The sequence below is a fragment of the Caballeronia sp. DA-9 genome, assembly GCF_051615025.1.
Taxonomy (GTDB): domain Bacteria; phylum Pseudomonadota; class Gammaproteobacteria; order Burkholderiales; family Burkholderiaceae; genus Caballeronia; species Caballeronia sordidicola.
Map to the genome: position 1 here is coordinate 1200068 of NZ_CP195131.1, position 115343 is coordinate 1315410.

General features: G+C 60.5%; 107 protein-coding genes and 5 pseudogenes (2 of these 112 running past the window's edge). 35 read left to right on the forward strand and 77 right to left on the reverse strand.

Annotation, left to right across the window (positions count from 1 at the left end; genetic code table 11):
- The 4 genes in view from ACRWA7_RS05300 to ACRWA7_RS05315 are tightly spaced (at most 40 nt apart) and all read right to left on the reverse strand, a layout consistent with a single transcriptional unit that may run on beyond the window.
- Window positions 1-273 carry the beginning of an SDR family NAD(P)-dependent oxidoreductase gene (locus ACRWA7_RS05300; RefSeq protein ID WP_438390360.1) on the reverse strand. 540 nt of this gene lie to the left of the window's left edge, so only the first 273 of its 813 coding nucleotides appear in the window; its start codon is at window positions 271-273; its stop codon lies beyond the left edge, outside the window.
- Window positions 257-1066: an HpcH/HpaI aldolase/citrate lyase family protein gene (locus tag ACRWA7_RS05305; protein WP_438390361.1), complete on the reverse strand. Its 810-nt coding sequence runs from the start codon at window positions 1064-1066 to the stop codon at window positions 257-259. Before ACRWA7_RS05305 ends, ACRWA7_RS05300 begins: the two co-directional genes overlap by 17 nt.
- 40 nt (window positions 1067-1106) lie before the next feature.
- Window positions 1107-2366, reverse strand: coding sequence for a CoA transferase (locus ACRWA7_RS05310; protein ID WP_438390362.1), 1260 nt, complete (start codon window positions 2364-2366; stop codon window positions 1107-1109).
- Window positions 2363-3226: an FAS1-like dehydratase domain-containing protein gene (locus ACRWA7_RS05315; protein ID WP_438390363.1), complete on the reverse strand. Its 864-nt coding sequence runs from the start codon at window positions 3224-3226 to the stop codon at window positions 2363-2365. Before ACRWA7_RS05315 ends, ACRWA7_RS05310 begins: the two co-directional genes overlap by 4 nt.
- Window positions 3227-3252: 26 nt before the next feature.
- On the opposite strand from ACRWA7_RS05315, the gene ACRWA7_RS05320 reads away from it, so the two are divergent.
- The 3 genes from ACRWA7_RS05320 to ACRWA7_RS05330 are packed head-to-tail and all read left to right on the forward strand — an operon-like array spanning window position 3253 to window position 5080.
- Window positions 3253-3693, forward strand: a complete 441-nt coding sequence (locus ACRWA7_RS05320) for a hypothetical protein (protein ID WP_438390364.1) — start codon at window positions 3253-3255, stop codon at window positions 3691-3693.
- 60 nt (window positions 3694-3753) lie between these two features.
- Window positions 3754-4497 (forward strand): glutamate ABC transporter substrate-binding protein, encoded by a 744-nt coding sequence (locus tag ACRWA7_RS05325; RefSeq protein WP_060819432.1) that lies wholly within the window; start codon window positions 3754-3756, stop codon window positions 4495-4497.
- Window positions 4498-4531: 34 nt separating this feature from the next.
- On the forward strand, window positions 4532-5080 hold the full coding sequence (locus tag ACRWA7_RS05330; RefSeq protein WP_438390365.1) for an amino acid ABC transporter permease: 549 nt from the start codon (window positions 4532-4534) through the stop codon (window positions 5078-5080).
- 385 nt (window positions 5081-5465) lie between these two features.
- Here ACRWA7_RS05330 and ACRWA7_RS05335 read toward each other — a convergent pair whose 3' ends face one another.
- The 16 genes from ACRWA7_RS05335 to ACRWA7_RS05410 form a co-directional block, all read right to left on the reverse strand.
- The gene (locus ACRWA7_RS05335) at window positions 5466-6629 is read right to left on the reverse strand and encodes a porin (RefSeq protein WP_438390366.1); all 1164 of its coding nucleotides are present in this window, start codon (window positions 6627-6629) and stop codon (window positions 5466-5468) included.
- Window positions 6630-6871: 242 nt separating this feature from the next.
- Window positions 6872-7657: an SDR family oxidoreductase gene (locus ACRWA7_RS05340; RefSeq protein ID WP_438390367.1), complete on the reverse strand. Its 786-nt coding sequence runs from the start codon at window positions 7655-7657 to the stop codon at window positions 6872-6874.
- An 89-nt stretch (window positions 7658-7746) separates the two neighbouring features.
- On the reverse strand, window positions 7747-8736 hold the full coding sequence (locus tag ACRWA7_RS05345) for a LysR family transcriptional regulator (protein WP_438390368.1): 990 nt from the start codon (window positions 8734-8736) through the stop codon (window positions 7747-7749).
- 34 nt (window positions 8737-8770) lie between these two features.
- On the reverse strand, window positions 8771-9544 hold the full coding sequence (locus ACRWA7_RS05350; RefSeq protein ID WP_060819423.1) for an SDR family NAD(P)-dependent oxidoreductase: 774 nt from the start codon (window positions 9542-9544) through the stop codon (window positions 8771-8773).
- Window positions 9531-10868 carry a dihydroorotase gene (locus ACRWA7_RS05355; RefSeq protein ID WP_060819421.1) on the reverse strand — a complete coding sequence of 446 codons (1338 nt, stop codon included), beginning with the start codon at window positions 10866-10868 and terminating at the stop codon, window positions 9531-9533. The genes ACRWA7_RS05350 and ACRWA7_RS05355 overlap by 14 nt, the downstream gene beginning before the upstream one ends.
- A 36-nt stretch (window positions 10869-10904) precedes the next feature.
- On the reverse strand, window positions 10905-12551 hold the full coding sequence (locus ACRWA7_RS05360; RefSeq protein ID WP_438390369.1) for a thiamine pyrophosphate-requiring protein: 1647 nt from the start codon (window positions 12549-12551) through the stop codon (window positions 10905-10907).
- A 43-nt stretch (window positions 12552-12594) separates the two neighbouring features.
- Window positions 12595-13527, reverse strand: a complete 933-nt coding sequence (locus tag ACRWA7_RS05365; protein ID WP_060819417.1) for a polysaccharide deacetylase family protein — start codon at window positions 13525-13527, stop codon at window positions 12595-12597.
- A gap of 17 nt (window positions 13528-13544) precedes the next feature.
- A complete protein-coding gene (locus tag ACRWA7_RS05370; RefSeq protein WP_060819416.1) occupies window positions 13545-14570 on the reverse strand; it encodes an NAD-dependent epimerase/dehydratase family protein in 1026 nt (341 codons plus the stop codon).
- 50 nt (window positions 14571-14620) lie between these two features.
- Entirely contained in the window at window positions 14621-15373 is a 753-nt protein-coding gene (locus tag ACRWA7_RS05375; RefSeq protein WP_060819414.1) for an SDR family NAD(P)-dependent oxidoreductase, read from the reverse strand.
- A 20-nt stretch (window positions 15374-15393) separates the two neighbouring features.
- Window positions 15394-16830, reverse strand: a complete 1437-nt coding sequence (gene hydA / locus ACRWA7_RS05380) for a dihydropyrimidinase (protein WP_060819412.1) — start codon at window positions 16828-16830, stop codon at window positions 15394-15396.
- Complete coding sequence (locus ACRWA7_RS05385; protein ID WP_438390370.1) at window positions 16827-18941, reverse strand: dipeptide ABC transporter ATP-binding protein; 2115 nt, start codon at window positions 18939-18941, stop codon at window positions 16827-16829. The genes hydA (ACRWA7_RS05380) and ACRWA7_RS05385 overlap by 4 nt, the downstream gene beginning before the upstream one ends.
- A complete protein-coding gene (locus ACRWA7_RS05390; protein ID WP_060819410.1) occupies window positions 18929-19804 on the reverse strand; it encodes an ABC transporter permease in 876 nt (291 codons plus the stop codon). Before ACRWA7_RS05390 ends, ACRWA7_RS05385 begins: the two co-directional genes overlap by 13 nt.
- Before the next feature lie 4 nt (window positions 19805-19808).
- Window positions 19809-20828 carry an ABC transporter permease gene (locus ACRWA7_RS05395; protein ID WP_438390371.1) on the reverse strand — a complete coding sequence of 340 codons (1020 nt, stop codon included), beginning with the start codon at window positions 20826-20828 and terminating at the stop codon, window positions 19809-19811.
- A gap of 85 nt (window positions 20829-20913) precedes the next feature.
- Window positions 20914-22602: an ABC transporter substrate-binding protein gene (locus tag ACRWA7_RS05400; protein WP_438390372.1), complete on the reverse strand. Its 1689-nt coding sequence runs from the start codon at window positions 22600-22602 to the stop codon at window positions 20914-20916.
- Between the two features lie 160 nt (window positions 22603-22762).
- Complete coding sequence (locus ACRWA7_RS05405; protein WP_060819405.1) at window positions 22763-23776, reverse strand: GlxA family transcriptional regulator; 1014 nt, start codon at window positions 23774-23776, stop codon at window positions 22763-22765.
- 251 nt (window positions 23777-24027) lie between these two features.
- A complete protein-coding gene (locus ACRWA7_RS05410; RefSeq protein WP_438390373.1) occupies window positions 24028-25002 on the reverse strand; it encodes a LysR family transcriptional regulator in 975 nt (324 codons plus the stop codon).
- Between the two features lie 179 nt (window positions 25003-25181).
- Here ACRWA7_RS05410 and ACRWA7_RS05415 point away from each other — a divergent pair, with 179 nt between their 5' ends.
- Both ACRWA7_RS05415 and ACRWA7_RS05420 read left to right on the forward strand, forming a co-directional pair.
- A complete protein-coding gene (locus ACRWA7_RS05415) occupies window positions 25182-26558 on the forward strand; it encodes an MFS transporter (protein WP_438390374.1) in 1377 nt (458 codons plus the stop codon).
- Window positions 26559-26586: 28 nt separating this feature from the next.
- Window positions 26587-27984: a lyase family protein gene (locus ACRWA7_RS05420; RefSeq protein WP_438390375.1), complete on the forward strand. Its 1398-nt coding sequence runs from the start codon at window positions 26587-26589 to the stop codon at window positions 27982-27984.
- 26 nt (window positions 27985-28010) lie between these two features.
- On the opposite strand, the gene ACRWA7_RS05425 is transcribed toward ACRWA7_RS05420, so the two are convergent.
- From ACRWA7_RS05425 to ACRWA7_RS05540, 24 genes and pseudogenes are all read right to left on the reverse strand, one after another.
- The gene (locus ACRWA7_RS05425; RefSeq protein WP_438390376.1) at window positions 28011-29081 is read right to left on the reverse strand and encodes a CobW family GTP-binding protein; all 1071 of its coding nucleotides are present in this window, start codon (window positions 29079-29081) and stop codon (window positions 28011-28013) included.
- The gene (locus tag ACRWA7_RS05430; RefSeq protein WP_438390377.1) at window positions 29078-29377 is read right to left on the reverse strand and encodes a hypothetical protein; all 300 of its coding nucleotides are present in this window, start codon (window positions 29375-29377) and stop codon (window positions 29078-29080) included. Before ACRWA7_RS05430 ends, ACRWA7_RS05425 begins: the two co-directional genes overlap by 4 nt.
- Before the next feature lie 136 nt (window positions 29378-29513).
- Entirely contained in the window at window positions 29514-30398 is an 885-nt protein-coding gene (locus ACRWA7_RS05435) for a polysaccharide deacetylase family protein (RefSeq protein ID WP_438390378.1), read from the reverse strand.
- A 40-nt stretch (window positions 30399-30438) separates the two neighbouring features.
- Window positions 30439-31803, reverse strand: coding sequence for an amidase (locus tag ACRWA7_RS05440; protein WP_438390379.1), 1365 nt, complete (start codon window positions 31801-31803; stop codon window positions 30439-30441).
- Between the two features lie 48 nt (window positions 31804-31851).
- A complete protein-coding gene (locus ACRWA7_RS05445) occupies window positions 31852-32571 on the reverse strand; it encodes a GntR family transcriptional regulator (RefSeq protein ID WP_438390380.1) in 720 nt (239 codons plus the stop codon).
- A 79-nt stretch (window positions 32572-32650) separates the two neighbouring features.
- Window positions 32651-33553, reverse strand: coding sequence for an allantoinase PuuE (locus ACRWA7_RS05450; protein WP_438390381.1), 903 nt, complete (start codon window positions 33551-33553; stop codon window positions 32651-32653).
- A 35-nt stretch (window positions 33554-33588) separates the two neighbouring features.
- The gene (locus ACRWA7_RS05455) at window positions 33589-34347 is read right to left on the reverse strand and encodes an SDR family NAD(P)-dependent oxidoreductase (protein ID WP_438390382.1); all 759 of its coding nucleotides are present in this window, start codon (window positions 34345-34347) and stop codon (window positions 33589-33591) included.
- 23 nt (window positions 34348-34370) lie between these two features.
- Window positions 34371-35285 (reverse strand): NAD-dependent epimerase/dehydratase family protein, encoded by a 915-nt coding sequence (locus ACRWA7_RS05460; RefSeq protein ID WP_438390383.1) that lies wholly within the window; start codon window positions 35283-35285, stop codon window positions 34371-34373.
- The gene (locus ACRWA7_RS05465; RefSeq protein ID WP_438390384.1) at window positions 35282-36958 is read right to left on the reverse strand and encodes an ATP-binding cassette domain-containing protein; all 1677 of its coding nucleotides are present in this window, start codon (window positions 36956-36958) and stop codon (window positions 35282-35284) included. Before ACRWA7_RS05465 ends, ACRWA7_RS05460 begins: the two co-directional genes overlap by 4 nt.
- The gene (locus ACRWA7_RS05470; RefSeq protein WP_438390385.1) at window positions 36955-37800 is read right to left on the reverse strand and encodes an ABC transporter permease; all 846 of its coding nucleotides are present in this window, start codon (window positions 37798-37800) and stop codon (window positions 36955-36957) included. The genes ACRWA7_RS05465 and ACRWA7_RS05470 overlap by 4 nt, the downstream gene beginning before the upstream one ends.
- Window positions 37797-38837: an ABC transporter permease gene (locus ACRWA7_RS05475; RefSeq protein ID WP_438390386.1), complete on the reverse strand. Its 1041-nt coding sequence runs from the start codon at window positions 38835-38837 to the stop codon at window positions 37797-37799. Before ACRWA7_RS05475 ends, ACRWA7_RS05470 begins: the two co-directional genes overlap by 4 nt.
- Before the next feature lie 64 nt (window positions 38838-38901).
- Window positions 38902-40494, reverse strand: a complete 1593-nt coding sequence (locus ACRWA7_RS05480) for an ABC transporter substrate-binding protein (RefSeq protein WP_438390387.1) — start codon at window positions 40492-40494, stop codon at window positions 38902-38904.
- Between the two features lie 112 nt (window positions 40495-40606).
- Window positions 40607-42046, reverse strand: coding sequence for a dihydropyrimidinase (gene hydA / locus ACRWA7_RS05485; RefSeq protein WP_438390388.1), 1440 nt, complete (start codon window positions 42044-42046; stop codon window positions 40607-40609).
- An 890-nt stretch (window positions 42047-42936) separates the two neighbouring features.
- Window positions 42937-43305 (reverse strand): annotated as a pseudogene (locus tag ACRWA7_RS05490) (FCD domain-containing protein); the annotation flags it as partial.
- Window positions 43306-43434: 129 nt separating this feature from the next.
- Window positions 43435-43725, reverse strand: coding sequence for a group II intron maturase-specific domain-containing protein (locus ACRWA7_RS05495; protein ID WP_438390389.1), 291 nt, complete (start codon window positions 43723-43725; stop codon window positions 43435-43437).
- Window positions 43703-44002: a putative quinol monooxygenase gene (locus tag ACRWA7_RS05500; RefSeq protein WP_438390390.1), complete on the reverse strand. Its 300-nt coding sequence runs from the start codon at window positions 44000-44002 to the stop codon at window positions 43703-43705. The genes ACRWA7_RS05495 and ACRWA7_RS05500 overlap by 23 nt, the downstream gene beginning before the upstream one ends.
- Before the next feature lie 107 nt (window positions 44003-44109).
- A complete protein-coding gene (locus ACRWA7_RS05505) occupies window positions 44110-44907 on the reverse strand; it encodes an amino acid ABC transporter permease (RefSeq protein WP_438390391.1) in 798 nt (265 codons plus the stop codon).
- The gene (locus ACRWA7_RS05510; protein WP_438390392.1) at window positions 44904-45551 is read right to left on the reverse strand and encodes an amino acid ABC transporter permease; all 648 of its coding nucleotides are present in this window, start codon (window positions 45549-45551) and stop codon (window positions 44904-44906) included. The genes ACRWA7_RS05505 and ACRWA7_RS05510 overlap by 4 nt, the downstream gene beginning before the upstream one ends.
- 34 nt (window positions 45552-45585) lie before the next feature.
- Window positions 45586-46437, reverse strand: a complete 852-nt coding sequence (locus ACRWA7_RS05515; RefSeq protein WP_438390393.1) for a glutamate ABC transporter substrate-binding protein — start codon at window positions 46435-46437, stop codon at window positions 45586-45588.
- Window positions 46438-46472: 35 nt separating this feature from the next.
- A complete protein-coding gene (locus tag ACRWA7_RS05520) occupies window positions 46473-47192 on the reverse strand; it encodes an amino acid ABC transporter ATP-binding protein (protein ID WP_438391055.1) in 720 nt (239 codons plus the stop codon).
- Between the two features lie 147 nt (window positions 47193-47339).
- The gene (nanR, locus tag ACRWA7_RS05525; protein ID WP_438390394.1) at window positions 47340-48083 is read right to left on the reverse strand and encodes a transcriptional regulator NanR; all 744 of its coding nucleotides are present in this window, start codon (window positions 48081-48083) and stop codon (window positions 47340-47342) included.
- Between the two features lie 17 nt (window positions 48084-48100).
- Window positions 48101-49168: an Ldh family oxidoreductase gene (locus ACRWA7_RS05530; protein ID WP_438390395.1), complete on the reverse strand. Its 1068-nt coding sequence runs from the start codon at window positions 49166-49168 to the stop codon at window positions 48101-48103.
- A gap of 1 nt (window position 49169) precedes the next feature.
- A complete protein-coding gene (locus ACRWA7_RS05535; protein ID WP_438390396.1) occupies window positions 49170-50042 on the reverse strand; it encodes a 3-keto-5-aminohexanoate cleavage protein in 873 nt (290 codons plus the stop codon).
- A gap of 417 nt (window positions 50043-50459) precedes the next feature.
- Window positions 50460-51167: a GntR family transcriptional regulator gene (locus ACRWA7_RS05540; RefSeq protein ID WP_438390397.1), complete on the reverse strand. Its 708-nt coding sequence runs from the start codon at window positions 51165-51167 to the stop codon at window positions 50460-50462.
- Between the two features lie 104 nt (window positions 51168-51271).
- On the opposite strand from ACRWA7_RS05540, the gene ACRWA7_RS05545 reads away from it, so the two are divergent.
- The 5 genes and pseudogenes from ACRWA7_RS05545 to ACRWA7_RS05565 all read left to right on the forward strand — a co-directional run bounded on the left by ACRWA7_RS05545 (window position 51272) and on the right by ACRWA7_RS05565 (window position 56173).
- Window positions 51272-52111 (forward strand): fumarylacetoacetate hydrolase family protein, encoded by an 840-nt coding sequence (locus tag ACRWA7_RS05545; protein ID WP_438390398.1) that lies wholly within the window; start codon window positions 51272-51274, stop codon window positions 52109-52111.
- An 8-nt stretch (window positions 52112-52119) separates the two neighbouring features.
- Window positions 52120-52770 carry a polysaccharide deacetylase family protein gene (locus ACRWA7_RS05550; protein ID WP_438390399.1) on the forward strand — a complete coding sequence of 217 codons (651 nt, stop codon included), beginning with the start codon at window positions 52120-52122 and terminating at the stop codon, window positions 52768-52770.
- Between the two features lie 47 nt (window positions 52771-52817).
- Window positions 52818-54140, forward strand: coding sequence for an MFS transporter (locus ACRWA7_RS05555; protein ID WP_438390400.1), 1323 nt, complete (start codon window positions 52818-52820; stop codon window positions 54138-54140).
- A 226-nt stretch (window positions 54141-54366) separates the two neighbouring features.
- Window positions 54367-54693: pseudogene (locus ACRWA7_RS05560) on the forward strand (integrase); the annotation flags it as partial.
- Window positions 54694-55129: 436 nt separating this feature from the next.
- Window positions 55130-56173 carry an IS630 family transposase gene (locus tag ACRWA7_RS05565; RefSeq protein ID WP_438390401.1) on the forward strand — a complete coding sequence of 348 codons (1044 nt, stop codon included), beginning with the start codon at window positions 55130-55132 and terminating at the stop codon, window positions 56171-56173.
- 226 nt (window positions 56174-56399) lie between these two features.
- On the opposite strand, the gene ACRWA7_RS05570 is transcribed toward ACRWA7_RS05565, so the two are convergent.
- The 6 genes and pseudogenes from ACRWA7_RS05570 to ACRWA7_RS05595 form a co-directional block, all read right to left on the reverse strand.
- A complete protein-coding gene (locus tag ACRWA7_RS05570; RefSeq protein WP_438390402.1) occupies window positions 56400-56522 on the reverse strand; it encodes a hypothetical protein in 123 nt (40 codons plus the stop codon).
- Between the two features lie 962 nt (window positions 56523-57484).
- The gene (locus ACRWA7_RS05575; protein ID WP_438390403.1) at window positions 57485-58444 is read right to left on the reverse strand and encodes a TenA family transcriptional regulator; all 960 of its coding nucleotides are present in this window, start codon (window positions 58442-58444) and stop codon (window positions 57485-57487) included.
- A gap of 47 nt (window positions 58445-58491) precedes the next feature.
- Window positions 58492-60972, reverse strand: coding sequence for a putative bifunctional diguanylate cyclase/phosphodiesterase (locus tag ACRWA7_RS05580; RefSeq protein ID WP_438390404.1), 2481 nt, complete (start codon window positions 60970-60972; stop codon window positions 58492-58494).
- Between the two features lie 217 nt (window positions 60973-61189).
- Window positions 61190-61792 (reverse strand): hypothetical protein, encoded by a 603-nt coding sequence (locus ACRWA7_RS05585; protein WP_438391063.1) that lies wholly within the window; start codon window positions 61790-61792, stop codon window positions 61190-61192.
- Between the two features lie 324 nt (window positions 61793-62116).
- Window positions 62117-62311 (reverse strand): annotated as a pseudogene (locus ACRWA7_RS05590) (cyclic nucleotide-binding domain-containing protein); the annotation flags it as partial.
- A 261-nt stretch (window positions 62312-62572) separates the two neighbouring features.
- Window positions 62573-63253: a FadR/GntR family transcriptional regulator gene (locus tag ACRWA7_RS05595; RefSeq protein WP_438390405.1), complete on the reverse strand. Its 681-nt coding sequence runs from the start codon at window positions 63251-63253 to the stop codon at window positions 62573-62575.
- A 198-nt stretch (window positions 63254-63451) separates the two neighbouring features.
- Between ACRWA7_RS05595 and ACRWA7_RS05600 the strand changes: the two genes are divergently transcribed.
- From ACRWA7_RS05600 to istB, 7 genes and pseudogenes are all read left to right on the forward strand, one after another.
- The gene (locus ACRWA7_RS05600; protein ID WP_438390406.1) at window positions 63452-65236 is read left to right on the forward strand and encodes a gamma-glutamyltransferase family protein; all 1785 of its coding nucleotides are present in this window, start codon (window positions 63452-63454) and stop codon (window positions 65234-65236) included.
- A 35-nt stretch (window positions 65237-65271) separates the two neighbouring features.
- Window positions 65272-66681 carry an MFS transporter gene (locus tag ACRWA7_RS05605; RefSeq protein WP_438390407.1) on the forward strand — a complete coding sequence of 470 codons (1410 nt, stop codon included), beginning with the start codon at window positions 65272-65274 and terminating at the stop codon, window positions 66679-66681.
- Between the two features lie 33 nt (window positions 66682-66714).
- Window positions 66715-67269, forward strand: a complete 555-nt coding sequence (locus ACRWA7_RS05610; RefSeq protein ID WP_438390408.1) for a GAF domain-containing protein — start codon at window positions 66715-66717, stop codon at window positions 67267-67269.
- Window positions 67270-67310: 41 nt separating this feature from the next.
- Window positions 67311-67592 carry a hypothetical protein gene (locus ACRWA7_RS05615; RefSeq protein WP_438390409.1) on the forward strand — a complete coding sequence of 94 codons (282 nt, stop codon included), beginning with the start codon at window positions 67311-67313 and terminating at the stop codon, window positions 67590-67592.
- Window positions 67580-67804: a hypothetical protein gene (locus ACRWA7_RS05620; protein WP_438390410.1), complete on the forward strand. Its 225-nt coding sequence runs from the start codon at window positions 67580-67582 to the stop codon at window positions 67802-67804. Before ACRWA7_RS05615 ends, ACRWA7_RS05620 begins: the two co-directional genes overlap by 13 nt.
- 342 nt (window positions 67805-68146) lie before the next feature.
- Window positions 68147-68989: a Mu transposase domain-containing protein gene (locus ACRWA7_RS05625; protein WP_438390411.1), complete on the forward strand. Its 843-nt coding sequence runs from the start codon at window positions 68147-68149 to the stop codon at window positions 68987-68989.
- Between the two features lie 9 nt (window positions 68990-68998).
- Window positions 68999-69757 (forward strand): annotated as a pseudogene (gene istB / locus ACRWA7_RS05630) (IS21-like element helper ATPase IstB).
- A 151-nt stretch (window positions 69758-69908) separates the two neighbouring features.
- Here istB and ACRWA7_RS05635 read toward each other — a convergent pair.
- On the reverse strand, window positions 69909-70823 hold the full coding sequence (locus tag ACRWA7_RS05635) for a LysR family transcriptional regulator (RefSeq protein WP_438390412.1): 915 nt from the start codon (window positions 70821-70823) through the stop codon (window positions 69909-69911).
- 97 nt (window positions 70824-70920) lie between these two features.
- Between ACRWA7_RS05635 and ACRWA7_RS05640 the strand changes: the two genes are divergently transcribed.
- The 8 genes from ACRWA7_RS05640 to ACRWA7_RS05675 all read left to right on the forward strand — a co-directional run bounded on the left by ACRWA7_RS05640 (window position 70921) and on the right by ACRWA7_RS05675 (window position 78265).
- Window positions 70921-71988 carry an SDR family oxidoreductase gene (locus tag ACRWA7_RS05640; RefSeq protein ID WP_438390413.1) on the forward strand — a complete coding sequence of 356 codons (1068 nt, stop codon included), beginning with the start codon at window positions 70921-70923 and terminating at the stop codon, window positions 71986-71988.
- 989 nt (window positions 71989-72977) lie between these two features.
- Complete coding sequence (locus ACRWA7_RS05645; protein WP_438390414.1) at window positions 72978-73421, forward strand: hypothetical protein; 444 nt, start codon at window positions 72978-72980, stop codon at window positions 73419-73421.
- Window positions 73422-73797: 376 nt separating this feature from the next.
- The gene (locus ACRWA7_RS05650) at window positions 73798-74382 is read left to right on the forward strand and encodes an amidohydrolase family protein (protein WP_438390415.1); all 585 of its coding nucleotides are present in this window, start codon (window positions 73798-73800) and stop codon (window positions 74380-74382) included.
- Window positions 74383-74635: 253 nt separating this feature from the next.
- Window positions 74636-74950, forward strand: coding sequence for an aminotransferase class III-fold pyridoxal phosphate-dependent enzyme (locus tag ACRWA7_RS05655; RefSeq protein ID WP_438390416.1), 315 nt, complete (start codon window positions 74636-74638; stop codon window positions 74948-74950).
- A gap of 12 nt (window positions 74951-74962) precedes the next feature.
- Window positions 74963-76006, forward strand: a complete 1044-nt coding sequence (locus ACRWA7_RS05660) for an IS630 family transposase (protein ID WP_438390401.1) — start codon at window positions 74963-74965, stop codon at window positions 76004-76006.
- A gap of 87 nt (window positions 76007-76093) precedes the next feature.
- Window positions 76094-76822 carry an aminotransferase class III-fold pyridoxal phosphate-dependent enzyme gene (locus tag ACRWA7_RS05665; protein ID WP_438390417.1) on the forward strand — a complete coding sequence of 243 codons (729 nt, stop codon included), beginning with the start codon at window positions 76094-76096 and terminating at the stop codon, window positions 76820-76822.
- A gap of 327 nt (window positions 76823-77149) precedes the next feature.
- Window positions 77150-77518 carry a porin gene (locus ACRWA7_RS05670; protein ID WP_438390418.1) on the forward strand — a complete coding sequence of 123 codons (369 nt, stop codon included), beginning with the start codon at window positions 77150-77152 and terminating at the stop codon, window positions 77516-77518.
- A gap of 231 nt (window positions 77519-77749) precedes the next feature.
- Window positions 77750-78265 (forward strand): porin, encoded by a 516-nt coding sequence (locus tag ACRWA7_RS05675; protein WP_438390419.1) that lies wholly within the window; start codon window positions 77750-77752, stop codon window positions 78263-78265.
- A 753-nt stretch (window positions 78266-79018) separates the two neighbouring features.
- On the opposite strand, the gene ACRWA7_RS05680 is transcribed toward ACRWA7_RS05675, so the two are convergent.
- The 11 genes from ACRWA7_RS05680 to ACRWA7_RS05730 form a co-directional block, all read right to left on the reverse strand.
- Complete coding sequence (locus tag ACRWA7_RS05680; protein ID WP_438390420.1) at window positions 79019-79789, reverse strand: SDR family NAD(P)-dependent oxidoreductase; 771 nt, start codon at window positions 79787-79789, stop codon at window positions 79019-79021.
- A complete protein-coding gene (locus ACRWA7_RS05685; RefSeq protein WP_438390421.1) occupies window positions 79786-80796 on the reverse strand; it encodes an ABC transporter permease in 1011 nt (336 codons plus the stop codon). Before ACRWA7_RS05685 ends, ACRWA7_RS05680 begins: the two co-directional genes overlap by 4 nt.
- Window positions 80793-81761 (reverse strand): ABC transporter permease, encoded by a 969-nt coding sequence (locus ACRWA7_RS05690; RefSeq protein ID WP_438390422.1) that lies wholly within the window; start codon window positions 81759-81761, stop codon window positions 80793-80795. Before ACRWA7_RS05690 ends, ACRWA7_RS05685 begins: the two co-directional genes overlap by 4 nt.
- Window positions 81758-83320 (reverse strand): sugar ABC transporter ATP-binding protein, encoded by a 1563-nt coding sequence (locus ACRWA7_RS05695; RefSeq protein WP_438390424.1) that lies wholly within the window; start codon window positions 83318-83320, stop codon window positions 81758-81760. Before ACRWA7_RS05695 ends, ACRWA7_RS05690 begins: the two co-directional genes overlap by 4 nt.
- 8 nt (window positions 83321-83328) lie before the next feature.
- Window positions 83329-84333, reverse strand: a complete 1005-nt coding sequence (locus ACRWA7_RS05700; RefSeq protein WP_438390425.1) for a substrate-binding domain-containing protein — start codon at window positions 84331-84333, stop codon at window positions 83329-83331.
- 111 nt (window positions 84334-84444) lie between these two features.
- Complete coding sequence (locus ACRWA7_RS05705; protein ID WP_438390426.1) at window positions 84445-85326, reverse strand: N-acyl homoserine lactonase family protein; 882 nt, start codon at window positions 85324-85326, stop codon at window positions 84445-84447.
- 3 nt (window positions 85327-85329) lie between these two features.
- Window positions 85330-85884, reverse strand: a complete 555-nt coding sequence (locus ACRWA7_RS05710; protein WP_438390427.1) for a hypothetical protein — start codon at window positions 85882-85884, stop codon at window positions 85330-85332.
- Window positions 85885-86142: 258 nt separating this feature from the next.
- Window positions 86143-87360: a CaiB/BaiF CoA transferase family protein gene (locus ACRWA7_RS05715; protein ID WP_438390428.1), complete on the reverse strand. Its 1218-nt coding sequence runs from the start codon at window positions 87358-87360 to the stop codon at window positions 86143-86145.
- Window positions 87361-87374: 14 nt separating this feature from the next.
- Window positions 87375-88187 carry a CoA-transferase subunit beta gene (locus tag ACRWA7_RS05720; protein WP_438390429.1) on the reverse strand — a complete coding sequence of 271 codons (813 nt, stop codon included), beginning with the start codon at window positions 88185-88187 and terminating at the stop codon, window positions 87375-87377.
- A gap of 8 nt (window positions 88188-88195) precedes the next feature.
- On the reverse strand, window positions 88196-89083 hold the full coding sequence (locus ACRWA7_RS05725) for a CoA transferase subunit A (protein ID WP_438390430.1): 888 nt from the start codon (window positions 89081-89083) through the stop codon (window positions 88196-88198).
- A complete protein-coding gene (locus ACRWA7_RS05730) occupies window positions 89080-90228 on the reverse strand; it encodes a LacI family DNA-binding transcriptional regulator (protein ID WP_438390431.1) in 1149 nt (382 codons plus the stop codon). Before ACRWA7_RS05730 ends, ACRWA7_RS05725 begins: the two co-directional genes overlap by 4 nt.
- Window positions 90229-90607: 379 nt before the next feature.
- On the opposite strand from ACRWA7_RS05730, the gene ACRWA7_RS05735 reads away from it, so the two are divergent.
- From ACRWA7_RS05735 to ACRWA7_RS05745, 3 genes are read left to right on the forward strand one after another with little or no spacing between them, the layout of a single operon-like run.
- A complete protein-coding gene (locus ACRWA7_RS05735; RefSeq protein WP_438390432.1) occupies window positions 90608-91624 on the forward strand; it encodes a sugar ABC transporter substrate-binding protein in 1017 nt (338 codons plus the stop codon).
- A 15-nt stretch (window positions 91625-91639) separates the two neighbouring features.
- Complete coding sequence (locus ACRWA7_RS05740; RefSeq protein ID WP_438390433.1) at window positions 91640-92542, forward strand: CoA transferase subunit A; 903 nt, start codon at window positions 91640-91642, stop codon at window positions 92540-92542.
- The gene (locus ACRWA7_RS05745) at window positions 92539-93357 is read left to right on the forward strand and encodes a CoA-transferase (protein ID WP_438390434.1); all 819 of its coding nucleotides are present in this window, start codon (window positions 92539-92541) and stop codon (window positions 93355-93357) included. The genes ACRWA7_RS05740 and ACRWA7_RS05745 overlap by 4 nt, the downstream gene beginning before the upstream one ends.
- Window positions 93358-93378: 21 nt before the next feature.
- Here the strand turns inward: ACRWA7_RS05745 and ACRWA7_RS05750 are convergent, their stop codons facing one another.
- From ACRWA7_RS05750 to ACRWA7_RS05810, 13 genes are all read right to left on the reverse strand, one after another.
- Window positions 93379-94065 (reverse strand): HAD family hydrolase, encoded by a 687-nt coding sequence (locus ACRWA7_RS05750; protein WP_438390435.1) that lies wholly within the window; start codon window positions 94063-94065, stop codon window positions 93379-93381.
- Window positions 94062-95111 (reverse strand): LacI family DNA-binding transcriptional regulator, encoded by a 1050-nt coding sequence (locus tag ACRWA7_RS05755; RefSeq protein ID WP_438390436.1) that lies wholly within the window; start codon window positions 95109-95111, stop codon window positions 94062-94064. The genes ACRWA7_RS05750 and ACRWA7_RS05755 overlap by 4 nt, the downstream gene beginning before the upstream one ends.
- A gap of 133 nt (window positions 95112-95244) precedes the next feature.
- Window positions 95245-96003 (reverse strand): CoA transferase subunit A, encoded by a 759-nt coding sequence (locus ACRWA7_RS05760; RefSeq protein WP_438390437.1) that lies wholly within the window; start codon window positions 96001-96003, stop codon window positions 95245-95247.
- Window positions 96004-96011: 8 nt separating this feature from the next.
- Window positions 96012-96776 (reverse strand): CoA-transferase subunit beta, encoded by a 765-nt coding sequence (locus ACRWA7_RS05765; protein ID WP_438390438.1) that lies wholly within the window; start codon window positions 96774-96776, stop codon window positions 96012-96014.
- Window positions 96769-97698: a CoA transferase subunit A gene (locus ACRWA7_RS05770; RefSeq protein ID WP_438390439.1), complete on the reverse strand. Its 930-nt coding sequence runs from the start codon at window positions 97696-97698 to the stop codon at window positions 96769-96771. The genes ACRWA7_RS05765 and ACRWA7_RS05770 overlap by 8 nt, the downstream gene beginning before the upstream one ends.
- Window positions 97695-98501 (reverse strand): ATP-binding cassette domain-containing protein, encoded by an 807-nt coding sequence (locus tag ACRWA7_RS05775; protein WP_438390440.1) that lies wholly within the window; start codon window positions 98499-98501, stop codon window positions 97695-97697. Before ACRWA7_RS05775 ends, ACRWA7_RS05770 begins: the two co-directional genes overlap by 4 nt.
- A 5-nt stretch (window positions 98502-98506) precedes the next feature.
- A complete protein-coding gene (locus ACRWA7_RS05780) occupies window positions 98507-99517 on the reverse strand; it encodes an ABC transporter permease (protein ID WP_438390441.1) in 1011 nt (336 codons plus the stop codon).
- 112 nt (window positions 99518-99629) lie between these two features.
- Window positions 99630-100778 carry a CaiB/BaiF CoA transferase family protein gene (locus ACRWA7_RS05785; RefSeq protein ID WP_438390442.1) on the reverse strand — a complete coding sequence of 383 codons (1149 nt, stop codon included), beginning with the start codon at window positions 100776-100778 and terminating at the stop codon, window positions 99630-99632.
- Window positions 100762-101421: a DAK2 domain-containing protein gene (locus tag ACRWA7_RS05790; protein ID WP_438390443.1), complete on the reverse strand. Its 660-nt coding sequence runs from the start codon at window positions 101419-101421 to the stop codon at window positions 100762-100764. The genes ACRWA7_RS05785 and ACRWA7_RS05790 overlap by 17 nt, the downstream gene beginning before the upstream one ends.
- Window position 101422: 1 nt before the next feature.
- A complete protein-coding gene (locus ACRWA7_RS05795) occupies window positions 101423-102427 on the reverse strand; it encodes a dihydroxyacetone kinase subunit DhaK (RefSeq protein WP_438390444.1) in 1005 nt (334 codons plus the stop codon).
- Between the two features lie 29 nt (window positions 102428-102456).
- Window positions 102457-104196 carry an acetolactate synthase catalytic subunit gene (locus ACRWA7_RS05800; RefSeq protein ID WP_438390445.1) on the reverse strand — a complete coding sequence of 580 codons (1740 nt, stop codon included), beginning with the start codon at window positions 104194-104196 and terminating at the stop codon, window positions 102457-102459.
- Window positions 104197-104311: 115 nt separating this feature from the next.
- Window positions 104312-105331 carry a hypothetical protein gene (locus ACRWA7_RS05805; RefSeq protein ID WP_438390446.1) on the reverse strand — a complete coding sequence of 340 codons (1020 nt, stop codon included), beginning with the start codon at window positions 105329-105331 and terminating at the stop codon, window positions 104312-104314.
- 63 nt (window positions 105332-105394) lie between these two features.
- The gene (locus ACRWA7_RS05810) at window positions 105395-106825 is read right to left on the reverse strand and encodes an MFS transporter (protein WP_438390447.1); all 1431 of its coding nucleotides are present in this window, start codon (window positions 106823-106825) and stop codon (window positions 105395-105397) included.
- A 294-nt stretch (window positions 106826-107119) separates the two neighbouring features.
- On the opposite strand from ACRWA7_RS05810, the gene ACRWA7_RS05815 reads away from it, so the two are divergent.
- From ACRWA7_RS05815 to ACRWA7_RS05845, 7 genes are read left to right on the forward strand one after another with little or no spacing between them, the layout of a single operon-like run.
- Window positions 107120-108145 (forward strand): MurR/RpiR family transcriptional regulator, encoded by a 1026-nt coding sequence (locus ACRWA7_RS05815; RefSeq protein ID WP_438390448.1) that lies wholly within the window; start codon window positions 107120-107122, stop codon window positions 108143-108145.
- Window positions 108102-109235 (forward strand): ABC transporter substrate-binding protein, encoded by a 1134-nt coding sequence (locus ACRWA7_RS05820; protein ID WP_438390449.1) that lies wholly within the window; start codon window positions 108102-108104, stop codon window positions 109233-109235. The genes ACRWA7_RS05815 and ACRWA7_RS05820 overlap by 44 nt, the downstream gene beginning before the upstream one ends.
- Entirely contained in the window at window positions 109232-110353 is a 1122-nt protein-coding gene (locus ACRWA7_RS05825) for an ABC transporter ATP-binding protein (protein WP_438390450.1), read from the forward strand. Before ACRWA7_RS05820 ends, ACRWA7_RS05825 begins: the two co-directional genes overlap by 4 nt.
- Entirely contained in the window at window positions 110350-111234 is an 885-nt protein-coding gene (locus tag ACRWA7_RS05830; protein WP_438390451.1) for an ABC transporter permease, read from the forward strand. The genes ACRWA7_RS05825 and ACRWA7_RS05830 overlap by 4 nt, the downstream gene beginning before the upstream one ends.
- Window positions 111231-112010, forward strand: a complete 780-nt coding sequence (locus ACRWA7_RS05835) for an ABC transporter permease (RefSeq protein ID WP_438390452.1) — start codon at window positions 111231-111233, stop codon at window positions 112008-112010. The genes ACRWA7_RS05830 and ACRWA7_RS05835 overlap by 4 nt, the downstream gene beginning before the upstream one ends.
- Window positions 112011-112038: 28 nt before the next feature.
- Window positions 112039-113172 carry a M24 family metallopeptidase gene (locus tag ACRWA7_RS05840; protein WP_438390453.1) on the forward strand — a complete coding sequence of 378 codons (1134 nt, stop codon included), beginning with the start codon at window positions 112039-112041 and terminating at the stop codon, window positions 113170-113172.
- Window positions 113173-113194: 22 nt separating this feature from the next.
- On the forward strand, window positions 113195-114661 hold the full coding sequence (locus ACRWA7_RS05845; protein WP_438390454.1) for a M81 family metallopeptidase: 1467 nt from the start codon (window positions 113195-113197) through the stop codon (window positions 114659-114661).
- Between the two features lie 201 nt (window positions 114662-114862).
- Here ACRWA7_RS05845 and ACRWA7_RS05850 read toward each other — a convergent pair.
- Both ACRWA7_RS05850 and ACRWA7_RS05855 read right to left on the reverse strand, forming a co-directional pair.
- Window positions 114863-115111, reverse strand: a pseudogene (locus tag ACRWA7_RS05850) (IS6 family transposase); the annotation flags it as partial.
- A 101-nt stretch (window positions 115112-115212) separates the two neighbouring features.
- Window positions 115213-115343: the 3' portion of a hypothetical protein gene (locus tag ACRWA7_RS05855; RefSeq protein WP_438391056.1), read on the reverse strand. 28 nt of this gene lie beyond the right edge of the window; only the last 131 of its 159 coding nucleotides appear in the window; its start codon lies beyond the right edge, outside the window; it ends in the stop codon at window positions 115213-115215.

Below are 115343 nucleotides of genomic sequence, written 5' to 3' on the forward strand. Positions count from 1 at the left end.
CGCGCGCATCGCGTCGTTGTGGGTGACGTCGCACGGCGCGACCATCACGCGCCCGGGTCCGGCCTTGCGTGCCTGAGCCGCTACCTCTTCGAGCTTCGACACGGTTCGCGCGACGAGTATCACGTCGGCTCCCGCTTCTGCGAAAGCCAATGCAATCGCGGCGCCAATCCCTTCGCCTGCGCCGGTCACGAGCGCCACCTTTCCATCCAGCCTGAATTGCCGCATGGGGTCCTTGCAATGGTCCAGACATTCTTCTTTATGCGGTGCGTGCACGGCTAAGTATCCTCGCGGCTCGTTCTATGACTGGCGCATCCACCATCTTTCCATCGAGCGAAAACGCACCAGCGCCGCTGCCCGCCCGATCCACTACACGCGCGGCCCACTCCAGCTCAGCGTCCGATGGAGAGAAGCATCGGTTCACATCGGCCACTTGCGCGGGATGAATACAGAGTTTGCCGCCAAACCCAATGCGCCTTGCATGTTCGCAAGCGCGCTGCAATGCCTCAGGCTCGTGAATGGATAGGGCGGGGCCATCGACAGGCATGTCTATGCCGCCAAGCCGCGAGGCAAGCACAAGCTGTGATCGATAGAACAACAGTTCTTCGCCGTCTCCTTGCACGTTCAGGTCGAGACAAAAATCGACCGTGCCGAAGAGCAGCCGCACCGTCTGCGGGTCTGCGGCGATGCTTCCTGCATTCGCAATCCCCGCAGCGGTCTCGATGATCGGCAGGACAGGTTTGGCTTCGTGCAACGCGTTTCGAACGGCGTCGAGTTCACGCGCGCCCTCGGCTTTCGGCAATACAATGCCCGTCACGCCCGCCGATGCGCATAACGCCATGTCCTGCGCAAACCACGCGGTGTCCGCAGCGTTCACGCGCAGCAGCGCATGACCGCCGGCATCGAAGAACGCACAGGCGGCATTGCGGGCATCGTCTTTCGCGTCGGGGGACACGGCATCTTCCAGATCGATGATGACGGCGTCCGCCCCCGAGGCCGCTGCCTTGGCGAAACGCGCGGGATGCGTCGCGGGAACAAAGAGATAGGAGCGAATGAGCATGGCGTCCATGGTCCCACGGCTTGGAGATGGAAATGAGGACATCGTGGGATTATCGATGGAGAACGGTTGGATCCGACTTGGGACCGGCGACAATACCGGCATCGTGAAGCTTGCCCACGGCTGCGCTATCCAAGCCGAGCACGCTACTCAGCACCTCGTCCGTATGCTGCCCGAGCAGCGCCGCAGGACGCACTTCGCTACGAGCCACTCCTTCGGCGCGCACGGGCGTGCCAGCGGCCCAGTGTTCACCAACGCCCTCCGTGCTGACGCGCTGATACAGCGGATTGTTGGCACCGACGCGATTGTCGTCACGCAACAGTTCGCAGACGCTGCGGTACGGTCCCCAGCACACACGCGATGCATTGAAACGTTGTTCGATCTCGTTGTAGGAGCGCGCAGCGAACCACCGCTCGATAAGCACCGCGATGGCTTCACGCGCTTCGTATCGATGCGATTCCTTATTCAGGTCCTTGTCCAGCCGCGCGGATAGTTCCGCAATCGGACCGGCGAGTTCGCAAGCCTCGACCAGTGCTTTCCATTGCCCCGCCGATATGCCCGCAATCATCAGCCGCTTGCCGTCGCGCGTCACAAAGTCCCGGCCAAAGGCGCCATAAATGAAGTTGCCAATGGGTTCGCGCTCGCGTCCGAGCACTTCGGCTTCGGTCATGATGCCGAGATGAGAAAGCATCGAGAACGCGACGTCGGAGAGCGCAATTTTCAGCTCAGAACCTGCACCTGTCGCGCGGCGCGCCATCACGGCGCATGTCACCGCCAGCGCGGCCTGGTATGCGCAGCATGCGTCCCATGCGGGGAACGTGCTGTTCACTGGCGTCGGATGCGCGTGGCTCGCTGGATGTTCGCGGTGACCTTGGACGAATGGATATCCCGTTGCGCAATTGACCGTGTAATCCACCGCCGTTGAGCCGTCGAAGTTACCTTGTATCGTACAACTGATTAAATCATCGCGCTGCGCCGCGAGCGTCGCATGACTGAGCCATGGAACGCCCACGTTGGTCAGCAAGATTCCTCCGTCATTGCCGGGTGCCGTAACCAGTTGCTGGACGAGCTCACGACCGCGAGGCTGGCGAATATCGATCGCAATGGATCTCTTCTCCTTGTTCAGGCCGGTCCAGTAGAGGCTGCGTCCCGACGGTGCCAAGGGCATGCGCGCATAGTCGATACCCCCGCCGATCATATCGATCCGGATCACGTCCGCGCCAAACTGAGACAATGTCAACCCCGCCAGCGGCGCCGCAATGAACGCCGAGCTTTCGATGACCCGGACCTCGTTAAGAAATGGATAACTCATGATTGGGAGTTCAAATGTCCGACCGTCGCGGTCGCTTCCATCGTGACGAATCCGTGCGCGTCGCGCGTCCATAGATGCGCGCCGGATCCATCAACCGCTGGCTTTCCGCACAACATCACGGGAGCCCCGTCCATGAGCGGCCGGATACCCCTGAACGCAAAGCTCGATAGCGGCATTTGCAGGTGTCGTTGCGCGAAGCCGGCGAGCAGGGTCGCAACAAGTGGTCCCTGCACGACAAGGCCGGCATAACCTTCCTCACAGATCGCATAATCGCGATCGTAGTGAATGCGATGTCCGTTGAATGTCAGCGCGCTATAGCGGAAAAGAAGTGTCGTGTCGGGCGTGAAGCTGCTGCTCCATGCATGGTCGCTCGGCGCCTCTTTTGGTTGAGACGCCGCGGACGCCATTCCTTGCCGACCGCGATACACAATATCCTGATACTCTTCGATAAGAAGCACGTCGTCACGCGTGTATTGATGCCTGACCGTGACAAACACCAGCGGCCCGGACCTGCCGGTGGCTTCTCGAATAGCGGTCACGGTCGAAGTCCGCGTCAGCGTATCGCCGATAACGGGCGTGCCCCTGAAAACCAGCTTGCCGCCGGCCCACATGCGGCGCGGCAATTTCACTGGCGGCAAGAAGCCGCCCTTCTTCGGATGGCCATCGTCACCCAGCGCATCGTGCGCCGCGGGCGACCAGAAATACATCCAATGCCATAGCGGTGGCAAGTTACTGGCATCCAGCGGGTTGGAAGCATCGGTCAAGAGCGTTGCTGCAGCCGCGTTGAAACGAACGGAGTCCAGCGAATCGGTCAGCACCTCCGAGGTTCCAATCCAGCCGCTCAACGAATCTTCGTCCATGTCCCTATGCCCTATTCGTCGTTGCCATGCGAGCAAGATTAAGGGGGCGGCTTGAACCTGACAAACACAATTATCTTGCGGATTATGCTGTTTTTGCTCATGCACCCGCCATCCACTTCGCCTTCATCGTCTTCTTGAAGCCCTGGATTCTCAGCATTCCCATCGCGGTTCCTACGTTGAGCAGCAGCGGAAACGGGCGGAACGCGGCTGCGCGAAAACTTCACGCACTTGCAAGCACCTGCAGCTTCCTCAACAATTTGTCCTTCCTCCAGACTGATATAACAATCGGCGGCGGTGAAATAGCGATCATTGCCGACGAGCGCAGCCAATATCCCGAGGGCAAGGTCCTGGGGTATACGAGACCCGGCAGTACTATGCTGCACGATTATCCGCAAGCAGATCTAACGCTTCTTGGCTTCATTGGGACATCAACGGATCATCGGACACACGCCTGGACCGGCAAATGAGACGCTAAGACTAGCAATGGGAACCCTTATGCACAACAGGCCTATCCGCCTGGCTCGGCGATGGAGAACATCGTCAAATCGGGAAAGATCCGCATTGGAACCAAGTTTGATCAGCCTCTATTCGGACTGCGCAATCTGAGCGGGCGGCCGGTCAGTTTCGACGTGGACATCGGCATGATCATAGCCGCGAAGCTCGGACTCAAGCCCGCTCAGATCGAATGGGTGGAAACGGTATCCGCTAATCGTGTCCCATTCATCCAGCAAGGCAAGGCGGACATGGTGATCACGACGCTGGCCATCACGGATGAACGCCGCAAAGCAATCAGCTTTGCCGGGCCGTACTTGATCCACGGGCAGGACATCATGATCAAGAAGGGTAAACCAGCCGGGATCCACCAGCCTGAAGACATGGACGGCAAGAAAATCTGTGTCCTGAACGGCAGCGAGGGCCGTACGACCCTGGACACCCGCTTCCCGAAGGCACGCGTGATCGCCTTCGACGATTTCTCCAAATGCGGCGAGGCCATAAAAAAGGGTTCCGTCGACGGCGCGGTTATCGGTGCGGCAGTTGAACTGGGCTACGTTGCGAAAGAGCCGGACCAGTTCGAACTGGTCGGCAAGCACCTGACAGTGGAACGTTCGGGCATCGGCATCAAAAAGGGCGACGTCGAATTTTGCAAATTTATCGACGGTGCGCTTAGGGATGCGGGAACGGCTGGCACTTATAAGGCCGCCTATGACGGATCGGTCGGTAAATACCTGAACACGCCGTGGAAATTGCCTGAATTCGACCCTTGCACCTGAGCAACCTTTCCCATCCTGCTAAAAAGCTCTGCACATGCCGACAGTCTTTGCGCATTTGAATGTCTTCTTTGGAGGCGTTGCCGTCACGCTCTCGATGACGGCGATCGCAGGCGTGCTGTCGATTGCCGGCGGCCTGCTCGTAGCAGTGATGCATATTTATCCGGTGCCAACGTTACGGACGCTTGGCATCGTTTATGTGGAGATTATTCGGAATACACCGCTCACCATTCAGTTTTTTTTCGTGGTGTTTATGTTGCCCTCGCTTGGCGTGTCGCTGTCCTATTTCATTTTTGCCGTGATCGCCCTGTCGGTGTACTACACGGCCTTCTTCGCCGAAGCCATTCGAGCCGGTTGCAACCGCGTCGCAATTGGGCAAGCGGAAGCAGCGCGCTCCATTGGCCTGACATTCTTTGGTGCGTTGCGTCTGGTTGTGCTGCCGCAGGCATTGCGCACCGTGATCCCGCCGCTGATCAACGTTTTCATCGCGCTTGTGAAGAGCACGGCTATCGCGTCCGCGTTCGGTGTAGCGGAACTTCTGACAGTCACTGAGCAGTTCGCCAACGACCATTTCCATCAGATGTAATTGGAATCAGATCGACGAAGCCAGTAGTGCATGGAAGACAACCGGGAAACACCCGAATTGACCATCCGGACCCGAACCAACGTGCTCAGCAAGCCATTACCCACGATTAAACCCGCGTAGCTCGCCAGCAAACCGATGAGTGTGGTGTATTCATACGTTGGCGGCACGGGCCCGTTGTCATCGGACGCACCGCTTTTTGCCGGGCCGACCGGGGCGGCCTCGGAGAGCGAACCGGGCCGGAACCTATCAGAGGCGGGCCTGCTGAAGCGTCGTCAAAAGCGGAGTTCCCCATCGGATGGTCTTTTAGTTTTGCGTAACGGAGTCAATGGAGAGGACTGCGATCCTGTCGCTCTCTCTAGCACCAGGATCGCTGCACGGATTCCTGTTAGAAGAGATGCCGGAACGACACCAGCACCGCAGTTTGATTGAGACCCGACGAAGGCGTATCCGTGCCGACCAGCACTGCCTGCCCTAGAGGCGCGGCAACACCGTCCGTATGCGACGCACGCTGGTACGCAACCTGCATGTACACGTCCGTGCGCTTGGTCAGGTTGTAGTCGATCATCCCGCCGACATTACCCCAGTGCGGCCGGGCCTGACCAGCGTTGCTGTCATAGTGGGCCAATGTGTAGGTGTACATCAGGCCTGCATAAAACACCGGCGTAAACTGATACCTGGCATTGACCTCGAAGTTGTTGAATCTCAGCGAGTTGGCCGCGTTCGCGAGATTGCCGAAGTACTCGCTCCCGGTCACGTTAGTCAGATTCGTGTGCGTGTAAATGAATCCGACCGTGGCCGCCGACGTCAGTGCATAGTTGATGCCGCCGCCGAAGATCTGATTGCGCGTGGCGCTGAAGTCGGTGTCGGCGGAAGAAACCGCGCCACCGGCATTCGTCGTTGCGTTTCCGTTGACTTGGAGATAAGCGCCCGCAATCGTGACGGGACCGTTCGCATACTGCCCGGCCAGCCCATAAAGACGGTTATCCGCAAAACTGCCGGCCGCGTTGCTGAACGCATACATGCCTTCGAACGTGAAGCCCGCGTATTTGTTGCTAACGAATTTCACCGAGTTGCTCACCCGGATCGAGTTGTCGGTATTGTCGTTGTCGTAGACGTGCGAAAGCAAGCTGCCGGCCCAGTTGCCATTGGCGGTGAGCGGACCGAGAAGGTCGACCAGCGGATCGTACTGGCGGCCCAACGTGACCGTGCCAATCCTGTCCGACTGAACGCCCACATATGCCTGGCGGCCAAAAACCCGGCCACCGTTGCCGAGAGCGCCGGTATTCAGGTTGAAGCCGTTTTCGATCTGGAACAGGGCCTTCAGCCCGCCGCCCAGATCCTCGGTTCCCTTGAGGCCCCACCGGTCGCCGGAATCCTGGCCAGACGTGGTTTCAACATTGCTTTTCCCCTTGACGTTACTCGTGTATTGCAACCCTTCGTCGATAGCACCATAGAGCGTCACGCTGCTTTGCGCCGACGCGTGCATGGGCACGGCGACAACACCTGTGACCGCCAGCGCGAGAAGCATGTTCTGTGTCTTTTGTTTCATTGTTTGACTGCCCCTGTAAAAAGATTGACTTGGCTTTCCGGCCTCCTCTTGTGCTCCGAAAAATTCGAAGACAACGCAAGACTAAGTTGGAGGAAATAATGTCCCCGTGAAATACAGTATTGACGGAAATTCGTTGCCCATGATCCACAGTCCTGCTGTTAAACAACGTTCCAGATTTTTTCAACCAATCTGTAATGCTAACTAAACTCGACGCACCGCGAATCTCTCCGCGGTGTCAGGCCTTACACGCTTGCAATAAGCCCGCCATCCACCCGCATGATCGAACCGGTCACGTAAGACGCTGCCTCGCTGGCAAGAAATGCAACTGCCTGCGCGTACTCTTCAGGACGACCATAGCGTCCGAGCGGAATCGAATCCGTGCTTTCCGCTGAGACTTCTTCGGCGGTACGTCCTTCACGCTTCGCTTTCGCCTCGTCGAGAAAACGGATGCGGTCGGTGCCAATGCGGCCCGGCACCACGAGATTCGCCGTGATGCCGTCACGGCCGACTTCGCGGGCAAGCGTCTTCGACCAGCCGACCAGCGACATGCGCAATGCGTTTGAAACGGCCAGGCCGGCAATCGGCGCCACAACGCCCGACGACGCACTCGTCACCACGCGCCCCCATTGTTTCGCCTTCATGCCGGGCAGCACACGATCCGTCATGCCAATGACGGAAAGCACCATCGACCGGAAGTGGCGTTCCCATAGATCCGCGGGCTGACCGGACGCGGGCGTTGGCGGCGGGCCGCCCGTGTTGTTGATCAGAATATCGACCGTGCCGAAGCGTCGCTCGATCGCACTGACACGCGCGTCAATGACAGACAAGTCACCGAGATCCCATTCCAGCGGCAAGACCTGCGCGCCGGCCTCGCGCACGGCGTTGGCAACCGCTTCAAGTGCGGCCGGATTGATGTCCGCCACCACGACGTTCGCGCCTTCGTGGGCCAGAGCCAGCGCAATAGCGCTGCCCAGGCCCCCGCCCGCGCCGGTTACCAGCGCAATCTTGTTCCTGATTCCGAGATTCATGTTCTATCCGTTGTGTCCGGCAACCGTGCCGGGTTAGGTTGAAAAGCAGCCCGCGGGCCGATGATGTGAATCTGAACCGGCGCGGCTCGTCAGTGCGGATTGCATCCGTAAAAACGGCGGCCGGTCATCGTGTCCGCACGGTCGGACTGCACGTCTGGATTGAGCAGCAAGCGCTCGAGACGCGGCGTGTCTCGCCGGTAATGCGCCACTGAAAAATCGATAAACCGCCGCACGCGCGGCGTCATGTAACGGTGCCCCGAATAGAGCATCCAAAGCGTGCGCACGCCGCTCTCAAGTTCGAAGTCTTCAAGAAGCGGTATCAGCGAACCTTCCTGAATCTCGGCGGCGACCAGCGACGCCGGCAAGCGAGCGATGCCCAATCCGGCTTTTGCCGCCCGGATCAAGGTCAGCAGGTTTGACGAACTGAGAACCGGCCGCAGGAGTACGCGCTGGGCTCCGTATGCATCGCCGAATTCCCACGATCGCACACACGGATCGGAGGTCGTGAGTACGTCATGCCTGGCGAGATCCGCGGGTTGGACCGGCGCCTCTCTCTGGGCGAGATAGGCAGGCGACGCCACGATCGTGTCCCGCAGCCTGATGAGCGGACGGCATACCAGAGACGAATTGCGCAACCGCCGTTCGGCGACGAAACACGCGTCGTAACTGCCGACCGTGAGATCCTGCGTCGACGCAAAAACGGTGAGTTCGAAATCCACGCGCGGCTCGTTCTCACGGAACTTGCTGATCAGGTCGCTCAACTCGGCAGCAGCGAACGATTCGTGCGCCGCCACCTTCAATGAGCCTCCCGCCTCGCGTGCTGCCGAACAGACGTTGGCCTCGAGCGTATCGAGGTTGCGCAATACCTCGCGGCAGCCCTGCCAGTATTCGTGCCCCGCCTCGGTGAGCGACACACTCCGGGTTGTGCGGTTCAGCAGTCGCAGATTGAGATAGCTTTCCAACGTTGCCACACTGCGAGTCACCATGGCGACCGAAACCCGCAATTCCTTTGCAGCAATGGTGAAGCTAAGCGTCTCGGCGACCTTCCCGAACATGCGCATGGCGGAGAGTTGGTTCATGTCCTGCTACCCCCTAAACAGATAAACCGGCTGCCTAGCCCGCCATCCAGCCACCATCGACCATCAGATTGATGCCGGTGACAAAACTCGCGAGCGGACTGGCAAGAAACAACGCGGCGCCGGCAACGTCTTCCGGACGCCCCAGACGGGGCCAGGGGGTGCGTTGATGCGAATATTCCAGCGCACGCGGATCGTTGGCCGCGCCGGGCTTGCCAGTCACGATCTTTCCCGGCGCAACGGCATTGCAGACAATCAGGTCGCGCGCATGATCGACGGCGACCTGCCGTGTCAACTGCACCGTCCCGCCTTTGGTGACGCCGTAGGGGAAGTCGCCGGGTGAGGCCACCATGCCGTGCTGCGACGATATATTGACGATACGTCCACGCACTTCGTCGGCGGGCTCCTGTGTGAGCATCTGCTGAACCGCTCGCTTGCAACCGTTGAACATGCCCGTCAGATTCACCTGTACGACCTGTTCCCATTGCGTCTGGCTGGTCTCGACGAGGTTCGTGCTGGTATAGATCGCGGCGTTGTTGACCATCACGTCGAGACGGTCATAACGCTCCACCGCGATGGCGACAAGCCGGTCGACCTCGTCCCAGCGGGACACGTCGGTGGGCACGCTGATCGCAATTCCGCCCGCGCGCTCTATGGCGGCCTGCGTTGCCTCGCCGCCTTCTATCGGCGCGTCTCGCACGTCGGCGAGCACCACGCGCGCGCCCTCTGCGGCGTAACGGATGGCGATTGCACGGCCGAGCCCGGAACTCGCGCCCGTCACGACCGCCACCTTGTTTTCAAGCAAGCCCATGTTTCGACGCTCCTATAACCTTGCCTGCCGGCTCCATTGCCGCGGTCCGCCCATGTTCATGCATCAACATGCCGCGCAGATACACAGCCGTCAGCCGGCCGGGCACGCGCATTCCATCGAATGGGGTGTAGCCGGCACGCGACAACTGATCCGCGTGGGCAATATGCGTGTCGAGCCGCGGGTCGAGCACCAGAATGTCCGCGTCGTGCCCGCGTGCGAGCGAACCCTTCCGGTTGCCAATGCCGAAACGCCGCGCGGGATTGGTCGAGCACATGCGAACCAGCGCGGGCAGATCGATGTCGCCGCTCGCGACGAAATGCAGCATTGTGGCGAGCAACGTCTGCACACCGGGCATGCCGCCGGGAATGTCCGCGAAGCTTTCGTAGACCGCGGCCTTTTCCGCACGCGTATGCGGCGCGTGATCGGTTGCCACCATATCAATCATCCCGTCGCGCAATGCGGCCAGCAGCGCGTCGCGATCTTCCGGGGCGCGCGCCGGTGGCGACGCCTTCAGGTCGGCGCCTTGCGTTGCGTAGTCGCCTGCTGTGAACAGCAGGCATTGAGGAGTCGTTTCGATACTGACATCCGCAAGCCCACGCATGCGCCGGTACGTTGCAATGCCGAGCGCCGAATTGGTCTGCCTCACGTGAACGGGCGTCCGCGCTTCAGCAGCGGCCAGGATGATCTTCGCGATACCGGTCGCTTCCGCAAGCGGAGGCCGGCTTGCGAGAAACGCATCGATTCCGCCTTTCGCCACGGAGTTCAATATCGACTGGTCGCCGGGCGACACGCAAGCCAGCGTGTCCAGCGGCTTCACCAACTCAAGCGCGCGCATCAACAACGCCTGCGTGTCATGCAGATAAGCAGCGGGAACGTCGGCCGTGAAGATTTCAAACGACACCGGACCCAGCGCGCGGATCGCCTGCAGGTCGCTTGCGTCGCGGCGCAACGCGACCTGCAAGCCGACATCGACGTGCAATCGCCCGTGTGCAAGGCGTTGCTTGTCGACGAATGTGCCGACGCTGTCGGTCCAGGGATCGTCCGTTGGCATGTCCAGCAGCGTCGTGACGCCACCCGCCGCCGCCGCCCGCGTGCCTGACTCGAAATCTTCCTTGTGCGTCAAGCCGGGATCGCGCAGATGCACGTGCGCGTCGACCAGACCTGGAAGCAGGTAGCAGCCATCTACCCGGCGCACGGCCTTCGCGGCCGCCGGCGTTTCCGGATCGAGCAGCGCGGCCACGCGGCCGTCGGTCACGCACAGATCGGCGCACACCGTTCCGCTCGACTCGACAATGGCCGCACCGCGCAACACCAGATCAAACACGTTGGTTCTCCCAATGATTCTCCAACAGGCGGTTCATCAGCAGAGCCCCGCCAATCGACTTTCTTCATGCGTCACCACTTCGAGCAAGGCCGCGCGGCCGTCCCTCACCGTCGCGACGCAGCGCCGCAACGCGTCGCGTAACGCGCGCGGGTCGACGACGCATTCGCCATGGCCTCCGAGCGCTTGTGCAATGGGTGCATATTCTCCCGACACGCGATTGGCCTGATACTTCTTCGTCGCCACCGGCATGCTGGCGGCGTAGCCACCCAGTACGTGATTGCGCAACACAATGACGAGGACTGGCAGCTTGCAGCGCACCGCCGTTTCAAAATCGATGCCGACCATGCCGAACGCGGACTCGCCCATGACGGCCGCGACCGTGGCGTCCGGCCGCGCCAGTTTTGCGCCCATCGCAAAACCGAGACTGCTGCCGAGTTGCGTGGTCTTGCCCCATCCTAGATACCCGCGAGGCTCGGTGACGTCGTAAAACGGACTGAACTGGTCGCGCGGATTGCCGGCGTCGTGAGTCACGATGACTTTTTCGCGTTCGAGTACTTCCATGATTTCCCACACCAGCCGGTACGGGGAAATCGGAATGCCGCCTGCATTCAGAAGCGGCATCCACTCGTCCATGAACGTGCGCCGGCACGATGCAATCTCGCGCGTCAGGTCGCCGCCCACTCCGGTGCGTCCGGCCCATGCCGCTGGGTCATCGCGAACGCGCGCCAGCAATTGGCGCAGCACGGAGCGGCAATCGCCGACCACGCCGAGCGCGACCGGATAATCCTTGCCGAGATCGTCCGGATCGATGCTGATCTGCAAAACGCGCTTATTCGCCGGCACCGGCCGGATGTAGTACGACCGCGTGAGACTGCTGCCAAGCGCGAGAATCACGTCGGCCCGTTCGATAAAACGGTCCACCGTGGCCGGACGTGCGCGCCCCGCCGTGCCGAGCGCGAGCGGATGACGCTCGGACATCGCACTCTTTGCGTTCGGCGTGGTCATCACCGGGATATCCGTGAGCTCCGCGAATTCGGTGAGTTCCTGCGTTGCATGGGCGGCGAGCACGCCCTGCCCGGCCAGAATCACGGGATGCCGGGCCCCCAGCAACGCGTCCACGATCTCGTCGATTTCAGTGGCATCGGCTTGCGGCCGCGCGCGGCGCACACGCGCTTGATCGGATGCGCCGGCGCCGCATTCCTGCTCCAGCAGGTCCACGGGAAATTCGAGCAGCACGGGCGCGGGCGGCCCATTGCGCACCCGCCAGATAGCGCTATGCAGCAGTTGCGGCAGGTCTTCAGCACGCACGACCGACTCGCACCATTTGGTGATGTGCGCGAAATTACGGCGCGCTTCGAAGTTCGGCGCCACCGCCTCCGCCCCTCGCGGATAACCCGTCGGCAAGAACAGCACCGGCGCGCGGTCGTTCCATGCCTGCGCCACGCCGGCGAACGCCGCTTCGGCGCCGGGTCCGTATTGAACGGTGACGACTGTCAGGTCGTCGGTGGTCGTGGTCCGCGCGTGTCCCTCCGCAATATTGACGGCGACGCGCGGCGTGCGCGCGATCACCGGCGGAATATCGAGTTCCGCTGCCGCATCGAACAACCCGCTGCTCGGGAAGCCGATAATGTGTTTCATACCCTGCTGCTTGAGGATCGCGGCTACCGTTTGCGCTCCCTTCATTGCGCGCTCCGGTACGTCCACCGCATTGCTGGCACCGTCACGTTCAGGCTCCCTTGCGAAACAGCGCGTGGTTGGCAAGCCAGTGGCGCGCGATGTCCTCGCGACGCATGAAGACGGCTTGTCCCCGTGAACGCGCGACGTGTTCGATCACCTCCTTCACGCCTGACGCGCGATTGGGCTGCCCGCTCCAGCGCGCATGCACCGCGATGGTCAGCATCTTGCCGCCGGCTTCACCGGCTTCGTCGATCAGATAATCGATCGCGCAGCGGCAGTCCTCCGCAAAATCGCGCGGATTGCCATAGCCCGGCGCCATCAGATAACGGCTGTCGTTCAGCGTCTTCGAATACGGGACGACCAGCAACTCGCCACCATCATGTTTGACGAAATACGGAATATCGTCGTTGCACGGGTCGGAGTAGTACAGAAAGCCGCCCGATTCAATAATCAGGTCACGCGTATTCACGCTAGGAAACGACCGGCAGTTCCAGCCCGGCGGATGCACACCGAGTACTTCACGATAAAGGTCGATTGCCTCGCGCAATTGCCGCCCTTCTTCTTCGCGGCTCATGCCGGGATAGTCGGTCCAGCGCAAACCGTGACCGAGAAGATCGTGCCCGCGGTCTTTCATCCACGCCGCGACTTCGGGATTGCAGTGCAGCGCGACCGCACAGGCGGACACGGTGACGGAAATCCGGTAACGGTCGAACAATCTGGCAAGCCGCCACACGCCGGCGCGGCTGCCGTATTCGAAGTGCGTCTCCGTGCCAAGATCTCTCAGGTTCGGGCTCGCGCTGAGGTTGTACTCACCCCAGTTGTCGTTGCGGCCGTCCTCCAGCCATGAATATTCGGAACCCTCTTCGTACACCAGCACGAGATTGATCGCGACTTTGGCGCCGTTCGGCCAGGTCACGAACGGCGGCCTTGCGCCGTAGCCAATAAAGTCCCGCGCCGGGCCTTGCGTTTGAGTGTCGGTCATGAATACAGGTCTCTCGTTCAGGAACGGCTGGCGGCGAGCCAGTCCATATAGTCGTGAAAGGCGTCACGCCCTTCGCGCGGGCGCCAGTCCGTGTCACGCTCGATCCGGGCAATGTCATAAGCGCCCCACATGCCGGTTGCAAGCGCGGGATCCTGAATGACATTCGCCCCGCTTTCATCCGTCACTTCGTAGCGAACGCCAGGCACGCGATCCGCGGCCCAGCCAATGATCTCGCCGATAGTCGCCGTCACTCCGCTCGCGACGTTGTAATGCCGGTAACGCAGCCGCGAGGCCTCCGCGAGCGCGAGAATCGCGCGGGCGGCATCGACGGAATGCAGGTAGTCCCCGACCGGAGCGAGGTTGTTCGGCTTGATCACTTCGCCGTCCAGCGCCATCTGCGCGATCCGGTTTGGGACATGGCGGAAATTGCGGCTTCCGGTTGCCCGATCCATCGGCCCGTAGATGGACGAGAGCCGCACCGACGCCACCGACATTCCGAACAGGTCCGCGTAGCGATTGACGATCATCTCCGAGGCAAATTTGGAAATGCCGTACAGCGTGAGCGGCGCGACATAGCCGTCCTCTGGCAGCGGCTCGTCCGACCAGTCGGGACCGTTATGACGGTAGACCGACCCGGAACTGATGTAGATGAACCGCTTGAGCGCGGGATTCCGCCGCGCCCATTCCAGCACCTGCACAGTGCCCATCAGGTTGACATCGACAATGCGTAGCGGCGTCTGCGCTTCGGGCGGCAGGCGTGCTGCTTCCTCGGCGCTGCCACGCGAGATCGGCGTGACCGTCGCCCCGTGCACGACCGCCGAGATGTCGTGGAGATCGAGCTCGGCCGTCCAGCCTGCCGGATCGCGAACGTCTGCCTCGACAACCGTGAGCCGGTCGCGCACCGGCGCGAACCAGGCCTGCGCCGTGGTGTCCAGACCCGCACGATCGAGGATGACCGCGCGCCGCCCGGGATGGCGGTCGAGCCATTCACGGGCCACCACACTCATGACGAAGCCAGTCCCGCCTGTGATCAACAAGTTCATCTCATTGCCTGACAAAAATGGGGTTGTTTTGCGCGCGCGGCGCCTGCGAATCAGCGCGCCGTATAGCCACCGTCCACAAGCAGGTCGGTGGCGGTCACGAACGACGCGTCGTCGCTCAGTAAAAACGCCGTGCTTGCGCCGATCTCGTCCGGGCGGCCGATACGGCCCAGCAGATGCGCCGGGCCAAGCGCGATATCGGCTTCGTCGAGCGATGCAAACGAGCGCAACAGCCGCCCCGTGCGGACCGCGCCGGGCGACAGGCTGTTGACGCGGATGCCCGCGTCCGCGTGATCGACGGCCATCAGCCGCGCCAGGTGAATCAGCCCCGCCTTGGCCGCGCAATAGGCCACCGACCGGGACGCCGCCACATGGCCCATTTGCGACGCCACCAGCACGATGGAACCACCACCGCCCTCACGCATCTGCGGCACCACGAAGCGGCTCATCAAAAACGCCCCCGTAAGCGACACGCCGATTTCCTGATGCCAGTGCTCCGGCGCGAGGTCCTCAACGGAGCCGTCATGCCACGGTGCAGCGGCGTTATGAACGTAGCCGTCGAGCCGGCCGAATCTCGCACGTGTCAACGCAACTGCCGCGCGCGCCGATTCGATCTCCGTCACATCGCATTGCGCGGGCAGCGCGGCAGGGCCGAGCTGCGCGGCGACGCGCGCCGCGGCGTCACCGTCGAGGTCCGCACACACCACGCTCGCGCCTTCGGCAATGCAGCGCGCGGCGACCGCCACGCCGATATCGCTGGCCGCGCCGCTGATCAGCACGACCTTGTCTCGCAGACGATCGTTCATGTTCTCGTTCGTTAGGCGGCTCATGCTTCCAGCACCGGCGGCAACGTGGCCTGCCGCGCAAACGGACGGTCGGCGGCAATGAACTGGCCGCGTCCCGGCGTGGAGCTGACCTTGCCGTCGTGCCATACCACTTCGCCGCGAGAAATCGTGGTGACGGGCCACCCCTGCACCACCATGTTCTCGTAGGGCGTGTGGTCGGTCGCGTGATGCAACATGCTGTTGTTGATGGTCACTTCACGCTGCGCGTCCCAGATCGCAAAGTCGGCATCCGAGCCGATTGCGATCACGCCTTTCTTCGGATAAAGACCGTAGAGCCGCGCGGGCGCCGCAGCCGTCAATTCGGCAAATTGCATCAGCGACATGCGCCCGCCATTCACACCGGCGGAAAACAGTAAGGGCAGACGCGTTTCAATACCGGGCACGCCGTTCGGAATACGCGTGAACGGCGTGTCCAGACCTTCGGCGATCTTGTCGCGGTAGTGCCACGGCGAGTGGTCCGAGGAAAACACTTCGAGCGTGCCGTCCAGCAGCGCCCGCCACATTTCCGCCTGGTTCTCGCGCGGCCTCGGCGGCGGTGTACATACGCACATTGCGCCGGACAGATCGGGTGTGTCGATGTCCTCGGCCGCGAGAAAGAGATACTGCGGACAGGTCTCCGCATATACGGGCAAACCGCGTTGCTTCGCGCGCCGTATTTCGTCGGCCGCGCTTGCCGCCGAGACGTGGCAGATCAGAATCGGCGTTTCGATGACTTCGGCGAGACTGATCGCGCGGAAGGTCGCTTCGCGGTCGCCAATGGCGGGCCGCGAGAGTACGTGATAGCGCAGTTGCGTCTTGCGCGCCTTCAAGAAATGCTCGGTCAGCCAGCGAATGCAGGCGTCGTTCTCCGCATGCACCATGACCATCGCGCCTTCGCGCCGCGCCACGTTGAGCACTTCGAGAACTTCGTAATCGTCGAGCTTCAGCCCTTCATACGTCAGATAGATTTTCACCGACGTACAGCCCTGCGCGATCAGTTGCGGCAACTCTTCTTCCAGCAGCCGCGGCGTCGGGTCGCCCACGATCAGATGGAACGTGTAGTCGATATGCGCTTTCGGCCGCGCGCGCTCGTGGTAGTCGGCCACCACTTCGGCCAGTGATTGCCCGCGCATCTGCATGGCGAACGGAATGATCGTGGTGGTGCCGCCGCACAGCGCCGACAGCGTGCCGCTCTGAAAGTCGTCGGCGGTGGATCTGCCTTCCCATGGCTGCTGGTCCATATGGCAATGTGCGTCGACACCGCCCGGCAGCACGATGCGTCCCGCCGCCGAGACCTCTTGCCGTGCGGCAGGCAAGCCCGCTTCGATGGCGGCAATGCGTCCGTCGCGCACCCCGATGTCGACCTCGGCGGCGCCTTCAGGCAGCACAACCGTGCCGCCGCGAATCACGAGGTCAAAAGAAACTGTGCCGTCGCTCATGCGTGGGTCTCTCCGGTGACGCCTTGCTGAAAGACAGGGTGCATCGTGCGCAACTCCTCGAGGCTGATATGGCAGGCGATCTCGTGCGTGGGCGATGCCTGCCGGACCGGCGGCGCCACGGTGTCGCATATCTCGCCGACCTTGCGATGGCAGCGTGAAGCAAAGCGGCATCCTGGCGGCACGTTGACCGGGCTCGGCGTTTCGCCGGTCAGACGGATTCGCTCCTGCTGCTTGACCGACGCGTCCGGACTGTGAACGGCGGACAGCAACGCTTCCGTGTAAGGGTGATAAGGCGGGGCGAAAATCTCTTCGGCGAGTCCCTTTTCCATGATCCGGCCGAGATACATCACAACGATCCGGTCCGCGATATGTCGCACGAGCGCGAGGTCGTGGCTGATGAAAAGCAGCGTGTTCTCCTGCTCCTTCTGGATTGCCAGCAGCAACGTAATTACCGCGGCCTGCACCGACACGTCCAGTGCCGAGACGGGCTCGTCGGCCACGATCAGCGACGGATTGGTCGCAAACGCGCGGGCAATCGCAATGCGCTGCTTCTGACCGCCTGAGAGTTGGGACGGCCGGCGTTGCGCCAGTTCGGCAGGAAGCCGAACCAGTTGCAGCAATTCCTGCAAGCGCTTCTCGATCGCCGCCTTGTCCTTGTAGCCGCCGAACTTGCGCAACGCGCGACGGATCGGCGAGGCCACCGAATGAGAAGGATTGAGCGTGCTATCCGGATTCTGGAACACCATCTGGATGGATTGCAGCATGTCGCGTGAACGCTTCTTCGCCGGCACCTGGGCGAGTTCGACACCTTCATACTGAATCGAGCCCGAGCTCGCCCCTTCAAGGCCGACCAGCATGCGTGCCAGACTGGACTTGCCGCAGCCGGATTCGCCGACGAGTCCCATGATCTCGCCCTTGCCCACCTTGAACGACACGGATTCGTTGGCCTGCACGGTGCGGCGTCCGCCGTTGAGCAGATATTGCTTGGACACGCCGGTAACCGACAACGCCGTTTCATCGTGAACGCTCAGTGCCGCCTCGCCGTTCACCGCGACGGCTTCGCGCGTGAGGTCCTGCCAGCGCACGCATCGGACCAGATGGCCGTCGCCGCCAGCCGGCGCCAGGGCGATGGCGTTTCCGCCGCACGTGTCCTTCTGAAAGTGAGCGCAGCGCGGCCCGAACCAGCAACCCGCTGGACGCTCTGTCGGCAAGGGCAAATGACCTGGAATCGGCGACAGCGCGCGCACGCCCTTCGGGCTGCCGATGCGTGGAATGCAGCCGAGCAGTCCTTGCGAATACGGATGACGCGGCTGGCGAAAAAGTGTTTGCGTGCCGGCTTCCTCGACCATCTCGCCCGAGTACATGATGCCGACCCGGTCGCAGGCGCTCGCGATCAAGCCGAGATTGTGCGAAATGTAGAGAAGGCTCGTGCCGTACTGTTTGCGCAGGTCCGCAATCAGGTCCAGGATCGCGGCCTCCACGGTGACGTCGAGGCCGGTCGTCGGTTCGTCGAGCAGCAGCAAGGCCGGCCGCGCGAGCAACGCCATCGCGATGACGATCCGCTGCTGCTGGCCGCCCGATAGTTGATGCGGAAAGCGCTTGAGCATGGCCAGCGGATCGGGCAACCGCACGTTCTCGAGCATGCTCGCCGACAGCTCGCGCGCCCGCGCCCGTGAAGAACCCAGATGCCGCATCGGCACTTCGGCGAGTTGCGAGCCGATGGTCTTGACCGGATTGAGCGCGCTCATCGGTTCCTGATACACCATCGCCACGCGCCGGCCGCGAATGGTGCGCAGCTTTTGCGGGCTTGCGCCGACCAGTTCCTCGCCTTCGAAGCGGATGCTGCCGTTCGTCACGAGCCCGATCCCGCCAAGGTAGCCCATCACCGCCATGGCGGTCGTGGTCTTGCCGCAGCCCGATTCGCCGACGAGCCCATAGCTCTCGCCCGGCGCAATGCTCAGCGACAGGTTCGGCACGGCGACCACAGACTCGTGGCGGCCGCGATACTCGATGCGAAGATCGCGAATGTCGAGCAGCGGCGTACTGCCGGACGAAGCTGCGCGACGATTTCCCAGCACGCCTGAATCGACGATGGCATTCATGGCTTCCATGCCTCCCTCATTCCGTCGGCCAGCAGGTTGAATCCAAGTACGAGGCTCACGATGGCGACCGACGGTGCGATCGACATCAGCGGCCAGACATTGATCACGGTCGTCGTTTCGCGGACCATGCCGCCCCAGTCCGGATTGGGCGGAGGAAGGCCGAGCCCGAGAAAACCGAGCACGCCGATTGTGATGATCGTGTAGCCGATACGCAGGCACGCATCGACGAAAAGCGGACCACGGCAGTTCGGCAACAACTCGCAAACGATGATGTAAAACGTGCTTTCCGCGCGCAGACGCGCCGCCGCCACGTATTCCTGCTGCTTGAGGTCGAGCACCAGGCCTCGCACGATCCGCCCGATACCCGGCGCCGACGCAATCGTGGTCGCCAGCACGATGTTGCCCACCGACGCACCCACGTTCGCAATCAGGATCACGTAAAGCACGAGCACCGGAAACGCCAGCACCAGATCGGAAAAACGGTCGACGATCGCTTCGATCCAGCCGCCGAAATAGCCTGCCAGCATGCCGAGCGTAATGCCGGCGAGCATGGCGACCGCGACCGACAGCGGCGCCACCAGCAACACGGTCCGCGCGCCGAAGATCAGGCGCGACAGAATGTCCCTGCCGAGAATATCGGTGCCGAGCCAATGCGCCGCCGACGGCGTTGGATCGGCCATTGCCATCGCGTCCTGAGCGGTGGGCGACGGCAGCGGCAGCACCGGCGCGAGCACCGCCGCCACGATCCAGAACACGATCAGCGACAAGCCGGCCACCGCGGTGGGAGAACTGAACAGACGCGTCCATGCTCGCCGCGGAGCGCGTGACGTCCGCACCGTGAGCGGCACGACGCCGGGATCAATGGAAGACATGGGATTACCTCACACGGATGCGTGGATTGAGCAGCATGTAGCCGAGGTCGCCAAGAAACTGCGTCACTACAGCGACAAAAACCGTGACCAGCGTGGCGGCTTCGAGCGTGGCAATGTCGCCGAACATGCTGGAGTCGAGCAGCATCCGGCCAAAGCCCGGATAAGCGAAGACCATTTCAGTCACCACCACGCCGCCAATCAGGAAGTTGATCTGCAGCAGCAATACCGTGAACGGCGCGATCATCGCGTTTCTCAACGCGTGCCCAAGAATCACCTGGCGCGGGTTCAGGCCTTTGAGAATCGCCGTGCGGATGTAAGGCTTTTCCATCACGCCGATCATCGAGACGCGAATCATCCGCGCGACGTAGCCGAAGTCGTAGAGCACAAGTACCGCGACCGGCAAAACCAGCTGCGACGCAATCGACCATCGGCCGCCTTCGCTGGCGTCGAGCGGACTGGTGCCCGGCAGAACCGGCCAGAGGATCACGAACAGCGTCACCAGAAAGACACCGGACGCGAACTCCGGAATCGAGGTGAAGGTGATACAGACTACGGAAAGAATGCGATCGAGCGGCCCTCCTTCCTTGAGCCCCGACAAAATGCCGAACAGCATGGAAAGCGGAACGATCAGCGCGAACGCAATGCCCGCGAGAATTGCCGTGTGCCCCAGACGCTTCCACATCACGTCGTTGACCGGGAGTTTATAAAGCGTCGAATAACCGAAATTGCCGAAGTACCGCGAGCCGCGCGGATCGGTGAAACCCAGCCCGTTCGCGGGATCCTCGAGCGGGTCGGGCATTACACCGGCGAGCACGCCGAGCCAATGCCCGTACCGGACCATCAACGGGTCGTTCGCGTGCATGCGTTGCGACAGCAGATCGACTTGCTGCTGCGTAGCGTACGGCCCGAGCGTGCGGCGCGCCACGCTGCCAGGCGTGAACTCCGATACGGCGAAGACAACGAACGATGCGCATAACATCGTCACGATCATCAACGTAATGCGCTTAGCGAGAAATGAAGCCATGACGGCAAAAACCCATAGTTGGTACGTTCATGCGAGTTCGGGCCGCGCGCGGATGCACGTTGCCGGATGCGCGCGTTGAATCGGCTCAAGCGCCCACGGCGCACTGATTCGCGAAGATGTATTGCGACGGATGCACCGAGAAGCCTTTCACCTTCTTGTCCATGACTGTCGAGAACGCACGCCAGAACGGCTGCACGATCGGGCCGTCTTCCTGCATCAGCTTTTCGATTTTCGCCATCACGAGGCTGCGTTTTTTCGGATCGAGAATTCCGTCCGCCTGATCGAGCAGCGCGTCGAATTCAGGGTTCGCGTAGCCCGACTCGTTCCACGCCGCGTTGGTCCGGTAGGCAAGCGACAGCGTCATCACCCCAAGCGGCCGATGCCCCCAGCCCGTGAGACTGAACGGCACCTTTGTCCAGACTTCCCAGTATTGGGCGCTTGGCAGCGGTTTGATGTTCACCTTCACGCCAATATCCTTGAACTGTTCTGCAAGTGCCTGAACCGTGTTCAATTCCCAGATCGGGTCGGGACGGGTCACCATGTCGATTTCGAAACCGTTCGGATAACCCGCGTCGGCCAAAAGCTTTTTCGCCTGCGCGACGTCGCGGCCATACTTCGGCAATGCGTAGTATTCCGGATGAACGGGCGCGACGTGATGGTCCTCCGCCGATGTCCCCGCGCCGAGCAACGACGTGGCAATGATTCTCTGGTGATCGATCGCAAGCTTCATCGCCTTGCGCACGCGCGCGTCGCCGAGAATCTTGTGATCCACGCGCATTCGCGCCACGCCCGTCTGCGAGGTCAGCACGCTATAGGGCTGGACGTGCGGCAGACGCTTCATTGCATTCACCTGAACCGCGTCGGCTTCGGAGAGACCGTCGACCTGGCGCGACGCCATCGCCGAGATACCCGCGCCCGCGCTGTCGCCGAGATCGACGAACTCGAACGAATCCAGATAAGGGCCGCTGCCCCAGTAGTCTTTGCGCGCCTTGTACACCGCGCTCTTGCCAACCGTGTACGAAGTCAATTCGAACGGACCCGTGCCGTTGCTGCCGGCGCCGAACAGGCCCTTGTCCGCCGGATCGGTGATGAACATCGCGTAGTGAAACAGGTGTTCCGGCACTGCGATTTGCGGTGCGAAACAGTTCAGCCGGACCGTGAGGTCATCGACCTTTTCGATCGCATGATCGGACCAGATGCGGCTCGCCTTCTTGGGTTTGCCGCTCGCGTCCTTCTGGCCGGAGTCGTATTCCTGAACGAGATAACCGGTGAACAGCCCCAACTGCGACGAACCCACCGCCGGATCGCAGACGCGCTTGAGATTCCACACCACGTCGTCCGCATTCAGCGCGCGTCCGTTGTGCCACTTCACGCCCTTCCGGATATGCAGCGTCCAGGTCTTCAGGTCTTCACTGACCTCCCAGCGTTCAAGCAGATACGGACGCGTGATGTTGTCGTTGCCCGTGAACGTCAGAAACTCGCAAACCTGCCGAATCACATTCGACTTCTCGGCGAAATCCGCCTGGTGCGGACTCTTGATTTCCATGCAGCGCATGCCGATCCGCAGATGCCCGCCCTTGGGCAGCGCATCGGCGGCCTGCGCGTCGCTGATAAACGGATTGGCTTCGCCGCTCAGCTTGTACGCCGCCATGGCCGACAATCCAAGCAAGGTTGCAGTGCGTAGAAAGTGACGCCGCGAGACGTTCCCGCTTTTGAGGTCGCCGATAAGAACGGGAATGTAAGGATGCGGCGTTGCTTCGGAATCGTTGGACACTACGTGGTCTCCGGATAAATGAGGAAGCGGGCATGAACGACTGAGTGAAGGTTAAGTCGATTCAAGTTTTGGACAAAAACGCAAATGCGACATTTCAGGTACAAAAAGCGACATCGCGCATTTTGCACGGCGGCGATTGCAAAAAGATGAGCGCGCCAGGTCAGGCGATCGACGCGCGCCGCGCCATCCCGCCTTGACGCACTTCCCGGGGCGTGCTGCCGTAATGCGTCCGATACAGCCGGCCGAAGCGCGCCGCCGACATATAGCCGCAGATTTGCGCTACGTCGGAAATGGACAGATCCGTCTGCAGAATCAGGTCGTGCGCGCGGGCCATGCGCAGACCGGCATAGAAGGCCGACGGGGTCGTGCCGAGATGCGTGACGAACAGGCGTTCGATCTGCCGGGTCGACAATTGCACGCGCCGCGCGAGCACTTGAAGATCGACGGGATTCTGGATGCTCGACTCCATCACCTTGACGATTTCGAGCAGTTTGGGATTGCGGATGCCAAAGCGCGTTTGCGCCGGCAGGCGTTGCGCCGAATCCTGCTGTCGAATCTCCGGGTGATTAAACTGGTCGGAAATCGCATTGGCAATATCACGGCCTTTGCTCGCGGCAATGACGTACAGCATCATGTCCAGCGTCACCGTGCCTCCCGACGACGTAATGAACGGACCGTCCACCGCGAAGATGGCATTGGACGCCACGCTGCGCGGAAACTCCTCCTGGAAGGCCGCGAGCAGTTCCCAGTGAACGGCGCAGCGGCGCCCGTCGAGCAGGCCCGCTTTCGCGATCATGAACTGACCCGCGCAAATACCGCCGAGCACGCAACCCCGGCTATGCACCGAGCGCAGCCACTTGAACACCGCCGGTTTGTAAGCTTTCGCGTGATTCAGCCCCGCGCAAAGGATGACCAGATCGCACGGAGGCATGTCGGCAATCGCATGATCGATTGGAATCGGAACGCCTGCGCTCGAATGAACAGGCGCACCGTCAATGGATAGAAAGCTCCACTTGTATAGAGGCCGCCCTGCAATGCGATTTGCCTGGCGCAGCGGATCGACCGCGGCGCCGAAGGTCATCATCGGGAAATCAGGGACTAGAAAGAATCCGACGCGCAGCGGTTCAGCCGCCGCTGCGATCATTTCGAGAGCGTTCTCGGAGGCTTGTTCCATCGTCGGGTAACCGGTCAGCGTTTTGAGGTGTCGAGTAACTTGCCTTCGTTGGAGGACCGTTGTCAACGCCGATCAGAAAGAATGCGGATCTGCGCGACAAGGATGGATGACAGCGCCACTGCGCAATGTCGGGCAGCATGGAGTCCGCTGCGCTCGCCATTCAAGCTTTACACGAACAATATTCCGCGTGCTCGACGCCGAACGATCACGCAACGTCTGGGCAACGCTGCGCAGCGCCCAAGCGAGCGCCACTACTCGTCGGAAGCTTCTTCGTCCATAGGCACATACGGTCTCAACCAGGCGTGCGCGTCCAGCAGCCCGTCAAGCGCCGCGCTCACGGCATCGGCGATCGCATTCGAGAGCGTGAGAAATTCGCCGCGTCGCGTGACGAGGAAGATCGAGCGCAGGGAATTACCTTTATCGATAGGAACGAGGGTAATGGCGTCGGCAAAGCGGGTGCCTGTCTGCATCAGGCAGGTTGGCGTTGTAATGGCCCATCCCAAGCCCTGCGCCACGAGCAGCGTCATGGTGTCGGCGTGGTCGACCTCGAGCTTTCGCTGCGCGTCGATATTGTTGTATCGCAAGATTCGCTCTATGCGGATACCGAGCGTGGACGTCCGGCTAAAGCGGATAAACGGCAACGAAGCAGCAAGCGTGTGCAACGTCGGCGACAGGCTTTCGGTACGCTCGCCACGGCCCGCGATGGCAACGAAGCTTTCCTGGTAGAGCAGTCGATGCTCGAACGCGGGATGATCGACGAAAGGGTTGGTGGAAATGATCATGTCGAGATCGCGCCCAAGCAACGCTTCTTCCTGCGCGGTCGCCATGCCGATCTGCACGGACAATGCGCTGGTACGCGCCGCCAGCATTCTGATGAGACTGGGGCCGATCGTGTTGGCTACGGAGTCGATCATGCCAATGCGCAAATACGACCCTTCGGACTTCGACACTTCGGTTGCCTGCGCCTTCATGCGGCGTGCGAGCGCAATAAGGGGTTCCGCGTTTTCGCTTATATACAGGCCCGCGGGCGTCAGCGACAGCGGCCGCCTTGCCCGGTCGATCAATACCAGTCCGAGCGATTGTTCGAGTTGCGCCGTGGTCTGTGACACAGCGGACTGGCTGATTCCCAGCACGCCGGCCGCAGCCGACATGCTGCCCGTCGATGCAACAGCGAGAAACACATCGAGCTGATAAAGATCGACCGGGCGGTCCTGTTGCCTGCTCACAGCACTCTCGCCACATGTGCGCCGACCTCGGCTCTCTGTGTCCATCGCGTGAAAATGGCTTTCCGAAATGTGTGCATAAGAATTCCTTATTCGGCCGGCGCAGCGGGACGCATCGACCGCGCGATCCTAAAATTGCCAACATTATTTTACAGAAAGCAATCGCACGGAGACCAACATCCATGAATATGTCCACGCAGGCACCTGCAGCAAGTGGAACCGCTGCAGCGCCTTCCTCCACGCCCTCCACCGTCGCGTTCGAAAACGCGCCGCTCACGCCGTTTCACTTGCGCGTCACGTTCGCCGGCACGGGCGGCCAGTTCAGCGACGGCTTCGTGCTTGGAATTATTGGCATTGCGCTCGCCATTGCCACGCCGCAGCTTCATCTGAACGCCGTGTGGCTGGGCATTCTCGGCGCGGCTTCCCTTGCGGGGCTGTTTGCCGGGAGTCTGTTTGCAGGCTCGTTTGTAGACCGTTTCGGACGGCGGGCGCTGTTCAACTACGACATGGCGCTGTTCGCGCTGATTTCGGTGGCGCAGTTCTGGGTGACGAGTCCAACGCAACTGCTTGTGCTGCGCCTGCTGCTTGGCATTACGCTCGGCTTCGACTATGTCGTGAGCAAGGCCCTGGTGGTCGAATATTCGCCGATACGGCTGCGCGGACGGCTGCTTAGCTGGCTTGCCATTGCATGGGCGCTCGGCTATGCATGCGCGTACGTGGTCGGCTATCTGCTCAGGGATCGCGGTCCTGATATCTGGCGCGTGATGCTGCTCTCGAGCGCAATACCCGCGGCAATCGTGTTCCTGTTTCGCGTGCGCATACCGGAGTCGCCGCTGTGGCTGCAACGCAAGGGCAGGACCGCCGAAGCGCTGGCGATCATCCGCGAGAATATTGGCGCGAACATTGTTTTGAACCGTGCCGCCGAAAGCACGGCGGGCGCACAAGCAAGCTCGGACGCGGGCACGACGGTCAGCCGACTGTTTTCCGCGCAGTGGCGCACGCGGCTTTTCATCGCTTGCTTCTTTTACATGTGCCTTGTAATCCCCTATTTTTCGCTCGGCACTTTCTCGCCGATGGTATTCGCGTCGCTGCACATTCAGGACAAGTTTCTCGCTGGCCTGATCTACAACGTCTTTCTGTTGTTCGGCACGGTTGCCGGTGCGCTCGTTGTTGACCGGATCAGCAGGCGCGCATTTTTGCTGTGGGGCTTCTTCCTCTCTGCAATCGTGCTTGCGTGCCTGTCGTTCGGTTCGCATCTTCCGGGGTCGGCCGTGGTGCCTTTGTTCGCCATCTTCGCACTCGTATTGAGCGGCACCAACAATCTTTGCTTTCTCTATCCGCAGGAGTTGTTCACAACCGAGCTTCGCGCGACCGCGCTGGGATTTGCCGTTGCCGCAAGCCGCGTGGGGTCGGCGGTCACGACGTTCCTGTTTCCGAGCATCGTCGCGACTTATGGCGGTCAGGCCGCGGTTTATCTTTGCGTCGCGGTGCTGGCGGCGGGTGGCGTGGCATGCGCGATCTGGGCGCCCGAGACACGCCATGCGTCGCTCGAAAGCTGACACAGGACTCTCCAGGAACTGCAAGACAATGGAACTACGACGCACTGAAGCCGACTCGCTCGGCACATGTGAACTTCCGGCCGACGCGCTTTACGGCATCCACGCGCTACGCGGCCAGGCCAACTTTCCGTATAGCGGCGAGACGCTGGCGCATTACCCGGTATTCGTAAAATGGCTGGCGCGCACGAAGATGGTGATCGCGCGGGTCAATGCACGGCACGGCAAGATCACGCGCGCGCAATGCGATGCAATCGTCCAGGCCTGCATGGAACTCGCGGCGGGAAATCATGGCGCGGCGCTGATCGTCGATCCGCTGGAGGGCTCGTGCGGCACGTCGATCAACATGAACATCAACGAAGTGCTGACCAACCGCGCGCTTCAGTTGATGGGACATCGCCCGGGCGATTACGCGTTTCTCCACCCTCTCGATCACGTCAACTACGCCCAGTCCACCAGCGACGTGCTGCTCACCGCAGTGAAGCTGGCCCTGCGCGATGAAGCCAGGCAGTTGCGCAGCGTCATTGGACAATTGGCCGCGTCATTGCGCGAGAAGCAGGCCAGCTTCGAGGGCATTCTGCGAATCGGCCGCACGTGTTTGCAGGATGCCTTGCCGATGAAACTCGGTCAGGCGTTCGGCGGCTATGCGTCTCTCGCAGAACGGATGACAGCGTTGCTCGACACACACATTCCAGTCCTGAGCACGATTGCGCTGGGCGCCACCGCGGTTGGCACGGGGCTCGGGACCTACGACGGGTATCGGCATGCGGTGACGGCTGCGCTATCCGAACTGGCCGGCGAGCCGCTTACGCCCGCAACCGACCTCTTCGATGCGGTGCAAAACATGGATGAATTCGCCGCGCTGTCGGCGACTGTGAAAACGGCTACGCTTGCGCTCGCCAAGGTTGCAAACGATCTCGTACTGCTCAGTTCCGGTCCGCGTGGCGGGATTGGTGAGCTTCGTCTAGCACCGCAGCAGGCCGGCTCTTCAATGATGCCGGGAAAGGTCAACCCGGTCCACGCAATGGGACTCACGCAGGTCGCGTACTTCGTGGCCGGTGCGGATCAGAGCGTCATGCTGGCGGCTGCCAACGGACAACTGGAGACTAACAACTACATGCCTCTTATCGCTGTGTCGCTGTTCAAGGCAATAGGGGCGGCCACGCGAGCGATATCGATGTTCGACGTGTATTGCGTGCGGACTATCATTGCCAACGCGGATGCGAGCGAGCGCAACCTGCTCGAGTCGACTGCGATAGCCCCGGCGCTGAAGGATGCAATCGGCTACGAACGCACTGCGGCTCTGGTTGCGAAGGCGATCGAGTCGGGCCGGCCACTGATCGAGATAGTGGAAGCCGAAAGCGTGATGAGTCGAAAGGACATGCTGAACTTGTTACACTGGAGCACCGCCAGCCGCAGTACGATATGAAGGCGACTTCGGCATTCGCCTCGCACTCAACGAGCGGTATCTTCGAGATGATTTCGAAACCGTGCGTAGGATGCTTCTACTGCATCCAGGGTGAGACCTTCGGTAATGAACACAAGCCGCGAGCACCGTTGGGAAGCTTCATCGGCCTGAGGCCACGCTTGCAGATGCAGCATCGGATGAACGAGATGTTGAACTGCGTGCAGCACGGTGGGACAATCCGAATCAGCAATGTCGAGCAGCCCTTTCACGCGCAAGATCTTGTGGCCGTGACAGTTGAGGAGCAGCGTGAACCATAGCGTAAAGACCTGCCAGTCGAGAGGCGAATCAATTTGCATGCAGAAAGAGTTAATCGACGAAGCTTGTTCCCCGCGATGCGCAAGCGGACCGCCATTGACCACAACATGGCGGCACACCCTGCCCATCCGCATGACCAGGTCAGTCGAGCTCGCCGATGCAAACAGCATGTCGAGCAGCGCGCTTCCGCTATGGCCGCCAATACCTTGCGCGTGCGAAACATTGCCGCGAACCAGAACCTGCGCGGCTGGGTTGAGCGCCGTGAGCATGGCCGCCAAGTCCGTTAGTGTGGCTTGATCAACAAGGTCCGGCTTGCTGATCAGCAGGCGGTCCGCTGCAGTCACCTGAGCGATCCATTCAGGATAGCGTGCATGCTGCTCGCGCGCGTTCACTGCGTCGACCACAGTGATGATCGCATTCAGCGCGTAGTGACTGCGGATCACCGGATCGCCAAGCAACGTAGCGATGATCGGCGCGGGTGTCGCAAGCCCCGTCGTTTCCAGCACGACTCGCGAGAACGCCAGCGTCTCGCCGCGTGCACGCTGTGAAAAAAGCGTTGCGAGCGCGTCTTTCAACTCGCCGCGAATCGAACAGCAGACGCAACCGTTACCAAGCAGCACGGTGCGTGCATCCACCTCCCCGATCAAGAGATGATCTAGCCCGACCTCGCCGAATTCGTTGACGAGAACGGCGGTATCGCGAGCGGCGTCACCCTGCAGAACGTCGGCGAGTAACGTCGATTTACCGCTGCCGAGGAAACCGGTTACAAGGGTAAGCGGCAAGATCCCGTAGTCGAGGCTCATGGCGGCGCCGCTTCGTCTGTAAAAAGAGTCAGCGGGTCAAGTGGCCGGCCAAGCATGCGCTCAGCCACGCGCCAGACCTGCGAGAAGTCGCTGACCAATTCGCTTGCCCCCGTCGGCGACGTCAGCACGAACGACTGCCCGTGGAAGTCATCGAGTTTCAGCCGGAACGGCATCAGGACTCGATTGGCGAGCGCCGCCTGAATCAACCGCTGCCGACGCAGGTTCGCACCCTCCAGGGGCGCGGTGGCGTTCGACCAGTGGTAACCTCCGCCAAGCAGCCCGCACATGCCGCACATGCTTGCCTCACTCCTTAAAGTTCGTGAACTTTGAACTGTTGGATCACCGAACCGCCGGGATAGGCGCCCAGCGTCTTGCCGAAATGACGTCCCGCCTGATTCCGGCAGACGCTCTTCGATGGATCGGTTCAGTGCATTATTTGCTGCGCGGAAAACGGGCGAGGAAGTCATCGGCAATTTCGTCGCAAGTGCAAAACCGCACGCCCTCGTGCGAGCGAAAATAGTGTATCAAGCGTTCAAGCATCAGCAGCACTTGCGGACGCCCGGAGACGTCCGGATGAATCGTGATCGGGAACACGGCGTAGTCGCCGTGCTCGTGATACACCCAGTCGAACTGATCGCGCCACATCTGCTCAATGTCGCGCGGGTTCACAAAGCCATGGCTGTTGGGCGACTTCTTGATGAACATCATTGGCGGCAGATCGTCCAGATACCAATTCGCCGGAATCTCGACCAGATCCGTTTCCTGACCGCGCACGAGCGGCTTCATCCAGGCGCCCGGATGCTCGCTATAGTCGATCTTGGTCCAGGTATCGCCCACTCTAACGTAGTACGGGTGGAAATCGTTGTGCATCAGGCTGTGATCGTACTTGATGCCCCTCTTGACCAGCAGTTCATTCGTCACAGAACTAAATTCCCACCAGGGTGCAACGTAGCCGGTCGGGCGCCGGCCCGATAACTGTGTCACCAGCTCAATGCTGCGGTCGAGCACCGCTTCCTCTTGCTCGGACGTCATCGCAATCGGGTTTTCATGGCTATAGCCGTGAATGCCGATCTCGTGTCCTGCCTCCGCCACGGCCTTCATTTGCTCGGGAAACGTTTCAATGGAATGGCCCGGAATAAACCACGTTGTCCTGATCTTTTCGCGCTCGAAAAGTTTCAGCAGGCGCATTGAGCCTATTTCGCCCGCGAACAAACCACGCGAAATATCGTCGGGCGAATCTTCGCCGCCATACGAACCGAGCCAGCCCGCCACCGCGTCGACGTCAATACCAAATGCCACCAGGATTTCCTTCGCCATCGCTTTTCTCCATCGTTTGAATGGGATACGGTGTCGCTGCCTATCTGGAAGCACGCCCGAATAGCGCGGCTTCGACCGCACTGGCGATCCGCAGCAGCGCATCGTCGTCACCCTGCGTGCGCATGAGTTGCACGCTGGTTGGCAAACCGTCCGCGTCGGTCCCCGATGGCAATGCAATCGCTGGCGTATCTAGGAAACTGCCGGGCATGGTCATACTGAGCGTCTGCAAATTGAAGCGCGCGAACAGTTCGGGATCGGTTTCAAGAGGCTCGCGTAGCGGCGCAACGTGCGGGGTGGTCGGCATCACGAGCGTGGCGCCCGCAAGGTCGTTTGTCAGCTCGACAATCAACGCAGTGCGCCGCGCGAGAAGCTGCCGAGGACGGTCCGGTGGTACAGCCCGATTCGCTTCGAGACGCGTGCGCACGCGCTGATCGATACGCGCTGCATCGGACGAATCGAGCAGCGCGCGATGCACCAGAAACGCTTCCATGCCACCGAGCCAGCCGTGCTCCCGCATCAAGTCGCTGAAGGCTGATAACGTGGCGAGCGGCTTGCGTTCAACAATGGCGCCCGCGTCTTCCAGCCTCGCGACGAAGCGCTCGAAATTCGCAGCGACCGGTTCCGTGACGCAATAACGTTCGAGCAATCCTGGATCGACTACAAAGCGTATCCCCGGTATCGTGGCGTCTTTAGGCAATACCACGTCCACGCCACGAATGACGGCGTCGAAAGCCACGCAGTCGGCCACGCTGGTGGCGAGCGGTCCGCACGTGTCGAGTGTCGACGATAACCCGACCATGCCCTCCCGCGAATAGCGCGCAACGCTCGCGCGAAAACCGGTAAGGCCGTTGAACGCCGATGGCACGCGAATCGAACCGCCGGTATCGGTGCCGACCGCGACTGGCACAATGCCCGTTGCCACCGCGACCGCCGCGCCCGACGACGATCCGCCTGGCGCGCGCCGGCCGTCGTCTATGCGAGGATTGATGGCAGTGCCGAAATGAGGATTAAGTCCGAGCCCCGAAAACGCAAACTCGCTCAACCCGGTCTTGCCGATGCACACCATGCCGGTGCGAGCGCCTGCGCTGACCAGCGGAGCATCAGCGCGAGCCGCCTGCCGAGCAGCAAAGACGGCCGATCCCGCGGTGGTTACTTTTCCCGCAATATCGAACAAGTCTTTCCACGCTATCGGCACGCCATCGAGCAGACTAAGCGGCCGGCCCTCACGCCATCGTCTTGCCGAGTGCTCGGCTTCCCTGATCGCGCGTTCGGGCGTGGTCGAAAGAAACACGGCCGGAACAGCCGCTGCTTTCAATAATGCCGCCTCGGCGACCTCGACAGGATTCGACTTGCCGGAAGCAAATGCGCGCGACAGCGCGACAGCGGATATGCAGGAGTCAGGCATGAAAGTACGTTCCAGTCTCGTCAGGAATAACCGCGGATCGTCAACGCGTCAGCGCTTGAAGATTGCTTCCAGATCAACTTCGTTATCGACCACGTCGAGGTTCAGCGCCCCTTCAATGTGATCAAGGTGATCGAGCATGAGTTGCGCTGCCGCGCCGGCATTGCCATTTGCTATTGCCTCGACAATATCCGTATGCTCGTCCGCCCGGCAACTGACGCTGATAGGTGCGTTGTACAACAAGATCACCAGGCACGTCAGCGTCGAAAGTTCACGCAGGCTGCGCGTATAAGACGAGTTTCCCGCCAGCGCCGCCGCGAGGTTGTGAAACTCTCCCGAGAGCCGGATGATTGCGCGCTTGTCCCCGCGTGCGCGTGCATCCATTTCGCGGCGCAAATGTTCGCGCAACTGAGCAAGCTTTTCAGGCGTGATGTCTCGCGTCAACCGGTACATGACCGCAGGCTCGATCAGGCGGCGTGCCTCGAAAACATCCCGCGCCTGATCCACCGAAGGCTTTGCCACGAACCAGCCCTTCTTCGGATAAAGCTCGACAATCTGTTCGTAAGCAAGGCGGCTGAGCGCGTCGCGGACTCGTGCGCGAGTAGCGCCGAAAATGGCGGCAAGCCGCTCTTCCGCCAGCTTCGTGCCAGGCAAAAGGCGATGCTCAAGCAATGCGACATAGATCTGCTCGTAAATTTCTTCGCTGCTGTTGTCGCCGTCGCGGATCTTGCGGGGCTTCGATAACTTGGTTTCGCTAACGGTTTTTAGCATGTGCTGCATCTGAATGGATTTGAGTCGCACGTCCGGCCTGCATGTCGATGCGCCGGCGTACCTGTGGCCTCGCGCGATCCTAGCGTGTATGCGGATGTTCCTTGATCCAGTGCCGCGCAATGTCGATACGGCGCGCGATCCATACATCATCGTGTTTCATGACGTGGTCGATAAACCGCTCCAACCCGGCCGCGCGCCCGGGATGCCCGATGAGCCGCATATGCAGGCCAACCGACATCATTCTGGGCTGGGTAGCGCCCTCCCGGTACAGCATATCGAACGTGTCGCGCATGAACTCGAACCATTGGTTTCCCGTACCTACCGAGCCGGCATACTGACCGTCGTTGGTAGTCAGCGAATAGGGTATCACCAAATGCGGCTTGCCCTGGACGTTCTTCCAGAACGGCAGTTCGTCGCCGTAATAGTCGGAGTCGTAAAGAAAGCCTCCCTCCTCCACCAGCAGCCGGCGCGTATTGACAGACGGCGAATAACGGCAGTACCAGCCGTATGGACGCTCGCCCGTAGTGCGCGCCAGTGATTCAATCGCGAGCCGGATGTGCTCGCGCTCCACCTCCTCGCTCAATCCGTAATGCTTGATCCATCGCCAGCCGTGACTGCATACGTCGAATCCCGACGCGCGGATCGCCGCGGCAGCTTGCGGATTGCGTTCGAGTGCAAGCGCGCAGCCATAAACAGTGAGCGCCAGACCCCGATCCTGAAAGATCCGCATGAGACGCCAGAATCCAACCCGGCTGCCGTATTCGAACAGGCCTTCCGCAGCAAGGTCGCGGCCGGTCACGCCTGCGTCAAGGCCATCCGATTCGGTGAACCATGTCTCCGTCGCATCCTCGCCGTCGGCGATGGAAGGCTCGGAGCCCTCCTCGTAATTCATCACGAAGTTGATAGCGATGCGTGCGCCGCCGGGCCAGTTCGGATTCGGCGGATTCGCGCCGTAACCAATGAAATCGCGGTCGAGATCCATGTTACTGCTCTCCTGTAGCTGAGATTCAAATACGCTTAGAGCATCACGTCGCCACCATTGGGCGACAGCGTTTGTCCGACGAAATAAGCGCCGCCCGTTTCCGACGCAAGCAGCAATGCGGTCGGCGCGATCTCATCGGCCTGGCCAAAGCGGCCCGCAGGCAGTTCGCCGAATTTGATGGCGCGCCACTCGTCGCTGAATCCGGCGAGCATGGCGGTTTCCACCGGACCTGGCGCAATGGCGTTGACCGTCACGCCATGCGGCGCGCCTTCGTATGACAGTGCGCGCGTAAAGCCAACCACGCCGGCTTTCGATGCGCAGTAGTGGCTCATGTCGTGCGTGCCTTTGTAGGCAAGCTGCGATGCAATGTTGATCACGCGGCCATATTTGCGCGCGATCATCTCGCCGAAAAACTGCTTCGTCACAAGGAAGGTGCCGCGCAGATTGACGGCCATCATCCGGTCCCATTGCTCTATCGACAGATCCACAAACGACGTCTCGCCGCTGATGCCGGCAGCATTGACAAGAATGTCAACCGGACCCAGATGGTCGCGGGTCCAGACTCCGAGCGATGCGACCGATCCGGCGTTGGTCACATCGCACTCCGTAACAAGCACATTCGCGCCGCTTGCCGCGAGTCCGGACGCGAGCGCATTCGCTCCTTGCGAATCGGCGCAGTGCGAGATACCAACCTTCGCACCTTGTGCCGCGAAAATCTGCACGATTGCGCGGCCAATGCCGCTGTTACCGCCGGTCACAAGCGCGGTCCTGCCGCGAAGGGAAAATGATTCCACGCTAAAACTCCTTTAAACAAGGGCTAAACGTTCCTGGACAGCCAGTCCGCGTACGCGCGAATGCCTGCCTCAATATCATGGCGCGGTCGATAGCCCAGGTCGGCCGCCGCTGCGGAGATATCAAAGCGTTCCTGCAGTTCGTCGAGCGGATCGGGACCTGGCGCCAGCTGAATATCGGCGTGGGGAAATATGCGGCGCACGACGCCGGCAACTTCACCTAACGTGAGGCGGCTGTCGCCGGTAATGTTGTATGTACGGCGAGGCGGCTTTGGTGCATCGAGGGCGGCGACCAACCCGGCGGCGGCATCTTCCACGTAAATGTATTGCCGGTAAAAATCCTCTCCGAAGGGAACGCGCGTGGGACGCTGCGCCATTGCGTCGGTCAGCATGGTGCGAATAATGCAATCAGTCGTGCGGCGGGGTCCGTATACCCACGAGAGCCGCAAGCTGACGCCGTCCACGCCGTATTGCTGAGCATACGCCGCCACCAGTTGTTCGCTCGCAACCTTGCTCGCGGCGTAGAGACTGGCCGGCGCCATCACTATATCTTCCTTCACCGGAGCGGGCGGCGTATTTCCATAAGCGCTGGTCGACGAGCAGAACACAAAGCGGAGCGCACCATGAACCCGGGCCAGTTCCAGCATGTTCGTCGTACCCACAATGTTGACCTGAACCATCGCCACGGGATTGTCGCGCGCCACCATAGGTCCTGAATAGGCACCGCAATGAATCACGCCCGATAACCCGTCCAGTGCTAGCGCATGCAATCCGTGAACGTTGCCGAGATCGCACTCCTTTACCGTGATGTCGCCAATATCCATCCCGCCCACGCGGTCGATTGCGATGACATCGTCGCCACGCGCGCGCAACTGGCGGCACACTGCATGACCCACCAGCCCGGCCGCGCCCGTGACCATGATTCTTTGTGGGAAGCTCATTGGTTTTCTCCTGCGACGTCGAGATGATGAACACTTCTGGCGACTTCCTCGATAGGAAGCTCCGCCTGCAGCAGTTTTATTGTGTACTCCTCGACGGGCCGGCTGAAGACCGTCTCGGCTTCGCCGGTCTCGATGATCTTGCCGTTGCGCATCACCGCAACATAGTGCGCGAGCGAGCGCACCGAGTTCAGGTCGTGTGTGATGAACAGCGCAGACAAGCCCATCTCCGCCTGGAGATTGCGCACCAGGTCGATGATCTGCGCACGCACACGGATATCGAGCGCGGTCGTGCATTCGTCAAAAACCACGAAGTCCGGATTCGCGGCGAGAGCGCGCGCAATGCCCACACGTTTCTGCTCGCCGGCGGTCAATTCATGCGGATAAGTGCTCGCACGTTTGCGCGACAGATTGACCAGATCGAGCAACTCCAGAATCCTCGCATCACGATCGCCGCGCGAAAGCCTCGGTGCGAGCGCGAGCGGCTCGGCGATGAGATCGCGAACCTGCCAGCGCGGATTAAGCGACACGTACGGCTCCTGAAACACCATCTGCATGCGGCGGCGCACGGCGCGGAATTCGCGCTCCGTCATGTCAAGCGTGCTCCTGCCATCGAAGCGAATCACCCCCGAATCCGCATCGAGCAAACGCAACAGGCATTGCGCGGTCGTCGTCTTGCCCGAACCGCTTTCGCCGACCAGTGCAAGCGTTTCACCCCGCGCGATGGAAAACGAGACATCGTCGATAGCGCGCACGACCGCGTGGCTGCGATCCGACACGAAGGTTTTCACGAGATGCTCGACTTCGAGCAACGGACGCCGTTTGATTGCAACCTCCTGTTCGTCCCTGCTTGCCTGCGCGGTAGAATCGAACAAGGCAGGGCGCACCTTTGCAGCATCCAGCAATTCGCGGCTGTATGGACGCACCGGTGCCTTCAGGAAGCACCCCACGGGGGCGAGTTCGATCAGCTTGCCGTCTTTCATGATGCCGACGCGATCGCAATAATTCGCGACCACACCGAGGTCATGCGTCACGAGCAAGACGCCGAGACCGAGGTCCTTGCCTTTTTGTACCAGCAAGTCGAGGACTTGCAACTGAATGGTCGCGTCGAGGCCTAGCGTGGCGTCGTCGGCAAGCAGGATCTTCGGCTGCGCGATCAACGCCATGGCGATCACCACACGCTGCGCCATCCCACCTGACAACTCATGCGGATACGAGTGCGCGCGGCCTTCCGGATTGACAATGCCGACCTGCCTGAACAAGTCGATTGCTTCCTGCCACGCCGCTTTCCTGCCAATATACTTGTGCACTCGCAGCACGCGCGCGAGCTGTGAGCCGACCGTCTCCACAGGATCCAGCAACATCTTCGCGTTGGTGCCGATGAGTGCGACGTCGCCGCCACGATACCGCCGCTTGTCGCGTGCGTGCATCTCCAATACGGACCGCCGATTAAACGATATGCGTCCGCTCGCGATACGGCCGCCGTCCGGCAGCAAGTCTATGATCGAGCGCGCGAGGATTGACTTACCGGCGCCGGTCTCTCCGACGATGCCGAGGATTTCACCGCGGCGCAGCGAAAAGCTGACTGCGTCGAGAACACGTCGCTCGGGAGCGTTGTCGAAGCAAACCGACAAATCTTCGACTTCGAGCAAAACCTGATCTGCGTGCGCGTTCATTGCTCGCCTCGCGACGTAGGTTCGGCCAGACGCTTCACAGCGTCGCCGAGAATGGCGAATGTCAGCACCGAGATGATTATCGCGAGGCCTGGGAACAACGCTGCCCACCACACGCCAAGGATCATTTGCTGCGCGCCGTTGGCAACCATCAGGCCCCACTCCGGCGTAGGCATCCGCACGCCCGCGCCGACGAACGACAGCCCGGCGGTCAACAGGATCGCCATGCCGATGCTGATCGACACCTGCACGATGGCCGGCGTCATTGCGTTGGGCAGAATGTGGCGGAACATGATTGCGACGTTGGTCGCTCCGCTGCAACGTGCCGCGCTTATGAACGGCCGGTCGCGCAACGAGAGCACCTCAGCGCGAATCAGCCGGGCGAACATTGGAATGAACAGCACCGCCAGCACGATCGCGACATTCCAGATTTCCTGTCCCATGACCGAAACGAGCGCCATGCCGAGCACGAACACAGGAAAAGACTGTATGAAGTCGAAGATGCGCATGACCAAGGTGCTGAGGAGATTCTTGTAAAAGCCGGTCAACAACCCAATCGGCACGCCCACAATAAACGCGATCACCACGGCCGTCACGCTGATGAGCAGGTTGATGCGCGTGGCGTAGATGACGCGCGAAAGGATATCCATACCCGATACGTCCGTGCCGAACCAGTAATGCCACGAAGGCGGCTTGAGGATGTTCATGGGATCGGCGTCGACTGGAGAATGCGGCGCGATTAGCGGCGCAAACACAATGAGCACGATTTGCAGCACGAGAAGCGACAATCCAAACACGAGCGTCGCGCTCATTCGTGAGCCACGGTAATACGCCATGGATTTCATATTTCGATCCTCGGATCGGCGAGCCCATACAACACATCGACGGCGGTGTACACGACCAGAATGAAGGCTGCCGCGACCAGCACGAATCCTTGCAGGGCCGGGTAGTCGCTGTTCATCACGGCCTGCACCGCGTACTGTCCCAGTCCGCCCCACGCAAAAATGGTCTCGACCAGCACCGCCGCGCCAAGCAGAAAACCAAACAGGAAACCAATCATGGTAATGATGGGCGGCAGGCTGTTGCGCAATGCACTCAGTACCAGCATGCGCTCCGAGAGACCCGACGCGCGCGCGTGACGAATGAACTCGCTTTTGTAGATATCGGCGAATGTGGCTTGCGTCATTTTCATGAGGCCGCCCGCGTTGACAATGGTCAGCGTCAGGACGGGCAACAACAGATGCGACACGGAAGAACGGAACGCGGTCCAGTTTCCCGCTAACACGCTGTCGATCGTGTAGAACCCGGTGACGCCAGCCGGCGCGGTTATGAACGAATCGATCCGTCCGAACGGCGCGGGCGCCACCCCCGCCAGATGGAACAACGTAAATATCAGCAGCAGGCCAACCCAAAAATCAGGGATCGCGCCAGCTGCCAGTCCGTAAATACGGCTGCCCCTGTCGACCCAACCGCCCTTGCGTACCACCGACGTCACCGCAATGCCCACGCCAAGGATCACAGTAAGAATCATGGAATAGGTGATCAGCTCGAGCGTGGCAGGCACGCGTTGCGTCAGGTCGACCGTGACCGGGTTCGACGTGAACATCGAGGTGCCCAGATCTCCGTGAAGCAACGCCTTGATATAACCGCCAAATTGGGACCAGATCGTGCCTTCGAGATTCAGACGTTCGCGCAATGCCGCGATGGCCTCGGGCGTCGCCATGTTGCCGAGCATCAGCAACGCCGGGTCGCCCGGCAGCATGCGAATGAGCAGGAATGTCGCGAACATCACGCCGAACATCTGCGGAATAAGGACACCAATCCGCGCGATCACAATTCGGAGCGAGCGGGGAATCGACCGCCAGGCAGAAAATAGGACCATCGCACAACTCCTCGAACCACGGTTACGCGAGTGCGAACAGCATATTTATTCGCACCCCTTTACATCAGTTTTTGGAAAAGTCGTACCAGGTGTTGCCGTTCGTCGTGTTCCAGCTATAACCCTTCACATTGGCGCGTGTTGCGAGCTGGTAACCCGGGTTGATCAGAAATACCCAGGGCGCCTGTTCCATTACGAGTTGCTGCACCCGTTCCATCGACGTCTTGCGTTTTGCTTCGTCGGTCATGGAGAGGCTGTCGTTGATCAGCTTGTCTACTTCCGCGTTCTTGTAGTGCGAATAGTTGATCAGCGACGCGCTGTTGAGCCACAGGTTCGTCACATATGCGGCATCCGGCACGATCGCCATGTCGCGAAAGAAGTACATCGGAATTGTGCCCTTCGAGTAGCGCTCCACCAGCGTGGACGCCGGCAGCTTCTGCAACTCGACATCCACTCCGATCTTCGAAAACGCTGTCTTCAGAATGACCGCCAGCTCCTCTTCCGTCTGGTCACCGGTCGGATAGCCGAGTTGCGTCTTGAAGCCTTTCTCAAGTCCAGCCTCCTTCAGGAGCGCGCGCGCCTTGTCGAGATTCTCGGCGTAGTTGTAGTACTTGTCCGTATATGCCGGATAAATCTCGGACACAGGGCTCTTGGTGAGCCGTGCCGTGCCGTAGAACACGGATTTCAGGATCTGATCGCGAGGCACCGCGTAGTTCAGCGCCTGCCTGACTTTCTCATTGTTGAACGGCGCGGTGGTGTTGTTCATCTCCACGCGCTGAATGTAGTTGCCGTACACCTTCCAGACTTTTACGCCCGGCATTTGTTCGAGTGTGGCCTGTTCCCGCGGCGCCAGCCATTCCGCCACGTCGACGGCACCGGCCTGGAGTGCAGCAAGACGATTCGCCGACGTTGGCATTTCACGGAAAATAATGCGGGGCAGTTTCGGCGCGCCGCGATAATAATTCGGGTTGCTTTCATAGACCACCTCCTGGCCCGGCGCATATTTCGTGACCTGATACGGAGCGAACGAAGCGGAATGGCCGGCGAGCCAGCGCGAGGCCCACGGGTCATCCGGCGTGATGTGCTTCTTGATCTCCACCGAATCGATAATCCCAAGATCGTTGTTCACCCACAAGCGTTCTATCAGCGGCGAAGGACCCGGCAAGGTGACCTTCACCGTCTGGTCGTCGATTTTCTTGAATGCCACGTCAAAGTTCGTGATTTTCAACACCTGCGTCATGTACCAGCGAAACGTGGCCTTGAGGTTCCAGCCGCGCTGGAAGGTCCAGATGACGTCGTCGGCGGTGAGCGTATTGCCAGCGTAGCTTTTTACTCCCTTGCGTAAATGGAAGGTGATCGAACTCTTGTCGGGTGAAGTTTCCCAGCTTTCCGCCAGCGCACCCTTGAGCTTGTCGAAATTCTCGACCATTACGCCGTTTTCGCCGGGTTTCATTTCGTATGACAACAGCCGCTCATAGATATTGCGGCGCGCTTCATGACTTGCTTCCGTGGGCGGATATTCCTGATCCAGTGATTCCGGTGTGCGCGGCCCCGCGACAAGCAGCATTGGATTGTTGTTCTGCGCAAACACCGGGCTGGCGCCAATGGACAAAACCGCTGCCGCCAACAACGCGCGGGTGCTATCGAACAGCTTATGCATGACAGACTCCTGTATTCGATAAGATGGAATAACGCAGTGCTGGTTTACAATTAATTCGGATACCAAAATTTATGGTCTGGTGACACGCTTTGATGGCCGCCAGCGTGCAGTCTTATCGTGCGGCGCCGGACGGCGGCGGCCGGCGTGCAATCATGGTCGGCAGTCCGCGCTGAAGGAAACGCCCGCGTCCCGGCGTTCCGAGAAAGCGCTCTCCATCCCACACCACCTCGCCCCGGGAGATCGTATACGCCGGCCACGCGCCGACGGTGCGGCCTTCATAAGGCGTGTAATCGACGGCATGGTGCAGCATTGCGTTCGTGAGGAGCACACTGCGCTCGTCCCAGATTACAAGATCGGCGTCCGAGCCAATTGCAATCGTCCCTTTTCGCGGATGCAATCCATAAGTCTTCGCGGGATTCGTGGCGGTCAGCTCTACAAAGCGGTTGGCCGATATACGGCCGGTCAGCACGCCCTCGGAATACAACAACGGCAAACGGGTTTCGATGCCCGGTATGCCGTTTGGAATATAGGGAAACGCGACCTCGCGGCCACCGGGCTTCTTGCCCTGGTCGTCATCGAATGAAAACGGCGCGTGATCCGAAGAGAACACAGTGAAGGTGCCGTCAGCCAGCGCCGCCCAGATTGCCTGTTGACTCGCGGCGTCGCGCGGCGGCGGGCTGCACACGCATTTCGCTCCTTCATAACCGTCGTCAATGCCGAGATCTTCCGCTGTCAGCAACAGATATTGCGGACATGTCTCCGACAATATCTTCAACCCCCGAGCACGCGCCCATTGAATCTGTTCGACCGCCTCGCGCCCGGAAACATGGACGAGGAGCATGGAGACGTCGACCAGTTCAGCCAGACTGATCGCCCGATGCGTGGCCTCCCGCTCAACCAGCATGGGCCGCGATGCCACGTGATAGCGCGGCGCGCTCAGCCCGGACTCAAGGAGGCTCTCGGTCAGCCAGGCGATGCACTCGGTGTTTTCCGCGTGAATCATCGCCATGGCGCCATGCGTTCTCGCAAGCGCGAGCAGTCGCAGGATCTGGCCGTCGTTCAATTTCATGTCGTCGTAGGTCATGTAGATCTTGAACGACGAATACCCCTCTGCAATTAGCGCCGGCAATTCCGTTGCCATGATTTCCGGCGTGGGATCCGTCACGATAAGGTGAAAGCCGTAATCGATACTCGCGCGGCCATTTGCCCGTTCGTGATAGTCGTCGATCGCTGCGCGCAACGAACCCCCTTTTTGCTGCGCGGCGAAAGGGATCACAGTAGTCGTTCCGCCACAGGCAGCCGAACGGGTGCCGGTTTCAAAGTCGTCCGTCATTTTCGCTGGCGGCGCGATGGGCTGGTCGAGGTGGCAATGTGCATCGATCCCGCCCGGCGTGGTAGTACGGCCTCGTGCGTCGATTTCGCGTGCTCCTGTCGACAAGCGTACACCCATCTGGACAATCCGCCCCCCGACCACACCGATATCCGACGTGAAGGTATCACTGGCTGTTGCGACCTGTGCATTGCGGATCACCAGATCAAACTCTGCACTCATTGATGCCTCGACGAAGCAAGTTGTTGTCGACAAGTTGGCGTTAATATATCCCTCCAAAATAATAGATCAACAGAACATTTTATTTTTTAATCGTGAAAAATATGACTATTCTTGTCGACAACAGACGCGCTGAGTTCCCATTCTCTGCTCGCTTACGATACTTGTGTTGCTGGAAAGACCGCGGAAATCCGACACGTTCCGCCCCGAGTCGGATGCTGACGAAGGCTGGTTCATCGGGGTGGCAGAATGTCTGAGGCTTGGAGATCAACCCGATCTCGCAGAACGTGGACGGCTTATCGCAACGGGAGCGGAAAATTCGAAGGAAATATGGCAGCGCATTCCGGCCATTTGCCTGATCTACTTTGCATCGGTTGCAAGCAGCAGCGCATTTACGGCTTGAGGGAATTCGGTCCGTTTTATTTCACCGGTCAGTGGTACATGCGTGCGATGGCTAAGTCTCCGACACGCTGAGTCATCGAGCGCGTCTCGCGAGCACGAACTCAGCCCCGCGTTATAAAGCGTCTGTGCGCAGAGGCCGCAAGGGAGGATTGCTGCCTCACTCGGAATGTCCGATCATCGTGCAAAATGGCGAGTGCCGCGACCGTACTACATGGAAAATAGAGTCACCCAGTCATGAACGCCGAACTCGGGCTGCCCAGGCTGATTTGGAAGAATATTCGTCTCCTGAATTGCCGCGAGGTCAATACCTCAACATCGGAACACCGGCATTACCGCGCAACCTGGACCTTATCCCAGGCTTGCTGAAGCACCTCGTCCGGGTCGACTTCAGGACGCACGAACATCTCCGGCTGGAGACTCGTCTCGATCATCGACAGATGGACGTGCATGCTCTTGACTGCACGCGCGGTATCACCGTCAATGAGGGCATCGACGATGTCACCATGCTCGTCGCACGAGCAGCGCGACGCAGCGCCAGGCTCCGCAACGAAAAATACCCAACATAATGATGCCGCTCACCAGTTCCTCCAGTTCGCGCGTAACGAACGGATTCGCGCAGAACGCCGCCAGCAATTGGTGAAAGCGGCTTGATAACTGGATGGACAATGCGCGGTCGCCGTGTGGCGGATGGCCTCGATCTCGCGCGCGCTGTGGGCCCGCAACTGTTCGATCTGCCCGGGCGTCAGTCGTCCGGCAAGCCTAGAGGCGACCCCACCTTCAATGATCCTTCGTGCCTCGTAGATTTCCCTCGCCTGCGAAAGGCGGTTCTGACGTGATGGACGAGTCGATGAGCCGGATATCGTGCTTGCGCCAGATGCGTTGCACCGTCATGAACGGCACGTTTCCAGCTTCCGCCTCATCGAACGCAGCGGGCCGTTTTCCGGCACTACGCCCTCCTGCCCGCTTCACGTCAACGCTTATGGGATCTATCATGCTGGGGACGCTTTCACCTGCGTTCTGTAGCGAACCTTGTAGCCATTGAATACCTTCAATTCGCCATACAACCACCGCTTACTCCACGTCTCCCAGCCGAAGCCCTGTTGCTGCCGGGATCGCTGCATGTGTCGCCTGATCTTGTTTTCCACCCAGTCTTTCACGAAGCTGAAGCATTCACTGGAATTTCCAATAGCAAAGTAATTCACCCAGCCACGTAGCACCCGGTTGATCAATTCGACAACACGGCCCACCGGCTGCGACTTATATTGGATCAGATTGTTCAAACCGTTCAAACTGCCGCACCCGTTTTTCTACAATCCAGGCGGCCGACGCAGTATCAAATGCCGCGAAATGCGGTGTAAGCAAGTGCGCCTCGAAAGCGGTAGCGTCCGTGTAGAGTTCGTATAAAACAATTTCTGAAGCCGCAGCGTCCTCACAGACATCGAAGACCTTACAGCCATTCTCCACAGCGAGAGAATCGCTCGCATTGGTGAGCACTGCCTCAACAAAAAGCGCCCGGCATTCGGGCTTATAGCGAAAATTGACAACGACGGCATGCATGACATCCCCTTTGAGCTAAAAGTCCATTCAAATTTGTTCGTAGATCGCTGTTCTGCGGAACCTGCCAGATTTCGAGACTGGCCGTAAAGGACAATATGGGGCGTCGCTCACGCATAGGTGCGTGAGTGCAGCCACCGGGCTAAAGACGAAAGAGCGAGATTCACCGCGATATAGATAACGGCGAGCAATGTGTAGATCGGCAGCGAATACTGGCCGCCCAGGAATTCAACCGCCGAGCGACCCTCTCTCAACAATTCGCTATAACCGATGATGAAGCCGAATGACGTTTCCTTCAAAAGCACCACGGACTGACTCACCAATACCGGCAACATTCGCCGTACCGCCTGAGGGATCAGTATTAGACGCAATGTCTCGCTCGCATCAAGACCAATGGTGTACCCCGCTTCTCGTTGACCGCGTGGCAAAGAGGTGACGCCTGCACGAAAGATCTCTGCAAATACAGCGCTGTTAAAAAGCGTGAGACCGGTTACGAGCGCCCAGAACGTCGAGATGCTAACTCCTACCGCCGGCGCGCCCAGATAGACGCAAAAAATCAATAGCAGCACCGGCAGGCCCCGAAAGAGCTCGACCCAGATACGCAATACGAATTGCGTGGCGCGCTGCTCGGCAAGCAGTCCGAATGCAAGTAGCGCTCCTCCGACAAGCGACAGCACTAAGGCGGTACTTGCAGCTTGCGCCGTGGAGATCAGTCCCTGGAGAAGCAATTGAATCAATTCGGGATCGAGGAGCACGCGCCATAGCCGCGACTCAAGTTGTCCCTTTGATTCCAGGCGCAAGAAGCCGCACAGGATCAACGCCAAAAACAGTACGACGAGCACTACACCCGACACCGCGGCCCGGCGGCGAGCGCGTGGACCAAGTTCGTCATAGAAAATGTTGCTCATCGGGCAAACGCCATACGGCGCTCGATATGCGCGGCGACCAGACCCGCCGGGATGGTAATTGCAAGGTAAAAGCAGGCTGTCATGAACAAGGCGGGAAGGACATCACGGCTATGGTCGTTGGCGAACTGCTCGGTAACTGTCAGCAATTCCGCTACACCGAAAGCGGACGCAATAGCCGTGCTTTTCACTAGCGCAATGAAAACGTTGATAAGCGGTGGAATCACTGTGCGTAACGCCTGCGGCAGCACCACCAGACGTAAGGCGCCAAAAAATGTCAGGCCGATGGAGCGTGCCGCTTCCGCCTGCCCGATCGCAACCCCGTTGCAACCGGCGCGAATAGCTTCGGCGAAGAACGCCGTGTAGTACACCGAAAGGGCGATCACAGCAAAGATAAAGTAGGATAGCGACACGCCAAGCGAAGGCAACACAAACGCGACGAAAAAGAACTGAATAGTGAGCGGTGTATTTCTGAAGATTTCCACATAAACGGCCCCAAGCGTTCGCAGTACTGGCACCGGAGAAATACGCATGACTGCTATAACCAGACCGCCGGCAAGCGACAGCATGCCGGCGATTGCCGTCAACGAGAGCGTAACGGCAATGCCGCTAAAAAAGATATTCAAATGTGCAAAGACCGTCGGCATGTGCAGCGCCCTCGAAAAAGATAAGAAAGGCTGGTCAGGTACAAGGGTCGAATTCGGGCAATTTCCAAGGGGTATTCAGGTATTTGCCGACTGATCCGTCATAGGCGGCTTTATAAGAGCCGGCCGTTCCCGCATCCTTAAGTGCGCCGTCAATAAACTTGCAAAACTCGACATCGCCCTTTTTGATGCCTATGCCCGACCGTTCCACCGTCAGGCGCTTGCCAACCAGCTCGAACTGGTCCGGCTCTTTCGCGACGTAACCCAGCTCGACCGCTGCCCCGATAACCGCGCCATCGACAGACCCATTTTTTATCGCCTCACCACATTTCGAGAAGTCGTCGAAAGCGATGACATGTGCCTTCGGGAAGCGGGTGTCCAAGGTTGCACGGCCCTCGCTTCCATTCAGGACGCAAATCTTCTTGCCATCCATGTCTTCTGGTTTGTGGATCCCGGCTGGATTACCCTTCTTGATCATGATGTCCTGCCCGTGGATCAAATACGGCCCGGCGAAGCTGATCGCCTTGCGACGCTCATCCGTAATGGCCAGCGTTGCGATCACCATGTCCACCTTGCCTTGCTGGATGAACGGGACACGATTGGCGGATACCGTTTCCACCCATTCGATTTGAGCGGGCTTGAGTCCGAGCTTCGCGGCAATCATAGTGCCAATGTCCACGTCGAAACCCACCGGCTGCCCGCTCAGATTTCGCAGTCCGAATAAAGGCTGATCAAATTTAGTTCCGATACGGATCTTTCCCGACTTGACGATCTTGTCCATCGTCGAGCCAGGCGGATATGACTGTTGAGCATAAGCGGCGCAGTTCACCGCGATCAGTACGGCTGCGAGCGTCGAGAGCAGCTTCCTCAACCAAGTTGAATCTGTCATGTCTCCTCCTGTTGGCGACCTTAACGGCCGACGTTTTAGTGTTTGAGAATTTTGGAAAGAAAGTCGCGCGCCCGATCGCTTTCCGGTGCGCCAAAAAACAGCTCCGGCGTGCTCTCTTCAATTATCTGGCCGCGGTCCATGAAAACCACGCGGTTCGCAGCAGAGCGCGCAAATCCCATCTCATGCGTGACCACTGCCATTGTCATGCCGTCTGCAGCTAACTCTTTCATCACGTCGAGCACCTCGTTGATCATTTCCGGATCAAGGGCCGAAGTGGGTTCATCGAACAGCATGGCTTTCGGATCCATTGCAAGCGCCCGTGCAATTGCCGCGCGCTGTTGCTGGCCGCCTGAAAGCTGTGAAGGCAGCTTGTGCGCCTGAGTGGCGACACCCACTCGCTCGAGCAAACGCATGGCGTGATGCTCGGCTTCGTCCTTGCGCTGCTTACGAACGCGGATTGGTCCGAGCGTCACATTTTCAAGCACCGTCTTGTGGGCAAACAGATTGAAAGACTGGAATACCATGCCTACTTCTGCACGCAGGCGGGCGAGGGAACGCCCCTCCTCTGGCAGCAGCGCGCCGTCGAGCCAAATCTCACCGCTGTCAATGGTCTCAAGCCGGTTGATCGTGCGGCAAAGCGTGGACTTGCCTGAACCCGACGGCCCTATGATTACCACCACCTCGCCGCGACCAATGTCGAGCTCGATATCACGCAGCACATGCAACGCGCCAAAATGCTTATTGACGCGCCGCATCGAGATTAACGCCTCTCTTTTTGGATCGCCGGCAGGATGAGTTGTAGTGGCTTCGCGAGGAAGGGCCGATGTTCCATTTGATACCGTCGACATTCGATTCCTTTGGCATAGTGCAGTGAAGACGCCGTCATGTGCTACAGCTGGCTCTTAGCGCACGCGCTTGTCCTCGGACTCAACTCGCGTCCAGTAGTACTTACCGACTGCATCGAGATGCTCGCGCATCGCTCGCTCCGCCGCATCCGGGTCGTGTCCTGCAACGGCTGTATAGATGGCTTCGTGCGCAGCAAACGCGGCCGCCTCGGCATGCTCGACCCGAAGCGAGGTGAGGCGTTGTTCCGCAAGCCAGTCGGCCAATGCGAGATGCAGAGACACGAAAATGGAGTTGTTCGGAATTTCAGCCAACACCAGATGGAATTGAACATCCGTACGAGTGAACTCGTTTATGTTGCCAAGCGCTGCTCGATTTTCCTCGAGTGCGATTCGCAGGCGTTCAATATCGGCATCGCTCGCGTGCTCGGCGGCAAAGCGCGCAAGCGAAATCTCGTGCAGCGCGCGCGCTTCCTGCAATTCGCGCGCGCCTTCCGGTTGCGCGATCAAGTGCCGCACGGCTCCCGCAAGCTCGCTGACAAGTGCTTTCGCCGATGGCCGCGTGACATACGCCCGCTCACCGTTGCGCAACGACACGAGGCCCATGCGCTGAAGCGCGAACAGTGCTTCGCGTATAGACGAGCGACCGACCTGAAACGTGTCCATCAGGTCGCGTTCGGACGGCAATAGTTCGCCGGGCGGCAATACGCCATCGAGCATCATTTTCTCCAGGCGCTCGGCGATTTCCTCGTACAATTTTCTGCGTCTTACGGGCTGGACCGGAAGCACGTTGGCTTTGTTCATTACGTTCTGCTCACTTTTCAATCGGCTGCTTCGAACGGGACACCATACCGATCACCGAGTGCCTGCAACTCCGCGACGAGTGAGCGCCCGAGCGGAATGCCGTCCACGCGGCGTGTGTTCATGCTCAGGTACTCGCGTTCGCCGGGCAGATAAACGCGTTCCACGCCGGGCGCTTTCTTTACGCCTCGCACGTCGGCCATCGCGCGTGCCATGCGGTCCTTATATATCTCCAGACTATCGAACGCCGTAACCGGTAGCACTCCGAAAAGATGTCCACTATTTTGCGCGGCAGTCGTTTTGGCATACAGATCACCGACATCGTTTCCGAAAAACGCGCCTGAGAGCATGGTGCTCAACAAGCCTACAACAAGCGTCAGCGCGTAACCCTTCGGGCCTCCCACCGGTGTAACGAACCCCTTTAGCGCCTCGATCGCATTGGTCGTGGGCAGACCGTCCGGACCAGTTGCCCAGTCGGCTGGAATCGGCTGCCCCTCTTTGGCGGCAACGATGATCTTGCCGCGCGCGGCCACACTGCATGCCATATCGAGCACAATCGGAAACGGCTCAGGAGTTGGAAAAGCAACCGCGAAGGGGTTGTTGCCGAGCACCGCTTCGGCGCCGCCCCATGGCGTCATGTGGTTGATCGCGCCGATCGTGAAAGAAAAGCCGATCAGATTGTGGCGAGTCGCCATTTCGGCATAGTAGGCGGCTGTGCCGAAGTGATTGCTGTTGCGGACTGCAACAAATGTGCAGTCGCCTTCGCTCGCCTTGTTGATCGCCAGTTCCATCGCGCGAATACCTACGAGATGGCCGAGCCCGTTGTCGCCGTCGAATACGGCAGTTGTGCGTGTTTCACGCACAATTTTCATGCTTGGCTGCGGGTTGGTGCCGCCGTCGGCGATGCGCTGGATATAAATTGGAAAACGCACCACGCCATGAGAACCAACACCGCGGAGATCAGCTTCAATAAGATTCTCCACGATCAACTCCGCCTCATCGCGGGGCACTTTCACCTTAGCGAGCACGTCAATGCAAAAGGTGCGAAGCAGTGGGTACGCGATGATTGGCCCGGATTCCTGTTCCATGTCAGTGCATCTCCAGCATGTCGCGCGCGTCTATGGGCGTCGCGATTTCACGTCCCATCGAGCGTGCAATGTTCGCAAAGTGGCGGACAACATCACCGTTGTTAGGCGTGCCAAGTTCACGGTAGCCGTAATCGCCCAATCCCACGGCGACGTGTCCCCCCATTTCAATAGCCGCTACCGCCGGACCTACCAGGTTGCCTATCTTGTTGCACACGGTCCATTCAAGCGGACCGTGCGGCAAAAAATCCAGATGAGCGAACAAGCCTTTTATTGTCCCGGGATGTCCGCCCAGGATGCCGCTGTCCGTCAACTCAAAGTTGAGATAGGGCGTGCCTTGAACGAGGCCCATCTCGCGCAGCGCTTCAAAGCAGCGCGTGAACGCGACGGTCCAGCTTATGAAGCCGGGACGCACGCCGAGCTCCGGCATGCGGCGGGCGAATTCTTCCAGCATGGCAGTGTCGTTCTTATAGATCATGTGTCCGCTCGAGTACTTTCGTTCGTGCGGGTCATATCGGTCGATGTTTGTGCTGCCGCAGTCGATGGGCGCGAAATCAGGACGCGTTGCCGGATCAAGCGCGAGTTTCTCGATATGTGCAAGTCGGCTTTCGCCGGTGTTACTGATTTGGCCAAGGGTCGGAAAAACCAGGCAGTCGCAGCTTTCTCGAATCGCCCGCATGCCAGCGGCAAAGACTGCTGGATCGTGGCTTGGACTTCCGTCAGGGTTACGTGCATGAAAGTGAATGATGCTCGCCCCGGCCTCACGCGCTTTTGCAGCCTCCGCGCCGAGCTCTGCCGGGGTGTACGGGATATTCGGATTCTCGGAACGCGGCATGTACTCATTGATGCGAGCCTCGATGATCAATTTCTTACGCATTTGTAACAGTCCCGGTGGTCAATATGGTCATCCTATCTACCTATCAGACCAAATCCATTAGGCCAAACCCTAGGTGGAAACAATTCACCGTCCAGCCGGATCGCGGAAACAGACGGAAACGATCGCGATCTGCATTCAGTTATTCGGGCGCGAATTGCAAGCCAGGTTCCGGATTCAGAACGCCGACCGGCTCGAAGGTACAAGCATGCTTGTGCCGACCTTTCTGGAATCGCTCGGCTCTTACCGAAAGTCAATCAAGCGGCGCCAAACAATAGTGGTCCTTTTAATTCTCGCCTTAAGTTTTCTTTTCCGCGTCTCACCCAAAAACTCAAGCTCGATAACTCCATGAGGAATCCGAAGAAAAACCTGCATGCCAAGCAGGGCGCCGTCCACACTTTACAAGGTCCAGCGCAAACTTTACTGCGCAGATTCTCTTTCACTTAAAGCATTCAACGCGTTTGCCTCCGTGATCGAGAAATGTTCGATAAGCAATGCGCACGCGGCCTCCACATCCCGAGCCAGGGCTGCGTCCAGCAAGGCCTTGTGCTCGCCCGGGACGTCGCGCGCGCGATCTCCAGGATTACCCGTGGACAGATGCCTGTACCGGTTCATTTGATCCGATAACACATCGATGAATTGCATCAACCACTTCGACTTGCAGCCCGAAAGCAGCGCAAGATGAAACTCGCGATGGGCGCTCGCCCATTCCTGCGCAAAACCAACATCTACATCGCAATGCAACGGCAAACGGCTCATCCGATGATGTGCGCCGATCAGCCGCGTCTCCCACTCGAGGCCCGCGTTTTGTATGGATTCGCGCAAGGCGCGGGTTTCGAGACTCTTGCGCAGTGACGCAAGATCGTGCAGTTCCTCGCTCGATATCGGCGCTACGCGAAAGCCCCGCTGCTCGTGTGCGTTCACCAATCCGGAGCTGACCAGCCGCGAAAGCGCTTCCCGCGTCGGGATTACGCCCGTGTCATAGCGCTCAGCAATCTCGGCAATTTTGAGGCGCGACCCAGGCGCCAGCACGCCCGCAATGATGTCGCGGCGCAGATGCGCGATCAGCCCGACCACTTGCGTTTTGCCGGATGCCGGTTCCACGGCGTAGATGCTGGTAGCAGTCATATATCGACAATTTCAGGGTAAACGATTAAATAATCAATTCTCAAATTGCGTGTACATTTCGCTAAATATATATTTTTAACGTTTTGTATATCCATCTTTTTACCATGAAATTGCTTCGATATGGACTCGTGGGCCAAGAACTGCCCGGCATACTTGCACCGGATGGCACTGTCCGGGCGCTGTCGCCCATCGTGAAAGACATCGATCGTGACGTGCTCTCGCCCGAAGGGCTGCGATTCATTGGTGCCCTCGATCCGCTCAAGCTGCCTGAAGTTGCCGAGCCGGGCCGCATTGGTTGCCCGCTTGGCGCCGTGCGCGAGATCGTGGCTGTGGGGCTCAATTATCGTAATCATGCGATCGAGTCCAATCTGCCCATCCCTTCCGAACCGGTCATTTTCGGAAAATCGACCTCGTCGATCAGCGGGCCCAACGACGACATTCTTCTGCCGCCCGGTTCGACCCGTACTGACTGGGAGATCGAGCTCGGGATTGTGATCGGTAGCACGGCGTCGCGGGTGAGCAAGGACGCAGCGCGGGCGTGTATAGCCGGATTCGTTATGGTGAACGACGTTTCCGAGCGCGAGTGGCAAATCGAGAAAGGTGGTCAGTGGAGCAAAGGAAAAAGCTTCGATTCGTTCACGCCTGTTGGGCCATGGTTCGTGAGTGCAAACGATGTCGATCCCGGCGCGCTTGAGCTGTCTCTCGATGTGAACGGCATTGCCCGCCAGCGCGGCAATACCATGGACATGATCTTCAATGTCGACACCATCGTCAGCTATTGCAGCCAATTCATGACGCTACGGCGAGGCGACCTGATCATCACGGGCACACCCGCAGGCGTAGGTCTCGGCATGAAGCCGCAAACCTATCTTTCGCACGGCGATATCGTCGAAATGACGATCACCGGTCTCGGCAAGCAGCGCCACGCCGTACGCGCATCGTGACAACTTTCATGAAGAAAATCACACTTACGTTCGATAACGGGCCGACACCCGGCATCACCGAACGCATCCTCGAAATTCTCAAGGAACGCGGAATCAAGTCCACATTTTTCGTTGTCGGCGAACAATTGAAGCAGCCTGGAGGCTCGGCGCTGCTCGACGATATCGTTGCGGCGGGACATTGGGTCGGTAACCATTCCCTCACGCATTCGATTGCGTTCGGCGACAGTACCGAACGTGGCTATGCGGTTCGCGAGATCAGCGAAACCCAGGCGTTGATCGGTGAGCGCAGTGCCAACGCGCCGCTTTTTCGCCCGTTCGGAAACTTCGGCAAACTCGGTCCACATCTGCTGAACGAAGAAGCCCTCGCCTATCTGCTCGCGCATCGCTTCACGTGCGTGAGCTGGAACAGCGTGCCGCACGACTGGGATGACCAAGAGCATTGGGTCGAGCGATGTCTTGCCGATGTCGAGCGCCAGGACTGGACGGTGGTGGTGCTCCACGACATCGAAAATGCAGCGCTCGCGCGTCTGGAAGAACTGCTCGACCATCTGCAACGCCAGCAAGTGCAATTCGTTCAGGCTTTCCCCGAAGACGTCGTACTCCTTCGCGGCGGCCATGTCGTGTCGCTGCAATCTTCCTACGTCGCGGGCCGCGCATAAGCCGCTTCGGGCGCACCCACACAGATCAAAAAAGTCAGGAGACCAGGATGACCAGCGCAAAACCGGCAGCGGGCAAATCAGCGAGCGCGCTATCGCTTGAAATGAGACCGGATCCACTGTTCCGGAAAATCAGCTGGCGGCTGTTACCGCTGCTGTTTCTCGGCTATGTGTTCGCCTATCTCGACCGCATCAACATCGGCTTTGCTGCGCTGCAGATGAAGGGCGACCTCGGTTTCACCGATGCTGTCTACGGCCTGGGCGCCGGCGTCTTTTTTGCGAGCTATTTTCTTTGCGAGGTGCCGAGCAACCTGCTCATGCAGAAGATCGGCGCCCGGCTCACGATTGCACGCATCATGGTGTGCTGGGGTTTGACGTCGTGCTGCATGATGTTCGTGCACAGCCCGGGGTCGTTCTATGCGTTGCGGGTCCTACTTGGGGTGTTCGAAGCCGGGTTTGCACCCGGCGTCATGCTGTATCTGACATTTTGGTACCCTGAGCGGCGTCTCGCGCAAATGACCGCATTGTTTCTGAGCGGCAGCACGATCGCGGGACTGGTTGGCTCACCCATCTCCGGCCTTATCCTCGATCACATGAACGACGCGCTCGGCCTGCGCGGGTGGCAGTGGCTGTTTTTGCTTGAAGGCATTCCAACGGTCGTGCTCGGGTTTATCGCTTTGAAGACGATGCCCGAGAATCCAGCGTCGGCCCGCTGGCTTTCCGCCGATGAAAAACGCCAGGTGATCGGGCAACTCACGCCCGCGCGGGCTCACCCGGACCACGGTTTCCGGGATGCGCTGCGCAACCCGAACGTCTACGCGATTGCGGCTGCGTGGTTCATGGTGGTTTGCGGGATCTACGCGGTTTCATTCTGGATGCCCGTTATGCTGCGCGCGGCGGGTGCGGGCAGCGCATCGCAGATTGGCTTCTGGTCGATCATTCCGTACGGCGCGGGCGCCATCGGCATGGTGCTGCTGTCCCGTCACTCGGACCGGACGGGCGAGCGCCGCTGGCACGCGGCAGTTTGCGCGCTTGCCGGTGCATGCGCGCTCGTGCTCGTGCCTTACGCGGGCGTCAACCTTGCCATGGCTGTGCTTGCGCTTTCTGTAGCAACGGTCTCCGTATTCGCCGCGATGCCCATCTTGCTCGCGATCCCCATGGCAGCGCTGCCGCCTCGTGCCGCGCCCGGCGGCATTGCGCTGATCAACTGCATTGGTTTGACGGGGGGCTTTGTAAGCCCGTTCATGCTTGGCTGGATCAAGACCGCTACAGGAAATCTCAATAACGGCCTTTATGTGATCGCTGGACTACTTGTGATTGGGGCATTCATCATCTTGCGGATGGTGAAAATACCGGGGACGCGGCTCGCTTAAGTTGACGGAGCAGATCCGGACGCTTGCCGACGGGCTGGAGTGGTCGCATGGCTGGACCGTCCCCGCCGCGCAGCGCCTGCGCTTCCTGCTCGACTTCGGTTACGCGACCGGCCTGCGCGCAGGCGAGCTGGTCGGCGTGGTGGTCGGCGAGCTGGTCGGCGAGCTGGTCGGCGTGGTGGTCGGCGTGGTGGTCGGCGTGGTGGTCGGCGGCATGATAAACGGGACGCACGGCGAGCAGTGGCTTCACCTCACCGGTAAGGGGGCGAAGGCCGGCAAGGTGGTATTACCGCCGCTCGCGCGCTTTGCGTTGGACCAGTACCTGATGCAGCGCGGTCTGCCTGTGAGTCCCGCACGATGGGCATTGGATACGCCGCTGCTCGGCCATCTCGATGAACCCGGCGGCATCACCACGCCGCGCCTGAGGGAGGTGCTGCGCCGATTCTTCCGGACCGCTGCCGACGCCATCCAGGTCGACCATCCAGCGCTCGCCGACAAGCTGCGGCGAGCGACGCCACATTGGTTGCAGCATACGCACGCGACGCACGCACTGGCGGACTTCGGTGGATGGTGTTCATCGTAGGCCGTCGCGATGGTGCGCACGACTGCGAAGAGCACACACAATGTCTCAGTTAGGGAGGGCAAACGAACGAGAACACTGCCGATCTGAGGACGCACTCCCTGTAGGTCACCGTCCCAGATCTCGGCGCCCTCCTGTTGGTCACGCAGCGATTCAATCTCTCGCTCCATCCGCTCTTCGGCTTGGTTGTGGGCAGCGAGTGTACGTGCGGTGGCCTTTTCCAGCGCTGTGATGCGCTCGTCTCGCCCTCTGAGCCGATCGGCCAGTTGGCGGGCATTCTGCTCCGCCTGCTCAGCACGTCGTTGCCAGGCGTCCCGAGGATACAGCGCGCTGTCATCGTGTCTGGTCGACCTAGTCCACTGCGTCATTGACTTGGCACCCCGTCTATGTTCGGATTTAGGTCGTGGGAAAAATGAATTTGACCGATACCGAACGTGCGCAACTGCTTTGGGCGGCACGCAGCCGAACGGTGCGCGCAGCAGACGTGCGCCGTGCAAAATTGATCTTGATGCTCGAGGACGGTGAATCGCGCGACGGGATCATGAGCGCACTGGGCTGCGACTCGCGTTTCATCGCACGCTGGTCGGGGCGCTTCCTCAACGAGCGACTGGCCGGCATGTACGCTCGCCATCCCGGGCGCGCGCCTGTGCAGCCGCCTGCCAAGTTGGAAGCGCGTGTACTCAGCCGCACCCTCAAGCACAAACCCGCCGACGGTTCGACACACTGGAGCAGCTACAAGCTCGCATCAGAGCTGGGCGATGTGTCGGTCTCAGCCGTGCAGCGCATCTGGCGTAAGCACGGCATCAAGCCGCAGCGCTTGGAGCGGCACATGGTCTCCAACGATCCGGACTTCGAGACCAAAGCAGCCGACGTGATCGGGCTATATCTGAACCCGCCGGCGCACGCGGCGGTGTTCTGCGTAGATGAGAAAACCGCGATCCAGGCACTTGAGCGCCGCGACCGGATGCTGCCTTTGTCGCCGGAACGTGCCGAAAGCCACGGCTTCGAGTACAAACGCAACGGTACTCTTAGTCTGTTCGCGGCATTTAATACTGCTACCGGCGAGGTGGTGGGCAAGACCGCGCCGCGCCACACCAGCGAACAGTTTGTGGCCTTCCTGACTGATGTCGTCGCCAGCCAGCCCAAACGTCGGGAAATCCACGTGATCTGCGATAACGTGAGCAGCCACAAGACGCAGCGGGTAGCCGACTTTCTCACCGCGCACCGCAACGTGCGTTTGCACTTCACACCGACCTACTCGTCGTGGCTTAACCAGGTGGAAAACTGGTTCTCACGCATTCAGCGTGATGTGATCGCCCGCGGCGTCTTCACTTCGGTGAAGGACCTGGATCGAAAACTGATGCGTTATATCCGCGAGCACAACCAAAACCCGAAACCAATCAAGTGGAAATATGACGATCCTTCCCGTCGGATTCGCCCGGTGCCAAATCAATGACGCAGTGGACTAGTGCTGCTACGGCGAAGTCGAGGGAGGTCAATCGGCCCGTTACCGACCCAGATGGTGTGTGGAAACATGCGCAGAACCGCAACACTGCGCACAGCAATCACGACGCCGCGCGCGTTTAACTGTTTCTGCGGCCGATGCGGTACAACGCCCCTTTAAACCGCTCTGACGCCTTCTAACAAGCTGTTCTGGGTGAATTTCAGGACCTATGGGGTGCTCAAGCACAGGCAAAGTCGCTCCACGCAATCGAGCGATCCATTTGCCGGCTCAATGCGGCGGCCTTCGCTTCGATGCCGCGGCCGAGCCGCGCGCCCTTCGCAATGTTGACGAGTTGCGGCACGCCATGCCGCCCGACTGCCGCCTATGCCTTCTCCTACCGGGGCCGTTGAACTCGTGATGTCATGCAGTTTCTTTTTTCCACCGCAAAATGCTGCCGTATCAACTGCAGCCTCTGCAGGTCTCACGCACTTCTTCCCCTCCTCTGTCAGGGCAATTCAGTTACCGGTGATCGACCGTCTGCTAGCTCACATTTTCCGCACTCGAATCCCGCAGGATGCATTCCAGAGAAACGGCTCTCTCGTAAAGCTCCACATACGCTCTAAGTGAAAAGGAATCTCGGAGTGACTTCAATTCCCGTAGCAATTGATTGCAGGCGTTGGCGGTTGCTAATCGGCCAGCAAGATCGGTCGATGCATGGACTTTGAACTCTAGCAGTTCCAGGGTATTAACCACTCGCGCCATTTGCGACATTAATCTCCCCTTTACGTTATCGCCCTGCCCACTCCTAAGACAGAGTTGTCCTCGCAAGTGATTACTGTATCTCGGCCGCATTAGGTGAAACTGTAGGGTCGCCCCAAAAAAAAACGATCCGCCATGCAGTTCGAACTTAAACCGGGGCAAAGCGGTTGAAATCGGGCCGGCCATGGCTAGCTGTACCAATTTTATTTCCGCAAAATGTTCCTGGCGCATTAAACTCGTAATCGGTTACTTCGCGCATTATTTCGTTGGATCGGCTCATCAGCAGTCTGTGCGCGCATACAAAAAGGCAGGTTCTATCATGGCATTCGCTATTCTAAAGAGGAGCGACGCGCGTACCAACCTGTTACGACCGAAGATCGGCCGTGTTCATGCAGATTGTTTCCCTATGTGCAGGCACTTTAAAAATCTGTTGGCCATATCAGGAGCGTAGGTTTTGCATCTAAAACGCGAGGTGCGGTCACCACATTCAAACCGCGCCGCCTGCGGGAGTCAAGCGACGCGATTCATTAAACACTACGGTCCACCGAGCGGCGTTCGTCCAGTTTAAACAAGCGCCATATCAGCAACCGGACCGCTGACCGCCTTTATTTCTCTTGACTCATCTTTTTTCGCTGGTTTGCTGTACGCGTAATCGAGGGTCATCCGCAAGTAGTCGTAGCTCTTCCGAATCGCGTTACGAACCTTGATAATCGACTCCGGCGAAGGATTGGTCCCGAGCAGCGTTGCAACGATATCAAGCGCCATCCACGGATGCTCGTCGTCGTAATGCGCATGCACATTGAGCCATCGCATGGCTGACTTGCGAATCGGCTCCGGAAAGGTTAATGCATAGGTATCCTCCGAGCACACGAAGCAGGAGAATTCGCCTGTCGCGCCCTCCACCGCGTAGTTCGTCGCCGCGACCGCCACGGCGAGACTTTCGGTCGTGCTGACATGACCGCACCAGTGCGCGAGCGCGTGCATCTCACTGGGGACTTCCAGGTTCAACATTTCATGCATGGTGAGCCCCGAAGCCGATGCCCACTGAAGCCAATGCTTGGCATGCATGTTTTCGACTCGGATATTCTGAATAAGATAAGACCGCGCCATGGCCTCGCCCCGCGACGTGCCAAAGCGTGACTTCATCAAATTCGACGCCATGAATTGCGGAAACTGCTCGATCACCGGAAAGAAACCGGCCAGGAATCGATGGGTGCTTTCCATGTCAAGCGTTGCATCCTTCATGGCCTTACAGAACGGATGACGCAAGGCTACGAGCTTTTTTTCCTCGCAATCCGCCGCCACCTCCTGTAACCACTCCGGATAACTTCTAATGTCTTTTAAATCTCCGGATCGAATAAACTCGGTGCTCATAGATTTATCTCTCGCAATAAGTCCTGCACTTATCGACAACGCCCCATGCGCAGCCGGACACCCAAATGGATAGACCCCGTAAGCTTTGCAGAGAGAATTTATCAGCAATATGGGACAACAAACATTTGCGAGAAAAAATAAAAAATTCATTTGTCAGATAATATCGCGTGTAAGGCCATGAATTTTGCATGCAGGCCTTACCGAAGCGTCGTCCGCTCTGCTTCGATCAGCCGAGATTGTTCGGTCCAGGGACCGGGACGCCCGATAAAGTATCCCTGCGCATAATCGACACCATATTCCTTCAGCAGCTTGACAATTTCCTCGTTCTCCACATATTCCGCAATAGTTTGGCATCCCAATGAATGACCAATGTCGTTGATTGCAATAACCATCTCCCGGCTGACCGAATCCTGCGGCAAATTTTTTACGAAGCTGCCATCTATTTTTAGATATTCGACCGGCAGGTGTTTAAGGTATCCGAACGATGACATGCCGGCGCCAAAATCGTCCAGCGCGAAACGACAGCCCAGAATACTTAGTTCGTTCATGAAGTGCACGGCAGAGAGGAGATTGCTGATTGCCGCTGTCTCGGTAATCTCGAAACATAAGAGCTGCGCCGGGACACCACTTTCTTTTATCTGTTCAACGATGTAACGCAAGAATCTCGAATCGCCGACAGAAGCTCCTGAGAGGTTGATTGCATACTCGTTGTATTGCTTTACCGGAGTTTGGGCGAGTGCTCTCAACGCCGTGCGGACAACCCATCGATCGATCGTCGTCATCAGGCCGTAGCGCTCGGCGGCGGGTATGAACTTGTCCGGTGTGATGTCCGGACCTCCCCGCGCGTCGATCATGCGCAGGAGTAACTCAACCTTGTTCAGGCAGGAAGTGCTCGGGTCCCGCTTGAGGTGATCGATGGGTTGCGCATAGAGCAAAAACAGATCGTTTTCCAAGGCATGCTTCAGGCGTCGCGCCCACGAAGCTTCGTTGGCATGCATGGCCAGGTCTCTATCGTTCAAATCAGCTTCCTGAATCCGATCCCGGCCGCGCTCCTTTGCAACGAAGCACGCAATGTCTGTTAGCCGCATCGCCGATTCCGCTGTAACGGAAGGATCATCGAGGATCATCAGCCCGATGCTCAGACTCGTATGGAACTGCTGCGCCTCCCACTGAAAATGAAAGGTGTTGGCCGAACTCAAGAGGTCGTTAGCCAGTTTGGTCGCCTGGTTCCGGTCGCAATATTTTAGCAACGCGCCGAACTCGTCGCCTCCCAGGCGCCCGAAAGTGTCACTGCTGCGAAACATCGACGTCAGGTGCGTCGAGATTGCTCGCAACATGGCGTCGCCGGCTGCGTGACCACACGTGTCGTTGACAATCTTGAACCGGTCGAGGTCGAACAGGAGCAAGACGTCGCACACCGGACTATCAGGTTTCGCGCTGGCAAGTGAAGCGGCGAGTTGTCGTTCGAACTCCGAACGATTGACCAGGCCCGTGAGACTGTCGTGCGAAGCCTGCCACGCAAGGCTTCGAAGATACTCTTTCTCACGTGCCATGTTCCGCAAGATAATCACGTAGCCATGATGCCCTTCGCTTGAACCGCCTATGTTGTTCAGATAAAAAAGCGATCCCGTGATGTGGGACACAATGACCCTGACATCGACTTCCACGCCGTTATGCAGGACAAGGATCATTTCGACGTAATGGTCGTCGTCGAGATCGCCCGGCGAACCGTTGCTCGCAAGATTCGCAAGCAGTTTCTCGGGCACCCTGGACTGCTCGTAAAGCAACGAGAACGTATCGAAGAATGTGCGCCCGAGGCATGATTCGCTCCCTGTGCAAAGGACTCGCTCGGCGGCGCGATTGATAAATTCAATCTCACCGCTCAAGCTGGTTGCAATCACCGCCTCGCCAATGGAGCCCAAGGTTGCCTTGGCTCTTGCCTCGCTGCGCCGCAAGGCCTCCTCAGTAAGCCTGCGCTGGATCACCAGCCGGCGCACATGCCACACAGTGAGGAGCATCAACACCACTGCAGCCGAGAGATCAACAGTAAGCAGCAGTAACGCGACTTTGCGAAACGTCGTGCTCAGAACAAACGAAAAGCCGCGTGCGAGGGGCGCCACCTTCTCGTTGATCCGGAAGATTTTTTTCTGGAGTTCAACGAGTTTGGGATCCCCGGTCGAGGGACTGGAAAACTGGCGGTGCAACTGGCCGGCGACCCGGTTAAGCTCGGCCATGTCGGCGTCAGTACTTTTCCAAAGATCCATTGCGTCCCGAAGGTAGCTGACATGGCGAAAAATCCGGTACACCCATGCGGCGCTCGCGACGTCCGATCGTGCAAAACCGCCCATCACCAGTTCGTCCTGCGCCGCGCGCATATCCGTGTGCGCACGGTCGAGGATTTCTCGCGCCATGAGCAGATGCCGGAGTCCGTCCATTGCTTCGACGTGCCGCTGATACAGCACCTCGTCACCGCTTTCGGCGTATAGGTGCAGGAAGAAAGTTGCGTCCTTCTGGTTTTTCGACCACACGCTTTCAGCGCCAATGTATGCACGCAGCGACGACATCATGTCGATGCTTGCCACCGCCAGGGTGACAAGAATCAGGATGACCATCAAAAAAGGCCACACAAGGCGGACTATCTGGCTGGCATCACTTTGGGGCACATATTTAGCGCGCATGAAAATGTTCCGTGAGTACCTCGCTTCGCTGCCGTACTCAGCGGCAGCGACGGGCATTGGCAGGATTACGCCAGCCCGTGCCACGGGATCGACAACAGCGCGACCGTTCATCCAGGACGCAGCACGAACGCCAAGCGCTGTTCGGCAATCCAGCGTGTCCAGTATGTCACCGTTGTTTGCTACGGCGAATGCGTGGCCTGCGGATTGATGGAACACTCTAGGTAGAAGACCTCGCCGGCGGTATCGTGGCGCCCGATTTGATCGACTTGAGCAGCCGGATAAAGCTACGCTCGATCTCCGCTATTTCGATCGCATCGATCACAACGTCGCGCTGTATGATCCGGGACACTTCGAGTTGCTTTGCCCGGGACATGACGGATAACAGACGGTCGGACACCGTGCGATGCTTTGCCGAGACCAGCATTTTGGCGAGATCGCTGGAATCGAAAACACTGACCGTATCGAAAAGCGTGCGATCGTCAATGAATAACATATCAGAAAGCGTTTCAAGCTGTTCGACGGACTGCGCAGGTTCTCTAAATCCACTAAAGGTAGCGCTCGCTCCTCGATACAACTTGTCGAGCAGCAACTGCTTTTCAATGCCGACCAGTGCATCAAGGCTGGTCAGTCCCGCCTGCTCCACTTCCCTGGCAACCGGAATGCCCAATCCACGATCCACGCAGCGCTGAGCGCTTTCGATGATCCGTAACGCATTAAAAACAACGCCTTGGCGGCCCACGGGTTCGTCAATGGAAACGGCCGTCTCGCCTTGAGCGAAGTCGCCCACGGTTACAATTCCTATAAGGCCGAGCGTCTCCATGCGTCTGAGCGTGGCCATGACCTGCATGCGCGGGTGGCCGCTGATGGCCTGACATCGCTCGAAGACGCTGACGAGTGCAATGAACACGTCTTCATCGCGGTGCACGTCGTGCCTTCCGGCTTCAGCCATCAGGCTCAACACATTCGCGTACGATACGACTCTGGACAGCGAGTCGGCATGGACGTCTGCCGGGACACGATCAACGGCCCGCTTGCTCTTGTGGATCAAGCTGCGCATCAAGTGACGAAGCAGAGGCGACACGCGATCGAGTTCATCGTCAATCGTCTTTGGGTCGATGACGATCAACCGGCAAAAACTCAAGGCTCGAGCAGCCGATCCGCGCGGTTTGGCAGCCAGGAGTGCACTCTCACCAAAGTATTCGTCCTTTCCGAGGACTGCAAGCACCGCCGTTCCGGTTTCATCGCGCCTGGTGGTGATCTCGACCTTACCTTCTGCAATGACATAGATGCATGCGTTTCCCGCATACCCTTCCGCGTAAATCACCTCGCCTGCCGCCACGGTTCGAAACTGCGGTATGCTTTCCTGAAGCAATTTAAATCCCCCTCGTTTCTTTATGTCGTGCGGTCCGCCGCTGTCATTTACTTTGCAAGCTCCGGCTGACGCAATCAGCTTCCTAAGCTATAACGGCGTTTTTTATCGATCCTTTAGCGTCCCGGGTCACCGGGAAAACCGGGCTTCGTTGCTTGCGAAGCCACGTCTGCAATCTGACAGGTTTGCGGAGCCTTTTGGTGCGTCATGGTGAAAATAAGGATTGACCCATCATGAGTCACGTTCGCCGGGCACCTCGCTCCGGTTGGCCGGCACGCGCCATTGCACCTTGACCAAATGGTCGCGCATGCGCGCCGCGGCGGTTTCGCCGTCGCGCCCGACCATTGCCTCGACCACACTCAGGTGCTGCTCGGCGAAGTGGCGCCGAGTGTCCTGATCCACGGTTTTCTCACGCAGGTTGGGCTTGGAGCGAATGCCGTTGACCGCGTCCATGAGCGTGATGATTGCCGGGTTCCGCGTGGCTTGCGCAATAAGCAGATGAAAGCGGTGATCCCATTGCTGCCATTCCACGTCGTCGCGCGCGATAGCATTGCGCTTGGCGCACTTTTCCAGTTCGGCGAGATCTTCGGGACTCGCCTTGTGCGTGGCGAGTTCCACAAGCGCTGGTTCAAGCATCAACCGCATTTCGGCGATATCGGCGGGACTCGATCCCGTGCGCAAACTCCGCAGCGATGTCGTGAACTTCAGTGGGCGGGGCCCCAAATAGGTGCCGCGACCCACACCGCGCCATATCTTCCCGGCCGCCTCTAGCGAGGCGAGCGCAGCGCGCAGGTCGCGGCGGCTAAGCCCAAGCGTTTCCGCGAGCTTTCTCTCGGGCGGCAACGAGTCACCATCCCGCAAATTAGACCGGGTCACATAGTCGAGCAAAGTGTCGAGAGCGGATTTTTCCATGACTCGCAGTTGAACCAATTTCGATTGGTTCATTACGATACCAGAGGAGCTGGCGTTGCATCGGCCTTAATGGTGAAGTAGGCTTTCCAAAACAAGCCTTATTGACTGAATCCGTACCCGCAAATAACAACGTTCCGCGTTGAACCAATTCATATTGGTTCAAAATATCAAACACCTTGAAAATTTGAACCCCGGCTTATGGCTTTTACTACACGACCCGAACTTATCGGCACCTTTGGCATGGTGGCATCAACACACTGGCTCGCCAGCGCCTCAGCGATGGCCGTTCTCGAGAAAGGCGGCAACGCTTTCGATGCAGCCGCGGCCGCGGGCTTCGTGCTCCAGATCGTCGAGCCGCATCTGAACGGGCCGGGCGGCGAACTACCAGCCGTGTTCTACAGTGCGAAAGAAGACCGCGTGCGGGTGCTGTGCGGGCAAGGCGTGACGCCCGCCACCATGACCATTGCGAGGATGCGGGACCTCGGTCTCATCGTCATGCCGGGCACGGGATTGTTGCCCGCCGTGGTCCCCGGCGCGTTCGGCGGCTGGATGACGATGCTTCGGGACTATGGGCAATTGCCGCTCGAAGACGTGCTGAGTTATGCAATTGGGTATGCGGAACACGGGTATCCGGTACTGCCGCGCATGGCGTCATCGATTCTCGCCATTCGGGACTTCTTCAAGTCCGAATGGCACACGTCCGCTGCGCAGTGGCTGCGCAACGGCGAGGCGCCCCAGCCGAACCGTCTGTTCACAAACCCCGCCATCGCCGAGACTTACCGGCGCATCCTGCGCGAGGCAGGCACGGCCGGCGACCGTGCGGAGCAATGCGAGCGGGCGCATAACGCGTTCTATCGCGGCTTTGTTGCCGACGCAATCGATCAGTACTTCCGCACAACCCACGTGCTCGATACCTCGGGCAAGCGTAATCGCGGTCTGCTCGAGGGCTCAGACCTGGCGCAGTGGCAGCCGGCGTACGAAGACTCGCTCTCGTATGAATACGAAGGCTTCCAGGTTCACAAAACCGGACCGTGGGGGCAAGGGCCCATGTTCCTGCAACAGCTTGCGTTGCTAAAGGGATTTGATCTCGCGAGCATGGACCCCTTGGGCCCGGATTTCGTGCATACGGTGATCGAATGCGCCAAGCTCGCGTTCGCCGATCGGGAGGTGTTTTATGGCGACCCCCGTTTCTCCGACATCCCCTTGGACGTGCTGCTGAGCGACACCTATAACGATGCACGGCGTCGTCAGATCGACCCGCGCCGCGCATCGCTCGAATTCCGGCCAGGCCTGCTTGACGGCAGCGAAGCGCGCGCCGCGCTCATTCTCGCCAATGCGGGACGCCAGCAGCCGGGCGGCTTCGGCCAGGGCGAACCGACATTCGCGCCGTTGCCTGAAGTGCGCGGCGACACGGTGCACCTCGACGTGGTGGACCGCTGGGGCAACATGGTGTCGGCCACGCCCTCGGGCGGCTGGCTACAGGCGTCGCCAGCCGTGCCGGGGCTCGGTTTCAACATTACCACGCGCGGCCAGATGTTCTGGATGGAAGAAGGCCTGCCGTCCTCGCTCGGACCGGGGCGGCGTCCCCGAACGACACTCTCGCCTACGCTCGTGACGCGCGAGGGCAAGCCCTACGCGGCATTCGGCACGCCGGGCGGCGACCAGCAGGACCAGTGGTCGCTCCAACTGTTCCTGCGGCACGTGCATGGCGGCATGAACCTGCAGGCAGCGGTGGATTCCCCTTCGTTCCAGACAGCGCACTTTCCGGGATCGTTCTATCCGCGCGAGATGCTGCTGGGAAGAATGTCCGCGGAGGCAAACTTTCCACAGGACACACTCGATGAACTGCGCTCACGCGGTCATGAACTCACAGTGGCGGAGCCCTGGACACTTGGCCGCGTATGCGCCGTGGGCGTTCGCCACGGTCTGATGCGCGGTGCGGCCACTCCGCGCCAGATGCAAGCCTATGCGATCGGGCGTTAAAGCCGGCCGCGCCAAACTCCCTGGAAATTTCCGACATGTCCGCTATTGCCGCGCGCCTTGAAAGGCTGCCGCTTTCCGGTTTTCATCGCAAGCTGCTTCTTATTGGCGGCCTGGGCTACATGTTCGATGGCCTGGATTCGTCGTCGCTCGCATTTCTTCTACCCGTGGTCAGCAAGCTCTGGCAGCTTACGAGCGCCCAGACGGGGCTGGTCGCGAGCAGCACGTATATTGGCTATTTTTTTGGCGCCTTCCTTTCCGGCGTACTTGCCGATGTAATCGGACGCCGCCGCATCATGATGAGCGCGCTCGCCATTTATTGCATCGCGTCGCTCGGTAGCGCCACGGCGCATGACTGGCACGTGTTCTTTGCCTGGCGCGTGCTCGCCGGTTTCGGTTCCGGGGCGGAGACGGTCGTGATCGCTCCGTTTCTCGCCGAATTCGTGCCCCGGCGGTATCGCGGCATGTTTTGCGGCGCCCTCGTGGGCTTCATGTCGTTTGGCTATCTGAGTTCCTCGATTCTCGGATACGCGGTGGTGCGTACATTCCCGGATGGCTGGCGCTACCTCGCCGTCATCACGGCACTTCCCGTAGTGATGCTGCTGTGGTGGCGCCGGACGCTGCCCGAGTCGCCACGTTGGATGGAAAGCCAGGGGCATACCGAAGAAGCGGGGCGTGTCGTGGACGAGATCGAGACCTGGTACGCGCAGCGCGGCATTGCGCTCGCACCGCTCGCCACCGTGGATGCAATCCCGGCGGTCGCGCCACGCAGCGGCGGTGCGCTGGACAACGTCATGATGCTCTGGTCACGGCGGCTTGCCGGAACCACAGCGGTGAGTTGGTTGATGTGGTTCTCGGTCGCATTCGCCTACTACTCGTTCTTCTCATGGATTCCCAACCTGCTGCTCAAGGAAGGCTTGACGATGACCAAGAGCTTCGGCTTTTCCATCGCCATTTATGGTGCGCAGATTCCGGGCTACTTTTCGGCCGCATGGCTTAACGAACACATCGGCCGCAAGGGAGTGGTCGCGTCGTACATGACCTTGGGCGGCATTGCGGCCATTGCCCTGTCGTTCTCACATACCGGTCCGGAAATCGTCGCAGCTGGCGTGTGCCTGTCGTTCTTCATGAATGGCGCGTTCGCGGGCGTCTATGCCTATACGCCGGAAATCTTTCCGACATCTGTTCGCACGACGGGCACTGGATCGTCTTCGTCATTCGGACGCATAGGGTCGGTCAGCGCGCCAATCCTCGTTGGGATCGTGTATCCGGCATTTGGCTTTTTTGGCGTGTTCGCCATGACGACCATCGTGTTGCTGGCCGGTGCGTGCGTGGTGTTTTTTCTTGGCATCGAGACACGTAACCGTTCGCTCGAGGACATCGAAGTCAACGGCGCCGTCGAATCCGGCACAACCGGTTCACTCTCTCCTATTAACCCGCGCCGCTGACCCGCTGCCCTGCGGTGCTCTTTGGCTTGATTCATGCAAAACATCCCCAATCGAACTCATCCCCGCGCGGCCCGCACGATGCAGATCAGAGATATTGAGCAGCTTTCCAACGCCATGCGCCAGCCCGGCCAGCCGATGACGCTGTATCGCGCAGTCGAGGGCGTCGCCGCCGACACAATCGGATTTCGCCTCTTTACCATCATGGCCTATGACGCGGAGCACCACGAAGTGGAGCGGGTCTTTAGCAATATGCCGGAGGTCTATCCAAACGGGGGACGCAAAAAAAAACACGGCACGCCATGGGCCGCGCAAATTCTCCAGGATCTGCGACCCTATCGCGCAGAAACGGCGCGGGACCTGCGTGCGGCCTTCGACGATCACACGATCATGACGGACATGGGACTCGGCTCGATCCTCAACATCCCCATTGCGCTCGACGGTGAATGCGTCGGCACGATGAACCTCACGCATGTCGAGCACTGGTACACGCGCGAGCACGAGGACATGGGGCTGATGCTCGGCGCGTTCCTGGTTCCCGCGCTGATCGGACGCGCGCGCGGCGAAGCAAGCCGGCCTCAGCACACATAAATCCGGCTTCGCAGGACACCCGCCGCTGGCGTGTCGTCTTCGTGCTGGGCTATCTCGCACTGCTCGTCGACGGCGCGCATATGATGATGTACGGGCTCACGCTTATGCGCATCAAGAGCGAGTTTGGGCTGACCAATGTCGAGGCCGGCGCGCTCGGCAGCCTGACTCTCGTCGGCATGGAGCTCGGCGGCGTTCTAGGCGGCTGGTGCGGCGACGCGCTGGGCCGCGTGCGCCTCGTCGTCTCGGCGCTTGCATTGTTTTCCTGGGCGCGGGCTTGCTGGGCTTTACACACAGCTTCCTGCAGTTTGCCGTGGTCCGCTTAATCAGTTCGCTGGGTATTGGCAGCATGGTGCTGGTCACTACGCTGGTGGCGGAGTACGTGCCGACCGCGCGACGGTCGTTGATACTCGGCATGCTGCAGACGGGAGTATCGGCGGGCCCAAGGGGAATGCAACGAGATCGCTATCGCGACCTGCTCTCCGGCGAGGCGTTTTCGGCGACGACGACACGCAACGCCCCTGCCGCCGGCATATGACTCCGTCGCAACGTCAATTCGAGCTCGGGAAAAGAGCATGCCCATGTGGTACGAGGAAGTATGTCCCGTCGAATGACTCGTTCTTTCCACAGAACGGATTGTTGTCGCTGCCGGGACAACGATGGTCTTGACCTTCAGCAATGCACCTTCTTTGGTCAAGCGCAGTCGGCCCGTGTTAGCAGCCTCCGGACCAAGCTTCGCATTTGCGTCCATTTCCTCGGTCACGGGTTCGAGCAGCTTGCCGGTGACTTTGCCACTGCCGTGATATTCGTAGACCCAGTTGCCATAGGCTGGCTGCGCAGCGCTAACTTACCTCTGTTCCAAGGCACCCGCGCGGGCTGAATGGAAATGGCCTCGCATTATTCTGTGGAAGTCATCCCAGCCCGCAGTAAAAAGCCCCGTGATAAAGCTAAGGTCGAGCAAGGCGTGCTCCTCGTCCAGCGTTACATTCTCGCTCGACTTCGCAAACACCGCTTCTTTAGCCTGACCGAGGCAAACTCCGCGATCGCGACACTCCTGATCGACTTGAACAACAAAGCCTTCAAGAAGCTGCCGGGATCTCGCCGCAGCACTTTCGATGAATTCGAGCGCTCATCGCTGAAGGCGCTTCCGTCACAGCGCTATCAATATGCTGATTGGAAGGTAGCGCGCGTGGGGCCTGATTACCACGTCGACATTGACATTCAATACTACTCTGTACCGCACCGCTTCGCGCGTCAACAGGTCGACGTTCGATATACGAACGGCACAGTCGAGATCTTCCACCGAGGCACGCGTATCGCCGCCCACGCGCGAAGCACTCGGCGCGCTAACCATAGTACGGTTAATGCGCACATGCCGCCTCATCATCAAGAGGTCAGTGGGTGGGGGCCACAGCGGCTTTACGACTGGGCCATACGCATCGGGCCGCACACCGCCGCCGTGATCCAGCACCTGCTTGGCGGCCGGCAGCATCCCCAACAAGCCTATCGCGCTTGCCTTGGCGTCCTTCGCCTGGGCAAAGACCACGGCAATGCGCGGCTGGAGGCCGCGTGCTGCCGTGCCATCGATCTGAAGGCGCCAAGCTACCGCTTCATTAGCTCGACGCTCAAGAACGGCCTGGACCAGTCGCCTCAGACAGAAACGGATCAGGCCAGCTTACCGCTCACACATCCCAATGTGCGCGGACCGGACTACTATCACTGAAGAGGCCATATGCTCAAACATCCAACGATCGACAAGCTTCACGCGCTGAGGCTGAGCGGCATGGCATCCGCCTTGACGCAACAGCAGAACACTCCTGATATCGAAGCGCTGCGCTTCGAGGAGCGTTTAGGCTTGCTTGTTGAGCGCGAAGCAAGCGAACGCGAATCCAGGCAGACATCATCGCGCCTCCGCCGTGCCAAACTGAAGTTCTCCGAAGCCGTGGCCGAAGACATCGGCTACCGCACCCCACGCGGGCTTGATCGCGCACTCATGAGCCGCTTGCTGACTGGCGATTGGATCCGGGAGAAGCACGACACGCTAATTATTGGCGCGACCGGGTTGGGTAAGACGTGGCTTGGATGCGCGCTCGCCAATCAGGCCTGCCGGCTAGGCTACACGGTGGCCTATCTCAAGATGCCCAGACTCGCCGAGGAGCTCGCTATCGCGCACGGCAGCGGTCGATATGCGTGAGCGCTCGCGCAGTGGGCCAAGACGGACGTACTGCTGATGGATGACTTCGCGATGGCGCCAATGCCCGACAGCGCTCGGCGTGATCTGCTCGAAATACTTGATGATCGCCACGGCCGTCGCTCAACCATTGCAACAAGCCAGATTCCGGTCGACAACTGGCACGGTGCGCTCGGCGATCCAACGCTTGCCGACGCCATCCTGGACCGGCTTGTTCACAACACGTATCGAATCAACATGAACGGTGAATCGATGCGAAAACTAAAAATTAGTTTGACCGAAAACCAGCAGTCAGAGTAAATACAGAAACCCCTGCGTCGCTGCGCTCCGACTGTCCAGCTTCGCGCGAAACACCTGTCCGCCTTTACGCGAAACGCGTGTCCAGCTTCCACGAAATACGCAACCGAAATCATTTGAGCGAGAGATCGATAGGGAGATCGAACAGTCTGGTTCATCGAATATGCAGATGCGCTTCGAGCATCTGTGCAAGCACATGGACCTTCGGCGTCAACTGCCGCGCGACCGGCCAGAGCAGGCTGAGCGGCAAGCCATCTGTTGCGGCTTCATGAAAGATACTGACGAGGCGGCCGGCCTTCAGATCATCCCGCACCAACCAGGTCGCGAGTTGCGCGATGCCGAGTCCCGCCCGCACGAATGCGAGTTGCGCCTCAGCGTCGCCTGCCACGATGTGCGGACGCACGACACACTGACCGACTTGCCCGGCCGCCATAGCATACGACCACGGAGACTGCGTGCCGTCGGGCCGTCCGTACACGACGCAGGTGTGTCCCTGAAGGTCGTCGGTCGTTTTCGGGATGCCGTTTTTCTCAAGATAGGCTGGCGACGCGCAGAAGATAAGCCGTTCGCGACCTAAAAAGCGCCGGCTGAGCGACGACGGTAGGTCTGGCGGCCCGCCTATGCGCACAGCGAGATCGATGCCTTCATCGGCCAGATCGACGAAGCGATCCGCGAACAACAGGTGCGGTCGCACGTCCGGATATTGCGCGGAAAAACGCAACAGCACCGGCACGACGCACAGACGGCCGAACGACGCCGGCAACGCGACGCGCACAGTACCGACCGGCTCGCGCTTTTGCGCGGCGAGAATGGCTTCCGCCTCAGCAAGTTCCGCCAGGATGCGCGTGCAGGTTTCATGAAACGCGCGCCCCGCGTCGGTGAGCGTGAGGCTGCGCGTCGTTCGCTCGAACAGCACGACGCCGAGCCGCCTTTCGAGCCGGGCGACGCTCTTGCTCACTGCCGAACTTGTGAGGTTCAGCCGCTCGGCCGCGGCCGTAAAGCCTCCTGCATCTGCAGCGCAGACAAACGGAACAATGCCCTTCAAGCGCTCGGTCGGGAAGGCAGCCAATTGATGACATAAATTCGTTTAAGTGCGGAAATACTATCTCAAATGAGAATTGACGTCTGAAGTATCCTCGTGCTCTGAACGAAACTCGGAGTTAAGGATGAATCATCGAGCACTAATCGTCGGCGCCAGCGGCATTGTCGGGAGAGCCCTTGCGGAACGCCTGCTGTTGAACGGATGGCGCATTTACGGACTATCGCGCGGACGTACTGCCGGCGTACCGGGGTGTCAGCCCGTTATTGCGGATCTCGCGTCGGCCGAATCCGTCGCCGCAGCGACGGCCGGCATCGACGTCAGCCACGTGTTTTTCACCGCATGGGCGCGGCAGGCGAACGAGAAGGAGAACATCCGCGTCAACGGCGCGATGGTCCGCCACGTCCTCGATTCGCTGGGCCGGAGCGCGACGCTCGAACATGCAGCACTGGTGACGGGACTGAAGCACTATCTCGGCCCGTTCGAGGCCTACGCATCCGGCGCCGTTCCCGATACCCCGTTCCGGGAATCGCAGGGGCGTCAGCCGGTCGAGAACTTCTACTACGAGCAGGAAGACCGACTCTTCCACGCGGCGGCGCGCGAAGGCTTCACGTGGAGCGTGCATCGTCCGCATACGGTTATCGGCTTTGCGCCTGGCAACGCGATGAACATGGGGCAGACGCTTGCCGTCTACGCGACGCTATGCCGGCATACCGGGCAACCGTTCGTTTTCCCCGGCTCTGCAGCGCAGTGGAATGGCCTCACTGACATGACCGACGCGCGTCTGCTTGCGCGGCATCTCGAATGGGCGTCGACGAGTAAGGCAGCCCGCAACGAGGACTTCAACGTGGTGAACGGCGATGTGTTCCGCTGGAAGACAATGTGGTTGCAATTGGCGAGTTACTTCGACATCGAAGCGGCACCATTCGACGGAAGCGTGCGACCACTCGAAGACAGGATGCAGGGTGCCACGCATCTATGGCGCGACATTGCCGCAAAGTATGGCCTTTTAGAGCCGGACATTGACCGGCTCGCTTCGTGGTGGCACACCGACGCAGATCTTGGGCGTCCGATGGAAGTCGTGACGGACATGACTAAAAGCCGCAAGGCTGGGTTCCTCGACTACCAGGGTACGCCAGATGCGTTCTTCGATCTCTTCGAGCGACTGAAGGCAGAACATCTCATTCCCAGCTGACGAGTAGCGAGTGGCCGCTATCTGGATCGATGAGACATCCGGGTGCAGATCCTGCCGTCTAACTGAACGACAGGAGTTGGCCGCTATGCGTCGACGTCTCGCGGGTTGGCCCTCAGTGCCTCGTCGCATCGCTCCCAGATACGCCCGACGAGTGGACTCTCATAGTTCAAAGTCAGCTCGCTTGTGAACAGGGACAGCGCGCCCGATTGGCGAAGAGCACGAGATGTTCGGAGATGTTCTCGTGATAATTTCAGTGCAAGTTGCCCGAGCGTTAATCGGTCGAGCCAGCTTGCCGAACATCGATTTCGTGCTAGCCAAATGCGTGTGGACTCTACAGTGTGTTCGACGCGCCAAGTTTCAGTGAACAAATAAGAGGCAAGCGCGCTCGCGACGAGGTAACTCAGAAGGTGGGTTCGCGCTGTAGCGTCGAGCGATAGCTTCCGTGATGTCATTAGTGGTCACTCAAGAATAGACAGATACCGATTTAAGGGGCTGGTTTCATGGTAACGGTGTCCGCCCATCCAAGCCATCACCAACAGCGAAACAGCGGGGATCGAAAAATGAATCTATCGCAGAATGCGCTTGGTGCTTTTTGTTGACCTCGAATAACCGATCCCTCCCTGTCGACGAGCGGCCATGGTCGGAACCCTAAGCAACCCTCCGAATCCTATAAGGCAGCCGTTCAAAGCTGGCCTTTCTGATCGTACCGATTGGTCGTGCGTTCTGCGCCATGTAGCCGCCTAGTTTTGGCACGCCCATTGCATCGTTGTTTGGCCTCAGGCTTATTTTCCCATTACTTATCTCTTGAAAATTCGTGAAGTGGAATGCGCTAGAACCTGGTTTTCGATCAATTTCAGTATCTGCTCCGAATCCACGTTCGGATTCTCGAGAAATTGAGATCTGTGAGCCGCCGCATGAGATACGGAAGAAGCACCTGATACCCGGTCGCGACAGATGCTTTGAGTCCGACCACACTCGTGGAGATTGTAATGGCGACCAACACGTGGAGTTTGTTCCGCTGGGTCCCCAAGCAGTACGCGCCCGCTGCGGTGGCGGACAAGCTCATGTCGCATAATGGGTCAGCGATGTGGGTGTTTGACCTGAAAGAATCCTATCGGCCCGGAAAGACAATTTCCGCCAATGCCTTGTTAGTGGCCTACGATTTCGATAAAACTGCCGAAATCAACATCAGAACTCGTCAACATATCGATTTTGAGTCGGAGGACTTCAAAGGGGAGAAGCATCATCCCGCGCACGTCATCGTCAAGGAAAACGAGAAGGGTGCTTATGGTATCGGGCGAATGCGCCAGGGCATCACCCAACTGCACACTACCGCCCGGTACGCCACGAAGAAGGAGGTCGCGAAGGCGCTTGGCCTTAAAGAGAGGGAAGTTGCCGATGGTTATTGTCCGGGCAATAGCTGGCCAACGTGAGCTTTCAGGAAGCTGTCCAAGCCACCCAAGTGTCGCGCTGTCACGCCGGTACGGTTTAAACATGCAAGTCGCTTGTCACACCGCGACCGGAGAGAAAATTCTAATTTGCAATTGTCATCGATCTGCGGACTGCGTCGAAGGTCTGCCAGTGGCCGATTGGGGCCCGACAAGATCGACTGGTTGAATCCGCAGCCCATCCGGGCCATTCGAGGCAGCCAGCGCGCCACAACTCGTTTTCGACGAGGAGACGCTCCGGACCATACTGCTGCACGAGGGCTCAAACCAGCAAAGAAGCGGTAACGCCTGCATTCCCTGACAAGCCGCTCTCACCTGCGAAACGCTGGACGGGGATGAGGCCGCTCGCTAGACGGCCTGCATGAACGACGCGCTTCACGACGTCGCTCAGCGCTATCCGGACCGTTTGCATCCCATGTTCCATCTTCCGGTCCAGCATCCCGCGCTGGCCGCCGAAACGGTGCAGCACTGGCGCGAATGCGCGGCTCCGCTGTTCGCGATGCCGGCAGGCTCGGCGCAGCACCAACTGATTTTGTCGGACGACGCCTACGAACCGCCCTGGCAGGCGCTGGCGCGGCACACGGGTCCTGTTCCTGCACCCGTGCAAAGGATGCGACGGCCGCTACGACCGCTTCTCTCTGCAAATCTGCTCGGCAGCCCGGTGGAAACTGCCCCCGCTGCTTTCTATCTGGCGCTGTCCGGCGCGCTGGACCGCCATCCGGACTTCACGTTGTGCCTCGCCCACGGCGGCGGCGCGACGGCAGCAGTCGCTAGCCGGCTGGAGCGCGGCCAGATCACCGGCCGCCCCGGCGCCGATACTGGCGCACGGCGCTCGCGCGACGTCTTCCGGCACGTGTGCGTCGACTGCATCACTCACGACCCGTCGGCGCTCGTTCTTGCTGCGACCATGCACGGCGACGTTCACGTCTTCTTTGGCTCAGACTAACCGTTCTCGATGGGCCTGCCATTGCCGCGCGAACAACTGGCCGATGTTCCCAGCCCGCTGATCGAAAGGATCTTCTCGACCAACGCGATTGCCTTGCTGGAAAAGTATCGCTAGAAGCTGACGCGAGGTGCCGGTCTTGTTTCGGCATCTCCGCTGAAATCTTTCCTCATGTAGATTATCAACTCGATAAATATGTATTACTTATTATTAACAAATAAGATTTCCTAAATCGATTTTTTTTTCACACCAATCCATGCCCGAATCCACTCCGACCAGCAATAGCCTTCACCAGCGCCGGCTCGACGTGACGCTACGCGGCATCGCCGTCTTCAACAACTTCTTTGCACAGCGCGCCAGCAATGCCGAACTGTGGGACGCCGACGGCAAACGCTATATCGACTTCGCGGGCGGCATCGCGGTACTCAACACCGGTCATCGCCATCCCCGAATCATGGAAGCCGTCGGCACACAAATGCAGCGCTTCACTCATACCTGCTACAACGTCACCCCCTACGAAGACTACTCCACTGCGTCATTGACTTGGCACCCCGTCTATGTTCGGATTTAGGTCGTGGGAAAAATGAATTTGACCGATACCGAACGTGCGCAACTGCTTTGGGCGGCACGCAGCCGAACGGTGCGCGCAGCAGACGTGCGCCGTGCAAAATTGATCTTGATGCTCGAGGACGGTGAATCGCGCGACGGGATCATGAGCGCACTGGGCTGCGACTCGCGTTTCATCGCACGCTGGTCGGGGCGCTTCCTCAACGAGCGACTGGCCGGCATGTACGCTCGCCATCCCGGGCGCGCGCCTGTGCAGCCGCCTGCCAAGTTGGAAGCGCGTGTACTCAGCCGCACCCTCAAGCACAAACCCGCCGACGGTTCGACACACTGGAGCAGCTACAAGCTCGCATCAGAGCTGGGCGATGTGTCGGTCTCAGCCGTGCAGCGCATCTGGCGTAAGCACGGCATCAAGCCGCAGCGCTTGGAGCGGCACATGGTCTCCAACGATCCGGACTTCGAGACCAAAGCAGCCGACGTGATCGGGCTATATCTGAACCCGCCGGCGCACGCGGCGGTGTTCTGCGTAGATGAGAAAACCGCGATCCAGGCACTTGAGCGCCGCGACCGGATGCTGCCTTTGTCGCCGGAACGTGCCGAAAGCCACGGCTTCGAGTACAAACGCAACGGTACTCTTAGTCTGTTCGCGGCATTTAATACTGCTACCGGCGAGGTGGTGGGCAAGACCGCGCCGCGCCACACCAGCGAACAGTTTGTGGCCTTCCTGACTGATGTCGTCGCCAGCCAGCCCAAACGTCGGGAAATCCACGTGATCTGCGATAACGTGAGCAGCCACAAGACGCAGCGGGTAGCCGACTTTCTCACCGCGCACCGCAACGTGCGTTTGCACTTCACACCGACCTACTCGTCGTGGCTTAACCAGGTGGAAAACTGGTTCTCACGCATTCAGCGTGATGTGATCGCCCGCGGCGTCTTCACTTCGGTGAAGGACCTGGATCGAAAACTGATGCGTTATATCCGCGAGCACAACCAAAACCCGAAACCAATCAAGTGGAAATATGACGATCCTTCCCGTCGGATTCGCCCGGTGCCAAATCAATGACGCAGTGGACTACGTACGGCTGGCTGAGCGGCTGAACGCACTCACACCCGGCGGCCATACGAAAAAACCGCATTCTTTTCGACCGGCGTGGAAGTCCGGGAGAACGCAATCAAGATCGCGTGCTCCGCAATGGGGCGCTCCGCAGTGATCGCCTTCAACGGTGCGTTTCACGGACGCAGCCTGCTCGGCATGGCGCTCACCGGCAAGGTCAAGCCGTACAAGCTGCAAGTCCGGCTTCGGTCCCCTGCCGTCCGAGGTCCATCACGTGCCTTTTCCCGATCAGCGCCACGGGATTTCGACCGAACAGGCCCTGATGAACCTCGACGCCCTGTTCAATACGAACTCGATGCGGTGCGCACGGCGGCCATCATCGTCGAGCCTGTCCAGGGCGAAGGCGGCTTCAATCCGGCGCCGCAGGCATTTCTGCGCGGCTTGCGCAAACGATGCGACGCGCTCGGCATCGTGATGATCGCGGACGAGATCCAGTCCGGCTTTGGCCGTACCGGCAAATGGTTTGCGATGGAGCACAGCGGAGTCGTACCCGATCTGCTCACCATGGCTAAGAGCCTTGGTGGCAGCTTTCCGCTTTCGGCAACTTGCGGGCGGGCTCAATTGATGAACGCCCCCGACGTGGGCGGCCTCGGAGGTACCTATTCCGGCAATCCGCTCGCGCTCGCGGCCGGGCTAGCCGTGCTGGACGTCATCGCCGAGGAGCAGTTGTGCGAACGCGCGACGGCGCTCGGGCGACGCCTCGTCGAACGAGCTGCAACGTTCAGGCGCAAGACGCCCCGCATCGTCGACGTTCGCGAACCTTAGTTCGATGATCGCGATCGAGTTTACCGATCCCGATCCCGATACCGGCAAGCCGGACACCGCCTTCGTGCAGCGCATTGTGCATCGCGCGGCCGACAAGGGGCCGATCCTGCTGAGCTGCGGAATCGACGCAAATGCAATCCGCTTGCTTTTATCCGCTTACCATTCCCGACACCACTTTCGACGAGGAACTGGGCATCCTCGAAGCAGCAATCGCCGAAGCATGAAGGGCGACGTGTCAACGATTCCGCGTATCATTCCACATTATTTATTTCGTCATACTAATTTTACGACATCGAAATACACTACCGGCCGCTGGAGGCCGTTGTCATGATCAAAAAACTGTTTGTTCCCGCCATTCTGCTGATGACGCTGTCCGTGAGCGCCATGGCGCAAAGCAGTGTCGCGATATTTGGCATCATTGCCGACGCCGTAACGTACTATAAGGTCGGATCGCAGCACAGCGCCGCGCTTGTCAGCAACGGCATGGTGCCCTCGCGCTTCGGTTTCACCGGCCGCGAGGATCAGGGCAATGGCTATGCCACCGGGTTCTGGCTGGAAAACGGGTTCTCACCGAACAACGGCACGCTTAAGACGGCCAACACGTTGTTCGACCGACGCTCGACCGTCAGCCTCTTGACGCCCTATGGCGAACTTCGCCTCGGTAGGGACATAACGCCCACCTATCTCGCCGACTGAACTTTCGATCCGTTCTGGGACGCAGGCCTCGGCGGATTCGCCGCATCGAACCCGACGCCGTCAGAGCCCGGCAACCAGGCACCAACGAGCGGCGCCCGCACCAGCAACGGTATCTTGTAGCTCCTGCTGGCCAATCGCTTTGGCATCAATGCGCACATCACGGTGTCAACGTCGAACGGCGGCCCGACGAACCGCTACGTCGGCGGCAGCCTCGGATATAGGAGTGGACCGGTGAGCGTATTGGGCTCGTGGAGCCAGACCTATACCGAGCCGGATCGCTTCCGCTACATGACGTTCGGCGGTTCATACACGTTGAGCCCGCTCGTTGTGATGGTGCGCAGCAATACGAAAGAACTGGGGAATGCCAAGTTCATAAACTTCGGTTTCGGCGGGACGTACAAGATCGGCTTCGGCTCGAGACGGACCGAGGTCACGTTCAACCGCGGGCGTGGCTCGGAATCGGCGCACCAGCCGAACATGTATGCGCTGGGCTACAGCTATAACCTGTCGAAGCGCACGACCCTGTATGGCCAGGTCGTCTACCTCGACAACATGGGCAAACAGGCCAGCGTTATACAGCGGCCCCGCGGTCGAACCCGGCATGGACACCTCTGGCGTCCAGCTGGGAATTATTCACCGGTTCTAGTTTCGACGTCGGCACCGGTTCGTGATACGACCGGCGCCGAATCGCCCGGCGCCGAATCGCCCCGCGACGATTTTCGTTGTTATGGCCACTTGATGCGATGAACCGCCCGCGAGGACTGAAACCACGGATTCGAGCGTCCCCGGAAGTCTCGCCACAGGCATCACTACGCCGGCATTTCGGATAAACGCAGACAGTTCCTCGGAAGGATAGTCGAGATCGTAACTACCAAGATACGACTACGGCATTTCCTGCAGCAGCGTAGTTGGTCAGCCAGCTGCGCAAAAAGCATCCTCCATTCTCATCGTCGACGCAATAGTCCGCGCGATGGAATCCGATCGAGCAGACCTTAAGCGTATCCCCAAAGAGGAAACCGAACAGAGCGCCAGCTAGCGTCGATGAATAGCATGTCGGAGAAGGCAACGTACTCCGAATCCAACACAGTCGGCGCGGGAGATGCCGAGAGCCACACCGGAATCCAACTACCATTTGATGGTCGATTTGTAAGTCGGAGAAGAACAAAACGCCGAAGGACCTTGACTCTGCAGGGTTCCTGCCGCCATTTCTAGCGGAGACGGACCCTGACCGCGACTCCAGCGTGACGGGCCCGGTTATGTCTATCCTCCTCGGTCATGAATAAACCGCTAAAAGCTCTGTAATTTAAGGATTTGGTGCTGGTTGATCGTCAGCAACCTATCTATTAGATCCGTCACAAGGCTAGCGCTGCGGAGTGTTGGCTGCCTCCTAGATCCGTCTCTCATCGACAGAAGGTCGCCCATCTCATTCTCGACGCCGCAAGTCTGCAGCACTTATGGCCGCTGCTTGGCGCAAGACGATCTACCTGCATCGCACTTTGCTCAGGCATGCCACAAGCGCGCGGACACGCCGCCATCGGCGAGCAGCGTCGTGCCGGTAATAAACGAAGCTTCGTCGCTCGCCAGAAACGAGATAACCGCCGCGATCTCTTCCGGCCGTCCGAGCCGCCCGAGCGGTTGGAAGGTTCTCATTCGGTCGAGCGCGGAATCCGGGTCCAGCGTTGTGTCCAGCCAGCTCTGCAGCATCGACGTATGGATCACGCCCGGCGCAACTGCATTCACACGGATGCCTTCTGATGCGAGCTCAACGGCGGCGGCACGCGTGAAACCATCGACGCCCGCCTTGGAAGCTGCATAGGCGGTAAAATGATCGATAGTTGCGCCACCGTGGAACGACGATACATTCACCACGGATGCGTTCGCCCGCAGGCGCAAATGCGCGCGCGCCGCCCGCACGAACAGCCACGCCGCGCGCAAATTCACCGCATGCACGCGGTCCCATTCCTGCATAGTCATGTCCGCGCAATCCCGCAGCAGCGAAATGCCGCCGTTGTTGACTACAGTGTCGAGTCCACCGAAATGATTTATCGCGAGCTGGACGGCGGCGTCAGCGGTGCCTTCCTCAGCAAGATCGGCGCACAGGAAAACGGCGTTGCCGTTGGCTTCGTCGGCGATTGCCCGTCCTGCTTCTGCTATATCCACCAGCACCACTTTGTACCCATCCCGCACGAAGCGCCGCACCGTGGCGCAGCCTATGCCATTCGCGCCACCCGTGACAACCGCCGTACGTGGCATACCCTGGATCGCGCTCATGCTGGCCTCCGACTATAGGCCAGTACCGCAAGGATCAGGATCGCGCCTTTCACCGCCGGCTGGACCAAGGCGGATATTCCAACGAGGTTCATGGTGTTATCGACGAGCGCAAGAATCAGCACGCCGATGAAACCCGCCACCAGATTCCCCTGGCCCCCGGTCAGGCTTACGCCGCCAATCGAGATCGCCGCAATCGAATCGAGCGGCAGCCAGACACCGGTATGCGGATCGCCGTATCCCACCCGCATCACGAAGAGCAGGCCCGCGACGGCGGCCACCGTCGATCCCGCCGCGTACGCCGCGAGACTCACGCGCTCGACCGGCACGCCCGCCAGCCGCGCTGCACGCCGGTTGCCGCCGATCGCGAACGTGAAGCCGCCCGTCGAGGTGCGCAGGTACAACGCGCCGAGCGCGAGCACCGCGAGCGACGTCCACAGCGCGAGCGGCAGTCCGGCAAATTTATCGCCATAAAAACTCAGCATGGCGCGCGGGATATGCGCGCCGCCTGACGATGCATCGATGGTGCCGCCTCGGCTCCACAGCTTGGCGACCGAGTAGCCGATCTGCATGGTGCCAAGCGTGACAACGAACGCCGGCAAGCGCACAAAGGTCACGATCATTCCGTTGACGAGCCCGAACACGCAACCCGAGGCGAGCGCGGCGAGACACGCTACAACCGGCCCCGCATCGAGCGCGCTCACGAACACGACGCCCGATAGCGCCACCACCGCGCCCACGCTCAGGTCGATGCCGCCCGTCGCGATCACGAAGAACTGCGCGGTGACGAGCACGAGCAGAATCGACTCCTGCTGCACGACATCGAGCAGATTTGACGGCCGCAGCAAGATGCCGCCCGAAGCAATCGCGCCGATCAGCACCACGGCCAGCAGAATGCCCACAAGACGCAGCGTCGGACCGAACGCGCCCGCGCTGAGCGCCGACATGCGCTGCGCCGCCGTCTGCGGCTGTTGCGCCGACGCGCCCGTATTCGCGTTGGATATTGTCATGCCCTCACCCTGCCCTTCGACTTGATCTGGTTGAACTGGCTGACCGCCAGCGCCAGCAAAACAATGCTGCCCTTGACCGCGCCCTGCAGATCCGGCGTCAGGCCCGACAGGTTGATCGCACTGTCGAGCACGCCGAGCAGCAGCACGCCGGCAACCAGCCCCGACATGCGCCCGATGCCCCCGAACAGGCTCGCCCCGCCGATAATCACCGCCGAGATGCTGACAAGCTCATAACCCGTGCCCGCGAGCGGATGCCCGGTGCCCATGCGCGCGGCCATCAGCACGCCGGCGAGACCGCCCGCAAGGCCGGACAGCGCATACACGACCAGCTTCACCCGCACGATGGAGAGCCCGGTCAGACGCGCATTCTCCTCATGGCCACCGACCGCATAGATCGCGCGGCCAAGCGGCCACTTCGCGAGGAACACCGCGAGCACGATCGCGCAGGCAAAGAAGAGCTGGATCGATACCGGCACGTCGAACAGGCGCAAGCCCGGCAGCGACATCAACGAAGGATCGCCTAGCGGCACGGGCTGCGCATTGGTTGCGATCAGCGAAAGGCCGCGCGCCAGACTCATCGTGCCAAGCGTCACGACAAATGGCGGAATGCGGGTGAACGCCACGATCACGCCGTTCAGCAGGCCAGCCGCGATGCCTGCCAGCGCCGCCACCGCAATGCCCGCTGGAATGCCCAGCGACGCACTTGCCATCGCGCAGACGACCGCGCCGAGTCCGATTACCGACCCTTGCGACAGATCGATACCGCCCGTCACGACAACGCAGAATTGCCCAAGCGCGATCAGCCCGATCACTGAATACTGAAACGCGATCGCGGAAAGGTTGAAGCGTGAGAGAAACGGCGGCTCAAACCAGGCAGCGCATACGGACAGCACGACGAGGGCGATAATCGTGCCGTGCTCCGAGAGGCCGTGCAGGAAAGCGAAGCGTGAGGGTTCGCGGGTCATGACGATATCCCCTGCGCAACCCGAGCGTCGCGACCCTGCGGTTCCCGCGTCTGGAACGCGAGCGCCATCACCGACTCCTCCGTGGCTTCGTCGGCGCTGAGTTCGCCGGTAATGCGCCCCTTGGCCACCACATAGATCCGATCCGACTGCGAAAGCACCTCCGGCAGATCGGATGAAATGAGCAGCACGCCCAGCCCGTTTGCGGCCAGCGCATGGATGATGTCGTAGATCTCGCTTCGCGCGCCGACATCCACGCCGCGTGTGGGTTCGTCGAGGATCAGGAACTTGACGCCCGCGGCGAGCCAGCGGCTCAGCACGACCTTCTGCTGATTGCCGCCCGAAAGCCGCGCGACCGGCGTGCTGAGACTGCGCGGCTTGACGGCGGTCGCGGCAATGCGCTCGGCCACTTCCTGCCGCACGCGCGACCAGCGCACCAGACCGCCGCGCGAGAGCTTGCGCGCGAGCGTATAGCCCGCGTTCTCGCCGATACTGCGCGTGAGCACCAGCCCGTCGAGCTTGCGATCCTCCGGAACCATGCCAATGCCCATACGCACGGCATCGAACGGCGTGCGCGGCGCGATCCTGCGCCCCGCCAGCACAATCTCGCCCTGTTGCGCGATGTCCGCGCCAAAAATCAGCCGCGCGACCTCGGTGCGTCCCGCGCCGACAAGGCCCGCCATGCCAACAATCTCGCCCTCGCGCACGTGCAGCGAGACATTCTTCACCGCGCCGCCATCGCCGAGATTCCTGACCTCGAGCAGCACGGGCGCGTCGCCGCGTTTGACGGCGCGCCCCGTCCGCACGACGTCCCGACCGACCATATCGCGCACCAGCCGGTCGTGACTGAATTCGCCGATGGGCCCGCTGCTCGCGGCCACGCCATCGCGCAGCACCGTCACGCGATCGCCGATCTCGAAGATCTCTTCCATGTGATGCGAAATAAAAATGATCGCGATACCACGCTCGCGCATGCGGCGGATCAGATCGAACAACGCGCGCGTCTCGCGGCCGGTGAACACCGCCGTCGGCTCGTCGAGGATCAGCACGCGGCAATCGTTGGTCAGCGACTTGGCGATGGCGATCATCTGCTGCTGCGCGATGCCCAGTTCGTGCACCGGACGATTCAGGTTGGCGCTGACGTGCATGGACGCGAGAATCTCGGCAGCGCGCGCCTGCATCTTCTTGCGATCGATCATGCCGAATGCATTGCGCGGCGCACGTCCAAGCAGGATGTTTTCCGCGCCGCTCAAGTTGGGGATCAGGTCGAGTTCCTGATAGATCGTCGCGATACCCATTTCGCGCGCGCCAGCCGGCGTGAGACGCGGCGCGTTCGCACCGCCCGCGCGCAGGTCGGCGCCGTCGAACACGATCTCGCCCGAATCCGCCGGATGCGCGCCCGAGAGCACGCGGATCAGTGTCGACTTGCCCGCACCGTTCTCGCCCATGAGGCAATGCACCTCACCGGAATGGAAGTCGCACGAAATGTTCTTGAGCACCTTCACCGGTCCATAGGACTTGCTCAGGTTGCGCAGCGACAGTACAGGCGTGATCGTGTTCATGGCGGTGCTCAGAACTTGACGCCCTTGGCCTTGATCGAATTCACGTATGCAATCGCGGCGTCCTTCTTGTCGGCGTCGAATACCTGAATCTTGAGGCCCTGCTCCGGCTGCACCTTCTGGCCGGCAAGCAGCTTCTTGATGTTCTCGACCACTTCGTCGCCAAAGTACGGCGGCGTCTGCGTTTCGCGCGCGATCTCGCCCTTCGTGACTGCTTCGATAGCCTGAATCTGGCCACCCTCGCCCACAATATTGCCGAGCAGTTCGGTGCGGCCCGCGGCCTTGATCACCTGAATCGCACCCATGGTTTCGTCGCTGTAATCGGACCATACGACGTCGATGCTGCCCTTCGGATAGCGTTGCAGCAGATCCTGCATCGCCTTGATGCCACCCTCCTTCGTGAACTGCGCATTCGGCGCGGCGACGAGCTTGATGTCCCGATAATTTTTCATCACGGAATCCCAGCCGGCCTTGGCGTCCGCCACCGTCGATGCGCCCGGAATGCCCGCGAGACGCACCACGTTGCCCTTGGGCTTGCCGTACTTCGCCTTCAGCAATTCGACGGCCTTCTCCGCGAGCAGCTTGCCGGAAGCCGCATGGCTCTGCACGATGGCGACCTTGTATTGCCCCGTGCCCGGCGCCACCGACAGCTTGCGGTCGATGACGATCATCGGTACGCCAGCGTCGTTGGCCATCTGCACGGCCGGCGCGAGTGCGACCGATTCGATTGGCGACACCACGATCGCGCTTGGCGACTGCGCCAGCAGGTTCTGGATATCCGACAGTTGTTTGGCGGGATCGTTATCCGCCGACGTGCTGATAAGCTTCCAGCTCGCTGCCTTGACGTGCGATTCCATATCGCGCTGGCACGTCTCCTTCCAGTCGTTGCTCAGGTCCGACTGCGCGAACGCCACCGTCACGGGTTTATCCGCGAATGCCGGCGTGGACGCCGCGAACATCGATGTCACGCTCGCGGCCGACAGAAGCACCGCAACCAGTTTTTTGGACAGAAACATTTCGATCTCCATTTATGTGTGTTTATTGCGCTCGGCATGCATGCGCCTCGCGCGGACGAACGACGCCGTGGCGCACGCGCTGGCGTGCGCTCGTTTCATCGGTTCGATGGGTCAGGTGAGGACCCGACTGCCTTGTTCGTCGGCGACGGCAATTTCGATCACGCGCAATCCCTCGCTTGTGGTGCGCGATGGAAACACCGTGCCGAGACGATCTTCATGAACGGGAATGACGCGCCGCGTTTCCCCGCCCACCAGTTGCACCATGCGATCGACGGCGAAAACAATCTCCGTGTGACTGCCGATGGCAAGACCGATAGGCAAATATCCGGGATCGCGTGGATCGCGGCCGACGAGATTTTCGAAGCAGTAGACGTTGTCGCCCGCGAAGACCCACGAGTCGTCGCTGTCGCGCCTGCCGTCGTTGCGCACGCGCACGAACATCGAGCCCCACGTGTGCGTGTCGAACGCGGCGTGCAGGTCGATGCCCGGCAGCACGTCTTCCAAATCTCCATCGATGCATTTGAGGCGCCCTTGCCGCGCCAGATCGACGGCGCGCAGGATGTCGGCCGGATCGGTTGCGCTCATCAGGAAGCGAAAGCGGCGCTCAAGGGCCATTGCCCAGACCCACTTCGACAATTCACGCTCCTGAATGTAGAACGTCGCATTCGGAAACAACTCGATGCCGCCCATATGATCGTAATGCGCATGCGTCAGGAAAACATGCGTCACGTCTTCCGGCGCGAGGCCGCATTCGGCGAGCACGACATGCGGCGAACGCCAGTTGACGATGTTGAATTCTTCCGCGATCACGGCGCCATGGTCTTTGCAGTTGAAGCCGACATCGATCATGGCGACCACGCCCTGCCCCTTAATCAGCACATAGGAAAACGGCACCGCACGCGTGCCTTCGTTATGCGCGCCGTAAATCTGCCCGCTCACCGGCACCTGCTCAATACGGCTGTATTCCAGCACCCAGATCGAATACATCGACATGATCTACTCCGCGTTCCGTGGCGACGCATGGCAGGCGCATGCCTGCGCGCCCGAGACGATCTCGAGTCCCGGCAAGTTGCCCGCAGCGAAACGCAGTTCACGCAACCCGCGCTGGACGTGTGCATACATGGCGTCGGACGCATTCTCAACGCGCACGGAGCGGGGTGCCCGCAATGCGGCGTCCAGCGCGACCAGCGACGCGGTCAAATGCCCATGTCCGTGCTGCGCACCGCGCGGAACATTGAGCGTGGCGAGCACCTCGCGTGCTTCGCCGGCATGGGCCTCGGCCACCGCGAGCATGGGATGAGCAATCGCATCGCGACTGCCAGCGGCGATCAACAGCAGGATCGCGGCAACTTGCGAGAGAGCATCGCGCAACAGATCGAAACCGGCACGCACGCTTGTCAGATATGCGATGCGTTCATCGCTTAGGGGGGGCGCGTACGCGTGGTCGGCCAGCGCGGGTTCGTTGTCGTCCATCATGTCGTCCATCAAGCAGGTGGCGTGACGTTCCAGGCCGTGGGTTAATTCCTGCACATGCAGGAAGTTCATGGACATATTTTGCATTCCATATGATATGAGCGACCACCAGATCCGGCGTGTACCGGCCCGATCGCCACTCCAGTCTCCATAACGAAGCAAGACAGACTTGCTCGTGTTTTTTTCATCGCCATGCACTGCGGCGGATCTCACGTGACCGCTCGACCGTTTCGAGAAATCTAGCATAAAAACGTTATTATAGAAACGTTTTTATTTTTGCTGAAACTGATGCGTCACGCCCGTAGAGGCAGGCGCGCATTCCCACAGGGTTTAACCTTAGATCACGCCGCTTTGACGCAGCGCGGCGATTTCGGCATCGCTCATGCCGAGCCAGTCACTGAGCACGCCAGCGTTATCCTCGCCCAGCAAAGGCGCGGATTTGCGAATGCTCGCGGGCGTGGAAGAAAGACGAATGGGCAGGCCCTGCATGGGCACGTCGCCGGCCTTCGGATGGCGCACCGTCGTGATATGCCCGGCCTCATGCATGTACGGACTCGCGACCACGTCGGCCACCGTCGCGACCTTCGAGCACGACACCTCCACGGCGCGCAGCTTCGCGACGACTTCGTCGGCATCGTGTTGCAGCACCCAGTCGGCGACAACGGCCTCGACGTCCGCAACATGGTTCGTGCGCGATGCATGCGTGGCGAAACGCGCATCGTCCAGCAGTTCGGGACGTTGCATTGCGCGCGCGAGACGCGGGAAATGCGCGTCGTTGCCCGCGATCAGATACACCCAGTGGCCGTCGCGCGACTTGAACGTCTGGGCGGGCGACGAATAGCGGTCGCGGCTGCCCACGCGCGTCATCGTGCGCCCGAGCAGCGCCTGCTCGGACACGGCGGTCAGCAGCAACGAGACACCGCTGCCCATCAAGCTCACGTCGACCATCTGCCCTTCGCCGGTTTTGTCGCGATGCGACAGCGCCGACAGAATGCCAATGGCCGTATACAGCGCCGTGGTGTAGTCCACGATAAAACTGCCCGCCACGGTTGGCGGTCCGTCGGGCTGGCCGGTCAGGTCCATCAAGCCCGTCGAGGCTTGCGCGATCGCATCGAAGCACGGCTCCGACGCCATTGAGCCAGTTTGCCCGTAGCCCGAAATGCGCGCCATGATGAGGCGCGGATTCAGCTTGTGCAGCGTGTCCCAGTCGCACCCCATCTTTTCCATGGTGCCGGGACGAAAGTTTTCGACAACCACATCCGCCTTCGCGATCAGTTCGCGCAACAGCGCTTGCGCGCGCGGCTCACGAAAATTCAGCGTGATGCCGCGCTTGTTGCGATTGAACACCATGAAGTAGAGGCTTTCTTCCTCAACCTTCGGCGCGAGCGCGCGCGTGTCGTCGCCGGTCTTGGCGCGTTCGACCTTGGTCACATCCGCGCCCAGATCGGCGAGTTGCATCGCACAATGCGGACCGGCGATAAAGCGCGATAAGTCCAGCACCTTCAGGCCGGCAAGCGGACCGGGCCGGGCCGTCCCTTTATTCTGCATGGTCATGCGTCAAGTCTCCTTCAGGCGCGCAGCAGTACGCGGTGCGGATCGATCACCGTGCGGATCAGGCGCAATTCCTCGGCGCTGGGCAATGCGGTTTCGGAAATCGATGCCGGCACGAGCGGCTTGAACGACATGGTGTCCAGCACCTCTTCGAGCGTCACGCCCGGATGCAGCGACGCCACGCGCATCTGCCGCGATTCGGCATCGAAATCGAACACGGCCTTGTTGGTCACGACGCGATGCGGCCCGCCGTCCGGCAAGCCCAGTTCCTCACGCGTCTGTCCGCGGCTGACATGTCCCACGCTCGTGATGAAATCGACTTCCTCCACGAACGTGCGGCGATCCAGATCGACCACTACGATGGGCCGCGCCACGAAAGCGAAATGCTCCGGCTGCGCGAGACAGCCCACAAGCCGCACTTTCGGATCACGATAATCGCCGATGGCGGTGATGTTGAGATTGCCGTGCCGGTCGATCTGCGCGGCGGAATCAAAGCACACGTCGAAGGCGAGGCGTGCGAGCATGTCGCACTTGATGCCGGTATCCGACGGACATGCCGCCGCCGGCCATGTTGTGAACGTGTCCTGCCTGATATCGGTCGGCACGTTGCCGAGGTCGGGCTCGAGCAGATTGCCCCAGTACACGGCGGCGGACGGCGCATGCATGAGTTGTGCAAGGCGCACCGCCGTGAGCGGAATGCCCACGGCAAGCGTGAACGCTCGTCCGTTGGTGCCGACGCCGACGAATGCCAGATCGCCATCGCGCACCTGTCGTGCAACGACGCTGGTCAGCAACTCGTTGCCGGTGAAGTTCATAGTCACTGTGGTCATGATGTTCCTCAAGCCGCGACATCGAACGCGCGCAACGCATCCATGCCGCCCACCTTCTCCAGATAAGCCTCGTGTGACGCCACGTTGCGCGCGTATTCGTCCAGATAGCCGGACGCGCCTTCACGCGTGCGGCTCTTCGCAAGGTAATCGGCGAGATGCGCCTCGTCCTCGTCGTAATGGCCGTCGCAGGCGACAGGATGCGCGCCGTACGGCGTTTCCACGATTGCTTCCACCCAGTTGCCAGGAATATAGGTAAGCGTCGGCCTACGCTTGATGTCCTCGTGCGGAATGATCTTTTCCACCGTCACGATCAGGCGTTTCGCGGCACTGCCGATCATCTGGTCAATGTCGTCGCTGTCTCGCACGATGGGCCATTGCACGTTGCCATAGCGATCGCCCACATAACCGTGGATGATCGTGAAATCCGATCTGGCCGCGGCAATTGCGTGCAGCGGCTTGCCGGAGAACGGACAGGTGAACGGGCGAATCTGCTCTGGATTGTGGCGCGCGACATCCGAGCCGAGCAACGTGCGGATTGGGTAAAACTCCACCCCCGCCGATGCCGCGCGAAAGCGCGCGACCATCGCGGTCTCCGAGAAATCGCGCACCTCGATCGCGCCCGCCTCGACCGCGCGCCGGAAATTCGGCGCGAGCCCGTGGCTGAACATTCCCGCATAGATGCCTTCCCAGCGGCGTACCGCTCCGGCTGCCGCGAGCATGTCGGTGGCAGTGGTCGTCGCCCATGTCAGCAAGGTCAGATCCTTGATGCCGCGGCGGATCAGCGCGCGCACGGCCGCATTCGGCTGACGCCGGAGCAGGCTGCCGCCAAGCGCCAGCGTGCAGCCCGATTCGACCGGTGCGAGCGCCGTGTCGAGATCCATCAGCTTGTCCCTCATGATTGAGATGCCCTCCTGGATGGGCGCGCCTTTGAAGCAGCGCGCATGCTTTTGACTCTGGTCTTTGCCATGGGCGCGCCGTTTGCCGGCCTGACGGCGCGCGGCGGCGCAGTGGTGCCGCGCACGACGAGCGAGGTATCGAGCGTGACAGCGCGCGGGCCGTCGCCACGGTCACCCTCAATGCGGCGCATCAGCAGGCGCGCGGCGTTCGCGCCTATATCGCGCTTCGAATAATGGACGGTCGTGAGTCGCACAAGCGGATGATTCGAGAGAAAGATATCGTCGAAGCCGATGACCGATACATCGCGCGGCACGTCCACGCCCATCTCCTTGAGCGCGCCCAAAGCGCCGATCGCCATCAGGTCATTGGCCGCCACGATGGCCGTTGGCGCGGCCCCGCGCGCCCACAACTCGCGCACCGCGATGCTGCCCGACTCCATCGAATAATCGCCCTGCACGACAAGCGCGGAGTCGCTCACGACCTTGTGCGCGCGCACGGCCTGCGTGTACGCCACGTAGCGCCCATCCGCGGAAGGCGACGACGCAGCACCCTTCACGAACGCAATGCGCCGGTGCCCAAGCTGCGCCAGATACTGTACTGCCGCGCGAATCCCGCCCGCACCGTCGATACCGACCTGATCGGACTTCAGCGCCTCGCATGCCCGATTGACGGTGACCACGGGCACGTCCACCAGATTGAGCGCGCGTGCTTCTTCCTCGCTGAAACTCTGCGATACGAGGATCAGGCCGTCGACATGCTGATCGAGCAGCGAACTCGTATAAGCCATCTTGCGGTCGGCATCGAAGCCGGTGTTGCAAAGAATGAGGTTATTGCGCTTGGCCCAGAGCACTTCCTCCACGCCCTGCACGATCTCCGCAACGTAGGGGTTCGAAATGTCGCCAATGATCAGCCCCACCGACCAGCTTCGTCCGGTACGCAGGCTCTGCGCGGCCCGCGATGCGCGATAGCCGAGTTCTGCGACTTTCTGCAGTACGAGCTGGCGCGTCTGCTCCCTGACGTAAGGCTTGTTGGCCAGCACGTTCGAAACCGTCGCGGGCGATACGCCGCATGCGGCCGCCACATCGAGGATGGTGGGACGGTCAGCCGATTCGGGCGCATCGGAATCGTTTGTCCGCTTCGACATCAGGGATACACCCAAGAAGAAAGAGCTTGCGTTGAAATAAAAACGTTTCAATAATTCTGACTCATCGGCGTATTGAACGCAACAGGGTTCCCCCGGAGCCGGCTGAAAGAGTCGACCGCGATGCGGGCGGACATTCGCGGTGGTCCTGCGGGGCGCGGAGACAAAAGTCGATGCGAAGCCTTGCTACAGGTGTTTTCAGCCAGGTTCGCTGCAATGAATGTCGTCGCCCGGCGTCCTGGCGGTTCACGCAAAATACATCAACCCTCCCCAAAAAAATCACGCTGATTTCTTAAAACCTTTTAATAAATCGACATCGGGAGCGCCTTGTGAAGCGGCCATGAACCGCTCTCGCCGTTCATCAACTCACACAGGAGACACAATGACCAGTGATCCGAAGCCAGCGCCCGAGCGGCCACGAAACAGCCGGCGCACCATCCTCAAGCTCGGCGCGGCAACCTTGCTCGGCAGCCAGTTCCTGCTTGTGGCAGCAGAGCCGGCACGCGCGGCGTCGAACGACAAGCTCACCATCGGCGCGATCATTTACGCGCGCGATTCGCAGTTCTGGCAACAGATCGAGCGCGGCATGCGCGATGCCGCCAAGTCAAGCAACGCCGAACTGCTGGTCGGCATGAACCGCCGCCAGTTACCGGTGGAAAGCCAGCTCGTCGACGACTACATGACGCGCAGCGTGGACGTGCTCATCATTCCACCCCTCGACAAGCAGGGCACCGTGGCGGCAGCCAGTCGCGCGAAGGCCAAGGGCATCATGGTGGTCGAATACGACACACAACTCGCGGATAAATCCATTGCGAGCCATTCGATCGGCGTGGACAGCTTCGAGCTTGCGTCTGCCGTAGGCAAGGAAATGCACGACTACATCGAAAAGCAGCTCAAGGGCACGGCTTCCATCGGGCTGATCTCGCTGCCGCCAATGAACGCCAACAGCGCCCCGCGCCGCGACGGCACCATGAAGGCGCTCTCCGGCGTCAAGCTCAAGGTGATCGCGGAGGTGTCCGGCAGCACGCCGGAACAGGGCGCCAACGGCCTCGAGAACATCCTGCAGCGCGATCCGCATACGCAGATCGTATGGGCGTCCAACGCAGGCACCGTGGCTGGCGCAGCGGTGGCCGCGACGCGTTCGAAGGCCGAGGCGCGGCTCTACGGCATCGACATGAGCGAGGAACTCGCCAACATGCTGCTCGACCCGAAGAGCACGCTCGCGGCCGTTGCGGACCAGCAGCCGTATCGCGTGGGTTATCGCGCTGTCGAAACGGCTGTAAAGGCCAAGCGCGGAGCCGCCGAACAACGTTACGTGATGGTGCCGCCCAGGCTCTATACCAAGGAAAACCCGCAAGACGTGAAGCAGTACCTTGAACTCCTGAAATCGTTGTCGTAACCCTTCTAAAATGAAATGAACGCACCAGCAAGCAAGCTAAAAACACCCGACGAAGCCGTGGCGCTCGTGCCTGACGGCGCACGGCTCGCACTCGGCGGCTTCGCCGTATATCAGAAGCCGATGGCCTTCGTCCGCGCACTCGCTCGCGCGCGGCGCAAGGACCTCACCATCGTCGGCACCGCCAACAGCTACGACATCGATCTGCTCGCAGGCGCCGGCTGCCTGAAGACGGTCGAGACCTCGTATGTCGGGCTCGAAAAATTCGGCCTCGCGCGCAACTTTCGCCGTCAGGCGGAAAGCGGCACGCTGAAGGTGGTCGATTACCCGGAGATGGGAAGCTGGGACCGCTTTCGCGCAAGCCAGGAAGGGCTCGCGTTCTGGCCGGTGAATTTTCTCGGCGGCAACGACGTGCTCAAACACAACCCGGACATCAAGTCGTTCGCATGTCCCGTCACTGGCCGGCCGATGCAGGCGCTGCCCGCCGCCGAACCCGATGTCGTGGTCATCCATGCCGTCGCGGCCGACGAGCAGGGCAACGTGATTTTTCCCGCGCATCGGCTGCTCCCGCAGAACGGCGACGTGCTGCTCGCGCGTTCGTGCGAGACCGTGATCGTCACGGTCGAGAAGATCGTGTCGAAGGCCTTCATCCGCCGGCATGCGCAACTCAACGAAGTGCCGTCGTATCGCACGAGCGCGGTAGTCGAGGTGCCGTGGGGCGCGCATCCCACGCCCGTGCTGTCGCGTTATCTCGCCGATGAGACGCACATGAGCGAGTACGTCGAAGCGTCGGCAAGTACTGAAGCATTCAATGCGTACCTGCAACGCTACGTGTTCGAGCCACGCGATCAGCACGACTATCTGGACCGCGTCGGCGCGGCCCGCCTTGCGCATCTTTTCGACCTCGAGTCCCTGCTATGAACCCATCCGCCACCCTTCACGAGACGCTCGCCGTCGTTCTGGCCCGCACCTTCGTCGACGGCGAAGTGGGCTTCACCGGCCTGCTGACGGGCGCCGCCGCCGCCGCGTATGGCACGTCGATTCCGCTCGCGGCAATGGAACTCGCGCGCCGCACGCACGCGCCGAACCTCACCATTCTGCTCGCAGGCTGCTATCACAATCCCGTGCTCGACGATCTTGAACGCCTGCCCGATTCCGAACACGACGCGCTGTTGCGCGATCTGCCCTGCGAAGCGCAGATGACCAACTACCCCGGACCATGGGTGCTCAAGCGCGGCGACGTGCGTTTCGGCTTCAGCAGCGCGGTGCAGGTGGACCGCGTGGGAAACATCAACAGCGTGTGCATCGGCGAGCACGATAAACCAAAGGTGCGTCTGGTCGGCCCGATCCTGCAGCCCGAACACATGACGCTCTTCGGCCGCGAATACGTGATGATGCCGCATCACGACAGGCGCAATTTCGTCGATAAAGTCGATTACGTGTCGGGCGTCGGTTATCCCGGCGGGCTCGCGGGCCGGCGAGAACTGGGACTGGCATCGGGCGGACCCTGCATGGTGGTCACGCCGAAATGCATCTTCGATTTCGACCGCGAGGCGGGACGCATGAAGGTGGCGTCGATTCACGCTGGCGTGAGCGAAGAGACGTTGCGCGAGGCGACCGGATTCGATCTCGGCGACCTGGCCGGCGTGCCGCTCACGCGGACGCCCAGCGACGAGGAACTGACTGTCCTGCGCACGCAGGTCGACCCGCGCAACATCCTCGGACTGCGCGATTGATGCTTCGGCCGCGCAACGCTGTCAGTTGCGCGGCGGCTTCGCGGGCAGCGTGCCGATAATGCCGGGAAGCTCCGCGAACGTGTTCAGCACAGCATCCGATCCGGCCGCGAGGCCCGCGTCCGGATCGCCATAACCATAGCTCGCCCACGCGAAATACGCACCGATATTCCGCGCGAAACCAAGGTCCGCGGCGGTATCGCCGACCATGACGATGTCGGCCGGCTTCATGCCGGGAAACGCTGGCGCGATCAGTTGCGTGTAGGACGCGGGATCGGGCTTCTTCGGCACGCCTTGCGGATCGCACACGGCAAGGTCGATGAACGGCGCGAGCCCGTAATGCGCCAGCGCGATATCCACCGAGGCGGGCGCCTTGTTGCTCGCGATCACCAGCGTCCGGCCGCCCGCCTTCAAACATTCCAGCGTGTCTTTCACGCCGTCAAACAGATAGCTGTGCGCAAGCCCATGTTCCCGATACAGCGCGCGATACGTCGTCGCCCATTGCTCGGCATCGCGCTCGTATGGCGTGTCCGCGTTGAGTATTGCCATTGCTTCGGCCATCACCACGCCGGTTTCGATAACCGCCTCGCGCCTCTTCACGCCGGGACGCGGTACGCCGTAATGATCGAAGGTCGCGTCGATGCAAACGGCAATGGCGTCGTGCGTACCGCACAGCGTGCCGTCGAAATCGAAAATGCAGAGGCGGATCATCGGGCTTTTTTCTTGACCGGAACCGGTCCCGTGGAGCCCCGCACCATCAGTTTCATGGGAAAGAAAACCTGCTTGGCCTTCTTGCGCTTGTTGCGGATGCGTTCCATCAGCAAGGTCGCGGCAGCGGCGCCCATGTCGCGCCGCTGCAATGCGATGGTCGTCAGATCGATTCGCGCGTACGACGCGAGTTCGATATCGTCGAGACCGATCAGCGAAAGATCGCCGGGAATCGACACGCCCGCTTCCGACGCCGCGTTCATCACGCCAATGGCGCTCATGTCGTTGGCCGCGAGAATGGCGGTGGGTCGCTTGGGCATGGAAAGGAATTCACGCCCTGCGCGATAACCGCCGTCGACCTGATAATTGCCCTGGATGACAAGCGCGGGATCGCTGTCGAGCTTCAGCCGTTCCACGGCCATGCGGTACGCATCGAGACGCTCGTCCGCTGTGGTGGACTCCGAAGGCCCGCGTATGAGACCGATGCGCTTATGACCCAGGCCGACCAGATGCTCCACAGCCGCCGTGATGCCTTCGTGATTATCCGCGCCGACATAGTCATCCTGATACTGCCGTGAGCGCCGCTGCAACAGCACGAACGGCGTGCCTGCGTTGAGCATTTCGCGGACGAGCGGCGGATCGCAATACTGCGAAAGCAGCACGAGCCCGTCGACGCGCCGGTCGAGCAGCACGCGCATTTGCGTGATCTGCTTGTCGAGCAATCCGTCGGTATTGCATACAAGCAGGCTGCATGATTCGCGATCCGCCATGTCTTCCACGCCGCGCAGAAAATCCGGCGACGACGGGTTGGCGACGTCCGCGAGCAGAACGCCGAGTGTGAACGTACGCTGCATTCTCAACGAGCGCGCGACGAACGACACGCGATACCCCAGCCTGTCCGCGGCTTCCTGCACTTTCTGGCGCGTTGATTCCTTGACGTTGTCCTTGCCCGACAGCGCGTTGGACACGGTGGAAAGCGCGACGCCCGCCTCTCGTGCGACGTCGTGAATGGAGATTTTTGCTTTGACTGTTGCGGCTTTTTTGACCATTGCATCTTCCACGGTGGCCGGCCGGTTCGTCGCTTCTCGGTCAGCGCGAAGCCGGTTCCTCATGAGGCGCATTATTGCATTTCTGAGCCGCGATAAAAAACGTTTTCATTTAAAGTCCGGCAAAGGCGCAGATTCAAAGCCTGCTTGCAAACCGGCGCGTCAGGGAAAACAGTCTGCGTGCACCGATTTCCTGCAGGTAGGTATCGTGATGGGCCAAGGTTTCGCGAACCGGTTCTGCGTCGTGGGCGTAGCGGGCGTCGCAGGCGGTGGGATGCGCACCATACGGCGCTTCCACCACGCAAGCGACTTCATCCGCGTGCAACAGCATGTGGTGCGCGCCACGCCGCGTGGTCTCTTCGCTTACGATCTGCTCGACCGACACGATCACATGTTTCGCAGCACGCGCCAGCGTTGCGTCGAATGTGGTGTTCGCGTCCCAATCCGCGTCCATGACGATATTGCCGAAACGATCCGCCATGTGCGCGTGAATGACGGCTACGTCGGGCCGCAAAGCGGCGGTGACCAACACCGTCCCGCCGTTGAATGGATCGTCGACAGCTTCGATTGCATGATGGTTCGTGAAATCGGCGTAGGAATCAGTGGAGAAATCGAGCGACATGAACGCGACTCCCATGGCCGCGGCCTGAAGGCGGGCGCGCAGCAGGCCTTCATTGCCGCCCATGAATGTGCAGTCCGCGTGAGCGAACGCGCCGAGATTCATCGCGGGGTCAAGGCGCACGATCCGCAAGCCGTGTTTTTTATGACGCGCGATCTCACGCAACAGTGCCATCGGCACACGCTGATTCGCTCGTCCGCCGATGGCAAGCGTCATGCCGTCACCAATCATGGCGACGGCATCCGTTAGTGTGCGCAGCTTGTCCTGTGATTCCATGAGCCTCCTCACGCGCCGAGATAAACGCCTTCCGGATCAATGACCTGCCGCAGAAGATGCAATTGTTCGCCGGTCGGCGCGGTAAACGTATCGAGCGAATCCGGCACGCCCAGCTCGAAGCCGCAGCGCGATTGCACGTCGTCCACGCTCACGCCGGGATAAAGCGCATCAATGCGCATGCGCAAGCTTGCGGGATCGAAACCAAGCACCGCCAGATCGGTGATGACGCGCACCGGCCCGGCACCCGGCAAACAAGCTGCTTCGCGCGCGCCGGGACCGTCAAGGAATCCGGGCGTCGTCACGTATTGCAGCTGCTCCACGAAGCGCCGTGTGTCAAGGCGAGCGATCACGACAAAACGCCCGGCCATGCTTGCAATATCGTTTGCGCCGCCGCTGCCCGGCAAACGGACTTTCGGCATTCGGTAATCGCCGATCACGGTCGAATTGAGATTGCCATACGCATCAATTTCCGCCGTGCCGAGAAAGCCCAGATCGATCACGCCGCCTTGCAGCAGGCTCAACGCGTATGCGGTGCCCGCGATCATCGGCGCGCCGTGCACGAGACGATAATCGCCCACGCCGCTCGCGAGTTCGCGCGGCTGGGGATCGACAATTCCGGATTCGAACACCAACTTCACGTCGGGCGCATGCGTGGCCTTCGCAAGATATGCGGCAACCATCGGCAGGCCGGTGCCTATGAAGGCGACATCGCCGTTACGGATCTCGCGTGCCGCCGCGACCGCCATGTATTCGTCCAGTTTGATCTCAGGCACGGGCGGCCTCCGCTGGAATGTAGCCGAGCGAGGGATCGACGCGAAGCCGCATCAGCCGTGCAATGCCCGTCTTGTCAAGATACGCCCAGTGATCGGCCGGCCCATGCGCCCATTCATCGAGATATGCCTGCGTGGTTTGCGGCGTGCGCGAGGCTTCGTAGTAGCCGATCAAATGCGCTTGATCGTGCTGGTAGTAGCCGAAATTACCAAGCGGTTGCGCGCCGAACGGCGCATGCACAACTACGTCGACAAGCAGGCCAGGCAGCACGGTGAACTCGGGATGGCGGCGAATCGCCCGCGTCTCGACAATTTCCTCCACTGACACGATCACATGCGAGGCCGCGCGCGCCTGCTCCACAATCACCGATGTCGGACCGTACAACTGCACGTTGCCCTCCTCGTCGGCACGTGCGGCGTGAATGATCGCGACGTCGGGCTTGAGCGGCGATACCGCGAGCACCTTGTCGCGTGCATCGAAAGGCGAGGCGATCAAACGCGACTTCGCTTGCGGCGCTTCAAAGCCCGGCTTCGCGAGAATGTCGGTGCCGGACATGGACCGCATCGGCATGAACGGCAGGCCCATTGCCGCCGCGCCCAGGCGGTTCGCCATGCCGAAATGACTGTGATCCTCGACTTCTATCGCACCGCTTTCCACACCTTCCGAAAACCGCCGGCATCGCCCGAATCCCTCGAACATGAAGTTCGAAAAGTACGCACGATCCAGCGCGTTCGCCGCCGCCAGGAATTCCGCGACCCAGCATTCGGCCACGCCCATCAGCGTGAGATGACGCACGCCGCGCTTGACGAGCGCGCGCACGAGCGCCATCGGTTGATGCGAATGCGCGAAGCCGCCCGCCGTGATCGACATGCCGTCGCGCACCGCTTCGAGCGCGGCTTCCATTGAGGCGAGCTTGCGGCTCATGTTGCAGCGCCTTCGGCCATTCGCGCCGCGAACGGCGCAGGCTCCTCGATCCAGCGTTCGGTCGCGCCTGTAATCAGCGAGACGAGCGCATCCGCGCTTTCCAGCTTCGATGTGGACACGTCGCCGACTTTCTCGCCACGCCGCATCACCACGACCCGGTCGCTCATTTCCATCACCATCGGCATGCTGTGCGTGATGAGCACGACCGCCGTACCCTCGTTGCGAATCTGCCGCATGCTGTCCATTGCGCGCCGGGTTTCTTGCACGCCGAGCGCGGCGGTGGGTTCGTCGAGCAGGATCATGGCCCGCTCCCACAGACGTGCGCGCGCCAGCGCCACCGCCTGACGCTGGCCGCCGCTCAGCCCAGCGACACTCGCGGTCGTGCGCGGGACGTTGATCGACAGGTCCTTCAGCGCATGTGCCGCGCGGCGATGCATTTCGCGCTTGGCGAGCATCCTCAGCGGTCCGAGCCTGCGAATCATCTCTCGCCCGAGAAAGATGTTTTCCGCCACCGTCAGGTTGCTGCACAACCCCAGATCCTGATACACGGTCTCGATGCCCAGATCGCGAGCGATATCGGTGTTATCGAGCGCAATGTTCCGTCCTTCGAACGCGATCGCGCCGGAGGTCGGACGCGTTGCGCCGGAGAGAATCTTCACGAGCGTGCTCTTGCCCGCGCCGTTGTCGCCGATCAGCGCGACGGTCTCGCCGCGCGAGATGTGAAAGTTCACGCCGCGCAAGGCTTCGACTGCGCCATAGGACTTGCGGATATCGGTAGCCTGCAACAAAAAGGAATGGGCCATGTCGCTTACTCCTGACGCCAGCCGGCGCGGCGCAACATGCTCCACCACACGGCGAGAATGATCACAAGCCCCTGCGCGATCATGAACACAATGGGGTCCACGCCCATCAGCACCATACCGTTGCGCAGCGTCGCGACGAACAGGACACCGAGCACCGTGCCGGCCATGCGTCCAGCGCCGCCTGCTAGCGTCGTGCCGCCGACAATCACCGCCGCGATCACGTCAAGCTCCAGCAGATCGCCCACGGACGCGCTGCCGCTATTCAGACGCGCGGTGTACATCACGCCGCCGAGCGCAGCGAGACACTGCACGATCACGAATACGTAAATGCGCATGCGCTGCACCGGAATGCCATAGCGCGTGGCCGTCACCGCGTTGCCGCCGAGCGCATAGAGATGGCGCCCGAACCGAGTATTCGACAGCGTGAACCATCCGTACGCGACCAGGATCAGCGTCAGCAGGATCGGCACCGGCAAGCCGAACAGGCGCCCGAACCAGAGCGACGCAAGCGAATCCGGCAGCGGCCCGATGTTCGTGCTGTCGGAGACCAGAAATGCAAAGCCGCGTACCGCCGACAACAGGCCGATGGTGGTGATGAACGACGGAATGCCCCACAGTACGCGCAGCCCGCCAATGAACACGCCGATCAGCGCGGCCACGCCCATCACGCAGACGAAGCCGAGCCACATCGGCATGCCGGCTTTCACAACGAACAGCGCGAACAAGGTGCCGGCGAGTCCGACGCTCGCGCCAACCGACAGATCGATTTCGCCCGCGATGATCACCATTGTCATGCCGACCGCGACGATGGCGGTGACCGACGTCTGCGTGAGGATGCACGACAGGTTGTCGAGACTCGCGAAGTGCGGCGCGATTGCGCTGAACAGGGCGATCAGAAAAATCAGCCCCAGTCCGACGCCGACCTCCGTGCGCCACGCGCCAATAGTCTCCCGCCAGGGTCGCGCCTGCTCCGGCGAGCGGGAAGAATCGTGCGCGGCCGATTGTCTCGCGTTCAAAATGCGCCTCCTTGATAGTGAGCGAACGGGCGTGGCGTCTATGCGCCGTGTCGTGTGCCCATCGCTTTGTCTCCCGTTGTTGTATTCATCCTCGCGGGTCAGTGCTTGTTTCTCAACCGATTCCCCAGCCACGCAATATTTCGTCCGTATGTTCGCCCACACGTGGCGGCGGCCTGCGGATCTCGCCAGGCGTATCCGACAGCGAGACGGTCACGCCGTGCGTCGAGTAACGTCCCGCAACGGGATGCTCGATATCGACGATCTGCTTGCGCGCGATCAGTTGCGGATTGGTCACGACTTCATTGAGCGTCGCGACCTTCGCGCACGGCACGCCAACGCGGTCCATCGCCGCGACCACATCGTGCGCCGTGTGCCGCGCGACCCAGGCCGCAACAATGTCGTTGATGGCCTTCGCGTTCGCAAGACGCGCGTGCTGGGCCGCGAAACGTTCGTCGGTGAGGAGCGCCGGCTGGTCCATTGCTTCAACGAGACGCGGGAAAAGTCCATCAGTGCCTGCCGCGAGATACACGTACGCTGCGTCTGCAGTCGGATAACTGTTCACGGGCGCGGTATAGCGGTCGGTGTTGCCGCAGCGCTCCATGGGCATGCCGAGTTGCGCCTGCGCTGGAATGGCGGAGATGAGCATGCTGATGGCGCTTTCGAGCAGGGTCGATTCAACAAGCTGGCCGCGCCCCGTCTGACTGCGCACATTGAGCGCGGCCAGCGCGCCAATGCTTGCATACAGGCCCGCCGCGTAATCCACAATGAAAGTACCCGCGACGGTTGGCGGCCCATCGGGCTGGCCGGTGATGCTCATCAAGCCGCTCATGGCCTGCGCGATGGCATCGAAACACGGACGCTGCGCGAGCGGCCCTGTCTGTCCGAAGCCCGAGATGCGCACCATTACGAGACGTGGATTCAGTTCGCGCAGCGTTTCCCAGCCGCAACCCATCTTTTCCATCGTGCCTGGACGGAAGTTTTCAATCAGCACGTCCGCTTTTGCAATCAGCTTGCGCAACGTTTCCTGATCGCCGGGATCACGGAAATCGAGCGTCATGCTCCGCTTGTTGCGGTTGAACGCCATGAAATACAGGCTCTCGCCGTTAAGCTGCGGCAGATTCTGGCGCGTCTCTTCGCCACTTCCTTTACGCTCGACCTTCACCACATCCGCGCCGAGATCGGCGAGCTGCATCGCGCAGAACGGCCCCGCGATGAAGCGCGACAGATCGAGTACCTTGATGCCCTCAAGCGCCCCTGCCATGTCTTTCCTCTTCCTGTGTATCTTCCGTTGCGAAACGTTCGCCGCCCGCCGCATGCAGTAGATGCGCGAAGGCGACCATGCCGGGATCGTCCATGCCCATGGAGCGGTCCGCGAACATGCGTGCACGGCCAATCCGGTTCGGCTTCGGGCGGAATGCATTGAGCGTCGTGTCGACAGCCTGCTTCGCGGCTGCGTATTGCGCCTGCGCATCGGTCACGCCGCTCACGGCGACGCGTACCGCATCGAGTGGATCGAGCACGGTCTTGTCGCCAGGCGATGCGCCGCCACGCGCGATCAGCGCATCGAGCACGGCTTTCAGCAGACTGGGCATCTGCGCCGCCTCGATCGACGCCTGTCCCGCCGTGAACTTCGCGCTCGCGACAAACGCCACGCCCAAAAGCGTGCCGAAGCTCGAACCGGAAGCGCGCGCGCAAGCCATCGCGCAGGCCTTGAAAACACCGTCTATGCCCGCTGCCGGCTGATCCAGCGCGGCGAGAATGTACGTAGCGCACTTCTGCAGAGTCGCGCCGAGATCGCCATCGCCCAGCTTGCCGTCGAGTTCGTTCAACTCGGCCGCGAACGAATCGACCTGCGTCGCGCTTCGGCGCAATATTGAAGTCAATGTGTCGACTGTGATGGCCATGTCAGAGCGCGCTCCAGAACGGGCAGATCGCGGGCGCGGTGAGTAGCGCCTCAAGCTCGCTATCCAGCCGGCACAGCGAGAGCGACGCGCCCGCCATTTCCATCGACGTGGCGTAACGTCCCACGCGCGGCATGGCAATGGAAATGTTCTGCTCCTTCAATCGCGTGGCCACGCGCGCGTAGAGGATGTACAACTCCTCGAGCGGCGTTGCGCCCAGCGAATTGACGAGCACCGACACGCGCTCGCCCCCACCTAAACCCGCGTCTTCGATAAGGCGCGCGAGCATGTCGTCGGCGACGTCGTCGGCGCTCTTCAGCGGGCCGCGCACAATACCCGGCTCGCCGTGAATGCCCATGCCGATTTCCATCTCGCCCTCGGCTATGCTGAAGGTCGGCTTGCCCGCCTCCGGCACCGTGCACGGCGTGAGCGCGACGCCGATGGTTACGGTTGCATCGGCCGCTCTCTGCGCGATGGCGGCGACTTCGCTCAAGCTTGCATCGCGCTGTTCGGCCTTTGCGCCCGCGATCTTGTACGGATAGATCAATCCCGCGACGCCGCGACGCTTCTCGCGCTCCGAACGCTGCGCGCTGCCGACGTCATCGGCGACGAGCACCGTTTTTGTCGGGATGTCCTCCATTTCAAGCATCTCCGCGGCCATGTTGAAGTTCATCTTGTCGCCGCCATAGTTGCCGTAGAGGAGCAACACGCCACGGCCGCCATTGGCGGCCTTCACCGCTTCCATGCAGTCCAGCACGCTTGGCCCCGCGAATACGTTGCCGACCGAGCACGCGTCGAGCAGGCCTTCGCCAACATAGCCCGTGAAGGTCGGCATGTGTCCCGAGCCGCCGCCCGACACGACGCCCACCTTGCCTTCACGCGCGCCACTGGCACGGGCGATGACGCGGCCGGTTTCACCCAGTTGGCGATAGATGCCCGGATGCGCCGCGCAGAGCCCCGCGAGGGGTTCGTCGGCGTAGGCGTCAGGCCGGTTCAAAAGTTTTTTCACGACTGTCTCCTGGCTCCTTTTGTTTGCGCTCAGTATTCGAGTGCGTTCTGACCTTCAAACATCGTGACGGGCGGATAGGCGCGCTGATCGGTGACAACGTCGATCAATGTCACGCCGCGATAGGCGCAGGCCGCCTTCAGCGCGGGCAGGAATTCCGCGGGCCTTTCAATTCGCACGCCTTCGCAACCGCACGCCCGGGCGATAGCCGCGTGATCCACCGGTTCAAAATCGCACGCGTCGGTGTAGCTGTTGAAGATGACTTTTTCCGCGTGCTTCTCGTAGCCGAGAATCTGGTTGTTCAGCACGATGAGCACCACATTCAGCTTCATGCGGCGCGCCGTTTCGAGTTCGGACCACACGTGGGCGAAACCGCCGTCACCCACCAGCGAAACCACCGTCGATTCCGGCCGCGCCACCTTCGCTCCGAGCGCATACGGCAAACCCCAGCCCAGCCCCGCGAGGCCGCGCGGCGTCACGAAGCGCGCGCCCACCGCGCGCGCCTTCAGGAAGTTCGCGACCCAGATGGATGAGTAGCTTGCATCCGCGACCACGATCGTGTCCTGGGTCAGCACCGTGTCGAGATCGGCCATCAGACGCTCGGGGCGCACGGGTGTGGCATTGAGGTCGACGGCCTGGTTCATGTCCGCTTGCCACGCCTCGTGCGCCGCTGCGATCTTCTGCGCGATCGTGTGACGTGCGCCGTGACGCGCGCTCAGGTCGCGTTTCGCAAGCGCGCCGGCCAGCGCGGCCAGCGTCAGCTTCGCGTCTCCCACGAGCCGCAGCGCGTCGTAGTTGCGGCCGACTTCCTGGCTGTCGATGTCGAGATGAACATAACGAGCGTTCTGCGGATAGAGCTTCCAGCTATCCGTGCCGTTCTGGTTGGTGCGATTGCCGATCAGCAGCACCACGTCGGCGTCCTCGACCATATCACGCAGATGGCGCGTTCGGCCGCGCGTGCCCATGAAATACCCGACTACGCCGAGCGACAGCTCATGTTCCTCGCTCACTGAGCCCTTGCCCATTGCCGTAGTCGCGACCGGCAGCGACGCCGCTTCCTGCAGCTTCGCGAGTTCCTCCGCCGCGTCCGACACATGGACGCCGCCGCCCGCGATCACGAGCGGCGCCCTCGCATTCGCCAGCAGATCGGCGGCGGCTTCAATGGAAGCCGGGTCCGCGACGCAGCGGTCGAGCGGAAACATGCCGAGATTCGACGCGTGCTTGCGGGGAACAACTGCGGCCGGTTCGTTGAACAGGTCGATTGGCACGATCAGCACGACGGGACCGGGACGGCCCGACGCGGCGGCGGCAAACGCCATATCGACGTAATCGTCGATGCGATCTGCTTCCGTCACGCGACGCGTCCATTTCGACACGCCCTTGAAGAGTTCCAGATGATCGAGTTCCTGGAACGCGTTCTTGTCCGTCTGCTTGCGATGCACGTCCTGCACGATGGCGACCATCGGTATGGACGCCTTCAGCGCCTCGGCCATGCCGGCCACCAGCAGCGTAGCCGCTGGACCGTTCTGCGCCGTCACCACGGACACCTTGTGCGACAGGCGAGCGTATGCATCGGCCATATACGTTCCCGCATTCTCCGCGCGATAACCGATCTGACGAATACCGTAGTGCCTCGTCGCGAGAAAGAGCGCGGCCGGAATCGCCTGACCGAAGATCACCGCGACACCATGGCGCTTGAGCGCTGCCGCCATCGCATGGGCGACGGTTCTGGACTCCGCCACTGCCGCGACTTCTCCTTCATTGACCTGCATAAACCCTCCTGAAATTCACTGGTCGATTCAATCTAACATAGAAACGTTTCTATAAAAACGTTTTTATTATGAGGCGAAAATGAACTGTTGCCGCGCATCGCGCGGCGCATACGCATTAATTGGCGATGCTGCCCGATGCCCAGCCCACCGTGGTGAGCCGCTGGTCGGAACCGCGGCGCGCCCAGACCTCGAGTTCCACCTTGAGCTTGCCGTCAGATGCATCGGCCACGTTCGTGACAACGCCCGACAGCTCAACGGGATCGAATACCTGCAACGGGGAGACGAACTTGACCTTGAACCAGCCATCGGTAAAGAACGGCGCGCCGAACGCCCGCACCATCGCCTCGCCAATCAGACCCGCTTGTTGCTGCCCTTGCACGATCAGGGTTGGCAACTCGCCCGCGCGGGCAATGCGCAGGTCGTTATGGATGTTGTGCACGTATTCGCCAATGCGCGAAAACACCGCCGCCTGCTCCGCCGTAATGGTCTTGACCATGGGCGCCAGCACGTCGCCCACCCGCACGTCGCGTGTGATCGTTTCGATACGGCGCGCGTCGGCGCTCACCTCGCCCGTCACGCGCTTTTCCGGCTTCTCGCTGCCGCGTCCGGCGATCTTGCCCGGCACGGTTCGCAGAATTTCAACGCCGCGATGCCGCACGATGCTGCGGCCGTCCTCGCCCGTCGCCTGCGCCTGCATCACCACATAGCCTTGCCCGCGGCGTTCGTAGGCTTCGACGTAGGTGCCCTTCATGGTCACGCGTTCGCCCAGCTTGACGGGGCTGTCGAACCACATCTGCTCTTCGGTGTGAAAGCCGACAGTCTTGCTTGCGCGGTATCGCGTCGTGAAAAGCTGTACGAGGTCGTTACCCAGTAGACACGGCTGGCCGATGCGCGCGCCGTCAAACGGGCTCGCGCCGTCTTGCAGATACCACGGCAAATAGTCGTCCTGCGTAAAGCAAAAGCGTTTGATCTTGTGATCGTCAACGGTGATGGTGACCGGGCCGAGCGCCTCGGGAATATCAAGGTTCTCGAACAGCGGCTCTTTCAGGCCCGCTTCGAGATCGTCCACGCCGACAGCCCGGCGCGGGTCCGTCAGATCGCGCCACGGGCGCTCTGCGTTCGTCGATACAGTCATATTCCTGAAGTCCTCTTCCATCGATTCGGTTTGGTTTCGATTCGGGTTTCAGTTCGCGCCGCGTTAGGCGTCGTGATCGAGTTGCGTCAAATCGGCGCGGTTGGTTTCGGGCGCGATCCACGCACACAAGCCGCCAATAAACACGCATGCCGCCGTGACTGCGGCAAGCGGCCACGGATCGCCTTTCGACCAGACCAGCAGCGCGGCAGAGGCCATGGGCCAAAGACCCACGAGAATGCTCGGGATCTGTGCTGCAAGAGAGATGCCGGTGTAGCGCACCTTGGTGCCGAACAGTTCGGCGAAGAAGCTCGGTTCGACCGCATACGTAGCGCCCACGCCGACGCTGTAGCCAATGAAGTACGCGAGATACACGAGCGGGATGTTCCCCGACTTGAGAATCCAGAAGAACGGAAAGGCCATGACGATGCCCGTCGCCGCTCCAATAATGAACGTGCCACGCCGGCCGATCTTGTCCGACAGTGCGCCGAACGCCCAGTACGTAAACGCGCCGCCCGCCGCCGCGATGGTGCCCGCCCACAGGATGTCTTGCGTGGGCACGGTGGTGTAGTGGCTCGCATAGGCAAGTCCAATAGTCAGGATGAGATAGCCGAAGAACGCTTCGCCAAGGCGCATTCCCATTGCGAGCAGCAGCGGCTTGTAGAAGTGGCGCAGCAAAATGGTGATGGGTAGCTTCGCCTGCAGCTTCGACTCGGCTGCGTCATCGGCCAGACCCTCGGCGCGCTTTTTCTTCGCGGCTTCCTGCGCGGCAAGAAAGGCGGGCGTCTCGGTCAGGCGAAAGCGAATGAACAGGCCGACTGCCACCAGCACGATGGAGAACAGAAACGGCACACGCCAGCCCCAGCTCATCATGTCCTCGCGCGGCAGGCGCGAAACCATGGCGAACGCGCCGGTGGCCGCAACAAGTCCGATTGCGTTGCCGATCTGCGGCACGCTGCCATACATGCCGCGCTTGCCTTTCGGCGCGTACTCGACTGCTACCAGTGACGCGCCGCCCCATTCGCCGCCCACACCGAAGCCCTGGCACAGGCGCAGGATCACCAGCAGAATGGGCGACCACAAGCCAATGCCATGCGTTGTCGGCAGCAGGCCGATCAGGAAGGTCGACATTCCCATCAGCATGAACGTGAATACGAGCGCCTTCTTGCGGCCGTAGCGGTCGCCAAGATCGCCGAAAAAAATGCCGCCCAGCGGACGCACGAAGAAGCCGACGCCAAACACCGCGAAGGCTTTGATGGCGCCGATCATCGGGTCACTGCCGGGAAAGAAAAGTTTGCCGAACACGAGCGTGGAAGCCGTGGCGAAGATGAAGTAGTCGTACCACTCCACGGCGGTGCCGACCAGACTGGCGAAAACGGCGCGACGCAGCAGCGCGGCGCGCTCCGCCTCCGTCGCGGGCAGAAGACCCGCGTCGCGAGTCGGTTGCCCCACGCTGCCAGGCTTCAGGCCAGCGGCGCCATCGAATGAATTTTCCATCTTGCCTCCTTTTTACGACAGCATGCGTGCACTCGCGCCGTTATGTTTGCCTTTGCTTTGCGCGCTGGATTCGAGCGCATCCTCCTATGAACGATAGCGATAAAAACGTTTTTTAGAAACGTTTTTATTAGGCGCTTAGGGTAATTCCGGAGGATTGGGCGGTTCCGTCGAAAGCAAGCAAATGTGCATTGCCGCATCACCAAAAACGCCAACATTTGTTTTGCAGTTGACAGGCTCTGTCACGTCCACTACATTAATTTAGCTAATTGTAGCGAAAACAACAGGCAGGGTATCTTGCAATTTTCTACTGCGGTTCGTCAGCATTTTGAGCAGTTAACGCGAGCGCAAAAAGCGCTGGCGCGTCATATCGCCGATCACAGCGAGGACGCGGCGTTCGCCACGGCAAAGCAGATTGGCGAGGCGGTTGGGCAAAGCGATGCGGCTGTCGTGCGCTTCGCGCGCGCGATCGGCTACGACGGTTTCCCGCAGATGCGCAATGCGCTGCGCGAGGGTCTGCTCGAGCGCGTGGGCGCAAGCGGCATGCGCGCCGCGACAGAGGGGCTGGCGGTTGGAGAAAACCTCAAGGCGGATATCTTCAACTCGGACGCCGCTCTGCTCCAGGACACCGCACGCCAGAATTCCGTGGCGCTCGCGGACCGCGTGGTGGACCGCCTGATCGCCGCGCGCCGGATCTGGATCACCGGACACGGAACGACTTATCCGCTTGCCGTGATGCTCTCGCTACATCTCAATCAGATCCTGGGCAACAGCGAAGTGCTGACCATCGGCCATGGCGATATTGCCGACCGGATTCGCCATGTCGAGGCGGACGACGTACTGATCGGCATCGGCTACGCGCGCTATCTGCCTTATACGATCGACCTGATGCGTATTGCGCGCTCTTATGGCGCAGGCATTGTCGCCATTACCGACAAACCTTCGTCGCCACTCGCGGAAATTGCGGACGACACGTTCATTGTCGGGCGGGAAAGCTCGACCTTCGCGTGGTGGTCGCAAGCCGGCACGCTGAGCCTGATCAACTGGCTGGTCGCGCTCGCGATGACCCGCAACGGCGCGAAGGCAAGCGCCATGCTGCGCCGGTCCGACGAAGCGTGGCGGCTGCTTTCGCATTGGTCGAGCGCGGACGAATCGTCGGGCGCGGCGTCGCTCGCCTCGCAACTCGATGACCGGTTGCGCTCGCCAGAGGGCGCCTCGCAGCCTTTGCAGGCCAACATCGCTTCCCCTATCCCATCCGGTATCGCAAAGGAGCAATTCCATGAAGTCGAGCAAGCCCCACGCCGGCGCGCAAAGCGCCAGTGACACGCCGGCGCAGGCCGCCAGCACCAGCCGTCGCCGCTTTCTGAAGACAGGAGCCGGCATGGCTGCCGCGGGCGCGATCTCGTTCGGCGCGCCCGCGGTCTTCGCGAAAGACAATACGGGCAAGGTCGTGGTGCGCGGTCTCGGCGGCGCTTATCAGGACGCAATGGCCGCGGCCATCCACAAGCCGTTCACCGAGGCGACCGGGATTGAAGTCGTGGTCCAGCCGGCGACCGCCGCGCAGATCCGCGCGATGATCGAAGCGGGCCGCGTGGCGCTGGACGTAGCCGACCTGACGGACATCGCGCAGGTTGCGCTCGACAAGATCGGCGCGCTTGCGCCCATCGACTATTCGAAGATGACCTTCACGAAGCCCGACGATATCCAGTCGGTCGCGAAGAAGCCAAACTTTGTGGGCAACCTGTTTTTCTCGACAGTGATGGTCTACAACACCGACGTGTTCAAGAATGGCGCACATCCGAAATCGTGGGTCGAGTTCTGGGACGCGAAGAAGTATCCTGGCGCGCGCACCCTCGCGGACCAACAGTCCGGCTCGGCAGAACTCGAGTTCGCGCTGCTCGCCGACGGCGTGCCGAAGGACAAGCTTTACCCGCTCGACGTTCCCCGTGCACTTCGCGCACTGAGCCGCATCAAGCCGGATGTCGTCAACTGGTGGACAACAGGCGCCGCCTCCGCGCAACTGATGGAGCGCAAGGACGCCGTGCTCGGCGGCTTGTGGAATGGCCGCGCGCAGGACCTGATCGACAAAGGCGCGCCACTTGCCATCGAATGGAATCAGGCGAAGCGGCAGACGCAGTGCCTGAGCGTGATCAAGAACGCGCCGAACGCGGCGAACGCGCAGAAGTTCATCGACTTTGCGCTGCAGGCGTCCGTGCAGGCCGAGGTCGCGCGCCACATTGCCTATGGGCCGACCAACCGCGCCGCCCTTGCCCTGCTCAAGCCGGAACAACTGGCAAAGCTGCCCAGTTCAAAAGAACACTTCGATATTTCGTTCCAACAGGACCCGCAATGGTGGTCGGACAATCTGGCCTCGGTCGGGCAACAATGGCAATCGTGGGTACTGCAAAAATGAGCGCAGGTCCATCACCGGGCGCGAGCCTCGAACTGCGGGGTATCGGGAAGACGTTTGGCGCGGCGGCGCCCGCTGTGCGCGAACTCGACCTCACGGTCGCGCCCGGCGAATTCGTCACGCTGCTCGGCGCAAGCGGTTCCGGCAAGACCACGACGCTGATGATGCTCGCGGGTTTCGTTGAACCGAGCGTGGGGCAGGTTTTTATCGATGGCAAGGACGTCACGGACTTGCCGCCCGCCCGCCGCGACCTAGGCGTCGTGTTTCAGCACTACGCGCTGTTTCCGCATCTGACGGTGACGCAAAATCTCGCCTTTCCGCTGGAAATGCGGGGGCTGAAAAAAGCAGCTATCGCGCAAAAAGTCGGACGGCTGCTCGACCTCGTGCAACTCTCCGACAAAGCCACTCGCCATCCCCGCGAACTTTCGGGCGGCCAGCAACAGCGCGTGGCGCTGGCCCGCGCGCTGATCTTCGATCCGCGCGCGCTGCTGCTCGACGAACCGCTCGGCGCGCTCGATAAAAACCTCCGCCATGCCATGCAGGCCGAAATCAAGGCGCTGCATGCGTCGTTCGGCACCACGATGGTTCTCGTCACGCACGACCAGGAAGAGGCGCTGACGCTTTCGGATCGTATTGCTGTAATGCACGACGGCGTCATCGCGCAGATCGGTTCGCCCGCGGCGCTCTATGAGCGGCCTGCGACGCGCTGGGTCGCGGCGTTTATCGGCCAGTCGAACATGCTCGACGGCGTGGTCGAGACCGCGGACCGAGGCAGCGCGCTGCTGCGGCTGGCGAATGGCGTCGCGGTTCCGGGACAATGCGCGGGAACGCTGCCGCGCGGATCACGGGCCACTGCGCTGTTGCGGCCGGAGCGCATTGGCATCGCGGCGAAAGGAAATGAAAATGGAATTGGAATTGGCATGCTTGATGGCGTGGTCGTCGATTCGCTTTATCTTGGACATACGGTGAAGTACACCGTCGCCCTTCCCGACAATCAACGCCTGGACGTGCAAATGCCGAATACCGGCGCGTCCGGCATGCCCGCGATCAATGACGCCGTCGCGTTGCAAATCGTACCGGAGACGGTTTGGGTCATGGCGTCAGAGGAAGGATCATCATGACGGATCTCGCCCAGTCCGCCGCTTCGACGTATGCCGTCATCCGTGCAGCGCGACGTTCGCGCGCACCGTGGCTTCTCGCGCCGCTTCTGGTGTTTCTCGTGGTGTTCTTTCTTTATCCTTTAGGCGCGATGCTGTCGCGCAGTTTTATCGGCGAGACCGGCGTGACGGGCGACTATTTTGCGCGCGTATTCAGCGAGCCCGCTTATCTGGTCGTGTTGCGCACCACCTTCGAAATTGCCGCGGCGGTCACGGCGCTGACCGCGCTACTCGGTTATCCGCTTGCGTATTTTTTATCGAAGCGCAGGCCCAACGTCGCCGCGATGCTGATGATCCTTGTTGTCGTGCCGTACTTCACGAGCGTCCTCGTGCGCACGTATGCGTGGATGGTGCTGCTCGGCAGTCATGGCCTGATCAACAACGCGCTGATCGCCCTCGGCCTGATCGACCACCCGTTGAGCCTGCTTTACAACCGGACCGGCGTGCTGATCGGCATGACCTACATGCTGCTTCCGTACATGGTGCTCGCGCTTTACAGCGTGATGCGCTTGGTGGACACACGCTTGATGCTCGCCGCCGAAAGTCTCGGCGCGAGCCGGCTGCGCGCTTTCTGGCGAGTGTTTTTTCCTTTATCGATGCCAGGTCTCGCGTCCGGCACGCTGCTCGTATTCATTCTTTCCCTCGGCTATTTCATCACGCCCGCATTGATGGGCAACCAGCAGGACAGCCTGATTTCCATGGTGATCGAAGCGCAGATTGAGACGTACTTCGACTGGAATTTTGCCTCGGCGCTGGCCGCCGTCCTGCTCGGCAGCACCCTGATGCTGTTCGCGCTCTACGAGCGGCTGATCGGTCTGAACCGGCTCTTCGAGGCGAAACTATGAAGCGCGATACCACGAGCTGGCCCATCGCGATCGTGGCGGTCGCGGTGCTGGTCTTCCTTGCCGCGCCCATAGCGCTGGTGTTTCCGCTTGCACTGAACGACTCGCAGTACCTCTCGTTCCCGCCGAAGGCACTGACCTTGCGCTGGATTGTTTCTGTCCTCACCGATCCCGCGTGGCTCGACTCGATCTGGCTGAGCGCGCGGATCGCGTTTTTATCGACGGTCATTACGCTCGTGCTAGCGCTATCTGCCGCGATCGTGCTGGTGCGCCATCGCTTTCGTTTCAAACGCGTGGTCTACGCAATCGTGTTGCTGCCCATGATCGTGCCGAACATCATTGCCGCCATTGCCATGTACTTTTTCTTTGTCGACCTTCCCGCACTCGGCAACGTGATGTCCATCGTAATCGGCCATGCAGTGGTGTCGTCGCCCATCGCGGTGATCATTTTGTCCTCGACCCTGCAAGCCTTCGACGGCCGTCTTGAAGACGCCGCAATGAGCCTCGGTGCGTCGCGCGCAACGGCGTTGCGCCGCATCACATTGCCGATCATCGCGCCCGGGCTTGCATCGGCTGCCATCTTTGCATTCCTTACTTCTTTCGACGAGTTGCTGATTGCGCTGTTTCTTGCGGGCACGTCGGCGCAAACCTTGCCGGTGCGCATATGGAACGCGGTGCTGTTCCAGCTCGACCCGAAGATTGCGGCGATCAGCGCGCTGCTCGTTGTCCTCTCCACCTTGACGCTCGTGCTTGCCTCCTTTGCAGGCCGGCGCGCCTGACCGTTTTTTCTTTTGCCATACCGTTCTCATGACTCCAACCCTGCTCTTCTCCCTCGATGAATACCACCAGCGGCTTGAGCGCGTGCGTACTGCAATGCGCGAGCGGCAAGTCGATGTGCTGATCGTCGACCAGACCGATTTCCTGTTCTATCTCAGCGGCTTTGGCATTTCAGAAAACATGTATCGCGCGTGCGTGGTGCCGCTTGAGGGCGAGCCAGTGTTCATGCTGCGCTCCATGGACGAGTTGCCGTTTTTGGAAACCACCTGGCTCAGCGAATACGTGGGCTTTTCGGACTGGGAAGATCCGCTCGCGGTGCTTGCAACGCTCCTTGAGCGCAAGGGCTGGGAAAACCAGCGGATTGGCTTCGACGGCGATTCGTACTGCATGACGGTCAACCGCTTCGCGCGCCTCAAGGCAGCGTTGCCGGCCGCGCGCTTCACCGATTTTTCCGGCGTGCTCGACGTACTGCGCGCCTGCAAGTCGCCGCAGGAAATCGCATATGTGCGACGCGCGGCGGAGATCGGTGACATTGCGCTGAGCGAGGCGCTGGCGGTGTCGGGCGTAGGCACGTCCGAGCGCGACGCCGCGGCAGCAGTCAGCTATGCGTTCATGCGTCACGGCGCCGATTCCGGCCGCGCGGGTCCGATCACACAAGGTATTGGCGATGCGTTTTTGCACGGCAACCTGCACAGCCATCCGCTGCAACGCGGCGACATCCTGCACATGGAGTTATTACCGTTCGTGAATGGCTACAGCGCGCGCCTGATGCGCCCGGCGATCATGGGTGAAGCATCGCGCGAACAGGAGAGCATTGCCGCGCGATTGCTGGAGATTCAGGACCGTCAGTTCGCGGCGATGAAACCGGGCACAGTCGCCAGAGAGATCGATGCAATTGCACGCCATGGCGTACTTGATGCCGGGTTGCGTTCAGCATTCCCAAATATCACAGGATATAGCCTTGGCTATTACCCGCAATCGACGCCGCATACCAGCGACTTCACACGGATCTTCTTGCCGACATCGGAGTGGTTGCTCGGAGCGGGGATGATCTTCCACATGTATGTATCGGCGAACGGAATTGCGTTCAGCGAGACGGTGCTCGTGACAGACGATGGCATTGAATTGCTGACCAGAACCCCGCGCCGTCTCGCGATTGTGTAAATACGCCCAAGGAAACGCGCGCATGTTCACCATAGCGGTTGGCGGTCTCCAGCACGAAACCAACACGTTTTCGCCCACGCCAACGCCGCTTGACGCGTTCATAAAAGGTGGCGGATGGCCCGGCTGGCAGAAAGGCGCTTCTATGCAATCCACGCTGGCGGGCATGAACCTGCCTGTCGCGGGCATGCTGGAAGCGCTGCATGCCGATGTCCGTGTCGGTCCGCACAAGGTGCGGCCACTGCTTTGGGCGGCGGCGACGCCTTCGGGCAAGGTCACGGACTACGCGTTCGATGTCATCGCGCAGGACATGATCGAGCGCTTGCTCGCCGCCGGTCCCGTGGATGGCCTGATCCTCGACCTACATGGCGCGATGGTCACGGAGAGCCACAACGACGCCGAAGGCGAACTGCTGCGGCGAATTCGCGAGCATGTGGGCGACGCGCTGCCAATTGTCGTTAGTCTCGACCTGCACGCGAATGTCAGCCGTTCTCTCTTCGATGCCTGCGACGCTATGGTCACATATCGCACTTATCCGCATATCGACATGCGCGAGACAGGCGCGCGAGCCGTCGCGTTGCTTCTGCAACGCATGGAGCGCGGACGGACATGGCACAAAGCATTTACCGCGATTAATTTCATCGCGCCGCTGACCGCGCAATGCACGCTCGCCGAACCGGCGTCAAGCCTCATGGCTGGACTCGAGGCAATCGAGGCGTCGGCCGGACTGGCCTCGCTGTCGTGGGCATGCGGTTTTCCGCTTGCCGATATTGCCGACGCGCGCCAGACGGTGTTCGGCTATGGCGATGACCCGCGCGAAACCGAAATCGCGGTCGCCAGTCTGGCAGCAGATATCAGTGCGTGCCGGGATCGCTTCACGGAAGCACCGTACACGCCAGATGCTGCCGTTAAAGAAGCCATGCGCCTCGCCGTGACGGCATCGCTGCCTGTGATTCTCTGCGACACTAACGACAACCCCGGCGCCGGGGGGTCGTCGGATACAACGGGCATCCTGCGTGCGCTGGTCGATCACCATGCACAAAACGCCCTGGTGGCAATCGTCTGCGATCCCAGTGCTGCCGCTGCGGCTCATACGGCGAAACCGGGTGCAACGCTTGCACTGGCGCTTGGCGGTCACGTGCGGGTTGCGGGGAGCGAGCCGTTCATTGGGCGTTTCGTGGTGGAACGGCTCGCCTCGGGGCAATTCACCGGAACCGGGCCAATGTGGCGTAACGCGCCAATTGATCTCGGCCCAATGGCGTTGCTTTGCGTTGAGCACACCACAGTTCGCGTGATCGTTTCCTCGCGAACCATGCAGGCCGCCGACCAGTCGATCTTCCGCCACGTGGGGATCGACCCGGCATCCACGGCAATTCTCGCGTTGAAGAGTTCGGTTCATTTTCGCGCGGATTTCTCCACGATCAGTTCCTCAGTTCTGGTCGTGGCGGCGCCTGGCGCGTGCGTGGTCGGCGTACCGCCCGTACCTTCATGACAGTGTGTAATGCGTACGCCTGTTTTTCATGCGCCTGACTTTACAAACTCCGGACGTTGTCGAATTCATGCAGAACGGTGTTTCTCCCCGCGCATCGGTGTTTTAAAAGGCATGACTTAGCAGCGTTGGTGGAAGGATGCCGTACGCTAGCCGATGCTCAGGCGCAGCGCAAAGCCGCTCAGTTTCGCCAGGAATCGGTCCAACACGCCAGCTCTTGCCCACCGGGCGCTTGCGGCGACCGAACGTTTTTCCAAGAAGTAGTAATCTGATTGCACAACGATGCACTGTCGAATGGTCGACCTCGATGCCTCACTCACTCATCATCTCTTCAAGGTTTCGTACACTCAGTCCATAGGCAACATACCAGCGCACACATATCAACATCACATCAAACGGATAATGAAGGCGTTCAAACACGCGCGCTAAGGCCGGCGTCAGGCTCTGTTTCATCGGGCAAAAACTTTGTTTTGGCGCCGAACATAATACCGCACCGCCTTGTCACGGAATAACCATTGGCTTGCGACGCGACGATGGTCAACATCACCGTCGGCTCATCCCCGGCTCAAATTGAATGGCGCCATAGGTACGGCCGTCGGTAGTTCGCTGATCTCATCGGCAACCAACTTCCCGCTGGCGCAAGCGAACGTACATCCCAGCGGGTCGTGCCCGGTGTTCAGCCACA

Excerpts from the sequence above, each read along its gene's own strand:
- ACRWA7_RS05835 (WP_438390452.1), top strand. The coding sequence starts at position 111,231 with ATGAAGCGCGATACCACGAGCTGGCCCATCGCGATCGTGGCGGTCGCG.
- ACRWA7_RS05840 (WP_438390453.1), top strand. The coding sequence starts at position 112,039 with ATGACTCCAACCCTGCTCTTCTCCCTCGATGAATACCACCAGCGGCTT.
- ACRWA7_RS05785 (WP_438390442.1), bottom strand. The coding sequence starts at position 100,778 with ATGGCAGGGGCGCTTGAGGGCATCAAGGTACTCGATCTGTCGCGCTTC.
- ACRWA7_RS05305 (WP_438390361.1), bottom strand. The coding sequence starts at position 1,066 with ATGGACGCCATGCTCATTCGCTCCTATCTCTTTGTTCCCGCGACGCAT.
- ACRWA7_RS05420 (WP_438390375.1), top strand. The coding sequence starts at position 26,587 with ATGGAACTACGACGCACTGAAGCCGACTCGCTCGGCACATGTGAACTT.
- ACRWA7_RS05575 (WP_438390403.1), bottom strand. The coding sequence starts at position 58,444 with ATGAATTTTTTATTTTTTCTCGCAAATGTTTGTTGTCCCATATTGCTG.
- ACRWA7_RS05505 (WP_438390391.1), bottom strand. The coding sequence starts at position 44,907 with ATGAGCAACATTTTCTATGACGAACTTGGTCCACGCGCTCGCCGCCGG.
- ACRWA7_RS05745 (WP_438390434.1), top strand. The coding sequence starts at position 92,539 with ATGAACCCATCCGCCACCCTTCACGAGACGCTCGCCGTCGTTCTGGCC.
- ACRWA7_RS05600 (WP_438390406.1), top strand. The coding sequence starts at position 63,452 with ATGGCTTTTACTACACGACCCGAACTTATCGGCACCTTTGGCATGGTG.
- ACRWA7_RS05755 (WP_438390436.1), bottom strand. The coding sequence starts at position 95,111 with ATGGTCAAAAAAGCCGCAACAGTCAAAGCAAAAATCTCCATTCACGAC.
- ACRWA7_RS05360 (WP_438390369.1), bottom strand. The coding sequence starts at position 12,551 with ATGAAGGGAGCGCAAACGGTAGCCGCGATCCTCAAGCAGCAGGGTATG.
- ACRWA7_RS05705 (WP_438390426.1), bottom strand. The coding sequence starts at position 85,326 with ATGTCGATGTATTCGATCTGGGTGCTGGAATACAGCCGTATTGAGCAG.
- ACRWA7_RS05415 (WP_438390374.1), top strand. The coding sequence starts at position 25,182 with ATGAATATGTCCACGCAGGCACCTGCAGCAAGTGGAACCGCTGCAGCG.
- ACRWA7_RS05690 (WP_438390422.1), bottom strand. The coding sequence starts at position 81,761 with ATGACCCGCGAACCCTCACGCTTCGCTTTCCTGCACGGCCTCTCGGAG.
- ACRWA7_RS05725 (WP_438390430.1), bottom strand. The coding sequence starts at position 89,083 with ATGAGGGACAAGCTGATGGATCTCGACACGGCGCTCGCACCGGTCGAA.
- ACRWA7_RS05330 (WP_438390365.1), top strand. The coding sequence starts at position 4,532 with ATGCCGACAGTCTTTGCGCATTTGAATGTCTTCTTTGGAGGCGTTGCC.
- ACRWA7_RS05430 (WP_438390377.1), bottom strand. The coding sequence starts at position 29,377 with ATGTGCGGCATGTGCGGGCTGCTTGGCGGAGGTTACCACTGGTCGAAC.
- ACRWA7_RS05800 (WP_438390445.1), bottom strand. The coding sequence starts at position 104,196 with ATGCAGGTCAATGAAGGAGAAGTCGCGGCAGTGGCGGAGTCCAGAACC.
- ACRWA7_RS05440 (WP_438390379.1), bottom strand. The coding sequence starts at position 31,803 with ATGCCTGACTCCTGCATATCCGCTGTCGCGCTGTCGCGCGCATTTGCT.
- ACRWA7_RS05530 (WP_438390395.1), bottom strand. The coding sequence starts at position 49,168 with ATGGAACAGGAATCCGGGCCAATCATCGCGTACCCACTGCTTCGCACC.
- ACRWA7_RS05350 (WP_060819423.1), bottom strand. The coding sequence starts at position 9,544 with ATGGGCTTGCTTGAAAACAAGGTGGCGGTCGTGACGGGCGCGAGTTCC.
- ACRWA7_RS05830 (WP_438390451.1), top strand. The coding sequence starts at position 110,350 with ATGACGGATCTCGCCCAGTCCGCCGCTTCGACGTATGCCGTCATCCGT.
- ACRWA7_RS05695 (WP_438390424.1), bottom strand. The coding sequence starts at position 83,320 with ATGAACACGATCACGCCTGTACTGTCGCTGCGCAACCTGAGCAAGTCC.
- ACRWA7_RS05445 (WP_438390380.1), bottom strand. The coding sequence starts at position 32,571 with ATGCTAAAAACCGTTAGCGAAACCAAGTTATCGAAGCCCCGCAAGATC.
- ACRWA7_RS05680 (WP_438390420.1), bottom strand. The coding sequence starts at position 79,789 with ATGAGCGCGATCCAGGGTATGCCACGTACGGCGGTTGTCACGGGTGGC.
- ACRWA7_RS05450 (WP_438390381.1), bottom strand. The coding sequence starts at position 33,553 with ATGGATCTCGACCGCGATTTCATTGGTTACGGCGCGAATCCGCCGAAT.
- ACRWA7_RS05820 (WP_438390449.1), top strand. The coding sequence starts at position 108,102 with ATGAAGTCGAGCAAGCCCCACGCCGGCGCGCAAAGCGCCAGTGACACG.
- ACRWA7_RS05315 (WP_438390363.1), bottom strand. The coding sequence starts at position 3,226 with ATGGACGAAGATTCGTTGAGCGGCTGGATTGGAACCTCGGAGGTGCTG.
- nanR (WP_438390394.1), bottom strand. The coding sequence starts at position 48,083 with ATGAACAAAGCCAACGTGCTTCCGGTCCAGCCCGTAAGACGCAGAAAA.
- ACRWA7_RS05310 (WP_438390362.1), bottom strand. The coding sequence starts at position 2,366 with ATGAGTTATCCATTTCTTAACGAGGTCCGGGTCATCGAAAGCTCGGCG.
- ACRWA7_RS05555 (WP_438390400.1), top strand. The coding sequence starts at position 52,818 with ATGACCAGCGCAAAACCGGCAGCGGGCAAATCAGCGAGCGCGCTATCG.
- hydA (WP_438390388.1), bottom strand. The coding sequence starts at position 42,046 with ATGAGTGCAGAGTTTGATCTGGTGATCCGCAATGCACAGGTCGCAACA.
- hydA (WP_060819412.1), bottom strand. The coding sequence starts at position 16,830 with ATGAGCGACGGCACAGTTTCTTTTGACCTCGTGATTCGCGGCGGCACG.
- ACRWA7_RS05335 (WP_438390366.1), bottom strand. The coding sequence starts at position 6,629 with ATGAAACAAAAGACACAGAACATGCTTCTCGCGCTGGCGGTCACAGGT.
- ACRWA7_RS05775 (WP_438390440.1), bottom strand. The coding sequence starts at position 98,501 with ATGGCCCATTCCTTTTTGTTGCAGGCTACCGATATCCGCAAGTCCTAT.
- ACRWA7_RS05805 (WP_438390446.1), bottom strand. The coding sequence starts at position 105,331 with ATGACTGTATCGACGAACGCAGAGCGCCCGTGGCGCGATCTGACGGAC.
- ACRWA7_RS05685 (WP_438390421.1), bottom strand. The coding sequence starts at position 80,796 with ATGACAATATCCAACGCGAATACGGGCGCGTCGGCGCAACAGCCGCAG.
- ACRWA7_RS05610 (WP_438390408.1), top strand. The coding sequence starts at position 66,715 with ATGCAAAACATCCCCAATCGAACTCATCCCCGCGCGGCCCGCACGATG.
- ACRWA7_RS05625 (WP_438390411.1), top strand. The coding sequence starts at position 68,147 with ATGGAAATGGCCTCGCATTATTCTGTGGAAGTCATCCCAGCCCGCAGT.
- ACRWA7_RS05580 (WP_438390404.1), bottom strand. The coding sequence starts at position 60,972 with ATGCGCGCTAAATATGTGCCCCAAAGTGATGCCAGCCAGATAGTCCGC.
- ACRWA7_RS05535 (WP_438390396.1), bottom strand. The coding sequence starts at position 50,042 with ATGCGTAAGAAATTGATCATCGAGGCTCGCATCAATGAGTACATGCCG.
- ACRWA7_RS05700 (WP_438390425.1), bottom strand. The coding sequence starts at position 84,333 with ATGTTTCTGTCCAAAAAACTGGTTGCGGTGCTTCTGTCGGCCGCGAGC.
- ACRWA7_RS05510 (WP_438390392.1), bottom strand. The coding sequence starts at position 45,551 with ATGCCGACGGTCTTTGCACATTTGAATATCTTTTTTAGCGGCATTGCC.
- ACRWA7_RS05470 (WP_438390385.1), bottom strand. The coding sequence starts at position 37,800 with ATGAAATCCATGGCGTATTACCGTGGCTCACGAATGAGCGCGACGCTC.
- ACRWA7_RS05640 (WP_438390413.1), top strand. The coding sequence starts at position 70,921 with ATGAATCATCGAGCACTAATCGTCGGCGCCAGCGGCATTGTCGGGAGA.
- ACRWA7_RS05565 (WP_438390401.1), top strand. The coding sequence starts at position 55,130 with ATGAATTTGACCGATACCGAACGTGCGCAACTGCTTTGGGCGGCACGC.
- ACRWA7_RS05550 (WP_438390399.1), top strand. The coding sequence starts at position 52,120 with ATGAAGAAAATCACACTTACGTTCGATAACGGGCCGACACCCGGCATC.
- ACRWA7_RS05425 (WP_438390376.1), bottom strand. The coding sequence starts at position 29,081 with ATGAGCCTCGACTACGGGATCTTGCCGCTTACCCTTGTAACCGGTTTC.
- ACRWA7_RS05710 (WP_438390427.1), bottom strand. The coding sequence starts at position 85,884 with ATGTCCATGAACTTCCTGCATGTGCAGGAATTAACCCACGGCCTGGAA.
- ACRWA7_RS05395 (WP_438390371.1), bottom strand. The coding sequence starts at position 20,828 with ATGGCTTCATTTCTCGCTAAGCGCATTACGTTGATGATCGTGACGATG.
- ACRWA7_RS05735 (WP_438390432.1), top strand. The coding sequence starts at position 90,608 with ATGACCAGTGATCCGAAGCCAGCGCCCGAGCGGCCACGAAACAGCCGG.
- ACRWA7_RS05740 (WP_438390433.1), top strand. The coding sequence starts at position 91,640 with ATGAACGCACCAGCAAGCAAGCTAAAAACACCCGACGAAGCCGTGGCG.
- ACRWA7_RS05770 (WP_438390439.1), bottom strand. The coding sequence starts at position 97,698 with ATGAGCCGCAAGCTCGCCTCAATGGAAGCCGCGCTCGAAGCGGTGCGC.
- ACRWA7_RS05475 (WP_438390386.1), bottom strand. The coding sequence starts at position 38,837 with ATGGTCCTATTTTCTGCCTGGCGGTCGATTCCCCGCTCGCTCCGAATT.
- ACRWA7_RS05345 (WP_438390368.1), bottom strand. The coding sequence starts at position 8,736 with ATGAACCAACTCTCCGCCATGCGCATGTTCGGGAAGGTCGCCGAGACG.
- ACRWA7_RS05480 (WP_438390387.1), bottom strand. The coding sequence starts at position 40,494 with ATGCATAAGCTGTTCGATAGCACCCGCGCGTTGTTGGCGGCAGCGGTT.
- ACRWA7_RS05540 (WP_438390397.1), bottom strand. The coding sequence starts at position 51,167 with ATGACTGCTACCAGCATCTACGCCGTGGAACCGGCATCCGGCAAAACG.
- ACRWA7_RS05645 (WP_438390414.1), top strand. The coding sequence starts at position 72,978 with ATGGCGACCAACACGTGGAGTTTGTTCCGCTGGGTCCCCAAGCAGTAC.
- ACRWA7_RS05810 (WP_438390447.1), bottom strand. The coding sequence starts at position 106,825 with ATGGAAAATTCATTCGATGGCGCCGCTGGCCTGAAGCCTGGCAGCGTG.
- ACRWA7_RS05715 (WP_438390428.1), bottom strand. The coding sequence starts at position 87,360 with ATGACCATGCAGAATAAAGGGACGGCCCGGCCCGGTCCGCTTGCCGGC.
- ACRWA7_RS05585 (WP_438391063.1), bottom strand. The coding sequence starts at position 61,792 with ATGGAGACGCTCGGCCTTATAGGAATTGTAACCGTGGGCGACTTCGCT.
- ACRWA7_RS05325 (WP_060819432.1), top strand. The coding sequence starts at position 3,754 with ATGGAGAACATCGTCAAATCGGGAAAGATCCGCATTGGAACCAAGTTT.
- ACRWA7_RS05760 (WP_438390437.1), bottom strand. The coding sequence starts at position 96,003 with ATGGAATCACAGGACAAGCTGCGCACACTAACGGATGCCGTCGCCATG.
- ACRWA7_RS05390 (WP_060819410.1), bottom strand. The coding sequence starts at position 19,804 with ATGTCTTCCATTGATCCCGGCGTCGTGCCGCTCACGGTGCGGACGTCA.
- ACRWA7_RS05655 (WP_438390416.1), top strand. The coding sequence starts at position 74,636 with ATGCCCGAATCCACTCCGACCAGCAATAGCCTTCACCAGCGCCGGCTC.
- ACRWA7_RS05595 (WP_438390405.1), bottom strand. The coding sequence starts at position 63,253 with ATGGAAAAATCCGCTCTCGACACTTTGCTCGACTATGTGACCCGGTCT.
- ACRWA7_RS05825 (WP_438390450.1), top strand. The coding sequence starts at position 109,232 with ATGAGCGCAGGTCCATCACCGGGCGCGAGCCTCGAACTGCGGGGTATC.
- ACRWA7_RS05545 (WP_438390398.1), top strand. The coding sequence starts at position 51,272 with ATGAAATTGCTTCGATATGGACTCGTGGGCCAAGAACTGCCCGGCATA.
- ACRWA7_RS05370 (WP_060819416.1), bottom strand. The coding sequence starts at position 14,570 with ATGAACTTGTTGATCACAGGCGGGACTGGCTTCGTCATGAGTGTGGTG.
- ACRWA7_RS05605 (WP_438390407.1), top strand. The coding sequence starts at position 65,272 with ATGTCCGCTATTGCCGCGCGCCTTGAAAGGCTGCCGCTTTCCGGTTTT.
- ACRWA7_RS05750 (WP_438390435.1), bottom strand. The coding sequence starts at position 94,065 with ATGATCCGCCTCTGCATTTTCGATTTCGACGGCACGCTGTGCGGTACG.
- ACRWA7_RS05670 (WP_438390418.1), top strand. The coding sequence starts at position 77,150 with ATGATCAAAAAACTGTTTGTTCCCGCCATTCTGCTGATGACGCTGTCC.
- ACRWA7_RS05435 (WP_438390378.1), bottom strand. The coding sequence starts at position 30,398 with ATGGCGAAGGAAATCCTGGTGGCATTTGGTATTGACGTCGACGCGGTG.
- ACRWA7_RS05500 (WP_438390390.1), bottom strand. The coding sequence starts at position 44,002 with ATGCATGCCGTCGTTGTCAATTTTCGCTATAAGCCCGAATGCCGGGCG.
- ACRWA7_RS05405 (WP_060819405.1), bottom strand. The coding sequence starts at position 23,776 with ATGGAACAAGCCTCCGAGAACGCTCTCGAAATGATCGCAGCGGCGGCT.
- ACRWA7_RS05720 (WP_438390429.1), bottom strand. The coding sequence starts at position 88,187 with ATGACCACAGTGACTATGAACTTCACCGGCAACGAGTTGCTGACCAGC.
- ACRWA7_RS05660 (WP_438390401.1), top strand. The coding sequence starts at position 74,963 with ATGAATTTGACCGATACCGAACGTGCGCAACTGCTTTGGGCGGCACGC.
- ACRWA7_RS05520 (WP_438391055.1), bottom strand. The coding sequence starts at position 47,192 with ATGCGGCGCGTCAATAAGCATTTTGGCGCGTTGCATGTGCTGCGTGAT.
- ACRWA7_RS05650 (WP_438390415.1), top strand. The coding sequence starts at position 73,798 with ATGAACGACGCGCTTCACGACGTCGCTCAGCGCTATCCGGACCGTTTG.
- ACRWA7_RS05340 (WP_438390367.1), bottom strand. The coding sequence starts at position 7,657 with ATGAATCTCGGAATCAGGAACAAGATTGCGCTGGTAACCGGCGCGGGC.
- ACRWA7_RS05515 (WP_438390393.1), bottom strand. The coding sequence starts at position 46,437 with ATGACAGATTCAACTTGGTTGAGGAAGCTGCTCTCGACGCTCGCAGCC.
- ACRWA7_RS05465 (WP_438390384.1), bottom strand. The coding sequence starts at position 36,958 with ATGAACGCGCACGCAGATCAGGTTTTGCTCGAAGTCGAAGATTTGTCG.
- ACRWA7_RS05375 (WP_060819414.1), bottom strand. The coding sequence starts at position 15,373 with ATGAACGATCGTCTGCGAGACAAGGTCGTGCTGATCAGCGGCGCGGCC.
- ACRWA7_RS05385 (WP_438390370.1), bottom strand. The coding sequence starts at position 18,941 with ATGGAAGCCATGAATGCCATCGTCGATTCAGGCGTGCTGGGAAATCGT.
- ACRWA7_RS05460 (WP_438390383.1), bottom strand. The coding sequence starts at position 35,285 with ATGAGCTTCCCACAAAGAATCATGGTCACGGGCGCGGCCGGGCTGGTG.
- ACRWA7_RS05790 (WP_438390443.1), bottom strand. The coding sequence starts at position 101,421 with ATGGCCATCACAGTCGACACATTGACTTCAATATTGCGCCGAAGCGCG.
- ACRWA7_RS05320 (WP_438390364.1), top strand. The coding sequence starts at position 3,253 with ATGCGAGCAAGATTAAGGGGGCGGCTTGAACCTGACAAACACAATTAT.
- ACRWA7_RS05730 (WP_438390431.1), bottom strand. The coding sequence starts at position 90,228 with ATGTCGAAGCGGACAAACGATTCCGATGCGCCCGAATCGGCTGACCGT.
- ACRWA7_RS05845 (WP_438390454.1), top strand. The coding sequence starts at position 113,195 with ATGTTCACCATAGCGGTTGGCGGTCTCCAGCACGAAACCAACACGTTT.
- ACRWA7_RS05365 (WP_060819417.1), bottom strand. The coding sequence starts at position 13,527 with ATGACCGACACTCAAACGCAAGGCCCGGCGCGGGACTTTATTGGCTAC.